Origin of the sequence: Cupriavidus plantarum, assembly GCF_905397285.1 — a bacterium.
Taxonomy (GTDB): Bacteria; Pseudomonadota; Gammaproteobacteria; order Burkholderiales; family Burkholderiaceae; genus Cupriavidus; species Cupriavidus plantarum.
Genome location: NZ_CAJPUX010000007.1, coordinates 56493 through 139304, shown reverse-complemented (window position 1 = coordinate 139304; position 82812 = coordinate 56493). Strand labels below are relative to the sequence as shown.

Annotated in this window: 74 protein-coding genes and 6 tRNA genes (1 of these 80 cut by a window edge); 45 read left to right on the top strand and 35 right to left on the bottom strand. The window is 66.3% G+C overall.

Annotated features, from left to right (window positions below; all coding sequences use genetic code 11):
• Both KHP16_RS24755 and gloB read right to left on the bottom strand, forming a co-directional pair.
• A partial coding sequence (locus KHP16_RS24755) for a transglycosylase SLT domain-containing protein (protein WP_211961334.1) occupies positions 1-1538 on the bottom strand: 1538 nt, incomplete at its 3' end.
• Between the two features lie 117 nt (positions 1539-1655).
• Positions 1656-2459 carry a hydroxyacylglutathione hydrolase gene (gloB, locus tag KHP16_RS24750; protein ID WP_211961333.1) on the bottom strand — a complete coding sequence of 268 codons (804 nt, stop codon included), beginning with the start codon at positions 2457-2459 and terminating at the stop codon, positions 1656-1658.
• 11 nt (positions 2460-2470) lie between these two features.
• Here gloB and KHP16_RS24745 point away from each other — a divergent pair, with 11 nt between their 5' ends.
• From KHP16_RS24745 to KHP16_RS24730, 4 genes are all read left to right on the top strand, one after another.
• Positions 2471-3265: a class I SAM-dependent methyltransferase gene (locus KHP16_RS24745; RefSeq protein WP_109580640.1), complete on the top strand. Its 795-nt coding sequence runs from the start codon at positions 2471-2473 to the stop codon at positions 3263-3265.
• Positions 3266-3271: 6 nt separating this feature from the next.
• Complete coding sequence (gene rnhA / locus KHP16_RS24740) at positions 3272-3709, top strand: ribonuclease HI (RefSeq protein WP_109580639.1); 438 nt, start codon at positions 3272-3274, stop codon at positions 3707-3709.
• A gap of 23 nt (positions 3710-3732) precedes the next feature.
• Positions 3733-4467 carry a DNA polymerase III subunit epsilon gene (dnaQ, locus tag KHP16_RS24735; protein WP_109580638.1) on the top strand — a complete coding sequence of 245 codons (735 nt, stop codon included), beginning with the start codon at positions 3733-3735 and terminating at the stop codon, positions 4465-4467.
• A gap of 174 nt (positions 4468-4641) precedes the next feature.
• Positions 4642-4716 (top strand) — tRNA-Val (locus KHP16_RS24730).
• 86 nt (positions 4717-4802) lie between these two features.
• Here KHP16_RS24730 and bluB read toward each other — a convergent pair.
• Positions 4803-5495: a 5,6-dimethylbenzimidazole synthase gene (gene bluB / locus KHP16_RS24725; RefSeq protein ID WP_415831338.1), complete on the bottom strand. Its 693-nt coding sequence runs from the start codon at positions 5493-5495 to the stop codon at positions 4803-4805.
• 88 nt (positions 5496-5583) lie between these two features.
• Positions 5584-8499, bottom strand: a complete 2916-nt coding sequence (locus tag KHP16_RS24720; RefSeq protein WP_244836021.1) for an HD domain-containing phosphohydrolase — start codon at positions 8497-8499, stop codon at positions 5584-5586.
• A 154-nt stretch (positions 8500-8653) separates the two neighbouring features.
• Here KHP16_RS24720 and KHP16_RS24715 point away from each other — a divergent pair, with 154 nt between their 5' ends.
• Positions 8654-9283 (top strand): flavin reductase family protein, encoded by a 630-nt coding sequence (locus KHP16_RS24715; protein WP_121490693.1) that lies wholly within the window; start codon positions 8654-8656, stop codon positions 9281-9283.
• 87 nt (positions 9284-9370) lie between these two features.
• The gene (locus KHP16_RS24710; RefSeq protein WP_109580635.1) at positions 9371-10030 is read left to right on the top strand and encodes a hypothetical protein; all 660 of its coding nucleotides are present in this window, start codon (positions 9371-9373) and stop codon (positions 10028-10030) included.
• Here the strand turns inward: KHP16_RS24710 and waaC are convergent.
• Together waaC and KHP16_RS24700 are read right to left on the bottom strand one after the other, a co-directional pair.
• Entirely contained in the window at positions 9991-10989 is a 999-nt protein-coding gene (gene waaC, locus KHP16_RS24705; protein WP_211961331.1) for a lipopolysaccharide heptosyltransferase I, read from the bottom strand. The genes KHP16_RS24710 and waaC overlap by 40 nt on opposite strands.
• An 87-nt stretch (positions 10990-11076) precedes the next feature.
• A complete protein-coding gene (locus KHP16_RS24700) occupies positions 11077-11676 on the bottom strand; it encodes a cysteine hydrolase family protein (protein ID WP_109580633.1) in 600 nt (199 codons plus the stop codon).
• Positions 11677-11932: 256 nt separating this feature from the next.
• Between KHP16_RS24700 and KHP16_RS24695 the strand changes: the two genes are divergently transcribed.
• Complete coding sequence (locus KHP16_RS24695; RefSeq protein ID WP_244836026.1) at positions 11933-13912, top strand: sensor domain-containing diguanylate cyclase; 1980 nt, start codon at positions 11933-11935, stop codon at positions 13910-13912.
• Positions 13913-13939: 27 nt separating this feature from the next.
• Here KHP16_RS24695 and KHP16_RS24690 read toward each other — a convergent pair whose 3' ends face one another.
• The 6 genes from KHP16_RS24690 to KHP16_RS24665 all read right to left on the bottom strand — a co-directional run bounded on the left by KHP16_RS24690 (position 13940) and on the right by KHP16_RS24665 (position 20095).
• Positions 13940-15679, bottom strand: coding sequence for an ABC transporter substrate-binding protein (locus tag KHP16_RS24690; RefSeq protein WP_109580632.1), 1740 nt, complete (start codon positions 15677-15679; stop codon positions 13940-13942).
• A 104-nt stretch (positions 15680-15783) separates the two neighbouring features.
• Positions 15784-16092 (bottom strand): DUF2160 domain-containing protein, encoded by a 309-nt coding sequence (locus KHP16_RS24685; RefSeq protein ID WP_109580631.1) that lies wholly within the window; start codon positions 16090-16092, stop codon positions 15784-15786.
• 12 nt (positions 16093-16104) lie between these two features.
• The gene (locus tag KHP16_RS24680) at positions 16105-16932 is read right to left on the bottom strand and encodes a carbohydrate ABC transporter permease (protein WP_109580630.1); all 828 of its coding nucleotides are present in this window, start codon (positions 16930-16932) and stop codon (positions 16105-16107) included.
• Positions 16925-17809: a carbohydrate ABC transporter permease gene (locus tag KHP16_RS24675; protein ID WP_109580629.1), complete on the bottom strand. Its 885-nt coding sequence runs from the start codon at positions 17807-17809 to the stop codon at positions 16925-16927. The genes KHP16_RS24680 and KHP16_RS24675 overlap by 8 nt, the downstream gene beginning before the upstream one ends.
• Positions 17806-18918, bottom strand: a complete 1113-nt coding sequence (locus KHP16_RS24670; RefSeq protein WP_109580628.1) for an ABC transporter ATP-binding protein — start codon at positions 18916-18918, stop codon at positions 17806-17808. Before KHP16_RS24670 ends, KHP16_RS24675 begins: the two co-directional genes overlap by 4 nt.
• A gap of 1 nt (position 18919) precedes the next feature.
• Positions 18920-20095, bottom strand: a complete 1176-nt coding sequence (locus KHP16_RS24665) for an ABC transporter ATP-binding protein (RefSeq protein ID WP_211961330.1) — start codon at positions 20093-20095, stop codon at positions 18920-18922.
• A 169-nt stretch (positions 20096-20264) separates the two neighbouring features.
• On the opposite strand from KHP16_RS24665, the gene KHP16_RS24660 reads away from it, so the two are divergent.
• On the top strand, positions 20265-21035 hold the full coding sequence (locus KHP16_RS24660; RefSeq protein ID WP_109580626.1) for a DeoR/GlpR family DNA-binding transcription regulator: 771 nt from the start codon (positions 20265-20267) through the stop codon (positions 21033-21035).
• 52 nt (positions 21036-21087) lie between these two features.
• On the opposite strand, the gene purU is transcribed toward KHP16_RS24660, so the two are convergent.
• Both purU and KHP16_RS24650 read right to left on the bottom strand, forming a co-directional pair.
• Positions 21088-21954 carry a formyltetrahydrofolate deformylase gene (gene purU / locus KHP16_RS24655; protein ID WP_109580625.1) on the bottom strand — a complete coding sequence of 289 codons (867 nt, stop codon included), beginning with the start codon at positions 21952-21954 and terminating at the stop codon, positions 21088-21090.
• Positions 21955-22022: 68 nt separating this feature from the next.
• Positions 22023-22907 carry an NUDIX hydrolase gene (locus tag KHP16_RS24650; RefSeq protein WP_211961341.1) on the bottom strand — a complete coding sequence of 295 codons (885 nt, stop codon included), beginning with the start codon at positions 22905-22907 and terminating at the stop codon, positions 22023-22025.
• A gap of 36 nt (positions 22908-22943) precedes the next feature.
• Here KHP16_RS24650 and glpK point away from each other — a divergent pair, with 36 nt between their 5' ends.
• The 4 genes from glpK to KHP16_RS24630 are packed head-to-tail and all read left to right on the top strand — an operon-like array spanning position 22944 to position 27046.
• The gene (gene glpK, locus KHP16_RS24645; RefSeq protein WP_211961329.1) at positions 22944-24545 is read left to right on the top strand and encodes a glycerol kinase GlpK; all 1602 of its coding nucleotides are present in this window, start codon (positions 22944-22946) and stop codon (positions 24543-24545) included.
• A gap of 21 nt (positions 24546-24566) precedes the next feature.
• Positions 24567-26183, top strand: coding sequence for a glycerol-3-phosphate dehydrogenase/oxidase (locus tag KHP16_RS24640; protein ID WP_211961328.1), 1617 nt, complete (start codon positions 24567-24569; stop codon positions 26181-26183).
• 17 nt (positions 26184-26200) lie between these two features.
• Positions 26201-26617 carry an MliC family protein gene (locus KHP16_RS24635; protein ID WP_244836019.1) on the top strand — a complete coding sequence of 139 codons (417 nt, stop codon included), beginning with the start codon at positions 26201-26203 and terminating at the stop codon, positions 26615-26617.
• A gap of 48 nt (positions 26618-26665) precedes the next feature.
• The gene (locus KHP16_RS24630; protein ID WP_179593582.1) at positions 26666-27046 is read left to right on the top strand and encodes a hypothetical protein; all 381 of its coding nucleotides are present in this window, start codon (positions 26666-26668) and stop codon (positions 27044-27046) included.
• Here KHP16_RS24630 and KHP16_RS24625 read toward each other — a convergent pair whose 3' ends face one another.
• Genes KHP16_RS24625 through KHP16_RS24615 form a run of 3 tightly spaced genes read right to left on the bottom strand, consistent with a single transcriptional unit; the run spans position 27047 to position 28194 of the window.
• Entirely contained in the window at positions 27047-27316 is a 270-nt protein-coding gene (locus KHP16_RS24625; RefSeq protein WP_109580619.1) for a hypothetical protein, read from the bottom strand.
• Positions 27317-27355: 39 nt separating this feature from the next.
• Positions 27356-27580 (bottom strand): hypothetical protein, encoded by a 225-nt coding sequence (locus KHP16_RS24620; protein WP_109580618.1) that lies wholly within the window; start codon positions 27578-27580, stop codon positions 27356-27358.
• A gap of 56 nt (positions 27581-27636) precedes the next feature.
• Positions 27637-28194, bottom strand: a complete 558-nt coding sequence (locus tag KHP16_RS24615) for a YXWGXW repeat-containing protein (RefSeq protein WP_211961327.1) — start codon at positions 28192-28194, stop codon at positions 27637-27639.
• A gap of 576 nt (positions 28195-28770) precedes the next feature.
• Between KHP16_RS24615 and KHP16_RS24610 the strand changes: the two genes are divergently transcribed.
• Genes KHP16_RS24610 through KHP16_RS24600 form a run of 3 tightly spaced genes read left to right on the top strand, consistent with a single transcriptional unit; the run spans position 28771 to position 31362 of the window.
• On the top strand, positions 28771-29469 hold the full coding sequence (locus KHP16_RS24610) for a regulatory sequestration protein YfiR (RefSeq protein WP_244836017.1): 699 nt from the start codon (positions 28771-28773) through the stop codon (positions 29467-29469).
• The gene (locus KHP16_RS24605; protein WP_244836015.1) at positions 29466-30824 is read left to right on the top strand and encodes a diguanylate cyclase DgcN/YfiN; all 1359 of its coding nucleotides are present in this window, start codon (positions 29466-29468) and stop codon (positions 30822-30824) included. The genes KHP16_RS24610 and KHP16_RS24605 overlap by 4 nt, the downstream gene beginning before the upstream one ends.
• Before the next feature lie 13 nt (positions 30825-30837).
• Positions 30838-31362, top strand: coding sequence for an outer membrane lipoprotein YfiB (locus KHP16_RS24600; RefSeq protein ID WP_211961326.1), 525 nt, complete (start codon positions 30838-30840; stop codon positions 31360-31362).
• Between the two features lie 8 nt (positions 31363-31370).
• On the opposite strand, the gene KHP16_RS24595 is transcribed toward KHP16_RS24600, so the two are convergent.
• A complete protein-coding gene (locus KHP16_RS24595) occupies positions 31371-31643 on the bottom strand; it encodes a hypothetical protein (protein ID WP_109580615.1) in 273 nt (90 codons plus the stop codon).
• A gap of 68 nt (positions 31644-31711) precedes the next feature.
• Positions 31712-32584 (bottom strand): D-amino acid aminotransferase, encoded by an 873-nt coding sequence (locus KHP16_RS24590; protein ID WP_211961337.1) that lies wholly within the window; start codon positions 32582-32584, stop codon positions 31712-31714.
• A gap of 258 nt (positions 32585-32842) precedes the next feature.
• Here KHP16_RS24590 and bcsD point away from each other — a divergent pair, with 258 nt between their 5' ends.
• The 11 genes from bcsD to KHP16_RS24535 all read left to right on the top strand — a co-directional run bounded on the left by bcsD (position 32843) and on the right by KHP16_RS24535 (position 48449).
• Positions 32843-33298, top strand: coding sequence for a cellulose biosynthesis protein BcsD (gene bcsD / locus KHP16_RS24585; RefSeq protein ID WP_211961325.1), 456 nt, complete (start codon positions 32843-32845; stop codon positions 33296-33298).
• 59 nt (positions 33299-33357) lie between these two features.
• Positions 33358-33951, top strand: coding sequence for a cellulose biosynthesis protein BcsP (bcsP, locus tag KHP16_RS28605; RefSeq protein ID WP_211961343.1), 594 nt, complete (start codon positions 33358-33360; stop codon positions 33949-33951).
• On the top strand, positions 33948-34724 hold the full coding sequence (gene bcsQ / locus KHP16_RS24575) for a cellulose biosynthesis protein BcsQ (RefSeq protein ID WP_211961324.1): 777 nt from the start codon (positions 33948-33950) through the stop codon (positions 34722-34724). The genes bcsP and bcsQ overlap by 4 nt, the downstream gene beginning before the upstream one ends.
• Entirely contained in the window at positions 34670-36952 is a 2283-nt protein-coding gene (bcsA, locus tag KHP16_RS24570) for a UDP-forming cellulose synthase catalytic subunit (protein ID WP_211961323.1), read from the top strand. Before bcsQ ends, bcsA begins: the two co-directional genes overlap by 55 nt.
• A gap of 77 nt (positions 36953-37029) precedes the next feature.
• Positions 37030-39456: a cellulose biosynthesis cyclic di-GMP-binding regulatory protein BcsB gene (gene bcsB / locus KHP16_RS24565; protein ID WP_244836014.1), complete on the top strand. Its 2427-nt coding sequence runs from the start codon at positions 37030-37032 to the stop codon at positions 39454-39456.
• Entirely contained in the window at positions 39453-40715 is a 1263-nt protein-coding gene (gene bcsZ / locus KHP16_RS24560; RefSeq protein ID WP_211961322.1) for a cellulose synthase complex periplasmic endoglucanase BcsZ, read from the top strand. The genes bcsB and bcsZ overlap by 4 nt, the downstream gene beginning before the upstream one ends.
• Entirely contained in the window at positions 40694-45289 is a 4596-nt protein-coding gene (locus tag KHP16_RS24555; protein ID WP_211961321.1) for a cellulose biosynthesis protein BcsC, read from the top strand. Before bcsZ ends, KHP16_RS24555 begins: the two co-directional genes overlap by 22 nt.
• A 170-nt stretch (positions 45290-45459) precedes the next feature.
• Positions 45460-46698: a SpoIIE family protein phosphatase gene (locus KHP16_RS24550; RefSeq protein WP_109582609.1), complete on the top strand. Its 1239-nt coding sequence runs from the start codon at positions 45460-45462 to the stop codon at positions 46696-46698.
• A 6-nt stretch (positions 46699-46704) separates the two neighbouring features.
• Positions 46705-47280 carry a SiaB family protein kinase gene (locus tag KHP16_RS24545; protein WP_109580607.1) on the top strand — a complete coding sequence of 192 codons (576 nt, stop codon included), beginning with the start codon at positions 46705-46707 and terminating at the stop codon, positions 47278-47280.
• Between the two features lie 21 nt (positions 47281-47301).
• Entirely contained in the window at positions 47302-47691 is a 390-nt protein-coding gene (locus KHP16_RS24540) for a DUF1987 domain-containing protein (protein ID WP_109580606.1), read from the top strand.
• Between the two features lie 20 nt (positions 47692-47711).
• Positions 47712-48449, top strand: coding sequence for a GGDEF domain-containing protein (locus KHP16_RS24535; RefSeq protein ID WP_211961320.1), 738 nt, complete (start codon positions 47712-47714; stop codon positions 48447-48449).
• Here the strand turns inward: KHP16_RS24535 and KHP16_RS24530 are convergent.
• Positions 48446-49495 carry a 2-dehydropantoate 2-reductase gene (locus KHP16_RS24530; RefSeq protein WP_211961319.1) on the bottom strand — a complete coding sequence of 350 codons (1050 nt, stop codon included), beginning with the start codon at positions 49493-49495 and terminating at the stop codon, positions 48446-48448. The genes KHP16_RS24535 and KHP16_RS24530 overlap by 4 nt on opposite strands.
• Before the next feature lie 202 nt (positions 49496-49697).
• Between KHP16_RS24530 and KHP16_RS24525 the strand changes: the two genes are divergently transcribed.
• A complete protein-coding gene (locus KHP16_RS24525) occupies positions 49698-50774 on the top strand; it encodes an FUSC family protein (protein ID WP_115952910.1) in 1077 nt (358 codons plus the stop codon).
• Positions 50775-50794: 20 nt separating this feature from the next.
• Here KHP16_RS24525 and KHP16_RS24520 read toward each other — a convergent pair whose 3' ends face one another.
• Entirely contained in the window at positions 50795-51166 is a 372-nt protein-coding gene (locus KHP16_RS24520) for a hypothetical protein (RefSeq protein WP_244214469.1), read from the bottom strand.
• An 881-nt stretch (positions 51167-52047) separates the two neighbouring features.
• On the opposite strand from KHP16_RS24520, the gene oxlT reads away from it, so the two are divergent.
• The 6 genes from oxlT (at position 52048) to KHP16_RS28655 (ending at position 58626) form a co-directional block, all read left to right on the top strand.
• On the top strand, positions 52048-53367 hold the full coding sequence (gene oxlT, locus KHP16_RS24515) for an oxalate/formate MFS antiporter (RefSeq protein ID WP_115952556.1): 1320 nt from the start codon (positions 52048-52050) through the stop codon (positions 53365-53367).
• Positions 53368-53594: 227 nt separating this feature from the next.
• Positions 53595-55325: a ubiquinone-dependent pyruvate dehydrogenase gene (gene poxB / locus KHP16_RS24510; protein WP_211961318.1), complete on the top strand. Its 1731-nt coding sequence runs from the start codon at positions 53595-53597 to the stop codon at positions 55323-55325.
• Between the two features lie 140 nt (positions 55326-55465).
• A complete protein-coding gene (locus tag KHP16_RS24505) occupies positions 55466-56071 on the top strand; it encodes a hypothetical protein (RefSeq protein ID WP_211961317.1) in 606 nt (201 codons plus the stop codon).
• A 590-nt stretch (positions 56072-56661) separates the two neighbouring features.
• Positions 56662-57222, top strand: a complete 561-nt coding sequence (locus KHP16_RS24500; protein ID WP_211961316.1) for a DUF4823 domain-containing protein — start codon at positions 56662-56664, stop codon at positions 57220-57222.
• Between the two features lie 105 nt (positions 57223-57327).
• Positions 57328-57726 carry a hypothetical protein gene (locus KHP16_RS24495; RefSeq protein WP_211961315.1) on the top strand — a complete coding sequence of 133 codons (399 nt, stop codon included), beginning with the start codon at positions 57328-57330 and terminating at the stop codon, positions 57724-57726.
• 621 nt (positions 57727-58347) lie between these two features.
• Entirely contained in the window at positions 58348-58626 is a 279-nt protein-coding gene (locus KHP16_RS28655) for an excalibur calcium-binding domain-containing protein (RefSeq protein ID WP_211961314.1), read from the top strand.
• Positions 58627-58796: 170 nt separating this feature from the next.
• Here the strand turns inward: KHP16_RS28655 and KHP16_RS24485 are convergent.
• The 3 genes from KHP16_RS24485 to acs all read right to left on the bottom strand — a co-directional run bounded on the left by KHP16_RS24485 (position 58797) and on the right by acs (position 63078).
• Positions 58797-58887 (bottom strand) — tRNA-Ser (locus KHP16_RS24485).
• A 48-nt stretch (positions 58888-58935) separates the two neighbouring features.
• Positions 58936-60987 (bottom strand): sodium:solute symporter family protein, encoded by a 2052-nt coding sequence (locus KHP16_RS24480; protein WP_109580591.1) that lies wholly within the window; start codon positions 60985-60987, stop codon positions 58936-58938.
• A 108-nt stretch (positions 60988-61095) separates the two neighbouring features.
• Positions 61096-63078, bottom strand: coding sequence for an acetate--CoA ligase (gene acs / locus KHP16_RS24475; protein WP_109580590.1), 1983 nt, complete (start codon positions 63076-63078; stop codon positions 61096-61098).
• A 296-nt stretch (positions 63079-63374) separates the two neighbouring features.
• Here acs and KHP16_RS24470 point away from each other — a divergent pair, with 296 nt between their 5' ends.
• The 4 genes from KHP16_RS24470 to murI all read left to right on the top strand — a co-directional run bounded on the left by KHP16_RS24470 (position 63375) and on the right by murI (position 67581).
• On the top strand, positions 63375-64322 hold the full coding sequence (locus KHP16_RS24470; RefSeq protein WP_244836023.1) for a DMT family transporter: 948 nt from the start codon (positions 63375-63377) through the stop codon (positions 64320-64322).
• Positions 64323-64399: 77 nt separating this feature from the next.
• Positions 64400-64966, top strand: a complete 567-nt coding sequence (locus KHP16_RS24465) for a TIGR00645 family protein (protein ID WP_109580588.1) — start codon at positions 64400-64402, stop codon at positions 64964-64966.
• Positions 64967-65099: 133 nt separating this feature from the next.
• Entirely contained in the window at positions 65100-66623 is a 1524-nt protein-coding gene (locus KHP16_RS24460) for a fumarate hydratase (protein WP_109580587.1), read from the top strand.
• 121 nt (positions 66624-66744) lie between these two features.
• Positions 66745-67581: a glutamate racemase gene (gene murI, locus KHP16_RS24455; protein WP_109580586.1), complete on the top strand. Its 837-nt coding sequence runs from the start codon at positions 66745-66747 to the stop codon at positions 67579-67581.
• Here the strand turns inward: murI and KHP16_RS24450 are convergent.
• Positions 67571-69871, bottom strand: a complete 2301-nt coding sequence (locus KHP16_RS24450) for an AAA family ATPase (protein WP_121490676.1) — start codon at positions 69869-69871, stop codon at positions 67571-67573. The genes murI and KHP16_RS24450 overlap by 11 nt on opposite strands.
• 437 nt (positions 69872-70308) lie before the next feature.
• Here KHP16_RS24450 and KHP16_RS24445 point away from each other — a divergent pair, with 437 nt between their 5' ends.
• From KHP16_RS24445 to KHP16_RS24430, 4 genes are all read left to right on the top strand, one after another.
• Positions 70309-70968 carry an energy transducer TonB gene (locus KHP16_RS24445; protein ID WP_115952574.1) on the top strand — a complete coding sequence of 220 codons (660 nt, stop codon included), beginning with the start codon at positions 70309-70311 and terminating at the stop codon, positions 70966-70968.
• Between the two features lie 67 nt (positions 70969-71035).
• On the top strand, positions 71036-71764 hold the full coding sequence (locus tag KHP16_RS24440) for a MotA/TolQ/ExbB proton channel family protein (protein WP_109580583.1): 729 nt from the start codon (positions 71036-71038) through the stop codon (positions 71762-71764).
• Positions 71765-71784: 20 nt separating this feature from the next.
• Complete coding sequence (locus KHP16_RS24435; RefSeq protein WP_109580582.1) at positions 71785-72198, top strand: ExbD/TolR family protein; 414 nt, start codon at positions 71785-71787, stop codon at positions 72196-72198.
• A gap of 191 nt (positions 72199-72389) precedes the next feature.
• A complete protein-coding gene (locus KHP16_RS24430) occupies positions 72390-72746 on the top strand; it encodes a hemin uptake protein HemP (RefSeq protein ID WP_109580581.1) in 357 nt (118 codons plus the stop codon).
• Between the two features lie 121 nt (positions 72747-72867).
• On the opposite strand, the gene KHP16_RS24425 is transcribed toward KHP16_RS24430, so the two are convergent.
• The 3 genes from KHP16_RS24425 to KHP16_RS24415 form a co-directional block, all read right to left on the bottom strand.
• Positions 72868-73275 carry a GlcG/HbpS family heme-binding protein gene (locus KHP16_RS24425; RefSeq protein ID WP_109580580.1) on the bottom strand — a complete coding sequence of 136 codons (408 nt, stop codon included), beginning with the start codon at positions 73273-73275 and terminating at the stop codon, positions 72868-72870.
• 175 nt (positions 73276-73450) lie between these two features.
• A complete protein-coding gene (locus KHP16_RS24420) occupies positions 73451-73720 on the bottom strand; it encodes a hypothetical protein (protein ID WP_109580579.1) in 270 nt (89 codons plus the stop codon).
• Between the two features lie 307 nt (positions 73721-74027).
• The gene (locus KHP16_RS24415) at positions 74028-74345 is read right to left on the bottom strand and encodes a hypothetical protein (RefSeq protein WP_109580578.1); all 318 of its coding nucleotides are present in this window, start codon (positions 74343-74345) and stop codon (positions 74028-74030) included.
• A gap of 175 nt (positions 74346-74520) precedes the next feature.
• On the opposite strand from KHP16_RS24415, the gene KHP16_RS24410 reads away from it, so the two are divergent.
• Positions 74521-74607, top strand: a tRNA-Leu gene (locus KHP16_RS24410).
• A gap of 23 nt (positions 74608-74630) precedes the next feature.
• Here KHP16_RS24410 and KHP16_RS24405 read toward each other — a convergent pair.
• Complete coding sequence (locus KHP16_RS24405; protein WP_211961312.1) at positions 74631-75764, bottom strand: YeiH family protein; 1134 nt, start codon at positions 75762-75764, stop codon at positions 74631-74633.
• Between the two features lie 112 nt (positions 75765-75876).
• On the opposite strand from KHP16_RS24405, the gene KHP16_RS24400 reads away from it, so the two are divergent.
• Positions 75877-76794: a LysR family transcriptional regulator gene (locus KHP16_RS24400; protein WP_109580577.1), complete on the top strand. Its 918-nt coding sequence runs from the start codon at positions 75877-75879 to the stop codon at positions 76792-76794.
• A gap of 115 nt (positions 76795-76909) precedes the next feature.
• Here the strand turns inward: KHP16_RS24400 and KHP16_RS24395 are convergent.
• From KHP16_RS24395 to uvrC, 5 genes are all read right to left on the bottom strand, one after another.
• Positions 76910-76983: transfer RNA gene (locus tag KHP16_RS24395), tRNA-Cys, on the bottom strand.
• Between the two features lie 9 nt (positions 76984-76992).
• A tRNA-Gly gene (locus tag KHP16_RS24390) sits at positions 76993-77068 on the bottom strand.
• A 58-nt stretch (positions 77069-77126) separates the two neighbouring features.
• Positions 77127-77202, bottom strand: a tRNA-Gly gene (locus KHP16_RS24385).
• Positions 77203-77394: 192 nt separating this feature from the next.
• Positions 77395-77994: a CDP-diacylglycerol--glycerol-3-phosphate 3-phosphatidyltransferase gene (pgsA, locus tag KHP16_RS24380; protein ID WP_109580576.1), complete on the bottom strand. Its 600-nt coding sequence runs from the start codon at positions 77992-77994 to the stop codon at positions 77395-77397.
• 109 nt (positions 77995-78103) lie between these two features.
• Positions 78104-80176, bottom strand: a complete 2073-nt coding sequence (gene uvrC, locus KHP16_RS24375; RefSeq protein ID WP_244836012.1) for an excinuclease ABC subunit UvrC — start codon at positions 80174-80176, stop codon at positions 78104-78106.
• Between the two features lie 112 nt (positions 80177-80288).
• Between uvrC and earP the strand changes: the two genes are divergently transcribed.
• Together earP and efp are read left to right on the top strand one after the other, a co-directional pair.
• The gene (earP, locus tag KHP16_RS24370) at positions 80289-81470 is read left to right on the top strand and encodes an elongation factor P maturation arginine rhamnosyltransferase EarP (protein ID WP_211961310.1); all 1182 of its coding nucleotides are present in this window, start codon (positions 80289-80291) and stop codon (positions 81468-81470) included.
• 106 nt (positions 81471-81576) lie between these two features.
• Positions 81577-82137, top strand: a complete 561-nt coding sequence (gene efp / locus KHP16_RS24365; RefSeq protein WP_109580573.1) for an elongation factor P — start codon at positions 81577-81579, stop codon at positions 82135-82137.
• A 61-nt stretch (positions 82138-82198) separates the two neighbouring features.
• Here the strand turns inward: efp and nagZ are convergent, their stop codons facing one another.
• Positions 82199-82812 carry the 3' portion of a beta-N-acetylhexosaminidase gene (nagZ, locus tag KHP16_RS24360; RefSeq protein WP_211961309.1) on the bottom strand. Its footprint extends 436 nt past the window's final position, so only the last 614 of its 1050 coding nucleotides appear in the window; its start codon lies off the right edge, out of view — the gene reads right to left on this strand; its stop codon occupies positions 82199-82201.

Genomic DNA, 82812 nt, shown 5'->3' with positions numbered 1-82812 from the left:
GTCTTGCCGCGTGCCTGCACTTCGTGCGCGGCCCGCGCGGAGCGGCCCTTCGGCGATGGTGCGCCGACACGCGCGGGCGGCTCGGGCGGCTCGGCTGCCGCGCGCGCGGCCACGGACGGCCGCACCATCAGCACGAGGCTCTGCCCGGACACGAGTTTGCTGCCCGAGAGTTTGTTCCACGACTGCACCTGCCGCACCGACACGCCATAGCGGCGCGCAACGCTGGCCACGGTATCGCGGCGGCCCGCCTTGACGACGATGCGCTGTGCATCGGGTACATCGGGCTCCACGAGCATCATGGCGGTTTCCGCGACCGAGGCGCTGATATCCTGATCGTGCGGCCCCGTGCGCGGGATCATCACGGTCGAACCGGCCTTCAGCCGCATGCCCTTCGGAATCCGGTTGATCTCGCGCAGCGTGTCGGCATCGACGTTGAGGCGAGCGGCCAGCGCCTCGACACGTTCGCGGCTGTCCACGGTCACCGCGGTCCAGCTGGAAAGGCCGCCACGGTACGTGTTGAGGTTGTACTGGAAACGCTCGGCGTTATCGAACGGCAGCAGGATCTGCGGATTCGCGGCGCCCAGGATCACGGGCTTGTTGAACGACGGGTTCAGCGCCTTGAATTCCTCGATCGGCATGTTCGCGAGCTTCGCGGCCAGCGCCACGTCGATGTCGCGCGACGTCGTCACCGTGACGAAGTACGGATGATCGGGAATATCGGGCAGCTTCACGCCATACGCGGCCGGGTTGGCGATGATGTTCTTCACCGCCTGCAGCTTGGGCACGTAGTAGCGCGTCTCGTTCGGCATCGTCAGGCTGGCATAGTCCGTGGGCAGCCCGCGGGCCTGATTGCGCGCGATCGCGCGCGAGACCGCGCCCTCCCCCCAGTTGTACGCGGCGAGCGCCAGATGCCAGTCGCCGAACATGTCGTAGAGCCGCCCGAGGTAGTCGAGCGCCGCGTCCGTGGACGCGAGCACGTCGCGCCGCTCGTCGCGGAACATGTTCTGCTTGAGGTTGTACGTCTTGCCCGTGCTCGGGATGAACTGCCACATGCCGGCCGCCTTGGCCGTGGACTCCGCCTGCGGATTGAACGCGCTCTCGACGAACGGCAGCAGCGCGAGCTCGGTCGGCATCTTCCGCCGTTCCAGTTCCTCGACGATGTGATAGAGGTACCGGCTCGACCGGCCTACCATGCGCTCCATATACTCCGGGCGCGCCGCATACCATTGCGTGCGATCGTCAACGAGCGTGCCTTCGAGGTCCTGCATCGCAAAGCCACGGCGGATGCGGTCCCAGATATCGGTCGAGGGGCCGCGCATCCAGTCCACGCTGACCTCATCGACGTTGATCACGGTCGTGCTCGACAGGCTGCCGGCGGTGCCGGTGCTGTTGAGCGTATTGAGCGGGTCCTTCTTGCTGCTGTCCACCAGCGAGGTCGTGGCGCCGGCAGTGGCGCCTGTGGGCGGGGTCGGTGTGCTGGCGCAGGCTGCTAACAGCGCGGCACATGCAAAAACCGCCAGAAGTCGACCAAATTTCATTAAGTTCTCGGAAAGTGACGCCAAAAAGTTTGCATGATGCTATGGAAATGACGCGGACGCGTCAATGAGATTTTCCCCATCGACGCGCGTCAGGCCGCGTTTTTCGCCGGCCGCAGCTCAGCGGAAGCTGTCCTTCCATGCCCGCAACGCGCCAAAGGCGGATGCGTCGTCGGCCGTGCTGCCGCCCTGCGCCTGCACGGCCTGCCGCACGGACGGTTCGCGCGAACGCAGGAACGGATTGACCGCGCGCTCGTGCGCCACGGTCGTCGGCAGTGTTGGCTCGCCCGCCTCGCGCAGCGCGTCCACGCGAGCGGACCACGCGGCCAGCGCCGCGTTTGCCGGTTCCACGGCCCGTGCGAACTTCACATTGCTGCGCGTGTATTCGTGCGCGCAGTAGACGCGCGTCTCGCCGGGCAGCGCCGCGAACTTGTCCAGCGAGTCCAGCATCTGGGCCGGCGTGCCCTCGAACAGCCGGCCGCAGCCGCTGGCGAACATCGTGTCGCCGCAGAACAGCGCGGGCCCGTCGGTTTCGCCCTTATCGGCCACGAAGGCCACGTGGCCGGCGGTGTGGCCGGGGACGTCGAGCACCCGCAGGGTCAGCGCGGGATGCCGCAGCGCAACGGTGTCGCCTTCCCGCACCGCCTGCGTGCGGCCGCCGATGCGTTCGCCGGCCGGCCCGACCACGGGCATCGGGGCGCCATCGGGACCGTTGGGATGCGCGGCCAGCAGGTCCGCGACACCGCCCTGATGATCCCCATGGTGATGGGTGATTACAATAGCGCCCAGAGCGAGCCCACGTTCGGCGAGAAATCGCTCGACCGGCGCGGCTTCACCCGGGTCCACGATCGCGGCGCTATGCCCATCGTGGATCGCCCAGATATAGTTGTCCTGGAATGCGGGGATCGGCTCCACCTTCAACATGTGTGCTCCTTATGTCCAACCGTCCGATTATAAATTGGGAAGATTGGCTGGCCTCGCCTCCCGGGCAGTACATGCTCGACTGGGAAAGCCGGCAGTATGACCGGACCGTGGCGGACATCTTCGGCTACCACGCCGTACAGATGGGCCTGCCGGCGATCGACACGCTCCGCGAGAACCGCATGCCGTTCTCCGCCCTCGCGCTCGACGGCCGCGCCGGACCCCATGGTCCGCGCGAGGGCCATATCGACGCGCGCCAGCTATTGTGCCGCTTCGACGAATTGCCGTTCGAGACCCAGAGTATCGACCTGGTCACGCTGCCGCACATCCTCGAGTTCTCGGAGGACCCGCACGAAGTGCTGCGCGAGGTCTCGCGCGTGCTGGTGCCCGAGGGTCGCGTCGTCGTGACCTGCTTCAATCCGATGAGCCTGTGGGGCGCGCGGCAGGGTCTGAACCGGCTTGGCGCGTCGCCTTTCCTGCCCAGCGATGCCCAGACCATCGGCTTCGTCCGCATCAAGGACTGGCTCAAGCTGCTCGGCTTCGATATCATCCGCGGCCGCTTCGGCTGTTACTGTCCGCCCTACCGGACCGACCGCTGGCTACAGCGCATGGCCTTTCTCGAGAAGGCCGGCGACCGCTGGTGGCCGATCTTCGGTTCGGTCTACATGATCTCGGCCGTCAAGCGCGTGCGCAATATCCGTCTGGTCGGCCCGGCATGGAAGACCTCCAAGCCCGCGCTGGCCCCCGTATCCGCGCCGGTGGCCACGCCCACCGGCACCCATGGCAAGACTCCCGGCGAGGAGCGTTGAGCATTCATGCAAGAAGTCACGATTTATTCCGATGGCGCCTGCAAGGGCAACCCCGGCCCCGGCGGCTGGGGCGCGGTCCTTGTTGCCGGCGGCAACGAGAAAGAACTGTTCGGCGGTGAAAACCCGACCACCAACAACCGCATGGAACTCATGGCGGTCATCGAGGCGTTGCGCGCGCTCAAGCGGCCGTGCGTGGTCAAGGTCTACACGGACTCCCAGTACGTGCAGAAAGGCATCAGCGAATGGATCCGCGGCTGGAAGGCGCGCGGCTGGCTGACCGCCGAGAAGAAGCCGGTCAAGAACGCGGACCTGTGGCAGCAGCTGGACGAACTCGTGCAGCCGCACGAGATCAGCTGGCACTGGGTCCGGGGCCACAACGGCCATCCGGGCAACGAACGCGCGGACGCGCTGGCCAATCGCGGCGTGGCGTCCATCGGCAGCTGACCCATCCGGTAGAATCCCGCCCCATGCGACAGATCATTCTCGATACCGAAACCACCGGCCTCAATGCGAACGGCGGCGACCGCCTGATCGAAATCGGCTGCGTCGAAATGGTGAATCGGCGCCTGACCGGCCGCCGCCTGCACCTTTACGTGCATCCGGAGCGCGATATTCCGGAAGAAGCGATCGCCGTGCACGGCATTACGCTCGAGTCCCTGATCGGCAAACCCAAATTCGCCGAGGTCGCGCACGAGATCCGCGAATTCGTTCAGGACGCCGAGCTGATCATCCACAACGCGGCGTTCGACATGGGCTTTCTGGAAATGGAATTCCAGCTGGCCGGACTGCCCTCGTTCCGCGAGTGCGTGGGCGGCGTCATCGACACGCTGCGCGAGGCACGCCAGATGTTCCCCGGCAAGCGTAACTCGCTGGACGCGCTGTGCGACCGCCTCGGCGTGAGCAACGCGCACCGCACGCTGCACGGCGCATTGCTCGATGCCGAACTGCTCGCCGAGGTCTACCTGGCCATGACGCGCGGCCAGAACTCGCTGGTCATCGACATGATCGACACCAGCGCGGGCACGGGCCAGACCGCCTCCACCGCGGACCTGTCCGCCCTCACCCTGCCGGTGCTGCTGGCCACCGACGACGAACTGTCCGCGCATGCCTCCGTGCTGAAGGAACTGGACAAGGCGAGCGGCGGCAGGACGGTGTGGAAAGACCTCTCCGGCGAACTCGCCGCACCCGCGGCGCTGCAGTAATCGCCACGGTAAAAAAGTTCGAAAAAGGGCTTTACAAGATACTGTTGCCCCTGCATAATCTCGTTTCTTCGCAGCACGCGCAGCAGTCAAACGCGGCGACGCAGCGAACGACCCGGGGAAACCCAACCGGTGTGCAACAAGTCTCGCAGTATCCAGGACGTGCACCATCCGATTGGGCGGTTAGCTCAGTGGTAGAGCACTGCCTTCACACGGCAGGGGTCGCAGGTTCGAACCCTGCACCGCCCACCAGAATTCGATAAAAAGCCAGCCTCGCGCTGGCTTTTTTGTTTTCCGCCCCTCCCCCTCGCCGTCTCTTTCTCACCTTTCAAGTTTTCCTACTTTTCCCCGGGCGCCGACACCTCCCACAACATCTCTCCCAACGGCCGCCGTTCGCGCCAGCCGATTTGCTCCAGCATCGGGGCGTCGTAGAACGATGGGACCGGGCCGAGGCACAGGAGGCCGAGGGGTTTTGCGCCTTTGGGAAGTTGCAGCGCCTGCGCGAGGGTCTGGGGGTCGAACATCGAGACCCAGCCGAGGCCGAGGTTTTCGGCGCGGGCGGCGAGCCAGAGGTTCTGGATGGCGCAGGCGGCCGAGGCGATGGCCATGTCTTGTGGCATCGTGCGGCGGCCGAAGAGGGTGCCGTCGTCGGGGGGCAGGACGATGGCCAGAAGTTCGGCGCAGTCGCGGATGCCTTCCACCTTGATACGCAGGAACTCCGCTTCGCGTTCGCCCAGCGCTTTGGCCGTGGCGAGGCGCTCGGCTTCCACCAGGGACAGCAGGCGCTCGCGCCAGGCGAGGGTGCTCAGGCGCACGAAGCGCCAGGGTTGCATCAGGCCCACCGAAGGGGCCTGGTTGGCCGCGTGGAGCAGGCGCTCCAGTTGCGCATCGGGGAGTGGCGGGCCGGGCGTGAAGTGGCGGCAGTCGCGGCGTAGCGCGATGATGCGATACAGCGCGTCGCGTTCCGCGTCGGTGACCGTGTGCGTGAGCCCCGGCAGCGTCTCGCCTGCCAGCCCCATACCCGGTTCCATACCCGGTTCCATACCCGGTTCCATACCCGCTTCCGTATCCCGTGCCGTACCCCGCTCCGCACCGCGTCCGCCGCCCGGCGTTCCTGCTTCAGATGACAACACCCTCTCCTACGTAACGTCCGACATCGACCTCGTCGATCTGCTCGGGCGCCATGAAACGTTCCGCGTACTGCCGATACACCCCCGACGTCAGGAACAGGTCGAACAGCTCCGGATCGATATGCTGCTTGCGCTTCAGCTGATACAGGATCTCCACCGCCTGCGACAGCGACTTCGGGCGCTTGTACGGCCGGTCTACGGCCGTCAGCGCCTCGAAGATATCGGCAATCGCCATCATGCGGGCCAGTGGGCTCATCTCGTCGCCGCGCAAGCCGCGCGGATAGCCCGTGCCGTCCATCTTCTCGTGATGACCGCCCGCAATCTCCGGCACCTGCCGCAGATGCTTGGGAAACGGCAGCCGCGACAGCATGATCTGCGTCTGCACGATATGGTCCTCGATCTTGAACCGCTCCTCCGCGCTCAGCGTGCCGCGCGCGACGAGCAGGTTGTGCAGTTCGCCGCGATCATACAGGTTGGCCGGCGTATCGAGGCGGAAGCCCCATGGGTTGTCGCGCGGAATCACGTCGCGCGGCCCGCGTTCGATCACGTGGTCCGCACGGTCCGCGAGCAGCGGTTCCACGGCCGGCAACGGCACGACCGGCAGGCGCGCCTTGCGCGTGCGCTCCTCGTACGAGATGCCAAGCCGGTCATCCAGCGTGCGCAGCCACGTCCGCGCCCCGATCGCGCGCAGGCGGTCGCGGTCCGCCTCGGCCATCGTCTCGCCCCCGATATTGCATCCCGCGACGAAGGCGAAATCGTCGTCGAGCTCCCGCAACGCGGCATCGCGGCGCGCCCGCGCGGCCTGCGGATCGTCGCCCGCCGCCACGCCACGCAGGCAGGCGATCTCCGCGTCGCGCTTGAGCACCTCGAAACGCATGCGCACTTCGTGAATGCGGTCGTAAAGCGTCTCCAGCTTGGTCGCCTTGTCGATGACGTACTCGGGCGTGGTGACCTTTCCGCAGTCGTGCAGCCACGCCGCCACATGCAGCGCCTCCCATTGCGAGTCGTCGAGCGAGAATGTGCCGTACGGCCCCTCCCGCGCATCGCAGGCCGCGCGCGCGAACATCTTGGTCAGTTCCGGCACGCGCGCGCAGTGCCCGCCCGTGTGTGGGCTCTTGGCGTCGATCGCCCCGGCCAGCAGCTTGATGAATGCATCGAACAGGTCGCGCTGCGCGCGCGTGAGGGCCTGCACCTCGAGCGCGCCCGCGCACAGGTTGGCGAGCGTGTTGACGAACGCGAGCTGCGCCTCCTCCATCGGCGTATCGCGGAAGATGAGGATCATGCCGACGAGATCGCGCTGATGGTTGATCAGCGGGATTGCCGCGGCATGGCAGGCGGCGGCGGGCGTCAGGCCACCGAGCCCCGCGTCCGCGAGCGTCACATGGGTGAGCCATTGCGCGCGCGCCGTGCCGTCCGCCGCGGCGGTACGAATCAGCGGCACCGTCTCCGCCAGCGTCGTACGGGCGATGGTCGCCGCGACCTCGCGTCCCTCGCGATCGAACGCGACCTCCGCGCGCATAGCCGCCTCATCGACGAGGTACAGCACGCCCGAATGACTGCCCGCCGCCGTCAGCATTTCGCGCAGCAGCTTCGGCAGCAGATCCTCGAGGCGCGTCTCCGCCGACACGGTCTGCATGACGGACAGAAACCGCTGGATGGTGCGGCGCATGTCGTCCATGCGCACGCCGAGCTCGTTGAGCTCGCTCACGCGAGAGCGGATGACGAACGGCTGCACGAAGTCGAACCGGCGCGTGGCATCCGCCTCCCGCGCCAGCGATTGCAGCGGCCGCGCGACGAAGCGCGCCGCGAACCAGATGACCGGCAGCGACAGCAGCAGGATCAGCGCGGACACGCCGATCTCGGTCAGCGCCTGCCGCGTCGCGGATTGCAGCAGCTCGTCCTGCGGAATCGCGGACAGCAGATACAGCGACTTGCCGCCGCTCGGCGTGAGCCGGTCGATCGTCGTGTACCAGGACTCGCCACCGGCGGCGAGCGTCTCCTGCAGACCCGTGGCCGCGCCAAGCTGGCTCACGCGCGCCACGAGCTTGTCCAGCACGGGCATCCCGTAATCGCCAATCTCGCCCGGCGACGATCCGCCAACGCTGTCCGCCTTGCGATCGATAGCGATCAGCCTGCCCTGCTGGTCGACGAGCGCGAGCATCGAGCGCGGGGTGGTCTTCTTGATGGCCAGCATCTGGCCGAGCGCGTTGAGCCGGAAGTCGCCGCCCACCACCGTGTTGTCGCCCGCGGGCATGGCGAGCGACGCGCCGGAGTCCCGATCGGAGAAGAACGTGTAAGGCTCCGTGCGGACCATCGTGCCGGCGGCCATGGCGGAGCGATACCACGGCCGCGCGCGCGGATCGTAGTTGTTGGCGAACTCGGGAATCGCGGCAGCGTGGATCACCGACAGGCTGTCGGCAAGGAAATAAATCTGGCCCACTTTGCGCGCCGCCTCCCCGACACCCTCGCCCTCGACGCTGCGCACGACGAACGATGCGCCGCGCGGCGCCTGGTACAGCGCGCGCTCCGCATCGTCGCGCAGGGGCCGCACGAAGAAGAACTCGCCGTCGCCGTAACCGACGTACAGCGATTGCAGGACCGGCGAGGTGTCGAGCGCATCGCGCACGAGCGGCAGCCGCGCGAGGCGCTCCGAAACGGTCGTCGCCTCCGCGAGCGAACTATGCGCGATCAGCCGGACCGCGAGCTGCGCGGGTCCGAGCAGCGCCTCCACGTCGTCCAGCGTCTCGCGGCTGAGCCGGTGGCGCGCCTCCGACGCGTTGGCCTCCAGCGCGGACTTGGTCATCAGGAAATTGATGCCGGCGGTCAGCGCGCAGACCAGCAGCACGAGCGAGCCAAACAGCGCCCATAGATAGACGTGAAGCGGGTAACTCCTGTGTTTGTTCATCGCCATCTCCGCATGAGGCGCTGCCTGATTTTTTTGAGCTCCCACCCTGAAGGCTGCCAAGAGTGTCAACCGCGGCCGTTGACTCGTCAAGCAGCCTTGCGCCCACCGTGCGAGACTAACGGTTTCCGTCCTGTTTTCTGAAGCGACCGATTCCATGAATGATTCCTCACGCACCGCCGGCGTGCATTTCTATCGCCCGCAAGACGGCCATCGGCTGGCCCACGATCCGTTCAAGGCTATCGTGGCGCCGCGCATGATCGGCTGGATCTCCAGCCGCGACGCGGAGGGCCGCCTCAATCTGGCGCCCTACAGTTTCTTCGGCGCGTTCGCCGGGAATCCGCCCGTCATTGGCTTCTCGAGCGAGGGCTACAAGGATTCGGTCCGCAATGTCGAGGCCACCGGCGAGTTCGTCTGGAACATGGCCACGCTGTCGCTGGCGGAAAAGATGAACGCCACTTCCGCGACCGTGCCGAGCGATGTCGACGAGTTCGCGCTCGCGGGGCTCACGCCTGTGGCGGGGCAGGCCGTGGACGTGCCGCACGTGGCCGAGTCCCCCGCGGCGCTCGAATGCAAGGTCATGCAGGTGATCCGCCTGACCGATATCGACGGCCAGCAAATGTCCAACTGGCTCGTGCTCGGACAGGTCGTCGGCGTGCATATCCGCGACGAGTTCCTCCGCGACGGCTTGTTCGACACGTTCCGCGCGCAGCCGATCATGCGCGCGGGCTATCGCGCCGACTATGCGCAGACAGGCCCGAGGTTCGAGATGATCCGTCCGAAATAAGGCGACAGCGATCCGCAACGGCGCCACATCGGTATAGCCTGTCCTGTCTGGCTTCAGGGCCTTTCAGCGACAGGGAGTGCTGATCCGATGTGGGCAATCGATGCAGCCTGCGCGCAAGCGCGCGCGTGGACCGGACCGTATCCCGCGCCGGCTGGCATCTTCGAGGTGCGGCCGCGGCGGCTGCCGTGCGACGCCCTGCCCGTCTACGACGACGAACTCGGCTGTGTGGTGGGATATCTGCGCACCCACGCGCGGCGCGGCCAGCTGATGAACCTCGATGGCGACGTCATCGCGGTCTGGGCCTGCAACGCGTTCCTGCCCGAGCCGGACCTGCGCGACGACGTGCTCGTGGTCGGCGGATTGTGGACGCCGCGCGTGCGTGGCATGACGCCGCTCGGCATCGCGGGCAGCGGCGCGCCGGTCATGCCCAACGCGGTGAGCATGCTGCGGCAGCATTTCATGGCGCTGGCGCAGGAACCGCTGTTCTATACCGAAGCGGCGCTCGCCCGGATGCAGGAACTCGCGCATTTCGTGCCCGTGCATATCCTGCGGCTGGCGCTGCGGCATGGGGATCGGCTCGCGCCGCCGGCCGGACTGGCCGGCGTGGCGCGCTATTCATCGCTGATGTGGCTGCGGCGGGTGCCGCATGTGCTCGACGTGGCCACGAGCGCGGACGGCCTCACCATCCTGCGCTTCGAGTACTGGCACTATGCCGGCGCCTGCATCGAACTGGCGCCGGCGGCCTGAGGCGTGGTGACCTGATCGACGGCGGCCATGACGTCCTCCACCGTCGGCGGCGCGCCGCGGTCCCCGATTGACAGCGACTGCCCGGGGGTATGGATGCCGAAGTGCTTTGCATCGGTGGCCGTGAACAGCATCACCGAGGGCTTGCCGAGCGCGTCCGCCAGATGCACGAAGCCCGTGTCCATGCCGACCACGAGCGCGGCGGCATCGACGCGTTGCGCCACTTCGGTAATCGTCATGCGCGGGAGTACTTCGGCACCCGGAATCTCGGCAGCGAGCGCTTCCGATTCCCGACGCTCCTTGTCGGAGCCCCACGGCAACTGGATGCGATAGCCACGCGCCGTCAGGGCCTGACCGACGCGGACCCAGTTGGCGTGCGGCCATTTCTTGATCTCGGCCGACGTCGCGTGGAACAGCATGCAGCGCGGCACGCCGTCCGTATTGAGCGGCGTGGCGGGAGCCGGCACGCGCAGCGCGTTGGTCTCGCGCGGCTCGATCTCGTAGCCGAGCGCGTTGGCCGTGACCAGACGCATCTTGTGGCGGCACGTGGCATCGCCGTGCGGGCCGAAGATATCGGTGTAGAAGACCTCCGCCTGCGGCTCGCCGAGGAATTCGGCGGCATAGCCGTAACGGCGCTTCGTGCGCGCCAGCCGCGCGACGATCGCGCTCTTGTAGACGCCGTGGACGTCGACCACCGCGTCGTACTTCTCGCGGCGCAGCTCGCGGATGGCCTTGAGGATGCCGCCGAGGTTCTTGAGGCTGCGCTGCTTCTTGAAGCCGCGCAGCGGGGGCGAGATGACGCGATCCACCCCAACCGCCCAGCGCGGAATGTCCGCGCAGGAGGCATCCGCGACCCAGTCGATCTTCGCTTCGGGATATGCGCGGCGCAGATCGGAGATCAGCGGCAGCGTGTGGACCATATCGCCGAGCGAGGTGATCTTGATGACGAGGATGCGCTTCATGCGGAGGCGGCGGCTGAGCCGGTCAAATTTTGCGAAGCCGCTAGTATGCCTGAGCGCGCGCGCGCACTCGCCACCCGACGCGGCGGCTCAATGCCAGGCCGACGCGTCCGGCACCACCGTTGCGAAGCGGTCGTGCAGCGCGGCCAGCGTCGCGCGATGCAGGGACGCGGCGGACAGCGGCTCGCCGCCGAGCGGATCGGGGAGGTCGCGCGTGGCACAGGCCGCGGCCACCACCGTGCAGCGATAGCCATGATCGAGCGCCGACCGTACCGTGGCGCTCACGCACATATGGGTCTGGAAGCCCGCGACGATCAGCTCTTTGCGGCCCAGCGCTTCCAGCCGCGCGGCCAGATCGGTGCCCGCGAAGCTGTTGGGCAGGTGCTTGACCACGGTGGCCTCGTCGCCCCGCGGCGTCAGCCGGTCGATGATCCGGGCGAAGCGGGTCTCCGGGTCGAACGCGCCGCCGGCCTTGCCGTGGTGGACGATATGCACCACGGGCGTGCCGTGCTCGCGCGCCAGCGCCAGCAGGTCCGCGCAGGCCGCGATGGCGGACGGCATGCCGGTCAGCGGCAGCCGGCCATCCACATACTCCTGCTGGTGGTCGACGATGACGAGCACGGCGTCCTGCCATGCGGAGGGCTTGCGGCTCGCGCCGGCGGCGTCGAGCAGGGTGAACGGGGCAGACATGGGGACCGGTTCCTTCCTCGAAAATATCGATACTAATTCACTTCGCGTACGACTTCACGGTTCCTAACGCGTCACATCACGTCGGCCTGAACACATCCATTTGGATTAGTGCGCGCATGCAGGGGGGGCAATCTGCTACGCTGCGAACCGGTTGCCTCAGAAATGGGCGGGTTGCTGGACAAAAGCCCAGGCACCAAGAACGGGTCAGTGCGCGCCAGTATTTTCATACCCGAGCGCGCATGAAAAAAACATGAACATGCGGCACTCCCTGAAGTACCGGATGGCGGTCGCGACTGCGCTCGTGGTCACGCTGGTCCTCGTGGTTCGCGCGGGGGTCTCGCAATACTACGCCTACGACAGCCTCAAGGCCCTGCTGGAAGACCAGCAAGACACCCTCGTCAAGATGGTCGCCGAGCAGCTCGACGAGAAGCTCGACTCGCGCGAGATCGTGCTCCGCCGGCTGGCGAAGCAGCTCGCGCCCGCCCTCTCCCGTCCCCCCTCGGAACTGCGCCGCATCGCCGCCGATGCCGTGGACATGCCCGAGAGTTTCAATGCCGTGCTCATGGCGTGGCCGGACGGCACGCTCGCGTTCAGCACCGCCGTGCCCGAGAGCTACAAGGTCAACGTCAGCGAGCGCGACTACTTCCAGGCCGTGGTCAAGGGCTCGCCCTTCTTCGTCTCCGACCTGCTCCAGGGCCGCTACTCGAACTCTCCCGGCGTGATTCTCGCGGTGCCGCTGAAGGGCCCGAACGGGGAACTGCTCGCCGTGGTCGGCGGCGTGCTCAATCTCAGTGGCAACAACTTCCTGCGCGAGGTGGCGCGCAGCCGCGTGGGGGTGACGGGCTACTACTGCCTGGTGTCGTCGACCGCCAGCCCGCGCTACGCGCTGCATCCGGTGGCCAGCAACGTGCTGCAGCCCGCGCGCGCCGTTGGCGAGGCATGCGGCGCGGAGCAGCCCGCGTCCGCGTGGGAATGGCTCTGGCCGAAGCAGCCGATCGTCGCGCGGCATCTGCTCGAAGCCAATGGCTGGCAGGTGGTGGCGGTGCTTCCCGCGCGGGAAGCCTTCGCGCCACTGGTCGAGATTCGCCAGCGGGCGATGGCCGCCGCGGTCATTTCGCTCCTGATCGCTGGCGTGCTGATGTGGCTGCTGATCCGGCAGATGCTCGCGCCGCTCGAACGGCTGCATCGCACGGTGCGGCAGGTGGCGACGCGGCCGACGGCCGTGGAAGAGCTGCCGCTTGGGCGCGAGGACGAGATCGGCGAACTCGCGACGGCGTTTTCCGAGGTCATGCATCAGTTGTCCGAGCGCGAGCGCGCGCTCGGGGCCGCGAAGGATCGCGCGGATGCGAGCGAGAAGCGCATGGAGGCGATTGCCAACCATGTGCCCGACTATGTGTCCTTTATCGACGCGTCGGAACGGTTTGCCTATGTCAATCAGGCCTACGCGAACCACTTCGGGCTACCGCCCTCGCAGATCGTGGGACTGACATTGCGCGAGCTATGGGGCACCACTGAGTACGTCGCCAACGAGCCGTACCTCGCGCAGGCGCGCGCCGGCGAGGCGGTCACCGTCACGCGGGAATGCGCGGATGGCGAGTGGGTGGAGGTCACCTACCAGCCCGCGTGGAACGAGGCGCGCGATGCGTTGACGGGCCTGCATATGTTCGCGCGAAACGTCACGGACGAACGGGCGCGTTTGCGGCATCTGGAGGCGCAGACGTTGTCGGATCACCTCACAGGGCTGCTAAACCGCAAGGGTTTCGATCGCCGGCTCGCGGACGTGATGGCCCGAGCCGATGCGCACGGGCATCGCGCGGCGCTGCTGCTCGTGGATCTGGACGATTTCAAGGCGGTCAACGATACGCATGGACATGCGGTGGGGGATCGGCTGCTCGTGGCGTTTGCGGAGCGGCTGAGCCATTGCGTCCGCAAGGGCGACGCGGTGGCGCGGATCGGCGGGGACGAATTCGCGATCATCCTGGAGAACGTGGGGAACCCCGCGACGGTGGACCGGCTGGCGCGGACGGTGGTGCAGGCGGCGATGCGGCCGCTGGTGATCGGCGAGCAGCCGTTCATGGCGACGGCCAGCGTGGGGAGCGCGCTGCATCAGCCCCATGCCGGGAGCTCGATCAGCGAGTGGTTCATGCGGGCGGATATGGCGCTGTATGAGGCGAAGCGCCACGGGAAGGCGCGGCATGCGTCGCCGGCTACGCTGGCGCCGGCGACGCTACCTTAAGGGAAAACCAAGCGAGAACTCCCGCGATTACCTGACCTTCCCTTCCTTCCAAGCCTGCAACAGCTTGTCATAGGCAATCGTCTCGCCCTTCGGCTTCTCGTTGTCGAGCTTCTTCCACGGCGCATGCTCCGACGACAGCCACTTCGACGCGTCGCTCTTCGGGTTGAGCTTGGGCGCGCACTGGCTCATGCCCGCGCGTTGCAGACGGGCCATGACCTGGTCCATCTCCTCGGCCAGCGTGTCCATTGCCGCCTGCGGCGTCTTCTCGCCCGTGACGGCAGTCGCCACGTTCTTCCACCACAGCTGCGCCAGCTTCGGATAGTCCGGCACATTGTTGCCCGTCGGCGTCCATGCCACCCGGGCCGGGCTGCGGTAGAACTCAATCAGGCCGCCATACTTCGCCGCGTTCTTGGTCAGGTACTCGTTGTTGATGTCGCTGTCGCGAATGAACGTCAGCCCCGTCAGCGACTTCTTCAGCGATACCGTCTTGGCGGTCACGAACTGCGCGTAGAGCCATGCCGCGGCCAGGCGATTCGGATCGGTGTTCTTGAAGAACGTCCACGACCCCACGTCCTGATAGCCGTTCTGCATGCCCTGCTTCCAGTACGGGCCATACGGCGACGGCGCCATGCGCCACTTCGGCGAGCCATCCGCGTTGACCACCGGCAGGCCCTTCTTGGTCATGTCGGCCGTGAATGCCGTGTACCAGAAGATCTGCTGCGCGACCTGTCCCTGCGCCGGCACCGGACCCGCTTCGGAGAACGTCATGCCCATGGCCTGCGGCGGCGCGTACTTCTTCATCCAATCGATGTACTTGGTCAGCGCATAGACGGCGGCCGGGCTGTTGGTGGCGCCGCCGCGCGACACCGAGGCGCCGACCGGCGTGCACTTGTCGTCCGCCACGCGAATGCCCCATTCGTCCACCGGCATGCCATTCGGCAGGCCCTTGTCGGCGGTGCCGGCCATCGACAGCCACGCATCCGTGAAGCGCCAGCCTAGCGACGGATCCTTCTTGCCGTAGTCCATGTGCCCATAGACCTTCTTGCCGTCCAGCTCCTTCACGTCGTTCGAGAAGAAGTTCGCGATGTCTTCGTACGCGGACCAGTTGGTCGGCACACCGAGGTCATAGCCGTACTTGGCCTTGAACTTGTCCTGCAGATCCTTGCGCGCGAACCAGTCCGCGCGGAACCAGTAGAGGTTGGCGAACTGCTGGTCGGGCAGCTGATAGAGCTTCCCGTCCGGCGCCGTCGTGAACTTGGTGCCGATAAAGTCCTTGAGGTCGATGTCCGGATTCGTGAACTCCTTGCCCGCGCCCGCCATGTAGTCGGACAGCGGCAGGATCGCGCCATAGCGATAGTGCGTGCCGATCAGGTCCGAGTCGGAGATCCAGCCGTCGTAGATCGACTTGCCGGACTGCATCGACGTCTGGAGCTTCTCGACGACGTCGCCTTCCTGGATCAGGTCGTGGTTGACCTTGATGCCGGTAATCTCCTCGAATGCCTTGGCCAGCGTCTTCGATTCGTATTCATGCGTGGTGATGGTTTCCGACACCACGTTGATCTGGTTCACGCCCTTGGCCTTGAGCTTGGCCGCGGCGTCGATGAACCACTTCATTTCCGCGAGCTGCTTGTCCTTGCTCAGCGACGACGGCTGGAACTCGCTGTCCACCCACTTCTTCGCTTCCGCTTCCCCTGCCGACGCGTGCCCGCACGCGAGCGCCGCCGCAAACGCCAGGGCCGACATCCCCAACCTTACGTGCTGTTTCATCAATGTCTCCTCAGGAACCCCCTCCCCGGATTTCTGTTTCTGGGATGGCGCCCCGGGGAAGAGAACAGGCGGCACAGCCCATGCATCACGTCAATCTTCCGACATCAGCCCTTGCGCATGATCCACAGCAGCACGACGAACGAGACGCCCGCGCTGATCCACACGGACGGCTCCTCGGCCAGCGAGAACCACGCCTGCATCTTCTCGCCGAGACCCACCCACGCGAGGTTGATCCAGGCCGCGCACATCAGGCCGATAAATAGCCGATCTCCACGTGTCGTCGCAATCGGGAGAAAACCCTTGCGCAGCACCGTCGGCGAACGCATTTCCCAGATCGTCATGCCGATCAGCATCAGTACCACGCTCGCGAAGAACACCGCCACGGGGGTGGTCCATACCATCCAGCTCAGCATCGGTCGCCCTCCTCAGACGCGTCCCATCGCGAAGCCCTTCGCGATGTAGTGCCGCACGAACCAGATCACGATGCCGCCGGGCACGATGGTCAGCACGCCGGCCGCGGCCAGCACGCCCCAGTCCATGCCCGACGCCGAGACCGTGCGCGTCATCGTCGCTACGATCGGCTTGGCGTCCACCGACGTCAGCGTGCGGGCGAGCAACAGCTCCACCCAGCTGAACATGAAGCAGAAGAACGCCGCCACGCCCACGCCCGCCTTGATCAGCGGCAGGAAGATCGTCAGGAAGAAGCGCGGGAACGAATAGCCGTCCACATAGGCGGTTTCGTCGATCTCGCGCGGCACGCCCGACATGAACCCTTCCAGAATCCACACGGCCAGCGGCACGTTGAACACCAGATGCGCCAGCGCCACGCCGAGATGCGTATCCATCAGCCCCATCGTCGTATAGAGCTGGAAGAACGGCAGCAGGAACACGGCCGGCGGCGTCATGCGGTTGGTCAGCAGCCAGAAGAACACGTGCTTGTCGCCGATGAACTGGTAGCGCGAGAACGCGTACGCGGCGGGCAGCGCGACCGAGATCGAGATGACCGTGTTCAGCGCGACATAGATCATCGAGTTGATGTAGCCCGAATACCACGACGCATCGGTGAAGATGGTCACGTAGTGCTCGAGCGTGAACGAGGCGGGCCACAGCGACAGCGTGGAGACGATCTCCTCGTTCGTCTTGAACGACATGTTCACCATCCAGTAGATCGGCACGATCGCGAACAGCAGGTAGATCGTGAGGAACACCGGACGCCACGCGCCGGTACGCTGCCCTGGTTGCTTCTCAGCCATGGGACACCTCCTCGCCGCCGGTCGTGCCGGCGCGTTGCATCCAGTTATAGAGCACGAAGCAGGTCAGCAGGATGATCAGGAAATACACGATAGAGAACGCCGCCGCGGGCCCGAGGTCGAACTGCCCCACGGCCTTCTGCGTCAGATACTGCGACAGGAACGTGGTCGCGTTGCCGGGACCGCCGCCCGTCAGCACGAACGGCTCGGTGTAGATCATGAAGCTGTCCATGAAGCGCAGCAGCACCGCGATCATGAGCACGCCGCGGAGCTTGGGCAGCTGGATAAAGCGGAACACGGCCAGGCGCGACGCGCCGTCGATCTGCGCGGCCTGATAGTAAGCATCCGGAATCGCGCGCAGCCCCGCGTAGCAGAGCAGCGCGACCAGCGGCGTCCAGTGCCACACGTCCATCACGAGCACCGTGACCCACGCATCGACGGCGCTGCCCGTGTAGTTGTAGTCGACGCCGAGGCCCGCGAGCGAAGCGCCGAGCAGGCCGATATCGGTGCGGCCGAAGATCTGCCAGATCGTGCCGACCACGTTCCACGGAATGAGCAGCGACAGCGCGATGATCACGAGCGTCGCGGAGGCGCGCCAGCCGGCGGCCGGCATCGACAGCGCGAGCAGGATGCCGAGCGGAATCTCGACGGCGAGCACCGCGAGCGAGAAGCCAAGCTGACGCAGCAGCGCGTCGTGCAGTTCGGCATCGCGCAACACGGTCGCGAACCATTCGGTGCCGACGAATACGCGGCGCTCGGGCGAAATGATGTCCTGCACCGAGTAGTTGACGATGGTCATCAGCGGCAGGATGGCCGAGAACGCCACGCAGATCACCACGGGCAGGACCAGCAGCCAGGCCTTCTGGTTGACGGGCTTCATTGGACCAGTTCCTCGTTGACGTAGTAGCAGGTATGACGATTGAACACGGTGAGCCATGCGGCATCGCCCGCGTTCAGCGACGCGGCTTCGGTGCCGAGCCGCGCGCGCAACACGGCGTCATTCCCCGCTTCCACGGTGGCCGTGACGAGCCAGTACGTGCCGATGTCCTGCGCGCGCGTCACGTGCACGGGCATCGCGAGCGGATCGGCCTCGTTCGACAGGCTCAGGTATTCGGGACGCACGCCGATGCGGAACGTGCCGGCCGCCTGCAACGCGGCGGCAACGTGGCCCTCGAGAGGCGGCGAATAACGACGCCCGCTCTTGTCACCCTGCACTTCGATCGCGCCGTCGCGCCACGCGGCCGACAGGAAGTTCATGCCCGGCGAGCCGATGAAGTGCCCGACGAACGTATGCGCGGGCTTCTCGAACAGCGCATCGGCCGAGCCGACCTGCACGGCCTTGCCGCGCGACATCACCACGACCTGATCGGCGAAGGTCAGGGCCTCCGTCTGGTCGTGCGTGACGTAGATCAGCGTAAGCCGGAACTCGTGATGAATCTCCTTGAGCTTGCGCCGCAGTTGCCATTTCAGGTGCGGGTCGATCACGGTCAGCGGTTCGTCGAACAGGATCGCGGACACGTCCTGCCGCACGAGCCCGCGGCCCAGCGAGATCTTCTGCTTGGCATCGGCCGCGAGGCCGCTCGCGCGGCGGTCCAGCGACGACGACAGGTCGAGCATTTCGGCGACGCGCCCCACGCGCTCCCGGACTTGCGCGTCGGGCACGCCGCGGTTGCGCAGCGGGAATGCAAGGTTCTCGCCCACGGTCATCGTGTCGTAGATGACGGGGAACTGGAACACCTGCGCGATGTTGCGCGCCTGCGGCGAGGCCGCGGTCACGTCCTTGCCGTCGAAATGGATGGTGCCCTGCGAGGGACGCAGCAGCCCCGACACGCAGTTGAGCAGCGTGGTCTTGCCGCAGCCCGACGGGCCGAGCAGCGCATACGCGCCGCCATCCTCGAACGTGAAGCGCAGCGGCAGCAGCGCATAATCTTCATCGCGCTGCGGGTTGGGCACGTAGGCGTGCGCGAGGTCGAGATCGATACGCGCCATCTCAGCCTCCCGAAGCGGTATGCGACAGCGGCGTGCTGACCGCATCGGCCAGCGCGCCCGGCCGGCGCGGCGCATGGATGCGCTTGCCGGCCGCGTCGAACAGATAGATCTGCGCGGGATCGAGGTACAGCGACAGCTGCGCGCCGAGCGCGAAGTCGAGCACGCCCGCGAACTGCGCCACGAGATTGCCGGCCGCGGTGTCGACGTGCACGAACGTATCGGAGCCAGAGAGTTCGGCCAGCGCGACGCGGCCCGGCACATCGACGCTGGCGCCCTTCACGCCACCTTCGCCGCCACCTTCGCCGCCACCCTCGCCGCCACCCTGCGCCGGCTTGAGGCGCAGCGCGGCCGCGCGCACGCCCATTGTCACCGCACCCTCGTAGCCGCCGGCTTCCGGCACGGGCAGCGAAATACCGCCCGGGAGCGTCACGCGGCCCGCGGCGAATGTGCCGGCGATCAGGTTCATCGGCGGATCGCTGAACGCGCGCGCCACGCGCAGGGAATCGGGATAGTGGAAGACCTGCGGCGTCGGCCCGTATTGCAGCAGTTCGCCGGCATCGAGCACGGCGGTGTACCCGCCAAGCAACAGCGCCTCGGCCGGCTCGGTGGTCGCGTAGATGACCGTGGCGTCGCCATGCGCGAACAGCTGCGTCAGTTCCTCCCGCAGTTCCTCCCGCAGCTTGTAGTCGAGGTTGACGAGCGGCTCGTCCAGCAACATCAGGGGCGCGTTCTTCGCCAGCGCGCGGGCCAGCGCCACACGCTGCTGCTGCCCGCCCGAGAGCTCGGCCGGGTAGCGTTGCAGCAGATGATCGATATGCAGCCGCGCCGCCAGCTCGCGCACCTGCCGCGTCATCTCGTCCCGGCCGGTCTTCCGCAGCCGCAATGGCGAGGCGATGTTGTCGAATACGGTGAGCGATGGGTAGTTGATGAACTGCTGGTACACCATCGACACGTTCCGGTCGCGCACCGGCACGCCCGTCACGTCCACGCCATCGACGCGCACCTGCCCCGCGGCGGGCCGGTCGAGCCCGGCCATGACGCGCATCAGCGAGGTCTTGCCGGCCTGCGTGGCGCCGAGCAGGATCGTGACGGCGCCGGGCACCGGCGTGAGTGACATCGGGTAAAGATAGGCTTGCGAACCGACCTGCTGCGCAATGCCTTCCAGGCTGAGCTGCATCCAGTCTCCAATTTTTTCTTATGCCTTATCAAGCACTCCGACGACGGCGTGTCGTGGGCGCTGCAATGCACTATTTCTTGTAACCTGCTCGTTTTAGCAAAAAAGCGAACGTAATACAACTGTGCGGCGCATCATTTGTTTTCGTTTGTGTTTGTTCTAGAATGCCCGGATGATCCTAAATCCCCGCCAGACTGCCTTGCTCGACGAGGTGCGCAGCCAGGGCTTCGCCTCCATCGACGCGCTCGCGCGCAAGTTCGGCGTGACCCTCCAGACGGTCCGCCGCGACGTCAATCTGCTGGCCGAGAATGGCATGCTCACGCGCTTCCATGGCGGCGTGCGGATGGAGAATTCGACCACCGAGAACATTGCCTACCGGCAGCGGCAACTGCTGAATGCCGAGGGCAAGGCGCGCATCGGGCGCGCGGTCGCGGCGGCGGTGCCGGATGGCTGCTCGCTGATTCTCAACATCGGGACGACGGTGGAGGAAATCGCGCGCGCGCTGATCCATCATCGCGGGCTGCGCGTCATCACGAACAACCTGCACGTGGCCAATATCCTCGCCGACAACCCCGATTGCGAGGTCATCGTCGCGGGCGGCGTGCTGCGCTCGCGCGACCGCGGCATCATCGGCGAGGCCACGGTCGAGTTCATCCGTCAGTTCAAGGTGGATATCGGGCTGATCGGCATCTCGGGGATCGAGGCCGATGGGACGCTACGCGATTTCGATTTCCGCGAGGTCAAGGTGGCGCGCACGATCATGGAACACTCGCGCGAGATCTGGCTGGCCGCCGATGCGAGCAAGTTCAATCGGCAGGCCATGGTCGAACTGGCGCCGCTCTCGAGCGTCGATCGCCTGTTCACGGACGAGCCCCTGCGCGAGCCCTTCGTGCAGATGCTGGGCGACAGCGGAGTGAATTGTGTCGTCGCGGACCCGGAGTAAGGGCCACCCCGAGCCCGCGCGGCATCGCGGCGCGGGCTTGGCGGACGGGGGCTTACTTGAAGACGACGGTCTTGTGCCCGTTGAGCAGGATGCGATGCTCGGCATGCCATTTGACGGCACGCGCGAGCGCGACGCATTCGACGTCGCGGCCGACCGCCGTGAGCTGATCGGGGTCCATGCTGTGGTCCACGCGCTCGATCTCCTGCTCGATGATCGGGCCCTCGTCGAGGTCCGCGGTCACGTAGTGGGCCGTCGCGCCGATCAGCTTCACGCCGCGATCGTGCGCCTGGTAGTACGGCTTGGCGCCCTTGAAGCTTGGCAGGAACGAATGGTGGATGTTGATCGCGCGGCCGGCCAGCTTGCGGCACAGGTCGTCCGACAGCACCTGCATGTAGCGCGCGAGCACGACGAGGTCGATGTTCTGGTCGCGCACGACCTCGAACACGCGCGCTTCCTGCGCGGCCTTCTGCTCGCCGGAGGCGTTCATCAGCGGCAGGTGGAAGAACGGCACGTCGTACGACGCGGCCAGCTGGTAGAAGTCGCGATGGTTCGAGACGATCGCGGCGATCTCGACGGGCAGGCCGCCGGCCTTCGCGCGGAACAGCAGATCGTTGAGACAGTGCCCGATCTTGGACACCATGATCATCACACGCGGCTTGACGGAGGCATCGAACACTTCCCACTGCATGCCGAACTGATCGCCGACCGGCGCGAACGCGGCGCGCAGCGTTCCGAGATCCGGGCCGCCCGCGGCCGTGCTGAAATGCACGCGCATGAAGAAGCGACCGGTGAAGGCGTCGCCGTACTGGTCGGAGTCAACGATATTGCAGCCGTGCTGGAACAGCAGGCCCGAAACGGCATGGACGATGCCCGGCTGGTCCGGGCACGAGATGGTGAGAATGAATCCGGTGTTGCTCATCGTAAAGGATTGGGTTCAGGGCAGACCGCGGACGCAGGGTCCGTGAAGGCTGGGCGGGCGCCGGGCAATCAGGCCCAGCCGCGCCGCCGGAGCGCATCGAGCGTCACCAGCGTGGCGTCCACGGTCATCGCGCGGTCCGCCATGATAGCAAGCAATGCTTGGGGCGCGATGCGCCGATGCTCGGCCACCTCGCCATCGCGGTTCACGGGGACGAAGTCCGCGGGAAGCATCAGGTCGTATACGAACACCTGCTCCCACTGCACGCCCTCGGGGATCTCGCGCAGGACCTCGATCATGCCGTGGGCCTCCGCCCGCGCGGCGAGCGCCTGCGGAATGCCCGATTCCTCGTCGCATTCGCGCACGAGCGTTTCCAGCGGCTCACTGCCATGCGGCATGCCGCCCGCGACGAGGTTGTCCCACATGCCGGGGTCCACCGACTTGGACGGGCTGCGCCGCGAAATCCACAGGGCGGGCGACTGCCCCACCCCGGTCTCGACGATGCCGTTCATGTGCGAGGCAAAGGTCAGCAGGCCCAGATACCGCGCCGCCGCGCGTTCGATCGTCGCGAACGCGGGTGCGTCCAGCCCCGGCGTGACGGCGAACAATTCGTTGCGCCAGCCGCGCACGTGGCCCGCATCGGCCAGCATTCGCGCGAGCGTGGCGAGCGCCGCGCTGCGACTCGCGAAATCGTGCCGGCCCGGTAGCAGCGCGATCGTGCCATGGGCTTCGGCGCCGACCCACTCGATTCGCTCGACGCGCTCGGCGCCCTCGTGCGAGGCCGCGCTCATCGCACGCAGCACCGTGGCATGCGCGCGCGGCAGCCACCCGACGTGGCAGCCTTCGACGATCAGCCGCAGATGTGCATCCGCATCGAAAGGACTGCGCGCGGCCACGCCGGCCGCCGTGCGTTCCACCAGACCGACTCGTTCCGCTCGCGCGGCGACTTCATTCATTTCTGACATGTTCGATTCGATTTCGACGGGGCACGCATGAGCACCACGTCTTCACAGCCGACCTACATCCTGGCGCTCGATCAGGGCACGAGCAGCTCGCGCGCCATCCTGTTCGATCACGCGGGCAACGTGGTACGGATCGCCCAGCGTGAATTCCGGCAATATTATCCGCATCCCGGCCACGTCGAGCACGATCCCTACGAGATCTGGCAATCGCAGCTCGCCGTCGCGCACGAGGTCCTGACCGCGGCCAACGTCAGCGGCACGCAGGTGCGCGCCATCGGCATCACCAACCAGCGCGAGACAACGGTGCTGTGGGACCGCAAGACGGGCGAACCCGTCGGCCGCGCGCTGGTCTGGCAGGACCGCCGCACCGCGCCGCTGTGCGAGCGGTTGCAGCACGACGGCCACGGCCCGCTGTTCCAGCGGAAGACCGGGTTGATCATCGATGCGTACTTTTCGGGCACCAAGCTGCGCTGGATGCTGGACAACTACGATGGCGCCCGCGCGCGCGCCGAGCGCGGCGAACTTGCGTTCGGCACGGTCGATAGCTGGCTGATCTGGCAGCTGACCGAAGGCGCCCGCCACGTCACGGACGTGTCCAACGCCGCGCGCACGCTGATGTTCAACATCAACGATTTCCGCTGGGACGAGGAACTGCTGGACGTACTCGACATCCACAGGAGTCTGCTGCCGGACGTGGCCCCGTCGAGCGGCGAAGTCGCGCGGACGTCGGCGCGGCTGTTCGGCACCGAGATCCCCATCGCGGGCATCGCGGGCGACCAGCAGGCCGCAACCTTCGGACAAGTCTGCCTGTCGCCGGGCATGGCCAAGAACACGTACGGCACGGGCTGCTTCATCCTGATGAACGCGGGCAACAAGCCCGTAGCCTCGCAGAACCGGCTGCTCACGACCATCGGCTGGCAGATCGGCAAGGACACGCAATACTGTCTCGAAGGCGGCGTGTTCATGGGCGGCGCGACGATCCAGTGGCTGCGCGACGGCCTCAAGATCATCGAAAGCGCGCCGGAGGCGGAAGCGCTCGCGCGCCAGTGCGACGACACCGAGGGCGTGGTGCTGGTGCCCGCATTCGCGGGCCTCGGCGCGCCGCACTGGGATGCGTTCGCGCGGGGCACGCTGGTCGGCATCACGCGCGGCACGGGCCGCCCGCATATCGCGCGCGCGGCGCTGGAGTCGATCGCGTTCCAGAGCGTGGACGTCCTGCAGGCGATGGAGAAGGATGCGGGGCTGCCGCTGGCCGAGCTCCGCGTCGATGGCGGCGCCTCGCGCAGTGACCTGCTCATGCAGATGCAGGCCGATCTGCTCGGCACGCCCGTGGTGCGGCCGCGCGTGACCGAAACTACGGCGCTCGGCGCCGCCTATCTGGCCGGTCTCGCCAGCGGCTACTGGAGCGATACCGAGGAAATCCGCCAGCAGTGGCAGGTAGAGCAGCGCTTCGAGCCGCGGCTCTCCGCCGATGAACGCGCACAACGCCTGCGCCGCTGGCACCGCGCGGTGGCGCGCGCGCGCGACTGGGCCCGCGAAGATCACGACGACAACGACCAAGACAACGACGAAGACAGCGACCAAGACAACAACGAAGAGAGCGACGGCAAGACCGCCGCCCGGCCCTCCTGAATTGTGCCTATTTTTAACGTCATGCAGACACCCGTTCCTTCCATTCAGCCCCCTTCGCGCGCCGAACTGCTCGCCACGCTCGAGCGCGAACCGCGCTGGGATGTCATCGTCATCGGCGGCGGCGCCACCGGCCTGGGCACCGCCGTGGACGCCGCGTCGCGGGGCTACCGCACGCTGCTGCTCGAAGCCGCGGACTTCGCCAAGGGCACGTCGAGCAAGGCCACGAAGCTCGTGCATGGCGGCGTGCGCTACCTCGCGCAAGGCAACATCAGCCTGGTCCGCGAGGCGCTGCACGAGCGCGGCCTGCTCGCGCGCAATGCGCCGCACCTCGTCTGGCCGCTCGGCTTCGTGGTGCCCGCTTACCAGATGTTCGACCAGCCGTTCTACGGCATCGGCCTCAAGGTCTATGACATGCTCGCCGGCGGCCTCAACCTGTCGGGCAGCCGCTGGCTCAATCACCGCGAGACGCTAGCCGCTGCGCCCACGCTCGCCGAACATGTGGGCGGCCGTCCGCTGCGCGGAGGCAATCTCTATTTCGATGGGCAGTTCGACGACTCCCGCCTCGCCACGGCGCTGATGCGCACGCTGTTCGATGTCGGCGGCGTCGCCCTCAACTATGTGCGCGTGACGGGCCTCGCGCAAAAAAACGGCGTGATCACCGGCGTCACCGCGCAGGATGCCATCGCGCCTGCCGACGCGCCCCGCACGTTCGAACTCCGCGCGGACTGCGTGATCAACGCCACGGGCGTGTGGGTCGATGCGATCCGCCAGATGGAAGACGGCCAGGCGCGCACCATGGTCGCGCCGAGCCAGGGCGTGCACCTGACGCTGCCGCGCTGCTTCCTGCCCGGCGATCGCGCGATTCTCGTGCCGAAGACCGACGACGGGCGCGTGCTGTTCATCGTCCCATGGAACGGCCACACCATCGTCGGCACGACCGATTCCCCGCGGCAGGACCTGCCGCTGGAACCGCGCGCGACGGGCGACGACGTGGACTTTATTCTCGAGACGGCCGCGCGGTATCTGTCGCGCGATCCGACGCGCGCGGACGTGACCAGCGTGTGGGCTGGCCTGCGCCCGCTCGTCAAGGCCACCGGCGAATCCTCCACGGCCTCGCTGTCGCGCGAGCATACGATCCTCGTGTCCAAGGCGGGCCTGATCACGGTGACCGGCGGCAAGTGGACGACCTATCGCAAGATGGCCGAGGACGTCATCGGCACCGCGATCCAGCGCCAGCTGCTCAAGTCGGCCCCGGGCGTGACGGCCCAACTGCCGCTGCATGGCGCCACGGGCCTGCCGGACGACCTGCCCGCGGCCAACTCGGGATCGCCGGACCGCTACTATGGATCGGACCTCCCCCTGCTGCGCGCGCTGCCCGGCAACGACGACATCATCGTGCCCGCGGCGGGCCTGACGGCCGCGCACGTGCGCTTTGCCGCGCGCTACGAACTCGCGCGCCGCGTGGAGGACGTGCTCGCCCGCCGCAATCGCGCGCTGTTCCTGGACTCGCGCGCGGCCGTGGCCGGCGCGCCACGGGTGGCGGAAATCCTCGCCGAAGAACTTGGCGAGAATGCGGCGTGGCGGGAGACCGAAGTCGCCGCGTTCGGCTCGCTCGCCAAGGGGTACATGCTCGAATAACGCACGGGAGGCACGCCATGCACGCACGGACGCACGCACGGATGCATTTGTGGAAGGCTTTTGCGCACGCCACGCCGGCATGGCTGGCCGTAATGGCAATGGTCGTGACGCTGACGCTGGCGGGGATCGCCCCCGCCTCCGCCCAGCCACGGCTCGACAACCTGCGGTTCAAGGAGAACCGGACCGTCACCTATCAGTGCGACGGCGGCCGCCGGCTGGCCGTGCGATACCTCAACGGCGACAGCAACCAGCTTGCGCTGATGCGCATCGACGACAAGCCGATGGTGTTCGTCAACGTGATGAGCGGCTCCGGCGCCCGGTACGTGGGGGGTCGTTACGAATGGTGGACCAAGGGGGAGGACGGCAACCTGCGCGACCTGATGGGGGCGCAGGACGCGCCGCCGGTCTTCGCGAACTGCCACGCGGTGAGATAACTCGGCGATAATGCGGGCTATCGCATCACGGAGAACACCATGGACGAGATGGACGAGATTGACGATCTGTCCGATCTGCCGATGCCCCGCTTCATCTGGGGCTTCGCCATCGCCACCGACAAGGGCGGCGACATCACGCACGACGAATTCGAGTACCTGACGCACACGCGCAGCCCGCGCTTCACGTGCCGCGTGGTGGAGCTCGAGGACATGCCGGCCGACAGCGAAGGCGGCGGCATCGACGGGCGCGTGGTGCATTACGACGAGCCCGACCGCCTGTTCTACATCACCGATGCCGGCATGGCACTCGTGAACTTCCAGCTGTTCGACAAGCTGCCGGAGAAGAACAAGCTCAAGAAGGTCTGCGACGAAGCCATCGCCAACTGGATGCTCCGCCGCGAATTCCTCGACGAGGAAGAAGAGGACTGATCAGTCCCCGAGACCTTTGGTCACCACTTCGCCCATCAGGCCATTGATGCCGCCCGGGTGATCCTTGGCCAGTTCCTGCAGGCGGGCGGCAAGCTTGCCGTCCAGCTTGCAGGCAAAGGGCACCAGGCCGGCCGCCTGGTCGAGCCGGCGCTGTTCCCGGCGATCCACGACCTTCTCGCCCTGCCCGCCGCCGCCGCGCACGGCCGCCGCGTGCTTCATGTCGTTGGCGATCTTGAGACCCTTGTTCTTTTCGAGATCCGTCTTTTTCACGACCTTGTATTCCCAGCAAAGCTATTGAAGGGCGCCATTCTACCCGTGCCGGACTTCGATCAGGCCCGACGCCACGCGCTCGATCTCGCAATAGATGGGCATGGCCTCGAGCGGACCCGTGCAGCCCACGCCGGAAGCCTGGCTGGCATCGGCGCCGGGCGGCAGGAAGACGAACGCCATGCCGGGCTGCCATCCGGGGTGCTTGCGCAGGCTGTCGTTGAGGATGTCGAGGTACTGCGCGCGCGAGAAGACCTGCTTCGCCATGTCATGCCTCCATGTTCGAACCCGAGCGGGCATCCTAGCATGGCGGCATGACGGGGTCAGCGATGGCCGCCGTGGCCTCCGTGACCATGACCGCCGCCATGGCCGCCGCCGTGACCACCGCGATGACCGCCATGGTCCCTGCCATGCCCACCGCCATGGCCGCGCGGGCCGCCGTCATGATGCCCGCCCCCATGTCCGCGCCCATGGCCGCCATAGAAACCATGCGACGGGCCGTGGCCATACCGCGGCCCGTAGTAGCCGTCATGCCCACCCCCATGCCCGCGGTTCCAATGCCCACCGCGCATGACCCAGCCGTTGCCGCCGTGGACCCAGTGCGGCGACTGGTAGACGTACCCCGGCCGCGCATGGGCCCAGCGTCCCTTGTGCCAGTGATGGCGATGGTAGTGGTCGTCCCACCCCCAGTAACCGGGCTGCCAGATGTAACCGGGGCGCGGCCCCGGCACGACCTCATAGACCGGCGCCGGCGGCGGCGTGTTGATGCCGATGGCGACGTTGACCTGCGCGTGCGCCGACGGGACATAAGCGACCGCCAGCAGGGCCGCGGCCGCGGCGAGCGCGGCGGTCAGGGTGCGGGGGAAGCGGGGATGAAGCATCTGAACCCTCTGTTTGTTGTCTTGTAGGTGAAGCATTTGATGGCAGTCTAGCCACCGATTCCCCACGCCGATGTAAGAAAGGGTATCGGGAAATTACGGCTGAAACACATCGGGGACGGCCTACCGGCCCCCTCCACCGCCTCCACCGCCTCCTCCCGCCTCCTCCCGCCTCCTCCCCTCCCTCTCCCGCGCCCCTCCCGGCCGCCCCTCCCGGCCGCCCCTTCCGGCCGCCCCTCCCGGCCGCTCCTCCCGGCCGCCCCTCCCGGCCGCTCCTCCCGGCCGCTCCTCCCCCAGCCCCTCCCGGGCCCCTGCCGGACACACGCTCCCTTACACCCTTCCCCAGCCGCGATCCGGCGGCGATCCGGCCATGCGCCGTGGCGCGCGGTGCCCGGCGCCGCGCCCCTCTCCGCTGTCGCCCCTGCGGTTGTGTTTCCACCGATGCCGGCGCAGACATTTAGGTCTACAGTTTTTGCGAGTCGCGCCGAAAAGCAGTGAGGCCCTGCGTGCCCTGGACCACCGACGCCGCCGTTCGAGCGGGCTACCGTAGCCATCACGCCGTGCCGCCTTCGCCCACTCTTGACCGCCATCGCTTTCTACCGCTCCGGCGCCGCACGCTCTCACCACGACATGGCCGCCCTCTTCTTCTGCCGCGCCGGGCTGGCGCTGGCTCTCGTGACCGCACTGGCGGCAATGCCGTCGCCGATCGCGTTCGCGCAGGGTGCCGCCGTGAACGCCTCGCCGGCGTCCGCACCGCTATCCCCACCGGCGACGCCAGCGGCACCATCCGCACCATCCGCACCCGGCGCCGCCCAGAGTGCGGCGGGCTCGCGGCAGGACGCGGTCGCGCGCGTGGTCATGAGCCTGCTCAGCTATGCGCGCTGGCCGGCCGAACGCGACACCGTGCGGCTGTGCGTCGACGCGGGCACGCGGTACGGGGGCAAGCTCATGGAAGGCGGCGCGCTGACATCGGGCCGCTTCGTCGAAACGCGCCGCATCGACCTGATGACCGATGCCGTCGCCCCGTCCTGCGATGCGCTGTACGTCGGCATGGTGTCCGACGCGCGCCGCAAGCGGCTGGCCGACGACCTCGCCGGCAAACCCGTACTCGTGATCGCCGAGGAGGATTTCGAGTGCGAGGCGGGCAGCATGTTCTGCCTCAACATCCGCGACAACCAGGTGTCGTTCCGCGTGAATCTCGATTCGATCGCGCGCAGCGGCATCCATGTCCATCCGGGCGTGCTCCAGCTCGGACGGCGCAGGGCGCCCGCATCATGATGAACGCGCCGCGCAACTCCACCACGGCGCCGCCCCGGACGACTTCAGCGACGCCAACGAAGCCAACGTCATCCGGCCCAGCGCCGCAAACCGACGCGGCGCGCGCCCCGCGCGCCCATGCGCGGCCGACGCTCTATGGCACGCTGCGGCGCATCCACCTGAGCGTGGCGCTGATCGCGGTCTGCACGGCGGGCATCTCGCTGACCGCGCTCGGCCTCACCGCGCTGCGCGCTTATGCCGATCACAACCTGCGGCTGGTCGCGCGGTCCATCGCCTATACCGTGGAAGCGCCCGTCGTGTTCCGCGATGCGTCCGCGACCCGGGAAACGCTCTCGCTGATCGCCGCGAGCGAGGACGTCGCGGTGGCGAAGGTCTTCGACCGCGATCGACAGCCGCTGGCGGTCTGGCAACGCAGCGACTCGCATCGCTTTCCGGCGCTGCAACGGCTCGCGAGCGATCTGCTGACCTCGGGACCCGTGGAGCAGCCGGTCTATCACGAATCGCAGCAGGTCGGCAGCGTCGAGGTGGCCGGCGATCCGGTGGCGTTGCTGCATTTCCTGGGACAGGGCACGCTGGGCCTGCTGGCCTGCCTGCTGCTGACGGCCATCGGCGCGCATTACATGTCGAGCCGCATGATCGTCCATATCATCGACCCCGTGCGTAATCTGATGCGCGTGGCCCACGCCGTGCGTTCCCAACGCGCGTTTGGCGAGCGCATGCCGCCGGCTCGCATCGCGGAACTCAACGCGCTCGGCGAGGACTTCAACGGCCTGCTGGACGAGCTCGAGGCATGGCAGAACCAGCTGCAGCACGAGAACCGTTCGCTCGCGCACCGTGCGACACACGACGGTCTGACAGGATTGCTCAACCGCGCGGCTTTCGAAGAGGCACTGGAACTCGCCGTCCGCAGTGCCGCCGCGCGTAACCAGCATACCGCCGTGCTCTATCTCGACAGTGACGACTTCAAGAACATCAACGACCGCCACGGCCACGCGGCCGGCGATGCCGTGCTGATCGGCATCGCCCAGCGGATTCGGGGCTGCATGCGCGAGAGCGACCTCGTCGCGCGCCTGGGCGGCGACGAATTCGCGGTGCTGGCCACCGGCCTGCGCCAGCCCGAGGACGCCGCGCAGATCGCCGAGCATATCCTCGAGGCCATGCAATCGCCGTTGATGCTGCCCAGCGGCGGTTCGATCGTCGCGCCGATGAGCATCGGCCTGGCCATCTATCCGGTACATGCGCGCAGTGCCAAGGGCCTGCTGCATGCGGCCGACGTCGCGATGTACGGGGCCAAGCGGCACTCGGGCGCCACGTGGCGCAGCGCCGAGCCGACGCCCCCCGACACGCTGGTCTGAGGAGTCACCGCCGATGCCGTACCCGTTCGCGCGCCTCGCCCGGCTCGCCGTGAGCCTGCTCGTCTGCACGCTGGCTATCGCGGGCTGCCAGACCGTGCCGCCGCCCGCCGCGCCCGAACCGCCGCCGCCAAAGCTCAGTCCGACGCAGGTCACGGTGCTCAAGGAAAAGGGCTTCGCGCTGACCGATCAGGGGTGGGAACTCGGCATGCCGCACAAGGTGCTGTTCGGCTTCGACGAGTACACGATCACGGGTGCGCGACGGACGTCGATGCTCGACGTGGGGCGCGCGCTCTCGCAAGCCGGCATCGAGCATGTCCGCGTGGACGGGCATACCGACGACGTCGGCAGCGACACCTACAACCGCATGCTGTCGCTACGCCGCGCGCTGGCGGTGGTCAGGTTGCTGGTGGAAGCGGGGTTTTCGCGCGATCGCATCGAGGTGCGCGACCTCGGCAAGTCGCGGCCGGTGGCGGACAACAAGACCGCCGCGGGACGCGCCGAGAACCGGCGCGTGGCGATTATCGTGACGGTTGACTGAAGCAGACCCTACTCAAACGGATTCGGCGCGCGCGAGTCGGGCTCGTCGACGAGATCGAACTCGTCCCGCACCTCGTCGACGACCACGCGGATGCTTGCCTCGTAGCCCCGCGCATTGCCAAAGCGCGCCATATCCCAGTTCCGGCCGCGCGCATCGCGCGCATGCGGCTCGGGATCCGGCACGCGGATATGCGCGCCGTCATCGGCAATCTCGTCGATCTGATGCACGCGCCGGCTGACTTCTTCCTTCAGGACACGGCGGCTACGCCCGCGCTTGGCCATGTCTGGCCTCCTTCAGCAGTTCGTCAGCGGGCATCGTAGCACGCGTGCCGCCATCGGTCAGCGCCCCGTCAGCGCGCGGTCAGCGCCTCGCTCGAGGCCAGCTTCGCGGCCTGGTAACCCGCATAGAGCCTAGCGTAGATCGGACCCGGCTTGCCGGTGCCGATCGTGCTGCCGTCCAGCGTAACCACCGGCAGGATCTCCTTGGTGGCCGACGAGATGATGAGCTCGTCGGCGGCGAACACCTCGTCCCGCGTGATGCGGCGCGCCTCGAGCGAGATATCCATCGCCGCGCACAGCTCTTCCATCAGGCCGTAGCGGATGCCTTCTAGGATCAGGTTGTCCTTCGGCGGCGCCGAGACGCGGCCGCCCTTCACCACCCATACGTTCGACGAAGACGCCTCGGTCAGGAAGCCGTCACGGAACTGGATCGTCTCGGTCACGCCATGCACGGCCGCGTTCTGCGCCGCCAGCACGTTACCGAGCAGCGACGTCGACTTGATCTGGCAGTTCAGCCAGCGGCGGTCTTCCATCGTTACGCAGGCCACGCCCTTCTCGCGCAGTTCGGCTGCGGGCAGCACCAGCGGGTTCGTCATCACGAGCACGGTGGGCGTCACCTCCTTTGGAAACGCATGCGCGCGCTTCGCGACGCCGCGCGTGACCTGGATATAGACCATCTGGTCGCCGGCGAGCGCGTTCGCCGCCACCACCTCGTTGATGAGGCCGAGCCATTCGGTGGCCGAGAACGGATCGGGAATGCCGATCGACGCCAGGCTCCGCTGGAGTCGCGCCAGATGCTGCTGGGCACGGAACGGTGTGACGCCATAGAGGGGAATCACCTCGTAGATGCCGTCGCCAAAGATAAAGCCTCGGTCGAGCACGGGGACACGGGCTTCGGACAGGGGGAGCATGTCCCCATTGAGATAGACGACGGGTTCGGTCATGGCGAGGGTGTTGGGCATCTGGAGGAACGGGATGCCGCGATTCTTCCATACCGCGCCGGCGCGCTCCATGCAAAAACGGCATGGCAATCCGGCGATCCGTCAGGCGATGTCTGCGGAGTCAGAAGTGTTGCGATATTGAAACAGGCGTATGCACTCACTATGTATTAATTTCAATTCCTTTGCATCGTCCGGGCAATTCGGACAACATCGAAACGCCGCTTCCGGCGATCGAACGACGACAAAGATGGGAATCACCAAGTGAACGAAGCGGCTCTTCAATATCTGACGGAACGCCATTGCTCGACGCAGTGGCGCGACTTTCTCGGCGTGCTTGGCGAGGAGCTCGTGGGGCAATTGAGCGAGGCCGGCGCGCGGGAATTCATGGCGCGCATGGGCGCGCGTTTCGCGCAGCGCTTCGACCTCGGACCCTGTAGCTCGCTGGCCGAACTCGAGCGCGCCATCGCGCAGATCTGGCTCGATGTGGACTGGGGGTGGACCGGCATCGAGGACAACGGCGATGCGCTGGTCATTCGCCATCATTGCGCGCCGCTGCGCACGGCCTTCGGCGAGTCATCCGATGCCTGGAGCGGTGCGTTTCTGCAAGGCGCCTACCAGCACTGGTTCCGCATGCTCGGCTCCTCGGACACCCTTCAGGTTTCCCAGCAATCTGCCGTGGATGCGACTGGGAGTGTGGAGTTTCGTTTCGGACGATGACTGGCGCGCCCCGCAGGCCGGAGCGTGTCCGGCGGCAGCCGCCAGGAAAGTAAATTGCCATGAGCCAGTCAGACGATCTCACCAAGCTGTTCGACCGCTTCGGCGGCCGCCAAGATACTTACCGCGAGATCGTGCGGGAAGACGCGGCGAAGGAAGCCCGCGAGCGCTGGCCGCTGCTGGCCGCGATGCGCGCCGACCAGTCGATGCCGACGCCACCGGTGCAGGCCGCGTCGCTGACGTCGGGCATTCAGCAGCCGGCGCCCGATAGCACGATGGTGACGCACCCGGCCGCGCACTCCACCACGCATCCCGCCGTGCCGGCCGTCGAGACGCCGCGCTCCGCCGCCGCGGACGCCGAGCCCGCGGCATCGCTATGGCGCCCGGCATCCGCGCCTGCGGCACCGGTGCAAACGCCCGCCCCGGCAACGCCGCCGCACGCCGCCGCCCCCGCCGCGCAGCCGCTGTGGCAGCCGGCAGCCGCCGTGCCCCCGCTCGACACCCAGACGCCGCCGCGCGCGGCCAACCCCGTCCGCCCGGCATCGGGCGATCTCCAGAGCGTCTTCGCTCGCCTCGAAGGCCGCGCCGAAGCGCCGGCCCAGACCGAACGTGCTCCCGTTCGCCGTTCGTTCCTCGACCGTTTGAATCGCTCGTGAAGATCATCGCCGTTGTATCCGCCAAGGGTGGCGTGGGCAAGACCACGCTGTCCGCCAATCTCGCGGAGTCGCTCGCACAGGCGGGCGAACGCGTACTCGCCGTCGACCTCGACCCGCAAAACGCGCTGCGCCTGCATTTCGGCATGCCGCCGCAGGACGTGGCCGGCCATGCCCGCGCGACGCTCGCGGGCGAGCGCTGGGTGGAGAGCATCTATCACGGCCGGTCGCGCGTGCTCGTGCTCCCGTTCGGCAGCCTCACCGAAACGGACCGAGCGAACTTCGAACAGCATTTGGCCACGCACCCCAACTGGCTGCGTAGCCAGCTGGAGGCGCTGGGACTGGGCCGCAACGACGTGGTGGTCATCGATACCCCGCCGGGCCCCTCCCCTTACATGCGGCAGGCGCTGAGCAACGCCCACCTCTGCGTGGCCGTGACGCTCGCCGATGCCGCGTCGTACGCGACGCTGCCGCTGATGGAAGACCTGATCCAGACCTACTGCGCCAGCCGCCCGGAGTTTCTCGGTCAGGTCCACGTGATCAATCAGGTCGACGTGAGCCGCCAGCTCGGCAAGGACGTCGTGCAGGTATTGCGCGAGCAGCTCGGCAATCGCGTGCTGGGGGTCGTGCATCAGGATCAGGCCGTGCCCGAAGCGCTCGCCTACGACCGCAGCGTGCTCGAATACAGCCCGCACAGCCAGGCGGGCAATGACATCCAGCGATGCGCCGCGTGGCTGCGGCAACGGCTGACCGCCGTCCAGGGAGACACCGCGTGAGCGCCAATGCCAAAGCGAAACCGTCCGCCCGGCGCCGCGCGCGCTCCGGCAGCGGCGTGGTCCATCGGCTGATCGACCGTTTCATCGCGCTGCCGGTCTGGGCCAGCGGCATCTTCCGCACCATCGCGCTGCTGCTCGGGCTATTCATGTTCGCGCTGGTCATCAGCGTGCCGCTGGACTTCTATCAGCAGATCGCCTTTGCCGCGGTCAGCTTCGCCCTCGCGATCTACCTGAACCGCGTGCGAGGCCATCTGGCAACGCTGATGCTCGTGCTGCTGTCGATCGCCGCCTCCAGCCGCTATATGTACTGGCGGCTGACGGAGACCGTCGGCTTCGAGAACTGGATCGACGCGGGCTTCGGCTTCGGTCTCGTGCTCGCGGAGATCTACGCCTTCCTCGTGCTGCTGCTCGGCTACTTCCAGACCGCGTGGCCGCTCAACCGCAAGCCCGCGGCGATGCCGAAGGATATCTCGACGTGGCCGACGGTGGATATCTTCATCCCCACGTACAACGAGCCGCTGTCCGTGGTGAAGCCCACCGTGTTCGCCGCGATGTCGCTCGACTGGCCGCGCGACAAGATCAACGTCTACGTGCTCGACGATGGCCGCCGCGAGGAATTCCGCGCGTTCTGCGAGGAAGTCGGCGTGACGCACGTGATCCGGAATCACAATCGCCACGCGAAGGCCGGCAATATCAACGAGGCGCTCAAGAACACGAACGGCGAATACGTGGCGATCTTCGATTGCGACCACATTCCCACGCGCTCGTTCCTGCAGGTCTGCATGGGCTGGTTCATCAAGGACCCGAAGCTCGCGATGCTGCAGACGCCCCACTACTTCTTTTCGCCCGATCCGTTCGAGAAGAACCTCAACACGTTCCAGGACGTCCCCAACGAAGGCGAGCTGTTCTACGGCCTCGTGCAGGACGGCAACGACCTGTGGAACGGCACGTTCTTCTGCGGTTCGTGCGCGGTCATCCGGCGCGCGCCGCTGCTCGAGGTCGGCGGCATCGCGATCGAGACCGTGACCGAGGACGCGCACACCGCGCTCAAGCTGCACCGCAAGGGCTACGGCACCGCCTACCTCGCGATTCCACAGGCGGCGGGCCTTGCCACGGAAAGTCTCTCCGGCCACGTGGGCCAGCGCATCCGCTGGGCGCGCGGCATGGCGCAGATCTGCCGGCTCGACAACCCGTTGCTGGGCCCCGGGCTGAAGCTGCCGCAGCGGCTGTGCTACCTCAACGCGATGCTGCATTTCTTCTACGGTTTGCCGCGTCTCGTCTTCCTTACCGCTCCGCTCGCCTACCTGCTATTTGGCGCGCACGTGATCCAGGCCCCCGCGCTGACGATCGCCATCTTCGCGCTGCCCCACCTGCTGCACGCGAACATGACGAACTCGCGCGTGCAAGGCAAGTTCCGCCATTCGTTCTGGAACGAGGTCTACGAGTCCGTGCTCGCGTGGTACATCATGCGGCCGACGATGGTCGCGTTCTTCAACCCCGCGGCGGGCAAGTTCAACGTAACGCCGAAGGGCGGCGTGATCGAGGAAGCGTATTTCGACTGGATCATCTCGCGGCCCTACCTGATCCTGCTGATCGCGAACCTCGTCGGCGTGGGCGTCGGTATCGGGCGGCTGACGGTGTGGAACACGCACGAGGCCACCACGGTCGTGCTGAACCTGATCTGGACGGTCTACAACCTCATCATCCTGGGCGCGTCGATCGCGGTCGCCAGCGAGTCCCGCCAGATCCGCGTGGCCCATCGCGTGGCGATGAAGCTGCCCGCGACGCTGCGCTTCGCCGATGGCCGCGCGGTCGTTTGCGAGACCGTGGACTTCGCCGAAGGCGGCCTCGGCATCCGCCTGCCGCAAGGTGTGCCCGCCAGCGTCGGCGACTCGGTACAGATCTCGCTCTACCTGCAGAACGCCGAGCATACCTTTCCCGCGCGCGTGGTCTTCCACGGCGCGAAGCACACCGGGCTCGAGCTGGCGAAGATGACGCCGCGCGAAGAGATGGCCTTCGTGCAATGCACGTTCTCGCGCGCGGATGCGTGGATCGACTCGTGGGGCAACAAGCGCCGCGATGCGCCGCGCATGGCCGCGAGCCAGATCTTCCGCATCGGCCTCATGGGGTTCCAGAACGTGATGTTCCACCTGAGCCGCGAGGCGCGGCAGCTGTTCCGCCGCAAGTCCGCCACGCCCGCCGCGACCGGCGGGCAGGCGGGGCGCTGATCGTCCCCCCTACGCATGCATGACCGGCGGCCCCGCTCAGGGGCCGCCGGAACCGGTAACCCGATTCCATCCGATCGATGACGCCTGAACCGTCTCACACGACTCTCTCGTCCGCTACGTCCGCTACGTCCGCTACGTCCGCCACGCCCGCGCGTCGCCGTCTCGCCGCCCCGCTGCCCCGCCGCCTGGCCGCCGCGCTCACCTGCCTGACGCTGCTGCCCGCGATGGTCCCCGCGCACGGGCAGACGCTGCTGGCGCAAACCCAGCCGCAGCCCGATCCGTCGCCGCGCTCCACCGGCACCGCGGCTGTGATGGCACCGCTCTCGAACGCGCCTGTGCCCGCCGCGCCCCCGGCGCGCGGCGCGTCCCGCACGCTCGCGGTCACGCTCAAGCAGCTTGGCGCGGACGGTCCCTTCCAGCTGCGCGGCGTCGATGGCATCAACGGTGTGCCGTTCTCCGTGCGTGCCGATGAGGTCGTGACCGCCGCCAAACTCAAGCTGCGGTACAACTATTCGCCCGCGCTCATTCCCGCGCTCTCGCACATCAACGTGATCATCAACGGCGAAGTCGCCGCCACGGTGCCCGTGCCGAAGGAAACCGCGGGGACGAGCCTCGACCGCGAGGTCACGCTGGAGCCGCGCCTGATCAGCGAATTCAACCGCTTGAACCTGCAGCTCATCGCCCATTACACGACCGAGTGCGAAGACCCGTTCCACTCCAGCCTGTGGGCTACCGTCAGCAACGCGAGTGTGCTCGAACTGACGGTGACACCGGTGGCGCTCGCCAACGAGCTGTCGCTGCTGCCGCTGCCCTTTTTCGATCGCCGCGACGTGCGCCAGCTCAACCTGCCGTTCGTGTTCGCCGGCGCGCCGTCGCCCGCCACGCTGGAAGCCGCGGGGGCCGTGTCGTCGTGGTTCGGCGGCCTGGCCGGCTATCGCGGCGCGACCTTCCCCGCCGCGCTGAACCAGGTGCCGTCGTCCGGCAACGCGGTGGTGTTCGCGACGAGCCAGGAGCGGCCGGCCGGCGTGGAACTGCCCGCGATCGATGGCCCGTCGCTCGCCATCGTGCCGAACCCGTCGGACCCGTCGTCGAAACTTCTGCTCGTGATGGGCGCCAACAGCGCGGACCTCAAGGTCGCCGCGCGCGCGCTCACGCTCGGAGCGCGCGCCCTTTCCGGCCCCCGCGCGACCGTGACCAAGCTCGACGACGTCAAGCCGCGCGAGCCCTACGACGCGCCGAACTGGCTGCGCAGCGACCGGCCCGTGCGGTTCGGCGAACTGGCGCCTGTGGCGGACCTCAACGTGTCGGGCTACAACCCGGACCTCGTGCGCGTGGGCTTCCGCCTGCCGCCCGATCTGTTCGGCTGGCGCAGCAAGGGCATTCCGGTCGATCTGAAGTACCGCTACACGCCGCGGCCGACCGTCGACAAGTCGACGCTCAACATCAACGTGAACCGCCAGTTCCTGCGCGCGTTCCCGCTGCGCGCGCTCAAGGACGAACAGGGCCGCGCCACGCGCCTCCTGGAGAGCGTGCTGCCCGACGGCTCCGCGCCCGCGCATCACCGCATCGACCTGCCGCTATTCATGCTGCCCGCGCAGACGCAGCTGCAGTTCCATTTCTACTACGACTACCTCAAGCAGGGCGCGTGCAAGGACGTGCTGCTGGACAACGTCAAGGGCGCGATCGATCCCGATTCGACCATCGACGTCTCCGGCCTGCCGCACTTCATCTCGCTGCCCGACCTCGCGGTGTTCGGCAACAGCGGTTTCCCGTTCACGCGCATGGCGGACTTGTCGGAGAGCGCCGTCGTGCTGCCGTCGCAGCCGTCCCCCGACGACTACTCGACCTACCTCACGCTGCTCGGCCGGATGGGCGAGTCCACGGGCTACCCCGCTACCGGCGTGTCCGTGGTGGGGCCCGACGATGTGGCCAAGGTCGCGGCAAAGGACCTGCTCGTCATCGGCACCACGCAGGGCCAGCCGCTGCTTACGCAGTGGGCGGACCGCATGCCCGTCTCCCTGACCGGCAATACCAAGCGCTTCACGCTGACGGATGTGTTCTCGTCGATCCTCGGCTGGTGGAACGGCGCCGATGGCACGCGCAACGCGCGCGCGGAGACGCAGCTGTCGATCAGCAGCGCGGGCACCGACGCCGCGCTCGCGGGCTTCGAGTCTCCGCTGCAATCGGGCCGCAGCGTCGTGGTGGTGACGAGCAACGCGACCAACGGCCTGCATAACGTCACCGACGCGCTGCTCGACCCCGATCGCCTGAAGGAAGTGCAAGGCAGCCTCGTGCTTGTGCGCGGCAAGGAGGTGGACAGCCTCGCCGCGCAGCAGACCTATGAAGTGGGCCACCTCTCGCCATGGACGTGGCTGCAGTGGTATCTATCGCAGCGTCCGCTCGCGCTTGTGCTGATGGTCGGCGGCGCCACGCTGCTGCTCGCGGCGCTGCTGTTCCTGTCGCTGCGCAGTCTCGCGCGCCGGCGCAAGGCGGGGCAGGCATGACGATGCATCGCACCCGACGCCACCATCTCGTTCAGCTCGCGCGCCTTGCCGCGGCCGGCGCGGCGCTGCTCGCGGCGCCGCTCGCCGCCTGCGCGGCACCGGCATCCGCTGGCAAGACCGCGCCCGCGGCGCCCTGCCCGTGGCCGCTCTATCAACAGTTCCTGTCGCGCTTCGTGCAGGCCGACGGCCGCGTGGTCGATCCGTCCACGCCCGCGCAGCACAGCACGTCGGAGGGCCAGTCCTACGGCATGGTGTTCGCGCTCGTCGCCAACGACCGCGCGACGTTCGACCGCCTGTGGCAATGGAGCGTGGCCAACCTCGGCAGCGGCAATCTCACGGACAAGCTGCCCGCATGGCAATGGGGCCGCCGCAACGACAACTCCTGGGGCGTGATCGATGCCAATCCGGCATCGGACGCCGACCTGTGGTTCGCGTACGCGCTCGCGGAAGCCGCGCGCGTGTGGAAGGCACCTGCCTACGGCGACGCCGCGCGCGCATTGCTCGCGCTCGCGGCGAAGCAGGAAGTCGTGACGCTGCCCGATTTCGGCACGATGCTGCTGCCGGGGCCGCAGGGCTTCGTCGACAGCAAACCCGATGGCGTGCGGACGTGGCGGCTCAACGCCAGCTATCTGCCGGTGCCGGTACTGCGTCGCCTTGCCGCGTTCGATCGGAACGGACCCTGGGGCGCGCTCGCGGCGCAGACGCCGAAGTTCATCGAGGCCGTGGCGAAGCAAGGGATCGTGCCCGACTGGTCCGCCTATCGGGCGGGAGGCAATGCCGCGGGGTTCATCACCGATCCCGACAAGGGCGACCTGAGCAGCTACGACGCCATCCGTGTCTATCTGTGGGCCGGCATGACGCCTGCCGCGGACGGCGCGAGCCGCACGCTGATGCGCGCGCTGCTGCCCAACGCGCAACGGATGGAGGGCCGCGCCGCGCCGCCCGAGAAGATGCATGCGGACACGGGCGCCATCGACGGCAACGGGCCGCCGGGATTCTCGGCCGCGATGCTGCCGTTTCTCAAGGCCGCGGCGTTACCCAGCCTCGCGCCCGCCCTCGCCGCGCAACGCGCGCGTGCAGAGGCCATGGTGGACGCGCCCCCGGGGCCGAACGCGCCCGCGTATTTCGACACGGTGCTCGGCCTCTTCGGGCTCGGCCATTTCGAAGGCCGTTATCGATTCAGTCCGGCGGGACAACTGGAGATGGAGTGGGAGCAATCGGCAAAACGGGAGGGTCCATGTCGCGGCAAAGCAGCCTGAAGCAACGACGGAAAGCCCCCGCGCGCTCGCTGATGTTCGGTCTGCTGGCCACGCTGGCCGCGTCCGCCGGCGCGCAGGAAGACCCCGTCAAGGTCCTCGTCGATCAGGGCAAGTACTGGCAGGCGCGCGGGCGCGCGGATCGTGCCGCCGAGTCGTGGCAGAAGATCCTGCGGCTCGATCCCAACCAGCCCGAGGCGTTGTATGGCATGGGCGTCGCGGAGCTCGAAGCGGGCCGCGCGGACAGCGCGCGCAGCTATCTCGACCGGCTCAATCGTGTGCAGCCGAATTCCGCGCTCTCGCGGCAGCTCGCGCAATCGATCCAGCGCGGCTCGGCGGGCACGCGCCAGCAGGTGGAGCAGGCGCGCGAGCTCGCGCGCAGCGGCCAGGCGGACGAAGCGGTCAAGCGTTACGAGCAGGCCGCCGGCGGCGCCGTGCCGCAGGGCGACCTCGCGCTCGAGTATTACCAGACGCTGGGCGGCACCGCACAGGGCTGGGACCAGGCGCGGCGCGGGCTCGAGCAGATCGCGCGCAACAATCCGTCCGATGCGCGCGCGCAGCTTGCGCTGGCCCAGCACCTGACCTATCGCGACAACACCCGTCGCGACGGCATTCGCCAGCTGGAGGCGCTGGCGGCGCGTCCCGATGTCGGCGCGCAGGCGGCCGAAGCATGGCGCCGCGCGCTGAACTGGCTCGGCGGCCGTCCCGCCGACGCGCCGTTCTATCAGGCATGGCTCGCGACGCATCCCGACGATGCGCCGATCCGCGCGAAGCTCGACGCCATCACGCGCCAGACCGAGACCGAGCGCGCGGCTGCCGCGGCAGATCCGTTACGCGCGGCCGCCGCGGATCCGTTGCGCGCGGTGGTGCAGCAGGGCTTTGCCGCGCTCAACGCGGGCGATCAGGTGCGTGCCGCCGAACGCTTCCAGAGCGTGCTGACGCAGCGGCCCAACGATGCCGACGCGCTCGCGGGCATGGGCGTGCTGCGGCTGAAGCAGGAGAAGTTCGCCGAAGCCAGCGATTTCCTCGAACGTGCCGCGCGCAATGGCGCCGGGACGCGTTACCGGCAGGCGCAGAACAGCGCGCAGTACTGGCTGCTAGTGCAGCAGGCCACGGCCGCGCGTGAAGCTGGCAATCGTTCTCAGGCACGGCAGCTGCTCGAACGCGCGGTGCGGCTCGATGCCGGCGATGGCGGGGCGCAAACGAGCGCTCAGGTCGCGCTCGCCGACCTCCTGGCGGAAGATCGCCAGTACGCGCAGGCGGAGGCCGCCTATCGCCGCGTGCTCCAGCGGCAGCCGGACAATCCCGACGCGACGCGCGGTCTCGTGAGCGTGCTGGCCGCGCAGAACAAGAGCACCGAGGCGCTCGCGCTCGTCGAGCGCATGACGCCCGCGCAGCGCGACAAGGTCGGCTCCGTGGGCCGCCTGCGCGCGGATCAGGCACGCGCGGAAGCGCGTCAGGCGCTGCAGGCGGGCGACGCGGCTCGCGCACGGCGTCTGCTCGAAGACGCGATGGCCGCCGATCCGATGAACCCGTGGGTGCGGCTCGACGTGGCGCGCAACTACGTGGCGATGGGCATGCCGGAGCAGGCGCGGAACGTGATGGACAACCTGCTCGCCTCCGCGCCGACCAACGTGGAAGCGCTTTTCGCGAGCGCCCTGCTCGCGTCCGAGACCAATGCATGGCAGCGCGGCCTCGACCTGCTCGAGCAGATTCCCGCGGCGCAACGCACCGCCGAGATGGGAACGCTGCAGCGCCGTCTGTGGGTGCATGCCGAAGCGGAACGCGCGAGCGGACTCGCCGCCGCCGGACAACAGCCGGCAGCGCTTGGCGTATTGCAGCAGGCCGAACGGTTTGCACAGGGCGACCCCGAGCTGACCGGTGCGCTGGCGCAGGGCTATGCCGATGCGGGCGACGATCAGCGCGCGCTGACGCTGATGCGCGGTGCGATGAGCCGGTCGGTGCTGCCCGATGTGGGCACCCAGCTGCAGTACGCGGCGATCCTGCTCAAGACGCGGCAGGACATGGAGTTGGCGGGCCTGCTGCGACAGCTCGCGGGCGCGCAGATGACCGCGCGGCAGCGGCGCGATTACGACGACTTGCGCGTCGCGTACATCGTGCGGCAGGCCGATGCGCTGACGGAGGCGGGCGACCTCGTCGCGGCCTATGACATGCTGGCCCCTGCGCTATCGGAGCGCGGCGGCAGCAGTGCCGTGCGCGCGAGCCTGGCTCGCATGTATGCGCAGGCGGGAGAGAACAAGCAGGCGCTGGACATCTACCAGAGCGTGCTCGCGCGCGAACCGAACAACCTCGACATGCGGCTTGCGGCAATCGGGACGGCCACGGCCGCCAAAGAGTACCGCTGGGCGGAGCAAGCCCTGCAGCCCGCGCTGCAACAATCGCCGAACTCGCCGGCCGTGTTGACTGCCGCCGGCCGGCTGTATCGCGCGCAGGGGCGCAATGCGAAGGCCGAGCAGTACTTCCGGCAGGCTGTCGCGGCGGAGGCGGCCACGGGCAACGCGCTGGCCGACGGTACGCGCGCCCCGGGCGCGGGCTTCGACCGCGTCCCCGCCAACCCCTTCGTCGGCATGCCCGGCCAGCGGCGCGCGTCGCAACTCCCGCCCCCGGGCTCGGCGGCACCGTATGCCGCCGTGCCGCAAACGGCCGCGCCGCAAGGCGCGGGCTACGCCGGCGCACCTGGGCCCGCGTCGCAAGGCATGGGTTACGCGGGCGTGCCCGCTTCCGCGGCGCAGGGCGGCAGCGGTTATGCCGGCGGAAACGCCGCGCTGCCGCAGGGCACCTACGCAGGCGTGCCGAGCGCGGCGCAGCCGGCGGGCATGATGCCCGTCGCGGCGGCGATGCCGGGCCAGCCGTACATCCCGATGCCCGTCTCGGCGGGCCAGCGCGGCGCACCGATGCAGGCGGCGGCGATGCAGGCGCCGTCGGCGTACTACCCCGCCGCGGCGCGCGGAACGCTGCCGCCCGGCACCACGGCGGCCGGCAAGACGACCACGGCGGCGCGTGGCAAGGCCACCCCCACCCAGCAGGCTTACCCCCAACCTTACGCACAACCCTACGCGCAGAATTACGCGCAACCTGTCCAGCAAGGCGGCTACGCGCAGCAGGCCTACGCCCCGCCCGGCGCCCAATCCGCTTACCCGCAACCGGGCTACGCGCAGCAACCCTACGCCCCATCCGGCGCCCAAGCCACGGCATCCCCGCAGGCTTACGCAGCAGCCCAGCAACCCACCGCCCCACAACCGTACGGCGCGCAATCCCGCCTCCCATGGCTGGCGGATGCCGACGACGACCAGCCCAAACGCACCGGCCCCAAGACCGCCCTGGACGAGCTGCGCGAGATCGAGCAGCAGCGTACGACCACGCTCGCGGGCGGACCGATGCTGCGCGGCCGGAACGGCGACTCGGGCATGAGCCAGCTGACCGAGCTCCAGGTCGTGGCGGAAGGCAAGAAGTCCGTGGGCGACGGCAAGCTGATCGGCCGCGTCACGCCGGTGGCCATCGATGCCGGCAATCTCGGCGGCGACTACAACAGCGCGAGCCGCTTCGGCGGCGGTCCGCTCGCGTACACGCTGCCGTCCACCGGCCAGAACGTGTTCAGCCAGACCTTGCCCTCCACCTCCGCCGGTTCGCAAAGCGCATTCGGCGTGGCGCTGGGCGTGGCCTACGAGTCCGATCGCTTCAACGTGGACGTGGGGTCGACACCGCTGGGCTTCCGCTACACCGACATCACGGCCGGCGCACGCGTGAACTTCCCGCTCACGCAGCGCAGCACGCTGGCGCTGTCGGGTTCGCGCCGTTCGGTCACGGACAGCCTGCTGTCATACGCCGGCGCGCGAGACCAGCGTACTGGCGACACGTGGGGCGGCGTCATGCAGAGCGGCGGCCGCGCCGACCTCGGCTGGGACGATGGGTTCTTCGGCATCTACGGTTACGGCGGCTACAGCGTCCTGACGGGTCACGACGTCGAGCGCAACAACAAGTGGGAAGGCGGCGGCGGATTCTACATGCGGCTGATCGACGACGAGGCGCAACGACTGACGTCGGGCATCAACTTCACGTCGATGGGCTATAGCGAGAACCTGCGCTACTTCACGGTGGGCCACGGCGGTTACTTCAGCCCGCAGACCTACTTCGCGGTGACGGTACCCCTCGCGCTGTCCGGCCGCTCGGGCCGCGTGGCGTACCACGTCCGCGGCGCGCTCGGCGTCCAGGCCTTCCGCGAGGACGATGCCGACTACTTCCCGACCGACGCCGCCCGCCAGGCCGACGCCAACCGCGCGGTGCAGCAGGCCAACCAGCAGAACCTGACCAACCAGACGTCGGCGGTGTACGCGGGGCAGTCGAAAACGGGCCTCGCCTACAACCTCGTCGGCTCGGTCGAGTACCAGGCCGCGCAGCAGCTATTCGTCGGCGGCACGCTGGGCATCGACAATGCGCGGGATTACCGGCAGTGGTATGCGGGGGTGTACGTACGGTATGCGCTCCAGAAGCAAAACGGCGCCATCGCCTTCCCGCCCGTTCCACCGCAATCGGCGGTAGGCGCATTGCCGTTCTGACCGACCGTCGGTTTTACTTTCCCTCTCCCCGTTGGGGAGAGGGCAACCCTTCCGCCCACAACCCCGCCACAGTAGGGCGTAAATCCGCAAATCCCCGCCGATCACGTCATGGTTCCGACATCGTGCATCCCTACAATGGCTGCCGTTCCCATCGCTCCATTTGGCTCGGCATGTCCAGCGTCTCACCCGCATCCTCCGCTGCCCGTCCACGGTTCCGGCAGCCCTGCGCGGAGGATCTCTGCGTGGCGACTCCGTTCGTCACCACCGACCACACCAACCAGGACGTGCTCGAAGTCTTCACCGAGCATCGTGAGCTCGCCACGCTCCCGGTGACCGAGAACGACCGCCCCATCGGCCTCATCAACCGGTCGATCTTTCTCTCGCAGATGAGCAAGCCGTACCACCGCGAGCTGTACAACCGCAAGAGCTGCATCGCGTTCATGGACAAGGAGCCGCTGATCGTTGATGCCGCGATGAGCATCGAGGCCCTCACGTTCCGCACGGTCGAGTACGGCGAAAAAGCCCTCACCGACGGCTTCATCATCGCAAGCGAAGGCCGGTTCCTCGGCGTAGGCCACGGCCTGCAACTGATGCGCGTGGTCGCGGACATCCAGGCGGAGCGCAACCGCCAGATCATGCACAGCATCGACTACGCCAGCATCATCCAGCGCGCCATGCTCCGCGCGTCCCGCGACGCCCTCGCCCACACGCTGCCCGACGCGTCCCTGGTCTGGGAACCCCGCGACGTCGTCGGCGGCGACTTCTACCACTTCGTGGCGTTCGAAGATGGCTGGTTCGCGGCGCTCGCCGACTGCACCGGCCACGGCGTCCCTGGCGCATTCATGACGCTTATCGCCTCGTCGCTGCTCACACAGGCCATCGAACAACAAGGTCCGCGCGACCCCGGCGCCCTGCTCGCCGCCGTCCATCGCGGCATCAAGCAGATGCTCGGCCAGGCCGACGGCACCGACGCCATGACCGCCGAGTCGAACGACGGCATGGACGCCGCGTTCTTCTGGTTCGACAACGCCACGCGCCGCCTGACCTTCGCGGGCGCCCGTTGCGCGCTGTTCGTGATGCATCCGGGCGAAGCCGACGACCACGTCATCGATGGCGAGCGCAAGGGCGTCGGCTACATCGACACCGCCATCGACTATGCCTGGCCCAACCGCCACGTCGACATGCAGACCGGTACCGTGGTCTTCGTGACCACCGACGGCCTGATCGACCAGATCGGCGGCCCGAAGGAAATCGCATTCGGCAAACGGCGCGTGCGCGAGGCCCTGCGCGCGGCCCGCGATCTGCCCACGCCGGCCCTGAGCCAGGCCGTGCTCGACGCCCACCTCGCGTGGCAAGGCGACAACCGCCGCCGCGACGACCTCACCTATTTCTGCTTTCGCGTCCGCTAGCCAGCCATGTCAACCACCTCCACCTCGATAGACAACGAATATGGGGCATTCTTCGCCGTGGCCCGGGAACGCAACGTGATCTTCTACTACGTCGGATATTTTTCGCAGAACATCATCGCCGCCATGTCGGACGCGGTGCGCCTGCAACTGGCGGTCAGCGGCGTCGACGGCGGCACGCGCCGCAAGCTGTTCTCGTCCTTCGTCGAAATGGCCCAGAACATCGTCCACTATTCGTCCGATGCGCTCACGCCGTCCACGCAGGACGACGGCCAGCTGCGCCACGGTTCGGTGTGCATCAGCCGCGTGGACGACCGGTACCGCCTGATCTGCTCCAACCCCGTCGCCACCGCGCGGGTGGAACAGTTGCGTGCGACACTGGAGCCTTTGCGCACGATGACGCTCGACGAGATCAAGGCCGCCTATCGCGAGACGCTGCGCGCGGAAGCCCCAGAGGGCAGCAAGGGCGCCGGTCTCGGCTTCCTGACGATGGCGCGCGACGCCAGCGCCCCGCTCGAATACAACTTTCAGCCGATCGACGCGGACCCGGTCTCGACGATGTTCCAGCTCGTCGCCACGATCTGACGCCATCGGGAAGCATCTGCCATGGAAAACCTGTTCATTGCCGCCACGCAAGCCTCACCGGAAGTCAATTTCGACTTCCAGAAGCACACGCTGTCGCTCAAGGGCGAGTCGTACCCCGAGAACGCCGCGGTGTTCTACGGCGAGGCGCTCACGCGCCTGCGCAAGTACCTGAGCCTGTGCGAGGACACCGACATCACAGTCAACGTCGCGCTCACCTATTTCAACAGCTCGAGCACGAAGATCCTGTTCAGCATCTTCGACGCGCTGGACGAAGCCGCCCAGCGCGGCAACCACGTGGCCGTCAACTGGTACCACGACGAGGACGACGACACGATCCTCGAGTTCGGCCAGGAACTCCACGCGGACTTCCCGGCGATCGAGTTCACCGATCACGTCACGACGAACGGTTGAACGCGCTCCCGCACGCCTCCATGGCAGAACCCGACCTGTTCGACACGGAAAACAGTGCGCTCGCGCACGCGCGCGGCATCTACCTCGATGCCGGCGCGAGCGCGGCGACGTACCGCGCGACGCTCGGCGAACTCATCGGCCATTACGAACGCCTGATGCGCGAGACGCGCCGCCTCATCCGGCGCAGCGACCGCGAGGAGCTGGAAATGAACCGGCTCAATCAGCGGCTGCAGGAACTCGCGCAGGAACTCGAATATCGCGCGACGCACGACCAGCTGACCGGCGCGCTCAACCGCGGCGCCGTGATCGAACGCGCCACCGCGGCGCTGGACAACGGCCCCGTGGCGTTGATCGTGCTCGACATCGACCACTTCAAGCGGCTCAACGATACGTTTGGACATCCCGTGGGCGACGTCGTGATCTGTGAGGTCACGGCCTGCCTGCACCACGAGATGCCCCCGGGCGGACTGCTCGGCCGCGTGGGCGGCGAGGAGTTCGCGGCACTGCTGCCCGACACCGATTGCGATATCGCGATCGCAATGGCGGAGCGCATGCGCATCCGCATCGCCGAGCACCACTTCCCTCCTCCGCTGTCGGGTCCGGTGACGGCGAGCTTCGGCATCAGCTGCAACGCGCGGGGTACGAGCTTCGTGAATGCATACGCGCGCGCGGACGAGGCGCTCTACGATGCCAAGCGCGCGGGACGCAATCGCGTCGTCTGCGCGGATGGCCGGACCTCCGGCTCGAACGGAAATTAAGCTGTCCGCGCGTCGCTGATCGCGCGCAACAACGCGAGCATCGTGCGATTGACGGGCGTCGGCACGCCGAGGGCATCCCCCGCCGCCACGATCGCACCGGTGAGCGCGTCGACCTCGAGCGGCCGATCGCGCATGCAGTCCGCATACATCGACGTACCGAAGGACGGCGACAGCGCCAGCACCGTCGCCAGCATCGCCTCCGCTTCATCGTCCGCAAAGCGGGCGCCGCTCGCACGGCCCACGGCCACGGCTTCGTTCAGAACGTCCATGCACAATGCGCGCACGTCGGCGTGATGCAGCACGGCCATGCGCTGCCGCGTCAGCGCGGTGATCGGATTCGCTACCGCGTTGAGCAGCAGCTTGCGCCATTGCAGCGTGACGAAATCCGCGTTCGGATGCGCGTTCATGCGCGAGCCTTCGAACAACCGCGACAGCGCGCGCCCGCCCTCGTCGTCAGGCACCGACAGATGGCGGTCGCCGGCCTCCCCGAAACGCACGCGATCGTGCGCGAGACGCTCCGCATTGAAGTAGACGACCGCGGGCACCACGGCGGCCTCCGCCTCCGCGCGCGCGATCGGCAGCCACGGCGCCACGCGCCGCACGTGCCCGATGCCATTCTGCAGCGCGGCCACACGCGTGCCCGCATCGCAAAGCCGCGCAAGCCACGGCGCGACGGACGCGGTGTCCTGCGCCTTCGTGCACAACAGGATCCAGTCCACGGGTGTGGCCTGCGCGGGATCGGTGAGCGTCCGCACGGTCACGCGGCGCATCCCTTCCGCGGCCTCCAGCCCGATAGCCTCCATCGGCGCGCGCGCGCACAGCGTCACGTCATGGCGCGCTCCCACAGCGAGGCAGGCGGCGACGGACAACCCCACGCCGCCCGCGCCGATCACGGCGACACGTTGACGGACATGCGCGCCCGGCGCACCGTGCGTGGCGATAGCGGTATGCGGGGAGTGGGAGGATTGCGTGGATTGCGGCGGCTGCGGCGGCTGCGGCGGCTGCGTAAGCGAGTGCGTTACGGCAGAGATCGGTTCGGCGGACATGGCGTACGAAGGGAAAACAAGCAGCCATTCTGGTGGCACGCGCGCACACGAACAAGCCACCGCGCCTCACTGTGATGCCCCGCACCGTGCCTTCCGCCAAAGCCTTTGGCATTTATTCAAACCGCGCTGGCACGAACCATGCTCTACACTGTGATTTCCACTTAGCACCGTGCTGTCATTCTCTTCCGCCCTGTCGCCCACCATGCGAGACGCCTTCCGCAAGACCACCAACGTGCTGCTCGATCCCAATCGGCGCTATAGCCAGGCACGCCTGTTCCACGCGGTCCGCGTGGCGCTCGCGCTACTGGTTTCCATCGCGCTGACCACGGGCATCCGCATCCCCCATGGCGAATGGGCATCCATCACCGTGCTCGTCGTCATCGGCGGCCTGCAGCACCACGGCAATATTCGCCGGCGCGCCGCCGAGCGCGGCGTCGGCACGCTGCTTGGCGCGGTGATCGGCCTCGCGCTCATCGCCCAGCAGACCTATATCCTCCATTCGCCACTGCTCACCTACGTGCTGATGGCGCTCGTCTGCGGCTACTGCGCGTATCACGCGATCGGCAAGGGCGGGTATATCGCGCTGCTGACGGCCATCACGGTCGTCATCACGGCGGGCCATGGCGACCAGGACGTGTTCGACGCCCTCTGGCGCACCGTCGACGTGCTCATCGGCACTGCCGTCGCGCTGGTATTTTCGTTCGCGTTGCCCGCGTACGCTTCGTACTCATGGCGCGTCAAGCTGGCCGCATTGCTGCGCGCGAGCGCGGCGGTCCATGCGCGCGTGCAGCGCGGGGAGATCGATCCGGCCACACTGCAGAAGGACATGATGCAACTGGGCATGCAGCTCGTGCAGCTGCGCAGTCTGATTCCGTCGGTGGCCAAGGAAACCGATGTGCCGACGGCCCAGCTCGAGGAAATCCAGCACGCGGCGCGCGTGTGCATCAGTGCATTGGAATTGATGGCGGCGATCGAACCGAATGCGGATCACTCGCGCGAGGACGATCGCGGCATTCGCAGCGCGATGCTGGCCCTCGCGGATTCGCTGGAAAGTGGCAATGCGCCGGAAGACAGCGACATGGCGCCCGCGCCTGCCGCTAGCGGTGTCGATGCGAACGCTGCCAGCGCGGCGAACGCGGCGCTCGCAACGCCCTCGGCGGCAACGATGACGGGTTCGTTCGCGTTTCTGTCGCGGCGCCTGCAGGCGGAACTCTCGCGCACGCGCGACGTGCTCGCGCAAATGAGCACGAAGTACGAGTTCCCTTACGCTAGCAACTAGACCGGACTGGCGCGCGCAGCTTAGTGAATGGAAGCGCCCGAAGCGGAGAAGTTCGCGAGCAGCGTCGCGTGATAGGGCTCGATCGGCAACGTCACGCCGAGCGCCGTGAACAGCTCCAGCGCGCGTTCCAGCGATGTCAGCGCGCCGGGCATCCAGATTCGCTGCAGACGGATCGGCGTCTCGCCGACCATCTCCGCGAACTGGTAAAGGCCGTATTCCTGAATGGCCTTGAAGAGCACCAGACCCACGAGATGAAGATCCCCGGTATCGAGCGCAATGACCGCCTGGGCGGCCCATCGCTCTTCGCGGATCGTGATGAGATCTGCCTCAGCAAAACGTTCACCGATATGATCCATCGCGAGGGAGGCAGGAAAGTTGGACAGGAGGCTCACTACGTTTCTCCAAAGCCAGATAGTCCAATTACGGCATTCTTGGCAAAAGCTGAAGGGTAGCATGCAGCCTCATCCGTTCGCTGCCCCTGGATTCGAGTCTCGCGTCAATCCGCGCGCTTTGCTGCGTTGTCGTCACGCATTGTGTGCGGTTTCGAGCGCGCTCGTGGCGCATGCGTTGCGCGGCGGTTGCGCTCTGTTGCGCTTCTGTTGTGTAAACGCAGCAGCCCCCCGCAGCAGCCCCCCGCAGCAGCCCCCGCAGTAGCCCCTCCACGCCGCTCGGTCCCGTCCGCCAGGCCCCCCTCGCCGCTAGGCCGCTTCGCTGCTACCGCCGCGTCGGTTTTCAAAACGCGTTGTGCGCCGCATTATCGCCGCGATTATGACAAACCTGTAATGTTGAATTATGACAAACGTGTAATGTTAATCCGCCCAAGACACCTGGCGCACATTGCCAAAATGTAATGAAAAAATCTCCCGCAGGCGCACGCGTTTCATTTATAAAGGACAAACGTGCCGTGGACTGGTGTCACACCGCACGACTCAGCCCGCAGGCCGGCCCGCGGGCATTTTTTTTGCCAATTTATTACCGTTCCGTCTGAACGGATAATATCCATTTCCGCGCGGAATATTCCTCCCATTCGGTGAAAACCCTCCCCGCCTTTATCTTGCTCTTCGCTGGTATATCACATACTGTGTAGCCGTTCCCCACGGATTTTCTTTTGTATTACCGGTATGAAGGCAGCAGCCGCCCAATGCGAGTGGCCGGAGCCTCCTTTTGTCTGCATCCAAATAAAAGGCGACGTCGCGAATTTAATTCGCGCATGAATCCAGATTGATTCCGATTAATCAACGGATATCGCCATCGATATTAAGGAGACATCAAAATGGATCACGCATCGGCAACGCTCTCACCCAACCAGCCAGCGGATAACAGGCGCTGGCTCCAACTCATCGCCGGCGTGGTCTGCATGGTGGCCACGGCCAACATCCAGTACGCGTGGACGCTGTTCGTCCCGGAAATCGAGGAAACCTACGGGTGGCCGCGCGCGCAGATCCAGGTCGCCTTCACCCTGTTCGTGCTGGTGCAGACGTGGCTGGCCCCGATCGAGGGCTACTTCATCGACAAGTTCGGGCCGCGGCTGATGGTGGCCTTCGGTGCGATCATGATCGGCACGGCGTGGGTCATCAACGCGCAGGCCACCACGCTGATGGGCTTCTATATCGGCGCGGCAGTGGGCGGTATCGGCGTCGGTTCGATCTATGCCACCTGTATCAACAACGCGCTCAAATGGTTCCCGGACCGGCGCGGCCTCGCGGTCGGCCTCACGGCGGGCGGCTATGGCGCGGGTTCCGCGGCGACCATCCTGCCGATTGCGTCGATGATCGAATCCGCCGGCTATCAGGACACCTTCCTGTTCTTCGGTCTGCTGCAAGGCTCCATCGCGTTCATCGCGGCGTGGTTCCTCCGCGCGCCGAAGGCCGCCGAAGTCCGTGCCTCGAGCAAGCTGGTGCAGGCCACGCGCGACTACACGCTCAAGGAGGCCATGAGCACGAAGTTGTTCTGGCTGATGCTCGTGATGTTCGTGCTCGTCGTGACCGGCGGCATGATGGCCGTGGCGCAGCTCGGCGTTATCGCGAAGGACCTCGGCGTCAAGGAGTTCCAGGTCGATCTGCACTTCTTCGTGATGGCCGCCCTGCCCCTCGCGCTGATGCTCGACCGCATCATGAACGGGATCTCGCGCCCGCTGTTCGGCTGGATCTCGGACAACATCGGCCGTGAGAAAACGATGGTCATCGCGTTCACGCTCGAAGGGTTCGGCATCATCGCGCTTGGCTACTGGGGTAGCAACCCGTATGCGTTCCTGATCCTGTCGGGGGTCGTGTTCCTGGCGTGGGGCGAGGTGTATTCGCTGTTCTCGGCACTCGCCGGCGATGCGTTCGGCACCAAGCACATCGGCAAGATCTACGGCGTGCTGTACACCGCCAAGGGTATCGGCGCCCTGTTCGTGCCGATCGGCAACCTGATGATGGAGGCGACGGGCACCTGGTCGACCGTGCTCTACACCGTCGCGGCGATGGACCTGACGGCGGCCTTCCTCGCCTTCACGGTGCTGAGGCCGGTGCTGGCGAGCCACGTCGCGTCCTCGAAACGATTGTTCGCCTCGGAGGCGACCACATCGGCGGGCGCGCGCGTCGGAGCGTAATCCTGCGCCCCATGCGGGCAGGTTGCGAATGCGACAAAAAGCGGACTTCGAGAGAAGTCCGCTTTTTTCATGTGCGGCACGCTTTCGGCGATTCCCTCCCGCGCCGGCGTTCCGGACGCACTACAGTGGAACATCGTGCCGACGGAACTCTCACGCGCGTTCGCGCGTCGACATGTTCAGACCACCTTTGACGCACATCGCCCCCGCCTGTCCTTCAAGGAGCCCGCATGCCCACCACCCTCGCAGCCGACCTCATCACCGCCGTTCTAGCCAATGCCGGCGTCCAGCGCATCTATGGCGTCGTCGGCGACAGCCTCAATGGCATCACCGAATCGTTACGCAAGCGCGAAGACATCGACTGGATCCACACGCGCCATGAGGAAGCCGCCGCCTTCGCGGCGGGCGCCGAGGCGCATCTGACCGGCGAGCTGGCGGTGTGCGCGGGCAGTTGCGGGCCGGGCAACCTCCATCTGATCAATGGCTTGTTCGACTGCCATCGCTCGCGCGTGCCCGTGCTCGCGATCGCCGCGCATATCCCGAGCGCCGAGATCGGCCGCAACTATTTTCAGGAAACGCATCCGGAGAACCTGTTCCGCGAATGTAGCCACTACTGCGAGCTCGTGACGAGCGCCGAGCAATTGCCCGGCGTGCTCGAGACGGCCATTCGCACGGCGGTGGGGAAGCGCGGCGTGGCGGTCGTCGTGATTCCCGGCGACGTGGCGCTGCGACAGGTGTCCGGTGGCATCTCGGCGCCGGCCGCGCTGGTGCCGAAGGAGCCGGTGATCGTCCCCGACCAGGCATCGCTGTCCGCGATGGCGCAGATGCTCCAGGACAGCGGCAAGGTCACGATGCTGTGCGGACGCGGCTGCGCGGGCGCGCATGACCAGGTCGTGCGGCTCGCCGAAACGCTGAAGGCGCCGATCGTCCATGCGCTGGGTGGCAAGGAGTACATCGAATATGACAATCCGTACGATGTCGGCATGACGGGGCTGATCGGCTTCAGCTCGGGTTATCACGCGATGGAGAACTGCGACACGCTGCTGATGCTCGGCACCGACTTTCCGTATCGCCAGTTCTATCCTTCGCATGCAAAGGTCATTCAGATCGACGTCCGCGCGGAGAACCTCGGCCGCCGCACGCGACTCGACCTCGGCCTGGTCGGCGATGTCGGCGCCACGCTGGATGCATTGCAACCGCTGCTGACCGCGAAGACCGACACGGCGTACCTCGATGCCTGCGTGCGCCACTATCGCAACGCGCGCAAGGACCTCGACGATCTGGCGAGCGGCGACAGCGGCCGCAAGCCGATCCATCCGCAACACCTTGCACGCCTGCTGAGCGAGAAGGCGAGCGACGATGCGGTCTTCACGTTCGACGTCGGCACACCGACGGTGTGGGCGGCGCGCTATCTGAAGATGAACGGCAAACGCCGCCTCATCGGCTCGCTTGCCCACGGCTCGATGGCCAACGCGCTGCCACAGGCCATCGGCGCGCAATCCGCATACCCCGGCCGCCAGATCATCAGCATGTCGGGCGACGGCGGCTTCGCGATGATGATGGGCGACTTCCTCACGCTCACGCAGCAAAAGCTGCCGGTGAAGGTCGTCATCTTCAACAACAGCGTCCTCGGCTTCGTCGCGCTGGAGATGAAAGCGGCAGGCCTGCTGGAAACCGGCACGAACCTCGATAACCCGGACTTCGGCGCCATGGCCCGCGCCATCGGCATCTGGGGCCAACGCGTCGACGACCCCAAAGACCTCCCCGCCGCCATCGACGCCATGCTCCAACACGACGGCCCGGCCCTGCTGGACGTCGTCACCAACACCCAGGAACTGGCCATGCCCCCGGCCCTCAAAGCCGAACAAGTCAAAGGCTTCAGCCTCTGGGCCCTGAAAGCCGTCATGAACGGCCGCGCGGACGAACTGGTGGAACTGGCGAAGACGAATTTGTTGCGGTGAGCCGGGCTTGCTGCCTTTGAGTTTGGCCGCGTCGTTGTTAGCGTCGACACCTCAATATTTGGCGACAATGCGATAGCAACGAACCATGCCGAGCGCCATGATTGCGCCTTCCACTCACCAGAAGGCGTAGCCCGCTCGGCATGAAAGAACTCGAATCTTTTGAAGTCGTCTATCACGGCCCCGCCCTCGATTCGCCGGAAGCAGATAACACCCACTTGATCCCAGCCCTGGCCGCAATCGCCGACCTCTTTACGGAGGTGACCACCGCGACGAACGGCAGAAGAATCGGCCTTCGCGTGGCGACAGAAGCAAGACCGAACGTCGGCGCCTTCCACATGGTGTTCACGCTGAGCAGAGCACCGCGGCTCCCCCGCCATTACACCTACGCCTCCGCAAGCAGCGCACTGGCGATGCCAAGCGTACTCGCCCAACTCTCACTACCCAAGATGAGCCTGATCTGGTTCATCCGCACACTGCGCGGCCGCGCGCCCTGCAAGGTCGTCGACTGCGGCACCTACTACAACGTCGGCATCACCGACACGGAATGCGTCGACGTAGGCGCCCGAACCCTCCGTCTATGGTGCAACCCCCGCGTCCGCACAAGCCTGGAAACCGCCCTCTCACCCCTACACCGCGAAGGCATCAACACCTTCAGCATGCTGCGCGACGGCAACCCCTGGCTCACCATCCACAAACACGAACTCGACCACTTCAAAGCGGACCCACATGGGGAGTTCGATCTATGAAGACAACGAGGCCCTGTGGCCTCGGTGAAACTTGGCTGCGCACTGCCGCTTCACGCGACGGCCGCGCTCACTATCAAGCCTATGACAACCCCTTCATCCGCGCCCGCTGACAAAACCGCCGCTCCTGAATCGTCCGCTCACGAAAGTACCGACGGGGATTGCCACACATCCAGCAACTACACACCGCCGCCGTCCACACCCACCGCCCCAACTCGCGAACCCCGCCCGCCCCGCCGTGATAATGCCGGCGCTTAGCCTTCAACCGCGCCACCTGCGCACGCCGATACGCCCTTCCCTTTTCCATGGTCAATCCTTTGCACGTTTCATAAGCCGAATGTGCAAAAGCCCGCTCGGGGCGGGCTATGAAAGATGGGGCGGCACGCGGCATCGACGGAATGCATCAGAACGCGTAACGCAATGCTAGACGACGCTGACAAGGACATCAACACCGCCTCGCGTCGCAGTGGCGAACCTGCACACTACCTCCGAAGGGGGATTGCCGCCTTGGCGCCGGAAAACGACAGTGCGTGCAATCGAACGCCCATAACTAGCGCACCCCACTCAACCCCGCGTACCCCCGTCCCTCAAACATGAACGCAAGAATCATCGGCGTCTCCGCCGCCGCAGCAATGGTAGTGGCAATCACCGGCTGCACCGCGAGCTACAAGAACGTAAAAACAGGCGGCACCGACCTCGCCGCCGGAGGGCAACTGGACTCCTCCGCAGCGGTCTACATCGCCCTCCCGAAGGACGGCGCCTACGGCGCGAAGGCGTACGCAGGCAGCGGACGAACGGTAGCAAGCGCGATTGCGCAGGCCCTCTCGCAAAAGGCCCGACGCGTCGATGTCGCGGAAGCCGAACAGACCCGCGACCAAACGCTATCAGAGGCCAAACGCCTCGGCGCACGATACGCCGTGATTCCGGTCATCGCCCACTGGGAACAACGTGCAACAGAATGGTCCGGCCGCCCGAGCCGCATGTCCCTCGACATGTCGGTCTACGACGCCGACACGGGGACCAAAATCGACGCCCGATCCATCACGGCAAGAAGCCGAATTGTGAGCTTTACCTCCACGTCACCCGACAGCCTGCTCACAAGCCCGCTGAAGGCCTATGCGCAACAGCTGTATGGTGCCGGGACACGCGAATAAGCATCGCGACGAACGCCTCGCTCAATTTTTGGACGGGTTCCGATAGAACCAAAGCGTAGCGGAAGTCATGATCGGCCATCGACAATCACGCGAGGAATACCATCGATGGCCAAAGAAGACTTCTCCGCAAGGCGCGCCGAGAGCACCTTCTTCGACGACATCCGCAATCGTCTCTACGCGATCGTCAGCAAAGACTTAGTCCGCGAAAATTATCTGATCCCCGGACTACCCAACGCCGCGAACTGTCCGGTGGACTTCTATATCGAAGGCCACAAAAAGCCGTTGTACCTGTTTGGCGTGTCGACACGAGACAAGGCCATGCTCACAACCATAGTCCTCCAACACCTGAACGCGTCTAACGTGGAGTTTCGCTCGATGGTGGTGTTCAAGGATTACGCAGATCTGCCGCGCAAGGACTTCAGCCGACTGATGAACGCGGCGAATGACATGGTTTCGTCGCTCGATGCCAACGAGGCATTCGAGCGGAAGCTTAGACAAGCATAGCTCCGATCTCGGGTGGTTGGCAGGGGAACCTACCCGATCGGTCGACGGCTCACCCCGGCCATATTCCTCCCCACCGTTCGAGGATAACTCAAGCAGATTACCTCCTCAGGGGTCGGGCGAGAACGATGAAGGCGAAGCTCTGCGATCCTAAGACAACCCTTCGGCCTCGCACTCGCGCGCTATAGTGACACCACGAAGGCGCAGACTATTTTTGTGAACTCACATTCCTGCCGTTTGGCTCATTCAATATCATCGGCATAGGCGCCACCTGTGGCACCTCCGCGGGCGGCGGAAACCCCGGAATTTCTACATCGACCATCGGCCTCACCGGCCTAGGTGGCAGTGATTCCAACAGGCGATCGCTTTCTCCTTGGCGATGAGTCTCTTGCACCTGCGAGGGTGCACCGATTGGCCGGCCTGCAGAAGGCTGGCCGATGGGCTGAGATGATGCCGACATCGCAGTTGGAATGACAGCCCACAACGTTATCGAAATCAGCGTTGCCATTCGCATAATATTCTCCCTCCTAACGTTGATCCAACCGCGCGCATGATACCGCCGAGCTGCTTGCGGTCTTACCGACTCAGATATACTCAGCGCACAAAAAATAATCGGGGGCGCAAATGCGCGCATGGGTCATCGCCATTGCAATCGCCGCTGGCGGTTGGTACTACTACCACCATCATCGAACGGCGCAAGCCTCTTTGCCGTCGCTACAGGAGCCAGCGATCTCAGCATCGCAATTCCCCGCCACGCCGGCCCCGGCATTACGGTGCGAGGGCAAAACGATGTGCCATCAAATGCAATCGTGCGAAGAGGCAACGTTCTATCTCAGAAATTGCCCCGGCACAAAGATCGATGGAGACGGGGACGGCATCCCCTGCGAACGGTCGCTTTGCTGATCGGCTAGAAGCATCACAAGCCCACGGCGCCGGTACTACTATGTGAACGGCCCAAGGGCGGCGGGATTCGCCGAAGCTCCATCGGCAAAGCCAGCGACGCAAGCCCCCCGGCCCCCAAGTCATTGGCAACAAAAAACAAAAATGCCCGCTTGCGCGGGCATTCGTAATTCTGGCGGAGAGAGGGGGATTCGAACCCCCGATAGGCTATTAACCTATACACGCTTTCCAGGCGTGCGACTTAAACCACTCATCCATCTCTCCGGGAAGTCCGCGATTATAGCAGAGCCACTCGCGCTGTCCAGAGGTGCCTTACCCGCGCCGCAGATAACTGACCAGACGGTCGATCACCGGTGCGTTTCGGGGGGTGATGAGGCTGACGATGATGGCCGCCGCGAAGCCCGCGGGGACGCCGAATGCGCCGGAGGCGATGGGGTCCACGCCGAACCAGCGGTTGCCGAAGATCCCCGTGATGCGTGTGAAGAACGGGTAGTTCACGAAGATGTAATAGACCGCGACGGCCAGACCCGTGGCCATGCCCGCCACCGCCCCAGCGGCCGTCGTCCGGCGCCAGAAGATCGCCAGCACGAGTACCGGGAAGAAGCTCGATGCCGCCAGCGAGAACGCCGCGCCGACCAGGAACAGGATGTTGCCCGGTCGCAGCGATGTCACGTAGGACGCAAACAGCGCCACCCCGAGCAGCACGATCTTGGCCGTCGTCACGCGCCGCTGGTGGCTCGCCTGCCGGTCGACCATGTGATAGTAGACGTCGTGCGACAGCGCGTTGGCGATGGTCAGCAGCAGCCCGTCCGCCGTCGATAGCGCCGCCGCCAGCGCCCCCGCCGCGATCAGGCCCGAGATGACGTACGGCAGCCCCGCTATCTCCGGCGCCGCCAGCACGATCATGTCCGGCTGGATCATGACCTCCGCCCATTGCACGATGCCATCCCCATTGAGATCCCGAATGGCGAACACAGGCGGATCCACCTTGCGCCACTGCACCACCCACTGCGGCAGGTCGGCATACGACGTGCCGACCAGATGATGGAAGAACTCGTACTTGACCAGCGCCGCCAGCGTCGGCGCGGAGACGTACAGCAGCGCGATGCAGAACACCGCCCAGGCCACCGAATTGCGGCTCTCGCGTACGGACGGCGTCGTATAGAGCCGCGTGAGGATGTGCGGCAGACTCGCGGTCCCCAGCATCAGACAAAACACCAGCAACACGAAATTGAGCCGCTTGGTCGAGCGCTCCGCCTCGCTCGCCGCCGGATACGGCTCGGTCGATGGCGTCGAGGGGTGGCTGCGCGCGAGGGCCTCGTCGCGCATCAGCGTCCATTGCTGAAGCGCATCGGCGGCATCCACCGGAAACGTCGCCCGCTCCCGTTCCACGGACTTGATCTCGCGCAACGGGGCATTCCGCACGCGCAATTCCAGCAACCGCGCGTCAAGCGCCGCGCGCTCTTCATCGAAGGACTGCGGCAGCCTCGCGATCCGTTCGTCGAAGGCCACCGCCTGCCGCCGGAAAATCTCGCGCACCTGCATCTCGGCCGGCGACTGCTCGAGCGCCTGCTCCTGCTTGTCCAGCTGGCTCAGCAGCGAGCCATAGCTGACCTGCGGCAGAACCTCCCCATGATGCTTCCACGCGATGAGCGACACCGTCAGCAGGAACGCGACGATCAGCATGATGTACTGGGCCACCTGCGTCCACGTCACCGCCCGCATGCCGCCCAGAAACGAACACACGAGAATGCCGGCAAGCCCGAAGAACACGCCCACCGCGAATTCCACCCCGATGAAGCGTGTGACGATCAGCCCCACGCCCTGGATCTGCGCAACGAGATAAACGAACGAACACAGCGACGCCGCCAGCACCGCAATCGCGCGCACCGGCATATTGCCGCCCGGCTTCCCATTGCCATAGCGCGCCGCGAGAAAGTCGGGAATCGTGTAGCCGCCGTACTTGCGCAGATACGGCGCGAGCAGGAACGCGACGAGGCAATAGCCGCCGGTCCAGCCCATGACATAGGCAAGCCCTTCATATCCAGAGGCAAACAGAATCCCCGCGAGGCCGATGAACGACGCCGCGCTCATCCAGTCCGCGGCAATGGCCATGCCGTTGAACATCGCGGGCACGCGCCGCCCCGCGACGTAATACTCGTTGAGATCGGACGTTCGGCAGATCAGCCCGATACACGCATAGATCGCGATCGTGACGAACAGGAACACATACCCAAGCCACAACGCATCGGCGTTGGAATGCTCGAGCAGCCCCATCATCGCGACGAAGCCGAGCAGCCCCAGCGTGAAGAGGCTGTAATAGAGCATCAACCGGCGGCGAAAGGTCGACTGCGCGTCAGGCATGGAACGTTAGAGAGATAAAGGACCCGCTCAGGAAAACGCCCCTCTCCCGCGTCGCGGCAGAGGGGCGCATGCTGGCAGGCAAGCAGCGGGCAAGAGGTTCAGTCGAGCTTACTGCGCCTGCTTCAGCTGATCGAGAATCGCGGGATTCTCGAGCGTCGAGGTGTCCTGCGTAATCTCTTCGTTCTTGGCCAGCGAACGCAGCAGACGCCGCATGATCTTGCCCGAACGCGTCTTCGGCAGGTTGTCGCCAAAGCGGATGTCCTTCGGCTTGGCGATCGGACCGATCTCCTTGCCCACCCAGTTACGCAGCTCGGAGGCAATCTTCACGGCCTCGTCGCCCGTCGGCCGCGAACGCTTGAGCACGACGAACGCGCAGATCGCCTCGCCCGTCATGTCGTCCGGACGACCGACCACGGCGGCCTCGGCCACGAGCGGATTCGACACCAGCGCGGACTCGATCTCCATCGTGCCCATGCGGTGCCCCGACACGTTCAGCACGTCGTCGATCCGGCCCATGATGGTGAAGTAGCCCGTTTCCTTGTCGCGAATCGACCCATCGCCGGCCAGATACAGCTTGCCGCCGAGTTCCTCGGGAAAGTAGCTCTTCTTGAAGCGCTCCGGATCGCCCCAGATCGTGCGGATCATCGACGGCCACGGACGCTTGACGACGAGAATGCCGCCGCTGCCATTGGGCACGTCCTGCCCGGTCTCGTCGACGATCGCGGCCATGATGCCCGGCAGCGGCAGCGTGCACGAACCCGGCACCAGCGGCGTCGCGCCCGGCAACGGCGTGATCATGTGCCCGCCGGTTTCGGTCTGCCAGAACGTATCGACGATCGGGCAACGCTCGCCGCCGATATTCTTGTAGTACCACATCCACGCTTCCGGATTGATCGGCTCGCCCACGGTACCCAGCAGACGCAGGCTCGACAGATCGTACTGCCGCGGATGGATCTTGTCGTCCGCCTCGGCCGCCTTGATCAGCGAACGGATGGCGGTCGGCGCCGTGTAGAAGATCGACACCTTGTGGCGCTGGATCATGTCCCAGAAACGGCCAGCATTCGGGAACGTCGGCACGCCCTCGAACACGACCTGCGTCGCGCCGGCCGCGAGCGGCCCATAGGCAATGTAGGTGTGGCCCGTCACCCAGCCGATATCGGCGGTACACCAGAACAGGTCGTCGGGCTTGATGTCGAACGTCCAGCGCATCGTCATCAGGGCCCACAGCAGATAGCCGCCCGTGCTGTGCTGCACGCCCTTCGGCTTGCCCGTGGAACCGGAGGTGTAAAGGACGAACAGCGGATGCTCGGCATCCACCGGCTCGGCCGCGCAGGTATCGGGCTGGCCCGCGGCCACCTCTTCCATCCAGCGGTCGCGGCCTTCGGTCCAGCCTACCTTGCCGCCCGTGCGGCGATAGACGATGACGTGCTTCACGGCCTCGCAGCCGCCGAGCGCCAGGGCCTCATCGGCGATGGCCTTGAGCGGCAGCGCCTTGCCGCCGCGCATCTGCTCGTCCGCGGTAATCAGCGCGACGGCGCCGACATCCACGAGCCGCTCCTGCAGGGACTTCGCCGAGAATCCGCCGAACACCACCGAGTGCGTCGCGCCGATCCGCGCGCACGCCTGCATGGCCACCACGCCCTCGACCGACATCGGCATGTAGATGACCACACGATCGCCCTTCTTGATGCCGAGCGCCTTCAGGCCATTGGCAAAGCGGCTGACGCGCGCGAGCAGCTCGTTGTAGCTGACGCGCGAAACGGTGCCGTCATCGGCCTCGAACACGATCGCCGTCTTGTCGCCGAGACCCTTCTCGATATTGCGCTCGAGGCAGTTGTACGACGCGTTGATCTGCCCGTCCTCGAACCACTTGTAGAACGGCGCGTTGCTCTCGTCGAGCACCTTCGTGAACGGCTTGTGCCAGTGGAGCAGCTCGCGTGCATGGCGGGCCCAGAAGCCCTCGTAGTCGCGCGCCGCTTCGTCGCACAGCGCCTGGTAGGCCTCCATGTTCGGGATCGAGGCGTTCCTGGCGAGCGACTCGGGAGGATTGAAAACGCGATGCTCCTGCATCACCGACTCGATGGCGGACATGAGGTTGTCTCCTGATCTGGATGGAATGCTTGTAACCTGCTTTTGGCTGCAAGGTACGCCCGGCGCCTTACTTAAACCTGACTACTTCAACCTGACTACTTAAACCTGACTAGTTCAAATGGTTCGGGCAAGGCAATGCCCCGCGCCGATGATGCGCCGCAGCAGCGGCACCCGCGTACATGTGCAGTCGGCTCCTCTAGGCTAGCACAGCTACAATGCCGCGAGCCACCCGCAATCGCGCAGAGCGCATTGCGCCAACGCCCACACCTCAGGCCTCCACCTCCGCCTCCCGCAACGTGTCCCTCCACGCCCTTCTGCTCATCGCCGCGATGGCCCTCGTCGGCAGCAACGTCGGTCTCGGCAAGTCCATCATCGCCGAGGTCCCCGTCCTGCTGTTCGCGCTGCTGCGGTTCATCATCGCGATCGTCTGCCTCGCGCCGTGGTACCGCCCCGCCCGCATGCGCGCGGTCTCGCGCGCGGAATGGCGCAACCTGTTCCTGATGGCGTTCTTCGGCACGTTCGGCTTCACGCTGCTGATGCTCGGCGGCGTGCGCCTGACCAGCGCGATGGCCGCGGGCGTCATCACGAGCACGATCCCCGCGACGGTGGCCGTGCTGTCATGGCTGCTGCTGCGCGAGACGCTGTCGCGCCGGACCGTCGCGTCCGTGCTGCTCGCGGTGGCCGGCATCGCGGTGCTCAACGTCGCGCGCGGCGGCGATGGCCACGGCGTCGAATCGATGGGCAACGCCGGCACCCATGCGCTGCTCGGCAACCTGATGATCCTCGGCGCGGTGGTCTGCGAATCGATCTACGTCATCCTCTCGCGGCGGCTGTCGCAATCGCTGGCCGCCATCGAGATCTGCGCCTACACGCATCTGATCGGCGGACTGCTGATGCTGCCGCTGGGCATCGTGCCGCTGCTCTCGTTCGACGCGGCCACCGTCTCCCCGCATGTCTGGGCACAACTGGTCTGGTACGCGCTGTCCGCGAGCATCTTCTCGTTCTGGCTCTGGATGAAGGGCATCCGGCATGTGCCCGCGCAGCTGGCCGGCGTGTTCACGTCGGTGCTGCCCATCGCGGCGGCCGTCTACGGCATCGTGTTTCTCGGCGAGCGGCCGGGCTGGGCGCATGGCGTCGCGCTCGGCTGCGTGCTCGCGGGTATCGCCATCGCAAGCTGGCCCGCAACCGCTGAAACAATCGGTAGCAATCGGCCGCCGCGCGGCGGGACTGAAAACGTAGGGTAAACGGCAGGCAGACGGTACAATCGACGCCGCTTTGAATGTCTGCCATCCAACCTCGCATCCCGCATTCCCGCATACCAATGGCCCGCACTTCGCACCCTCCTCGCCTGCGTCCCATCCCCAGCATCATCTTCGCCTCGCGCTGGCTGCAGCTGCCGCTCTACCTCGGCCTGATCGTCGCGCAGGGCGTCTATGTCTATCACTTCCTGATCGAGGTCTGGCACCTGGTCTCGCACGCGGCCTCGTTCGACGAAGCGAAGATCATGCTCGTGGTGCTCGGGCTGATCGACGTCGTGATGATCTCCAACCTGCTGATCATGGTGATCGTCGGCGGTTACGAGACCTTCGTGTCCCGCCTCGGCATCGACAACCATCCCGACGAGCCCGAATGGCTCGACCACGTCAACGCGGGCGTGCTCAAGGTCAAGCTGTCGATGGCGCTCATCGGCATCTCGTCCATCCACCTGCTCAAGACCTTTATCGACGCCGAACAACGGTCGCAACACACGATCATGTGGCAGGTCATCATCCATGTGGCCTTCCTGTTCTCCGCGATCGCCATGGCATGGGTGGACCGCATGACCTCGCACCCGGCCGTGCCGCACGGCGCCGAGATGCCGCCGGGAAGCGCGCCCGCCGACCACTGATCCGCCCCCAATGTCGCCCCGGCCCCACACCGGGGCCCCGGCGCACTGTCGACGCCTGTATGCAACCGGGCAGCCGCGCCGCGCACGGTGTATCATCCCGGGCTGTGTTTCACCGCAGCCCCACCCCCACAAAATGACAGTCATCAAGCAAGAAGACCTCATCCAGAGCGTCGCCGATTCCCTGCAGTACATCAGCTATTACCATCCGATGGACTACATCACCAGCCTGGGCCGCGCCTACGAGCTGGAGCAGAGTCCGGCCGCGAAGGATGCGATCGCGCAGATCCTGACCAACAGCCGCATGTGCGCCGAGGGCAAGCGCCCGCTGTGCCAGGACACCGGCATCGTCACGATCTTCGTCAAGGTGGGGATGGACGTGCGCTGGGACGGCGCCACCATGGGCCTGACGGACATGATCAACGAGGGCGTGCGCCGCGGTTACACGCACCCCGACAACGTGCTGCGCGCGTCGATCGTGAGCCCGCCCGAAGGCGGCCGCAAGAACACCCGGGACAACACCCCGGCCGTGATCCACTACGAAGTGGTGCCCGGCAACACGGTGGACATCCAGGTCGCGGCCAAGGGTGGCGGCTCGGAGAACAAGTCGAAGTTCGTGATGCTGAATCCGTCGGATTCCATCGTTGACTGGGTGCTCAAGACCGTGCCGACGATGGGCGCGGGCTGGTGCCCGCCCGGCATGCTGGGCATCGGCATCGGCGGCACAGCCGAGAAGGCCATGGTCATGGCCAAGGAATCGCTGATGGAGTCGATCGACATCCATGAAGTGATCGCCCGCGGCCCGAAGGACTGGATCGAGGAAATGCGCGTCGAGCTGTACGAGAAGGTCAACGCGCTCGGTATCGGCGCGCAGGGCCTGGGCGGCCTGGCCACCGTGCTCGACGTCAAGATCATGGGCTACCCGACTCACGCGGCCTCGAAGCCCGTGGCGATGATCCCGAACTGCGCCGCCACGCGCCACGTGCATTTCACGCTCGACGGCAGCGGCCCGGCCCAGCTGGAGGCCCCCGACCTGTCGGCCTGGCCGAAGGTGGAGTGGGCACCGGACACCGAGACCTCGAAGCGCGTGGACCTGAACACCCTGACGCCCGAGGAAGTCGCCTCGTGGAAGCCGGGCCAGACGCTGCTGCTGAACGGCAAGATGCTGACCGGCCGCGATGCCGCGCACAAGCGCATCGCCGACATGCTGGCCAAGGGCGAGAAGCTGCCGATCGACTTCACGAACCGCGTGATCTACTACGTCGGCCCCGTGGATCCGGTCCGTGACGAGGTCGTCGGCCCGGCGGGTCCCACGACCGCGACGCGCATGGACAAGTTCACCGAGACCATGCTGTCGCAAACGGGCCTGATCTCGATGATCGGCAAGGCCGAGCGCGGCCCCGTGGCGATCGAGGCGATCAAGAAGCACAAGTCGGCCTATCTGATGGCCGTCGGCGGTGCCGCCTACCTCGTGTCGAAGGCCATCCGCGGCGCCAAGGTTCTGGCCTTCGAAGACCTCGGCATGGAAGCCATCTACGAGTTCGACGTCAAGGACATGCCCGTGACCGTCGCCGTGGACAGCTCGGGTACCTCGGTCCACAAGACCGGCCCCGCGGAATGGCAGGCCAAGATCGGCAAGATCCCGGTCGCCGCCGCGTAATACCGCATCCGCCGCCCGGCGGTCCCCCTCTCCTTCGGGAGAGGGAATGGGACAGAAGCACGGGCGGGCACGGCGCGCCCCGCCCGTTCTCCGCTCAGTCCCGAACCCGTATCCCACCGCATTGAACCCCTCCCCGATCGGCGTCTTCGATTCCGGCCTAGGCGGCCTCTCGGTCCTGCGAGAGATCCGCGCGCTGCTGCCGCATGAATCGCTGCTCTACGTCGCCGATTCCCGTCACGCGCCCTACGGCGAGAAACCCGAATCGTTCGTCGAATCCCGTACGCTCGAAGTGTGCGAGTGGCTCGTCGCGCAAGGCTGCAAGGCCCTCGTCATTGCCTGCAATACGGCGACGATGCATGCGGTGCAGGCCGTGCGCGCGCGCTTCACCGCGCTGCCGGTCATCGGCGTCGAACCCGGTCTCAAACCCGCGGCCGCGGCGAGCCGCAGCAAGGTGATCGGCGTACTGGCCACCGCCAACACGCTCAAGAGCGGCAAGTTCAATCGATTGCTGACCACCCTGCAGCAAGAGAGCCGCTACGTGTGCGAACCGGGCATCGGCCTCGTCCCCATGATCGAGCAAGGCGATATCTCGAGCGCCGCCATGCGCGCGCGCCTGCAAACGCTGCTGGCGCCGATGCTCGAAGCCGGTGCCGATACGCTCGTACTCGGCTGCACGCACTACCCGTTCCTGACGTCAACGATCCGCGACATGGTCGGCGATCGCCTCACGATCATCGATACGGGCGTGGCCATCGCGCGCCAGCTGGCGCGCAAGCTCGCGGAGTTCGATCTGGCTGCCCCACCGGACGCCGTGCCGACGGACCGCTACGTGTCCACGCGCGATGCCATGCATCTGCGAGAGATGGCCGCCACGCTGCTGGGCGTCGATGCCGCGGCAGAGACCGTCATCATCGGCGCCGACCGCCCCGACCGTAGCCCCGACAGCCTTACTGCGTGAAACCCAGCGGCCGATGCTGCCGCACCTCGGGCTTCACCGCATGTTCCTGCCGCAGCTGCGCCAGAAACTCGTCCGCCGTCAGCGCCTCGCCGAGCACGACCCCCTGCCGCTTGACGGTGGCAAAGTCGCCCGGCGTCAGGCAATCCATCGCCAGCAACTCGGCGCGGATCGCATCGGTCAGCCGCGCCTCGTCGCCTTCCAGCGCCTCTTCCACGAACATCCGCACGCGCTGCGCCGGCTGTAGCGCCTGAAAACGGATCTTGAACGAGAAGCGCCGCAACGCCGCCTCGTCGATCCGATCGAAGAGGTTGGTCGTGCAGATGAAGATGCCGTTGAAGCGCTCCATGCCCTGCAGCATCTCGTTGACCTCGGACACTTCGTAGTTGCGCACCGCACGCTGCCGGCTTTGCATGAAGCTGTCCGCCTCGTCGAGCAGCAGCACCGCGCCGTCCTCTTCCGCGCGAGCGAACATCGCCGCGATCTGCTGCTCGGTCTCGCCGACGTACTTGCTCATCAGGTCCGACGCGCGCCGGATCATCAACGGCAGGTCGAGCGCGCTCGCGATATGTTCCGCCAGCGCCGTCTTGCCCGTCCCCGGCGGCCCATAGAAACAGAGCGTGCCGCGCTGCCGCGCACCGAGGGCGGCGATGATCTTGTCCACCGCGAAGCGCGTTTCCAGATGCAGGTTGTCGAGCCGATAGTGCGTGACGACCGCGCGCGCCTCGGCCTCGGGACGCATGCCCATCGCGCGATCGGCATGCTCGAGCTGCCGCAGGATCAGCGCCTCCGTCGGCTCGTCCACGCTCGGCCGCGCGAGTTCGACGAAGCGCGCCGCCGATTGCACCTGCGCCGGCGTCAGCGTCTTGCGCGCGGCCAGCGTCGTGATGAAGGCGTCCGTCACGTCGAGCGCGCCGAGATGCTTGCGAATGATGTTCTCGCGCACCAGCGGCGGCGGAATCTTGAGCTCGAGGTGAAACTGAAAGCGCCGCAGATAGGCGGGGTCGATCTGCCGGATCGAATTGGAGATCCAGATCACCGGCACCGGGTTCTGTTCCAGCGTCTGGTTGACCCACGCCTTGCCGTTGACGGACGCACGCGTGTCCTCCTGCCCGAACAGACTCATCAGCTCGCGCGCGCTGCCGGGGAACACATCCTCCACCTCGTCGAACAGCAGCGCCGTGCGCGGGCGACCGCGCAGGAACGCCTGCGACACCTGCAGCGAGCGATAACGGTCGCGCCCGGACAGGCTGTTGCCATCGCGATCGAGGCAATCGACCTCATACAGCTCGCACCCCGCCTCGCGCGCGATCAGCCGCGCGAACTCCGTCTTGCCCGTGCCCGGTGGCCCGTAGATCAGCACGTTCACCCCGGCCGCGCTCTGGCGCGTGGCATTGCCGAGCAGCGCGGACAGATAGCGCGCATCGGTTTCCACATGCGGATAGTCGCCGGTACCGAGCGTCGGCGGCGCGGCCGGCCGCGTGAACACGGCCATCATCTCCGCTTCGCTCGCGTAATTGCCCAGCAGCACATGCAGCAGCCGGTCGGACAGGCGCATCAGGTCGCCCAGGTCCGTCACGCTGTTCTCGGGCAGCGGCTGCTCGATGAGGTTCAGCGTCTCCAGCCGCGAGCCCGGCCGCAGCGACATCGCCACCTCGGCGGCGCTCGCGCCCGTCAGGCCGGCGAGGATCTGGAACGCTTCCTGGCTGTGCGCGACCTTGCAATCGACCATCACCGCGCGCAGGTCGCGCTTGTACTTGGCCAGCGCGGCATAGAGCAGCAGCTTGCGCTCGTGGTCGGGCAGGTTGAGCACGTGGCTCAGCATGTCGATATTGCGGACGAGCAGCACGCGCTCGCCCTGGAGCCGCCCGGCGATCGACGTGGCGGATGCGTCGAACACCGCGAACATGTCCTTCGCATGGTGCTTGACGTATTCGTCGAGGTAATAGAACAGCGCGCTCTCATCGAAGGCGCTGTTCCACTGGCCGTGCCGGTCGAGAAATTCTTCGGGGGTCAGGCGCGACGCGCCCTTCCACGCTGGCATGTCGGCGCAGCGCGCCGCAAGAAACCGCTGCACGCGCAGCACCACGCCATAGGGCCACACCATTTCCTGCGCGCTCACGGTCAGCACGTCGTTGATGTTGCTGCGCAGGTTGAAGCGCGGGCCCAGCGTGCAGACCACGCGCAGCGCGAATTGCGCGCACATCCAGTCGAGCGCGGAACTCGACGCCGCCCCGGTCGTCGGACGTAGCAGCGTGGAGCGATCGTCTTCGGCGAAGCGTGTGAAGTCCATGCCTGTTCCCTTCGCACGGGAGGTAGCGGGCCGGACCCTGTCCGTCGCGCTTGCCCCATCCCGGTTACGTTCGCGGTGTTCTCTCGCAGTCTGTTAATCGTAGCGCGCTTTACGATTTACGTGACATCCGCGACAACCCGCGCAGGCCGCGTCGCACGGTCGTTTGGCGCGAACGGCCACATTGCGCATTGTGGGCGGGGTCCACAATGATCCCGTGCGTGCATTGCACAATGCGCAACAAATAAGAATCATTATCGTTTATACTGCTGCGCTGATAACGCTGCCCCAGAGTGGCGCCTCCCCTTCGGATACCCGTCACTCGGAGTGCCTTTTGGAGCGTTTATCATGGAACTGCTGCTTAGCCTGCTGGTTGGTTGTGGCATCTCGCTGATCCTGTTCTACCGCAAGTGACATCGCGTTAGGTCCTGGCCCCTCACATGTTCGATCAACGTTTTCTCAAGATCACCGTCGCTGTTCTGCTATTCCACGCGGGGCTGCTGTACCTGATCCAAAGCGGTCTCGGCCGCAAGATGACCGAGGCCATCATCGCGCCGGAAATCATCGCCCACATCATTCCGATGGAGCCGCCGAAGGCGCCGCCCGCGCCGGAACCACCGAAGGCCAAACCCGAAACGCCGCCGAAGCAGGTGAAGGTCGTGACGCCGCGTCCGACGCCGCAGCCGCCGAAGCCCGCCATCGAACCCTCGCCGTCGCTGCCCCCGTCGCCCACCGCGATCGAGGCGCCGCCCGCCCCGCCGGCACCGCCCGCGCCCGAGCCGGCTCCCGCGCCGGCCCCGGCACCGGCCAACGCCGCGCCGCGCGCGATCGGCATCGGCGAGGTGCAATGCTCGCAGCCCGCCCCGACCTACCCGCGCCAGTCGATCCGCCTCAACGAGACCGGAACGACGATGATTCGCCTGACGATCGACGAGGGCGGCCGTATCGCCAAGTCGAGCATCACGCAGTCGAGCGGTTCGTCCCGACTCGACGAAGCCGCGCTCGACGCCGTACGCCGCATGCGCTGCCAACCCTATATGGACAACGGACGGCCGATCTCGGTCACCGCCGTGCAGCCCATCAACTTCGAATTGAAGTAGTTTGTCGAATTCACTGACGTAATGGCCGGTACGCCGGCTTCCCAAACAACAGACTCACAGGATAACCATGCAGGACCTCGGACTCTCCCACCTCTGGACGCAAGGCGATTTCGTCATGCGCGCGACCGCGATCATTCTGCTGATCATGTCCCTTCTGTCCTGGATCGTGATTCTCACGAAGGCGTGGGATCTGGTCCGCCTCAAGAAGATGGCACAGGGCGCGGAAAAGCGTTTCTGGCACTCCGACGAATTCGACCACGCGCTGGAGACGCTTGGCTCGAACGACAGCAACCCGTTCCGCATGCTCGCGCTGACCGGCAAGGAAGCCGCGCAGCACCACCGCGCGAGCCAGCCGCAGCTGCATGACGCGATGGACATCTCGGACTGGCTGACGCGCTCGCTCAAGAGCTCGATCGACGAAGCCGTGTCGCGCATGCAGTCGGGCCTCGCCGTGCTGGCGTCGGTCGGCTCCACCGCGCCGTTCGTCGGCCTGTTCGGCACGGTCTGGGGGATCTACCACGCGCTGATCGGTATCGGCGCCTCGGGCGTGCCGACCATCGACAAGGTGGCCGGTCCTGTCGGTGAAGCGCTGATCATGACCGCATTCGGCCTGGCCGTCGCGATCCCTGCCGTGCTCGGCTACAACGCGCTGTCGCGCGGCAACAAGGGCGTGATCTCCAAGCTCAACCGCTTCGCGCACGACCTGCACGCCTACTTCATCACCGGCGCGCGCCTGCGCCCGACCGCCCGTGGCGCCGCCGATGACGCTTCGGTGCGCCTGGCCGTCAAGAATTAAGCCGCAGAGAGGAATTCATCATGGCATTCGGCACGCTCGACGGGGACGATGACGAGGTGATGAGCGAGATCAACATGACGCCGCTGGTCGACGTCATGCTGGTGCTGCTGATCATCTTTATCATCACGATTCCCGTGATCAACCACGCGGTGAAGATCGATCTGCCGCGCGCGACCAACCAGCCCAACGATACCAAGCCGCAGAACATCAACGTCGTCGTCGATGCAGCCGGCAAGGTGTACTGGAACCAGCAGGAAGTGGACAAGCCCACGCTGGAAGCGAACATCGCGCAGGCGGCGCAGCTGCAACCGCAACCGGAACTGCATTTGCGCGCGGACCGCGACGTTCGCTACGAGGCCGTCGCGGAGGTCATGGCCGCGGCGCAGCATGGCGGTCTCGGCAAGATCGGCTTCATCACCGAACCCAAGCGCTGAGCAGGGTCTTCGGCACGCAAAAAGGGCATCCGCTTGGATGCCCTTTTTTTGTTGGCGTGCGGCCATTAAACAAACGTGTAAATCGATGTGACCACGCTTGTAATGATAACGGTTCTCATTTAAGATCTTCCCACGCGTAACCTGAAACCGATCACCTGAAACCGATCCATGGATCGAGCCCGGAGAAGAACATGAGCACTCTCAGCCTGCCAATGCAGCAACCGCGAGAAGTCTCGCGTCGCCGTCTGTCGCTTCGTCGTGTGGAAGTTGCCCCGCAGCAGCCTCGCCGCGAGCCGTCGTCTTCCGCCTCTTCGCCCTCGTCAGCTTCCTCCGCCATGGCCTCGGTCCGCTCCGCGGTCGCCGCCCTGCCCGCCCGCCTGGAGGCGCTGATGCGCGCGGAAACGATCGCGCCGGCGGTGCAGACGACGGCCCCGGCGATGCCGCTGGAAACGCTGATGCAAGGCGCGACGACGCTGCCGATCCTGCATAACGGCGAGGTCTATACACTGCGCATCACGCGCTATGGGAAGCTGATCCTGACGAAGTAATTGGCTTAGCGGCTTAGCGGCTTAGCGGCTTAGCGGCTCAGCGGGCCAGCAGACGAGCCGACGACCCGCTGTACAACAACCCGCGGACATTGCACCCGCGGGCTTTTTCCTGACGCGCGGCTTAGATGCCCAGCGCGGCGATACCGGCGCGCGCGATCTGCGCATCTTCGGTCGACTTCACGCCCGACACGCCGACGGCACCCACGTACTGGCCGTTGACGACGATGGGCACACCGCCCTCGAGCATGCCTTGCAGCTGCGGCGCCGTCAGGAACGAGTAGCGGCCGTTGTTGATCATGTCCTCGTAGATCTTGGACTCGCGGCGGCCCATGGCGGCCGTGCGTGCCTTCTCGGTCGCGATGTAGGCCGAGATCGGTGCCACGCCGTCGAGTCGCTGCAGGGCCAGCGGATGGCCGCCATCGTCCACCACGGCGATCGTGACAGGCCAGTTATGAAGCTTGGCTTCCGCTTCCGCGGCCGCAACCACCTTCTTCACATCGTCAGCCGTCAGTACGGTCTTTTGCTGCATACCCTCTCCTAAGGTGTGTCATCAAGGTCGAGGCCGCAGTATATCGTGCACGATGCGCGCGTCCGACCAAAACGCGCCCCCATAGCCACGTCGCTCGCGAACATCGCACAAAAAAGCCCGCCTCGCGGCGGGTCTTTTGTCGGTGCGATTTTGGTGCGATACAGCAGCGGCGGTATCAGGCCCCGTCGGTGAACGCGTCACGGCGATCGGTCACGCGCGCCCCGTCGGTGAACGGGTCGGCCTGACCCCGCGCGCCGTCGGGAACGTAACCGTCGCGGTTGCTGATACGCGCACCGTCGGTGTATGGATCGGCGGTCGCCACGCGGCCGTTGCTGGAGAACGCGTTGTCGGCATTCACGGGGGCGGCGATGGCCGAGGCCGATGCGGCACCGAGTGCCAGAAGCGCGACGGAAGCGACGGCGGTCGCCATGCGTTGAATAGTCATTTGGGAATCCTCTGCGTTCGTATGGACGCTGTTCGTTGGTGACAAGGCATCGTTGCAGTGCAGCAGCGATGTCACGAAGGCAGTTTAGGTGGAAACCCTGAGCCCCTCAGCCAGTGTGATTGATCGGTCTGGTCAAATAAATTGAGCGTCGAATTTTTCCCGGAACCGACACGCGCCGTTTCCATTCACCGATTGTCGGAAAACGCTGACGGAGCGCATTGAAAATGCCGTGCAATAAAACAAAAAAGCCCCCGAAGGGGCTTTTTGTGCATGACGCTCGCGAACGTTCAGTCGCGAGGCTCGACGTTCAATCGCGGTAGTGTCGATGACCGTGGCCGCGGTAGTAGCCGTGGCCGTAGCCGGGACCGTAGTAGTAGCGCGGACCGTAGTACACCGGAGCCGGACGCACAACGACCGGCGGCGGGCCGTAGTACACCGGCGCGGGCGGCGCTACGTAGACGGGCTGCGGCGGTGCGTAGTAGACGGGCGGGGGCGGGTAATACGCGGGACCGCCAATGGCGACACCGGGTACGCCGATCGCGAGATCCACGTTCACACGGGCCATTGCAGCGCCAGACGCCAGCGCGGCGGCCACACCAAATGCTGCAAGGAACCAGCGTTTCATGATCGTGCCTCGTAAAGTGAGCTTTGATGAGGCGTATTCTAGCGCTCGCTAAATTTTCAGGTGAAACCGCACGCGCTACATTGTTACCGCCCGTAACAGCCACATCACATCGCGGATTGCGCAGCGTCGCCCTTGCGGAGTCGCGTCTAAGCCACCACAATATCGGGCTTGCCATGCGGCCGTGGAGAAATTGGTAGACTCAGCAGACTTAAAATCTGCCGCCTTTCCAGGCTTACGGGTTCGAGTCCCGTCGGCCGCACCAGCGCTCCACGCTCCCGCCATCCCTCAGATCGCGGCGTAGCAGACCAACGCGCCACCCACCATCAGGAACAGGAACAGCACCGCGGCCAGACCGAGCGGCTTGCGTCCGGCGCGCAGCAGATCGCCGATGCGTGTGTGAAGGCCGATCGCGAGCATCGCGCAGGCGAGCATCCAGTTGTCGAGCGCGATCAGGGGCGCCTTCCAGTCCTGCGGCACCAGCGACGCCGAATTGAGCGCCATCACCGCGACGAAACCGAGCGCGAACCACGGCACCGCGCGCAGCAGCGCGCGCCAGTCGCGGGCGCCGGCGCGTGCGTTCGCGGTTGCGTTTGCCTGGCTTTCGGCACGCTTGCCCTGCGGCCACAGCGCCATGATCATCAGCAGCGGACCCAGCGCAAGCACACGGACCATCTTGGCCACAACGGCAGCGTCCGCGGTGGCATCGCTCACCATCTTGCCCGACGCGATCACCTGCGCCACCTCGTGCAGCGTCGCGCCCGTGAAGATACCGAATGCCCGCTCCGTGATCGCCAGGTGCCAATGCTGCGTCGCCAGCTCATAGAGCCACGGGTAGAGCAGCATGCCGACCGTGCCAAAGAGCACCACCGTCGCCACCGCGACGGCAGTCTGGCGATCGTCGGTGCGCACGACGGAGGACACGGCGATCGCCGCGGCCGCGCCGCACACCGCGCTCCCGGCGCTGACGAGAATCGCCTCGCTCCGCGACAGCCCAAAGAACTTTGTGCCCACCCATGTGCCCAGCAGCAACGTCGTCACGAGCATCGTCAGCGGCACCACGATGCCCGCGGCGCCTAGCGCCGCAATCGCGCCAAAAGTCAGCCGCAGCCCATACAGCGCCACGCCGAGGCGCAGCAGATGATGGCGCGCGAGCTGCATGCCCGGGCCCAGCGGGGCCAGCCAGTGGCGCGGCATCGTGTTGGCGGCCACCATCCCGGCGCACATCGCCAGCGTCAGCGCACTGAGCCCATAACGGGAAACGGCCGGATGATCCGCGAGCACCATCGTCAGCCATGCGATGCCGCCGAGTGGAAGCAGCGCGATGAGCCGCTTAGGCCACGACACCGCGGGCCCGGCGGCCGGTTCGGGGGCGACAGTGGACGGGGGCGTGACGACGACGGGGATCGGGTTCGTGGACATGGCAGTGGGGATCTGCTTTCGATATCCGCAAGCGTAGGGCCTCGGGTCCAATCGGTAAAACGGGTAATATTGCTATGCTTTAACGGTTTTTTCGATCATCGACGCCCTACCGATGGAATACCGCCCGCTACGCCTCACCCTGCGCCAGTTGTCCGTGTTCGTCGCGGTCGCCCAGCACGGCAGCACGATTGCCGCGGCTGAGGCGCTATCGATGTCGCAATCCGCGGTCAGCGCCTCCCTCGCCGAACTCGAGCGCGCGCTCGATGGACCCCTGTTCGACCGCGTTGCACGCCGGCTCAGCATCAACGAGTCTGGCCGGCAGTTCTTTCCGCGCGCACTGTCGCTGCTCGACCAGGCCCACGAACTCGAGCGATTCTCCGCGCAGCGCGGCGTGGCGCTGCGCATCGCGGCCAGCAACACCATCGGCAGCTACATCCTCCCTCCCCTGCTCGCGGGCTTCCGCAACGCGCAACCGGGCCCCTGCACGCTGGACCTCCGCATTGGCAACACGCGCGACGTATTGCAGTCGCTCTTGCAGTTCGACGCCGATATCGGCCTGATCGAAGGCACGAGCCACGAGCGCGAACTGCGCAGCGTGCATTGGTGCGACGACGAGATGGTCGTGGTGGTCGGGCCCTCGCACCCGCTCGCACGCGCGTCGCACCGGCCTGCGGTAGTGCACGACATGCTGCGGGAGGCGGACTGGATTGTGCGCGAGCCCGGCTCCGGCACGCGCGAGATCATCGAGTCGCGGCTCGTGCCCGAGCTCGGCACGCTGCGCTACGCGCTCGAGCTCGGCAATGCGGAGTCGATCAAACGCGCGGTGATGAGCGGATTCGGTGTCAGCTGCCTGTCGTTGCACGTGGTGCGCGACGATATCGCGCGCGGGCTGCTGTTACCGCTACGGGAAGGATTGCCGCAGGTCATCCGGCCGCTGCAACTCGTGGTGCATCAGGATAAATATCCGACCCAGGGCTTGCTCGCGTTCAGCGAGTATCTGCGCGCGGCGGCACCGGGGATCAGTGCCTGAGGATGAGCAGCGCAAAGGGTTTCAGAAGGGACGTTGCAAAAGGGACGTTGAAAAAGGGACGTTGAAAAGCAAAACGGCGTCGCTTTCGCGACGCCGTTCGGCAAAACAGAACACTTGGAGGCGGAGGTCGGAATCGAACCGGCGTACACGGCTTTGCAGGCCGCTGCATAACCACTCTGCCACCCCGCCTTAGGGAACTGGAGCGGGAGACGAGTCTCGAACTCGCGACCTCAACCTTGGCAAGGTTGCGCTCTACCAACTGAGCTACTCCCGCATACGACTTGCTGTACTACCTGTTCGCCGGCGTATGCAAACCGTCGAACAACTTAACCTGGAGCGGGAGACGAGTCTCGAACTCGCGACCTCAACCTTGGCAAGGTTGCGCTCTACCAACTGAGCTACTCCCGCAGGGTCCTGCATACTACTGAAAAGCAGACAATCGCGCAACATCTTTCAACTACGCATTATCTTGCTTGGTTCCGACCGCAAAACCCGCTATTTGTTGCTTAACTCTTGCGTGTTTCGCTTGCGTCGTCAGCAGCGAGAACGAGATTATTGCAAAGACCGATCCGCCCCGTCAACAACTTTTTGCATCGATTTTTATTTATGCGGACGGGCCCCGCTCGTGACATTCGCACGCTCGCGAATCTGGGGCCAGGCGAGCTTCATGTAGTAGAACATCGACCACAGCGTAAGCACCGCGGCCACGTAAATCATCCAGCCGCCGAGTACCGACGCGTCGAAGCCGAACAGCGAGTCATGGAACAGCAGCAGCGGGATCGCGATCATCTGCACCATCGTCTTGAGCTTGCCGAGGAAGTTCACGGCCACGCTGCGCGACGCCCCGATCTGCGCCATCCACTCGCGCAGCGCTGAGATCGTGATCTCGCGGCCGATGATGACAAGCGCGATCAGATCGGCCACGCGCCCCAGCGCCAGCAGCGACAGCAAGGCCGCCGTGACCATGAGCTTGTCCGCCACCGGGTCGAGGAACGCGCCGAAGGCCGACGTCTGGTTCCAGCGTCGGGCCAGGAATCCATCGAGCCAGTCCGTCGCGGCGGCGACGATGAAGAACGTGGCTGCGGTGACGTTCTTCATCGGCATCGGCATCCATGCCTCGGGCAGGTAATAGACCCCCACCACGAGAGGAATCATGGCCACGCGAAGCCAGGTCAGCAGAATGGGAATGTTCAGTGGCATTGGAGCGGAGGCGGACGGAGGCTAGGCCGGATCGATCGATGGAATGCCGCGATTGTCGCCTATTTCCGCCATCGCATGCCAATTCATGACCTTGCGTGGGTGTACGCGCTCAATGCAGCTGCCGGTAAATTTCCTCGGCGAGCGTGCGCGAGATGCCTTCCACACTCGCGAGTTCGTCGATGCTGGCGGCCATCACGCCGCGCAGACCGCCAAAACGGGTCAGCAGCTTTTGCCGCCGCCGCGCGCCCACGCCCTCGATCTCTTCGAGCCGCGACGTCGTGCGCGCCTTCGCGCGCTTGGCCCGCATGCCTGTGATGGCAAAGCGGTGCGCCTCGTCGCGGATCTGCGCCACGAGCATCAGCGCCGCGCTGCCCTGCCCCAGCTCGAGCGACGGCCGCCCGTCCGCGAAGATCAGCGTCTCAAGCCCGACCTTGCGGCCCTCGCCCTTGGCCACGCCCACGAGCAGGCCGATATCGAGCCCAAGCTCTTCGAACACCTGCCGCGCGACCTCGACCTGCCCCTTGCCGCCGTCGATCAGCACGATGCGCGGCATCTTCGAGTTTTCCTCGGCCGCCACGCCCGCGGCGGGCTCGTTGCCGACGTCCTCCTGCATCTGCTCGACAAGCTTCTGGTAGCGGCGCGTCAGCACCTGCCGCATCGCGGCATAGTCGTCGCCGGGCGTGATGTCGTTGATGTTGTAGCGCCGGTATTCGCTGTTCTGCATCGCATGGTGATGGAATACGACGCACGAGGCCTGCGTGGCTTCACCAGCGGTATGGCTGATGTCGAAGCATTCGATGCGCAGCGTGGCGAGGTCCTCCAGATCGAGGCCGATGGTCTCGGCCAGCGCGCGCGTGCGGGCCTGCTGGCTGCCCTGCTCAGCGAGCCGCCGCGATAACGCGAGCGCCGCGCCCTGCTGCGCCATCTCGAGCCACACGCGTCGTTGCCCCTGCGGCTGTCGCACGAGCGAGACCTTGCGGCCGGCCTGCATCGACAGCGCCTCGACCACCGCGCTGTCGGCCGGCGCATGGCTGACGACGATGATCGGCGGGGCGCCCTGATCGAGGTAATGCTGGATCATGAAGGCCGACAGCACGCGCGCGGCAATGCGATCGACCGATAAGGGCGCCGCGCCTCCCATCCCGCCTTCCACACTACCGTCCGACGCAATTTCGGGCACGTCCGCGGCCTCCAGCGCGATGGCCTCATCGCCTTCGGCACCGGCCCTCCCTTCCTCGCCCTCCTCCCCATCCTCGACGATGACCGCCGCCTCGTCCGCATGCGCCGGAAAGTACGCCTTGTCACCCAGGTGCCGCCCACCCCGCACCATCGCGAGATTCACGCACGCCCGGCCGCCCTCGACGGCCACGGCGAGAATGTCGATATCGCGCGCCTGCCCCACCTCTTCCACGGCCTGCCGCTTGAGCACGGTGGACAGCGCGCCGATCTGGTCGCGCACGGCGGCCGCCTGCTCGAACTCGAGCTGCATCGCATGCGCTTCCATCTTGCCCTGCAGAGCGGCCAGGACCTCGTTCTCGTGCCCCTGCAAGAAGCGCGCGGCATTGCCCACGTCGCGCGCGTAATCCTCTTCGGTAATCGCATTCACGCACGGCGCCGTGCAGCGATGGATCTGATGCAACAGGCAGGGCCGCGTACGGTTGTTGAAGACCGTGTCCTCGCACGTCCGCAGCTGGAACACCTTCTGCAGGATCTGCATGCTCTCGCGCACCGCATACGCACTCGGGAACGGCCCGAAGTACTGGTGCTTGCGATCCGTCGCGCCCCGGTAGTACGCCATGCGCGGAAACTTGTGCGACGTCAGCTTCAGCAGCGGATACGACTTGTCGTCGCGAAACAGGATGTTGTACCGCGGGGCGAGCGCCTTGATCAGGTTGTTCTCGAGCAGCAGCGCCTCGGCCTCGGTGCGGACCACCGTGGTGTCGATGCGGGCGATCTTGCTGACCATCAGCGCGATACGCGGCGACAGCTGCGTCTTGTTGAAATAGCTCGAGACGCGCTTCTTCAGGTCGCGCGCCTTGCCCACGTAAAGCACGTTGCCCGCCGCATCGAAATAACGGTAGACGCCCGGCAAACCCGGCAGGCGCGCGATGACGGGCCGCGCATCGAACGCGACTGGCGTATCGATGTCCTGCATGGGCCCATCGGGGGGCACATCGGCCATCGAAGGGTCTGTGGGCGTAATGGGATCCTGCTCGGGCATCGGATTCGAATGGAGGTGAGGCGGGGGACGTTCTAGAATCGCAAGTTTAGAGCATTCCTCACCCGGCCTCCGCATGACTATCCGCTCCTGGGACATCTTCTGCACCGTCGTCGACAACTTCGGCGATATCGGCGTCTGCTGGCGTCTTGCGCGCCAGCTGGCACAGGAGCACGGCCATGCGGTCCGGCTCTGGGTCGACGACCTGCACAGCTTCGCGCGCCTCGCGCCCGAGATCGATCCCAATGCCTCCGTGCAGCGTCTGTCCGGCGTGGACATCCGCACCTGGCAGCCGGGCACCGACGCACCGTTCGCGCCGGAGGCGGGCTTCCAGCCGCACGACGTGGTCGTCGAAGCGTTTGCCTGCGACCTGCCCTATGCGTTCCTCGAGCGCATGGCCGCCGCGCCGCGCAAACCAGCGTGGCTCAACCTCGAATACCTGAGCGCCGAGCCGTGGGTCAGCGAGCACCATGGCATGGCCTCGCCCCATCCGCGCCTGCCGCTCGTCAAGCATTTCATTTTCCCCGGGTTTGCGCACAATACCGGCGGCCTGCTGCGCGAATCGATGCTCGGCGCGCAGCGCGACGCATTCCTGTCGAGCCCCGCTGCGCTGGCCGCGCTTTGGCATCGGCTCGGCCTCCAGCCCGTCGACGGCGCGCTGCGCATCAGCGTATTCGCCTACGAGAATCCGATGCTGCCCACCCTGTTCGCCCACTGGCGCGACGGCGCGCATCCGGTGCAGTGCCTCGTACCGCAAGGGCTCGCCGCGCAGCAGGCCGCGGCACTGCTGGGGATCGACCCCACGCCGGGCGCCCGCCACACGGCTGGCAACCTCACGGTGAACGTCGTGCCGTTCGTGCGGCAGGAACTGTTCGACGAACTGCTCTGGGCATGCGACGTCAACTTCGTGCGCGGCGAGGACTCGGTCGTACGGGGACTATGGGCCGCCCGGCCGCTGGTCTGGCAGATCTATCCGCAGGAAGAGCAGGCGCATCACGTCAAGCTCGACGCCTGGCTGACGCGGTTCGCGCGCGCGGGCGTCGCACCCGAGGCGGCCGACGCGATGACGAGGCTGTGCCATGCGTGGAATGGCTATGAGGACTACGCGGATGCGTCACGGCAAGTGGCCGCATGGGAGGCGTTCCATGCACAATTGCCGACCCTGGCGAAGGGGGTCGATCGCTGGCAGCGTCAACTCCAGCACTTGGGCGATCTGGCCGCCAACATGGTGTCGTTTTGCGAAAATCAGGTAGAATAGCCGGTTGATTTCCGTGGCAACTCAATGAGCCACAGCGTCGCCCGCACCACACGATTCTCCGGGGACGCATTCACCCCCGGACAGATTTTTTCAGGAAACAGATCAAATGAAGATCGCACAGGAACTCCGCGTCGGCAACGTGTTCATGATTGGCTCGGACCCGATGGTCGTGCAGAAGGCCGAGTACAACAAGTCGGGCCGTAACGCCGCCGTCGTGAAGATGAAGTACAAGAACCTGCTGACGGACGCTCCGGGCGAGTCGGTGTTCAAGGCCGACGACAAGTTCGAAGTGGTCGTGCTGGAACGCCGCGAGTGCACCTACTCGTACTTCGCCGATCCGATGTACGTGTTCATGGACGCCGACTACAACCAGTACGAAGTCGAGAAGGACAGCATGGGTGACTCGCTGAACTACCTCGAAGACGGCATGAACGTGGAAGTCGTGTTCTACAACGACAAGGCCATCTCCGTGGAAATGCCGACGACGCTGGTCCGCGAAATCGTCTACACCGAACCGGCCGTCAAGGGCGACACCTCGTCGGGCAAGGTGCTCAAGGGCGCCAAGATCAACACCGGTTTCGAACTGCAAGTGCCGCTGTTCTGCAACATCGGCGACAAGATCGAAATCGACACGCGCACGGGCGAATACCGCAGCCGCGCGAACTGATCTCGCACGCTTCAACAAAAAAGGCAGCCTCGGCTGCCTTTTTTGTTGCCTGCGCGCCCGATCACGCGATCAGATCATGGCTCTTCAGCAGCGCCAGCGCGGAACGATACTCCGCCTCCTGCTGCAACCGATTCCAGTCGAGCGGCTTCCGGCGCCCGAACAGCTTGCGAATCCGGCGTTGCGATGCCTTGCCGATGCGCACATCGAGTTCGGTCAGCAGCTGATCCGCGCGATCCGGATGATTGCAGATCAGCACCATGTCGCACCCGGCATCGATCGCCGCGCGCGCGGCCTGCGTGACGTTGCCCGCCACGCTCGCCCCTTCCATGCTGAGGTCGTCGCTGAAGATCACGCCCTCGAAGCCCAGTTGCGAGCGCAGGATGTCCTGCAGCCAGAAGCGCGAGAACCCCGCGGGATTCGGATCCACGGCGGGATAGATGACATGCGCGGGCATCACGGACCCGAGCGCCTGCCCCATCCAGTCATACGGCCGCGCGTCGCGGTCGAGGATTTCGTCCAGCGACCGCTCGTCGACGGGCACCGCCACGTGCGAGTCCGCCGCGACGAAGCCATGCCCCGGAAAATGCTTGCCGCAGTTGCTCATGCCCGCGAGCAGCAGGCCATGGGTCAGATGGTTGGCGAGCATGGCTACCACGCGCGGGTCCGCATGGAACG

Bases quoted from the DNA above. Each gene is read 5' to 3' on its own strand.
- KHP16_RS24695 (WP_244836026.1), top strand. From the start codon at position 11,933: ATGCGGCACTCCCTGAAGTACCGGATGGCGGTCGCGACTGCGCTCGTG.
- KHP16_RS24595 (WP_109580615.1), bottom strand. From the start codon at position 31,643: ATGGCCAAGCGCGGGCGTAGCCGCCGTGTCCTGAAGGAAGAAGTCAGC.
- KHP16_RS24720 (WP_244836021.1), bottom strand. From the start codon at position 8,499: ATGAACAAACACAGGAGTTACCCGCTTCACGTCTATCTATGGGCGCTG.
- uvrC (WP_244836012.1), bottom strand. From the start codon at position 80,176: ATGGCCGATGTGCCCCCCGATGGGCCCATGCAGGACATCGATACGCCA.
- KHP16_RS24605 (WP_244836015.1), top strand. From the start codon at position 29,466: ATGATGAACGCGCCGCGCAACTCCACCACGGCGCCGCCCCGGACGACT.
- KHP16_RS24700 (WP_109580633.1), bottom strand. From the start codon at position 11,676: ATGTCTGCCCCGTTCACCCTGCTCGACGCCGCCGGCGCGAGCCGCAAG.
- KHP16_RS24415 (WP_109580578.1), bottom strand. From the start codon at position 74,345: ATGAAACGCTGGTTCCTTGCAGCATTTGGTGTGGCCGCCGCGCTGGCG.
- KHP16_RS24680 (WP_109580630.1), bottom strand. From the start codon at position 16,932: ATGGCTGAGAAGCAACCAGGGCAGCGTACCGGCGCGTGGCGTCCGGTG.
- pgsA (WP_109580576.1), bottom strand. From the start codon at position 77,994: ATGCCACTGAACATTCCCATTCTGCTGACCTGGCTTCGCGTGGCCATG.
- KHP16_RS24445 (WP_115952574.1), top strand. From the start codon at position 70,309: ATGTTCGATCAACGTTTTCTCAAGATCACCGTCGCTGTTCTGCTATTC.
- KHP16_RS24620 (WP_109580618.1), bottom strand. From the start codon at position 27,580: ATGGCGAAGCAGGTCTTCTCGCGCGCGCAGTACCTCGACATCCTCAAC.
- bluB (WP_415831338.1), bottom strand. From the start codon at position 5,495: ATGGAACCGGGTATGGGGCTGGCAGGCGAGACGCTGCCGGGGCTCACG.
- efp (WP_109580573.1), top strand. From the start codon at position 81,577: ATGAAGATCGCACAGGAACTCCGCGTCGGCAACGTGTTCATGATTGGC.
- KHP16_RS24670 (WP_109580628.1), bottom strand. From the start codon at position 18,918: ATGGCGCGTATCGATCTCGACCTCGCGCACGCCTACGTGCCCAACCCG.
- gloB (WP_211961333.1), bottom strand. From the start codon at position 2,459: ATGTTGAAGGTGGAGCCGATCCCCGCATTCCAGGACAACTATATCTGG.
- KHP16_RS24405 (WP_211961312.1), bottom strand. From the start codon at position 75,764: ATGTCCACGAACCCGATCCCCGTCGTCGTCACGCCCCCGTCCACTGTC.
- KHP16_RS24710 (WP_109580635.1), top strand. From the start codon at position 9,371: ATGTGGGCAATCGATGCAGCCTGCGCGCAAGCGCGCGCGTGGACCGGA.
- KHP16_RS24480 (WP_109580591.1), bottom strand. From the start codon at position 60,987: ATGCCTGACGCGCAGTCGACCTTTCGCCGCCGGTTGATGCTCTATTAC.
- KHP16_RS24635 (WP_244836019.1), top strand. From the start codon at position 26,201: ATGCACGCACGGACGCACGCACGGATGCATTTGTGGAAGGCTTTTGCG.
- rnhA (WP_109580639.1), top strand. From the start codon at position 3,272: ATGCAAGAAGTCACGATTTATTCCGATGGCGCCTGCAAGGGCAACCCC.
- KHP16_RS24590 (WP_211961337.1), bottom strand. From the start codon at position 32,584: ATGACCGAACCCGTCGTCTATCTCAATGGGGACATGCTCCCCCTGTCC.
- waaC (WP_211961331.1), bottom strand. From the start codon at position 10,989: ATGAAGCGCATCCTCGTCATCAAGATCACCTCGCTCGGCGATATGGTC.
- KHP16_RS24495 (WP_211961315.1), top strand. From the start codon at position 57,328: ATGGCCAAAGAAGACTTCTCCGCAAGGCGCGCCGAGAGCACCTTCTTC.
- KHP16_RS24425 (WP_109580580.1), bottom strand. From the start codon at position 73,275: ATGCAGCAAAAGACCGTACTGACGGCTGACGATGTGAAGAAGGTGGTT.
- KHP16_RS24555 (WP_211961321.1), top strand. From the start codon at position 40,694: ATGTCGCGGCAAAGCAGCCTGAAGCAACGACGGAAAGCCCCCGCGCGC.
- KHP16_RS24665 (WP_211961330.1), bottom strand. From the start codon at position 20,095: ATGCAGCTCAGCCTGGAAGGCATTGCGCAGCAGGTCGGTTCGCAAGCC.
- KHP16_RS24615 (WP_211961327.1), bottom strand. From the start codon at position 28,194: ATGCTTCATCCCCGCTTCCCCCGCACCCTGACCGCCGCGCTCGCCGCG.
- KHP16_RS24465 (WP_109580588.1), top strand. From the start codon at position 64,400: ATGGCCCGCACTTCGCACCCTCCTCGCCTGCGTCCCATCCCCAGCATC.
- KHP16_RS24535 (WP_211961320.1), top strand. From the start codon at position 47,712: ATGGCAGAACCCGACCTGTTCGACACGGAAAACAGTGCGCTCGCGCAC.
- KHP16_RS24440 (WP_109580583.1), top strand. From the start codon at position 71,036: ATGCAGGACCTCGGACTCTCCCACCTCTGGACGCAAGGCGATTTCGTC.
- KHP16_RS24540 (WP_109580606.1), top strand. From the start codon at position 47,302: ATGGAAAACCTGTTCATTGCCGCCACGCAAGCCTCACCGGAAGTCAAT.
- acs (WP_109580590.1), bottom strand. From the start codon at position 63,078: ATGTCCGCCATCGAGTCGGTGATGCAGGAGCATCGCGTTTTCAATCCT.
- KHP16_RS24430 (WP_109580581.1), top strand. From the start codon at position 72,390: ATGAGCACTCTCAGCCTGCCAATGCAGCAACCGCGAGAAGTCTCGCGT.
- KHP16_RS24500 (WP_211961316.1), top strand. From the start codon at position 56,662: ATGAACGCAAGAATCATCGGCGTCTCCGCCGCCGCAGCAATGGTAGTG.
- KHP16_RS24525 (WP_115952910.1), top strand. From the start codon at position 49,698: ATGCGAGACGCCTTCCGCAAGACCACCAACGTGCTGCTCGATCCCAAT.
- KHP16_RS24600 (WP_211961326.1), top strand. From the start codon at position 30,838: ATGCCGTACCCGTTCGCGCGCCTCGCCCGGCTCGCCGTGAGCCTGCTC.
- bcsB (WP_244836014.1), top strand. From the start codon at position 37,030: ATGACGCCTGAACCGTCTCACACGACTCTCTCGTCCGCTACGTCCGCT.
- KHP16_RS24400 (WP_109580577.1), top strand. From the start codon at position 75,877: ATGGAATACCGCCCGCTACGCCTCACCCTGCGCCAGTTGTCCGTGTTC.
- KHP16_RS24630 (WP_179593582.1), top strand. From the start codon at position 26,666: ATGGACGAGATTGACGATCTGTCCGATCTGCCGATGCCCCGCTTCATC.
- KHP16_RS24745 (WP_109580640.1), top strand. From the start codon at position 2,471: ATGTCCAACCGTCCGATTATAAATTGGGAAGATTGGCTGGCCTCGCCT.
- KHP16_RS24640 (WP_211961328.1), top strand. From the start codon at position 24,567: ATGCAGACACCCGTTCCTTCCATTCAGCCCCCTTCGCGCGCCGAACTG.
- KHP16_RS24650 (WP_211961341.1), bottom strand. From the start codon at position 22,907: ATGAATGAAGTCGCCGCGCGAGCGGAACGAGTCGGTCTGGTGGAACGC.
- poxB (WP_211961318.1), top strand. From the start codon at position 53,595: ATGCCCACCACCCTCGCAGCCGACCTCATCACCGCCGTTCTAGCCAAT.
- bcsP (WP_211961343.1), top strand. From the start codon at position 33,358: ATGAGCCAGTCAGACGATCTCACCAAGCTGTTCGACCGCTTCGGCGGC.
- KHP16_RS24505 (WP_211961317.1), top strand. From the start codon at position 55,466: ATGAAAGAACTCGAATCTTTTGAAGTCGTCTATCACGGCCCCGCCCTC.
- KHP16_RS24530 (WP_211961319.1), bottom strand. From the start codon at position 49,495: ATGTCCGCCGAACCGATCTCTGCCGTAACGCACTCGCTTACGCAGCCG.
- oxlT (WP_115952556.1), top strand. From the start codon at position 52,048: ATGGATCACGCATCGGCAACGCTCTCACCCAACCAGCCAGCGGATAAC.
- KHP16_RS24545 (WP_109580607.1), top strand. From the start codon at position 46,705: ATGTCAACCACCTCCACCTCGATAGACAACGAATATGGGGCATTCTTC.
- KHP16_RS24460 (WP_109580587.1), top strand. From the start codon at position 65,100: ATGACAGTCATCAAGCAAGAAGACCTCATCCAGAGCGTCGCCGATTCC.
- KHP16_RS24715 (WP_121490693.1), top strand. From the start codon at position 8,654: ATGAATGATTCCTCACGCACCGCCGGCGTGCATTTCTATCGCCCGCAA.
- dnaQ (WP_109580638.1), top strand. From the start codon at position 3,733: ATGCGACAGATCATTCTCGATACCGAAACCACCGGCCTCAATGCGAAC.
- bcsZ (WP_211961322.1), top strand. From the start codon at position 39,453: ATGACGATGCATCGCACCCGACGCCACCATCTCGTTCAGCTCGCGCGC.
- glpK (WP_211961329.1), top strand. From the start codon at position 22,944: ATGAGCACCACGTCTTCACAGCCGACCTACATCCTGGCGCTCGATCAG.
- KHP16_RS24435 (WP_109580582.1), top strand. From the start codon at position 71,785: ATGGCATTCGGCACGCTCGACGGGGACGATGACGAGGTGATGAGCGAG.
- bcsA (WP_211961323.1), top strand. From the start codon at position 34,670: ATGCGCCGCGTGGCTGCGGCAACGGCTGACCGCCGTCCAGGGAGACAC.
- KHP16_RS24675 (WP_109580629.1), bottom strand. From the start codon at position 17,809: ATGAAGCCCGTCAACCAGAAGGCCTGGCTGCTGGTCCTGCCCGTGGTG.
- KHP16_RS24690 (WP_109580632.1), bottom strand. From the start codon at position 15,679: ATGAAACAGCACGTAAGGTTGGGGATGTCGGCCCTGGCGTTTGCGGCG.
- earP (WP_211961310.1), top strand. From the start codon at position 80,289: ATGACTATCCGCTCCTGGGACATCTTCTGCACCGTCGTCGACAACTTC.
- KHP16_RS24660 (WP_109580626.1), top strand. From the start codon at position 20,265: ATGATCCTAAATCCCCGCCAGACTGCCTTGCTCGACGAGGTGCGCAGC.
- purU (WP_109580625.1), bottom strand. From the start codon at position 21,954: ATGAGCAACACCGGATTCATTCTCACCATCTCGTGCCCGGACCAGCCG.
- KHP16_RS24550 (WP_109582609.1), top strand. From the start codon at position 45,460: ATGTCCAGCGTCTCACCCGCATCCTCCGCTGCCCGTCCACGGTTCCGG.
- KHP16_RS28655 (WP_211961314.1), top strand. From the start codon at position 58,348: ATGCGCGCATGGGTCATCGCCATTGCAATCGCCGCTGGCGGTTGGTAC.
- KHP16_RS24420 (WP_109580579.1), bottom strand. From the start codon at position 73,720: ATGACTATTCAACGCATGGCGACCGCCGTCGCTTCCGTCGCGCTTCTG.
- KHP16_RS24450 (WP_121490676.1), bottom strand. From the start codon at position 69,871: ATGGACTTCACACGCTTCGCCGAAGACGATCGCTCCACGCTGCTACGT.
- KHP16_RS24685 (WP_109580631.1), bottom strand. From the start codon at position 16,092: ATGCTGAGCTGGATGGTATGGACCACCCCCGTGGCGGTGTTCTTCGCG.